Origin of the sequence: Photobacterium damselae (genome assembly GCF_003026815.1) — a bacterium.
GTDB lineage: Bacteria > Pseudomonadota > Gammaproteobacteria > Enterobacterales > Vibrionaceae > Photobacterium > Photobacterium damselae.
Genome location: NZ_PYOG01000022.1, coordinates 1 through 81,001, shown reverse-complemented (window position 1 = coordinate 81,001; position 81,001 = coordinate 1). Strand labels below are relative to the sequence as shown.

The following is an 81,001-nucleotide window of genomic DNA, read 5'->3' as shown; positions in this document are numbered from 1 at the left end:
TATTGATCCAACGGAAGAAAATCAGCGACTAATCAATCAAGTCGTCAAGGTGCTTGACCGACCAGATGGGACCATTGCTATCCAATACGGCCAGCGAAAACTCACGTTCAAAGTGTTCGATAAACTGACTGATATTGACCAAGGCCAGATAGTTGATAATAAACGCTTAGGTGCCGTTTTGAAATTTGCCCAGGAAAAACAGCAAGAATTTGAGCAACAACAAACACGCAATCGTAGTAAAAAAGCCCCGACACGAACCGCTCAACAACGAGCCATTCGGCAACTTGAAGCCATCAATCCTGTCTTAGTTCACTATGAACAATTTAAACCAAGTACTAGAAAAAAGCCGTGACTTCCCTACTCTATAACCCCAATTTCCCCCTAATTAACTACCTTAAAAGGAGACATTTTATCGGGGAATAATAAGGACATTTTAAAGTGAGTCCCATTTAGAAATGTCCTATGAACTTAGCGCAGATTTATATCTTAACTTATAGATGCTATTGGCTTCACTACTCGTTTCGTATCAATATCCAGAGTCTGGCTAGATTTGAATACAAGGTGCAAAACCATGACTACTATACAATCGAAAAACAAAGTTACTGCCATTAGTTTTTACAATATGGCTTTTCTTGGTAACCCCAAAGAAGCCGTTGAATTGTATGTCGGTGATGAATACATTCAACATAACCCACTTGTACCTGATGGTAAAAATGGATTTATTGATTACTTTGAGAGAATGTATTGCGATTATCCCAATAAAACTATTGAGTTTGTTCGCGCTATAGCGGAGGAAAACTTAGTAGCTTTACATACTCACCAAACATGGCCTGATGGCGATGAGTACGTCACTATGGATTTTTTCCGTTTTGATGATAATGGAAAGATCGTTGAACATTGGGACTCAATGCAAATTATTCCAAATACAAGTATGAACCCCAATACGATGTATTAATTAATAATGATAAAGATTAAATTATCAGGTAGCAGAAACTGGCTACCTTTTTTTCTCTATGGTGGCATCCTTTTGTTATCGTTTATGTTTTTAATTTTCCCTAATCAGGCTGTTTTTATATTAAGTAGGATATCAAATAAACTATCAGTAATATTAGCTAGACCAATTTTAATTACTACATCATTAGTTGTTATTCTTTGTTTCATTCTCGCTCTATTCCCAATTGGTAAAACACGTTTAGGTAATAGCCAGCCTGATTACTCCTATATTTCTTGGATAACAATGGTATTTACTACTGGTATGGGATCTGGACTAGTTTTTTGGGGTATCGCAGAGCCTGCTTATCATTATTTATTTTTCAATAAGTTAACAGTAACTGAAAGCCATAGTGTATCTAATGTATTGGCAATAACATATTTTCATTGGGGACTACATGCCTGGTCAATTTACACTATTGTAGCTTTGTCATATGCATGGTTCCGATATATTAGGAACAGAGATCTATCGTTAACCTCGCCTTTTATAGAACAATCAAATAATTCTATCTTTTTCGATATTATCAATATTATTACTGTTTTCACTATCATTTTCAGTGTCGCTGGAGCCTTTGCAAATTCAGTAAGCTTAATTCAAGATGGATTGAATTTAACAGCGAATACTATGAAAGGATTCAATAGTAGGATTATTATTGTCATCTTAATATCTTTGTTTTTCTGTATATCATCATTCACATCTATAAAAAAAGGAATTCGTATTTTAAGTCTTTTGAATGTTATGTTGATGTTGACACTTGCAGTCACAGTGTTTTTCACCAATGACGTAAAAAATATATTACATATTTTCATGAACTCAATTAAAGATTATATATTATTGCTGCCAAAATTATCTTTTCAACTAAATGAAAAGTCACAACAATGGAGTGTAGATTGGACAATCAATTACTTCATCTGGTGGTGTGCTTGGGCTCCTTTTGTTGGAATCTTTTTAGCAAAGATAAGCAAAGGAAGAACTGTTAGACAATTTATCTTATCTGTGATTTTTATTCCTACACTAACTTCAATGATATGGTTTTCGATCTATTCTGGTTCTGCTTTGATAAAATATTCAGAACCAGTACTGAGTGCAACTAAAAAAGATTTCACTTATGGTCTATTTGCCTTTTATGAACAATTACCGTTTTCAACCTTTCTCTCTACATCATCAATTATACTTTTATCTCTTTTCATTATTACTAGTATTGACTCCTCTGTTAATACTATTGATACCTTAATAAAAAATGATAAGCGACGTATCACTCTGCTCTATTGTCTATTAATCTCTTCACTCACTATAATACTTACTTATTATAATGATATTAATCTTAATAAGCAGATTGCGATTATTGGTGCAATCCCATTTATGATAATTATTGTTATTCAAATATATACATTTATTGTTGATGTCATTTTTTATATCTCCTTAAAAGATAGGATTAAAAATAATCCTATTAAATCTATTTGAATAATATCTCTAATTTGAATAACTGCCTAAATCTATTAGGCAGTTATAACTACAATTAACAGCCTGCTATTTCGAGTTTATAGACTGGAACTTTGTAATTAACAGGCTTTCCATCCACGATACCACTTCTATAAAAATAATAAGATAAGTAACATTTAGATTGTTCAACTGCACTTATTGACTGAGTTTGAAAGCCAGGAGCTGATTTAGGGATAATATATGCTGGCCCATAACGAGTTCCAGTACTTAGGACACTCCAGTCATTCTTATTCATACTCATAATGGTTCTAATATTCCATTCAGTAGGAAGTATATAGCCATAATGCAAACTTACTGTTTTACCATCAATAAGTAATGTAGAGTCATTTGAATTATTCCAATCATTTGCTTCTTGTTCCACAACCCCTTTTATTGCTGCTTTCCCATATACGATGCCATTAGCAGATTTTAAAGCTCCTTCTGCCCCTTTAAGATCTGCGATTCTTGCATCTCGTTGTAGATTTAAAAATTTTGGCATTGCTACTACAGCAAGCATCCCTAAAATCACAATAACGACGACCAATTCAATTAGGGTAAAACCTTTATACCTATTCATACACACCATAAAAAATAAATACCTCTACTCAATGAAATGTAGAACGTATTTTTTGTGCTGACAAGATATTATTTCAGGTATAATTCATTTAACTTCAACAAAAAATAGAATATGAACGTATGATTGACGACTCGATTATTATTGAAACACTAGAGCAACTAGAAAGCTTCCTTCTATCTATTGAAAATGGTGGCATGGGATTGACCAATGTTGCGGGTGTTGCCTTAGCGACTAACAATGCAAATGGTCGCCCTTTTGTTGCAGTACTTGATGATAAACACCAATTACTTTTAGGTCGTTGGGTATCACAAGAAGTTTATGATAATGGAAAAGATATGGTTCGATACGGACCAAAGAAAAAAGTCCATTAATAGATAAGACAAAGGCTTCTATATTGAAGCCTTTGTCTTTCATTGACTATAACATTTGAAATGTTACAGCGTCACTAAACGGGTGGTTTGCCGATTTATTAGTCATCTAATGTTCTTGTCTCCCTGTAACATATTAGATAACAGGTTATTTTAGGTTAACATACAACCGATTAAGGCAATTTTCGCTCTTCTTTCTCTGTTGGGAAAATTTGGCACCAATCGTTTTTCATATTAACAACATTCCATCCATGTGTTTTTGCCTGGTTCATTAACTCAGGGGTGAATTTTCCCTCAAAAGAACTTGGCCCATAGCTCCACTCCCGTTCTTGATCTGTATGATGGATTAACATCGCAAAGCTCTCACCTTTTTGAGATGTCGTCCAGTCAAGCATTGCAGCATCACCTGTTGAGTTACCGATTGCAACAATGGGTCTTTTCCCTATGATGGTCTCGATATTGATGGCTTTTTGAGGTCCATCATTAACATAAATAAGCTTATCATTTTTAAATAACTGAGCTTTACCATTCACTTGTTTATAGCTGTAGCCAAAAGTTGTACCAATCACATTTTGTGCTGGAATATGATAAATGGCTTCACTCCATGGACGAACAAAAGCAGCACCAGCTCCTGTGACAATATAAACATCAAATTGATTAGCCTTAAGATAATCAATTACTTGGATCATAGGTTGATAAACCAAAGATGTGTATGGACGATTAAATCGAGAGGATTTATGAGTCTTGAGCCAAGATAATACTTCAGAACTGTATTGTGACGGTGTCACGCCTGCCTGAGATTGCGCTAAGATAGGAAGAAGAGCAGACCAACTATGTTTAAAGACCTCTTGAATATCTCCATCTACTACCCATTTATATGGCGTTTTTTCTCCCCAATCTAAGTTTGTTTTCGCCTTTGCTTTTATTTGGTCGAACGCAAATTGAAATTGAGTATACATAGGCTTTTCTGGCCATAATGTACCATCATTATCAATTACAGCAATTCGTTCATTAGCCGGAACATAATCTGCACTATTAACATTTGTCACTTTATCAACAAATGTTAGCAATGAAGAACGAGGAGAACTGTTTTGCCATAAAGATAAGGTCTCTCCCTGATTGTCGCATGACATTGAGAATACTGAAAACGGTATTGATACAAATGGTAAAGCACATAGTGCAACGTGTGTAAACTTCATAACTGGCTCAATTCATTAAATTTTCATTAAGTATAATGGAATATTGGCATAGACTACCAAGTATTTTTATTAGGAATAAAAAGTTTAATGTGATTGTGTACTAAGTTTAATGTTATGACATGATATCTATATAGAAATAACAATTCTTATTCGCTAGAATGCTCCATTGGCAAAGTGTTTTACTTGAAATAATTATTATACTTATGAACCAGTCAGTGATCGATATCAGGCAGTTTGGACGCTTTGATGTTGACTTAACAAATAGAATTATTAAACGACGTGCGGATTCAGCAGAAGTAAAGGTTTCAAAATCCGAAATATTGATTTTTACTTATCTAGCTGAAAATAAAGATAAAACCATACATAGAGAGAATTTACTAAAAGAGTGCTGGCAAGGAAAAGTTGTAACGAATAATTCTTTAACCGTTGCAATAAAGAATCTAAGAACTGCACTTAATGAGATTGACGAAAATAATCTTATTATTACAGAGCCAAAGTTAGGTTATGCAATCAATGGAGCCAATCTAACTCATTCTGTACTAAGCGATCTTAATGATAGTGATAGAAATTTAGAAATCCAAACACTTGGTAAAAATCCACCAGCAAACAAACGAGAAATACCAAAAAAGAATATAGATATAATACTACCATCTAAAAATCATATGGTTACCCTATTATTTCTTCTCATAACGTATTTTATAGGTATGCAATATTTTAGTTTTATTGATGAGAAATCGATAAATGGAATACCCGTTATCTATGATGGGATTGATTTACCGAATCCTGTTGTAAACACAATCAAGCAAAGCCAAGCTGATGGTGCTGCAAAATGGATTGCATACCCGATAAGTGGCATTTGTTCACGATACCAACTGTATGGTGTTATCGGTGACGACTTTATTGATTACTCAGATAAAATAAAGCAAGGTTCTTGTGATGTTTCGTAACGCTATTTTAGGTATTGGTTTAGGAGTAGTATTGATTAGCGCTCAGGGTTTTTATTCAACCATGACTACCCTAGCCAAATATCATTTTTCAACCTCCTATCCTTCTTTATCACAAGAAAAGCTAAAGATGACGCTTCAACATGGAAGAATAAAAGAGCAATTAGTCGTTTATGATAAAGAACAAAAAGTGATTTTAACTAAGCAGTTAAACGGTTGGTTTTTTAGATTATTTGATCATTACTATGTGTTAGGCATGCAAGGTAATGGTGCAAATCAAGAGTATTATTTGAAGTTTAAAAGCTTTTATATAGAAACCCTTACATCAGGTAACAGTTTACTGATTCGTGATCATAGAGGTATTTATAGAGGTAAATCTGGCGAGATCGTACCTTTAAATAGCCTAATGCAAGGTCAACAAATTAGTTAAGATAGGCACTCTTCGGAGTGCTTTTAATTAATAGAAATAAAGTTATAGTGCATTAGCTTTGGTACTAATTTATTATGATGGCAAATTTAATTAATCGCTTGAATCACCTCTTGGATAAAAGCTATCATAATAAATTAAATAATATAAACAAAACTAAGAATGCTATCTAATGGCTATAACCATAAGAGATATCGAATCTCATTACTACATGATAGAAGAGCTCAAGTCATTAACGAATACCAATGTCACAACCAAAGCATTAATTAAAGGTGGATACCTAGCGGTTGATATTGGTAAACAACTGGCGGAAGAAACAGAACGTAGAAAAGCGGTAGAAGAGGAATTAGAACAGTTAACGCAACTATTGGATGCTCATATCAAAGCTCAGTCTGCTCTATTTAACTATATAAAAAAAGAGAAGCCATAAGTTAATATCGCCTCTCTTCATAAAAAATATTGACCTTATTAACGAGATGAAACAGCCAACTCGGTATAACCTGTTGATGTATCAAACGCACGACTGAAAGCTAAATTATCATAAGCAATTAGGCAAAGCTCGCATGTATATGAAACGACAGATCCAGGTTGGAGATGCCCGCCATATACATGCCCTTCCTTATCTGCAACAGAGATATGAATATGAACATGTTCAGGCGTTAATGTCCCTGCCAAGGTTAGAATTTCTAATGGACCAGACAGTTCTAGACATTGAGTTGCACTGGCCAATCGAATATTAACTGACTCTAGACAACCGACCCCTGTTACAAGGGAACCAGCTTGAATATCAGAAGAAACGACATAATCAAGAATAGCTTGACGAAGATCTTGCCCTTGGGTTAATCGTAAAGCGTGTGGAGTTACCATTAAGCTCTCTTACCTTGTTTCTTCGTGTTCATACTATGAGGAAAAACATTATTAATGCGTTGTTTAACTTTACTTGGGATCTGCTTAGAGAAAACAAGTTTTGTCTGAAAACGGGTTTTATAGACTTTCACTACCCCATCAAATGGCATCTTATGGCCAATATCTTTACAAGCTTGACGAAACCCATTCGGAATTTGGCCTTTCTCTTCAACCAGTTCGCCTTGTTTAAATTTAAGACGCATTATTGGACGATCTTTAAAAACAATGAAAATAACAACCACGGCGAGTAGGATTACATATTCCATCATAAGCTCCTTTCAATGTTATTGTGCGCTTTGCTCTATTATTCAAATCAATTGTAGATTACAAATAGTAAGCAAATTACTAGCCAAATTGATTAACCGATTGAAAGGCAGATAAAAAAGAGACGTTATAATCGGTTAATTCTTTAAAACTCTATTATGCGTCCATATCAAGTAGACGAGTTAAATCATCTTTTAGGTCCAAAACCGTTTTACTGGCCTTCTCTGTTCGACTACTTTCACTCAATAAGTATTCAATCGTATCAGATAAGGTAGAATCGAGTTCTTTTGATTTTTCCGCTAACTTTTCCCAAACCCGATAATCAAGATCGATAGATTTCTTTCGAGTATGAACCTGTTCAGCGTTAAAGTGACGTTTACGTTTTGCTCGAATAGCTTGTTTAAGTTTGATCTCTAGAGCTGGAGACATATGATTATCAATCCAAGTAAGCACTTTGGTTGGTTCATGCTCTAAAGATTGAAGTTGTTCGACAGCAGCTTCAACTTCACTCGTATCAATATAACGAGTAACCGCTTCACCCTCTTTCCATTTTTTAACCAGATAAGCCCATTTCCAACCGGCTTCAAGATTTTCAAGCTGCTGATATTTCATAAGATCTCTTTCTTCCTCACCAACACGATATCGTTACAGTGTAACCATAACGGAGCGAAATCACAATTGTTCCATCAATGCATACGCAGTTAAGTCAATGATTTTGCGAAATTACAGACATAAGTCCCTATTATGCTCGCTCTTATTGCATTATACTGCTGGCCTTTTCACAGTACTAAAAGAAAAAAGAATTTAGAGATATGCATGAAGAATCGTGGCGTACATTGATCCCTGATTACACGCCGTACCGTAATGTCTTAGAAAACTATAACGAATTAGCGCCAGCAGATACTGGGTTACTTCAACCACGCCTAGCAGATGCCGTACGCCGTTTTACCGCGATCACTATTCAGCCTCGTGTCCTTCGCGTGACAGCTCCTGATAATAAAATTTACCGTGATTATGTGATTGAGCTTCTGACTAAGTACGAACAAGAAAGAATTCAGAAGCAAACATCCCAGCAAAGCTTAGAGCAATCATCAATCACAGATCCAATTGTCGTGACCAGCGAATATGTTACCGAGCAATCGCTTTTTGGTACGGTATATCCACCATCAAGTGATGCAAAAGTTGTTACATATAATGTAAAACACGGTCTTATTCATCAAGCAAACAATGGTTACTTAGTTCTATCGGTAGGTGCATTAATTGCCAATCCTGGAGCTTGGAGTCGACTAAAAAGCGTATTGATGAATGGCGAGCTTGAATGGCAACCTTCTGAACCTAAAAAAGCTTACCCATTACCAACAGCTGAAAAACTCAATGTTAAGCTAGTATTAGTTGGTGACCGATTCTTGATGGCTGATCTTGATGAAGCAGAACCAGACTTATCTGCAGGTTTTGCCATGTATGGCGAGTTTGAACAAGACCTCTTACTCACCGAGCAAAGCCTTCCTGACTATTTACGTTATGTCAAAGCTATTGCTAAACGCAGTCAATTGCCTGATCTTGCCGACAGTGATGCTGTTGAAGCGTTACTATCAGCAGGTGCTCGCTACGCTGAAGATCAATCCCGAGTACCTCTTTGTTTGTTATGGCATACCAATGTATTGTCTGAAGCGAGTATTGAATCTGAAAACCAACAGATTACTCGTGAACACTTAAAAGCCTCGCTTAATGCTAAGTTGTATCGAGAGTCTTACCTTCCTGAGCGTGCAATTGCCGATATTCATCATGGCCAAGTAGTGATTGAATGCCAAGGACAGGAAGTAGGTCAGGTCAATGGCTTAACCGTTGTTGAAATGCCAGGGCATCCGATGTCTTATGGAGAACCGGCTCGTATCTCTTGTGTGGTTCACTTTGGTGATGGCGATATTTCGGATGTTGAACGTAAAGTTGAGCTTGGTGGTAATATCCACGCTAAAGGCATGATGATCATGCAAGCATTTTTATCTACTGCATTAAATTTAGATCAAGCCCTTCCATTCTCAGCATCGATTGTATTTGAGCAATCTTACTCTGAAGTTGACGGTGACAGTGCCTCTTTAGCAGAGCTTTGTGCTTTAGTCTCAGCACTTTCTGTTCAGCCGATTAACCAAGAGATTGCAGTTACCGGTGCAGTAGACCAATTTGGACGTGTACAAGCGGTAGGCGGTGTCAACGAGAAGATTGAAGGATTCTATAAGGTTTGTGTTCATCGCGGTCTTACAGGTAATCAAGGTGTTATTCTGCCGAAAACCAATCTATCAAGTCTTTGCTTAAATGATGAAGTTATCGAAGCGATCAAATCGGGGCAATTCCATATCTGGACGGTAGAAAATGTTGATGAAGCCATTCCTCGTTTGATGGGACAAACATTTAGAGGAAAAGAGGATGATACTGACACTATCTTGGCAAAAATAGCAGAACGTATCGAACTATTTCATCTAGGTGGTATGTATCCAGAAGAAAATATCTTCTCTCGCATTCGTAATACAATTCAGAACTGGTTTGTCCAGAACTGATCCGAGTTGTTTAGCGTACATGTGTAAGCTAAATTGCTCCCATACTTGTTAAGGAGCGATTTTTATCTCATGACACGCCAGAATTCATACTCTTACGAAGACTTAGTAGCATGTGGCAAACGTGAACTGCATGGACCAAACTTCCCTGCTCTGCCATCAGACAATATGTTAATGATGGACCGTATCGTTGAAATTACCGATCAAGGTGGTGAGCACGGTAAAGGTTTTATTCATGCTGAACTTGATATCAATCCTGACCTTTGGTTTTTTGATTGCCACTTTAAAGGTGACCCTGTAATGCCTGGTTGTCTTGGTCTTGATGCTATGTGGCAGCTTGTTGGTTTCTTCCTTGGTTGGAGTGGCGGCGAAGGTAAAGGCCGTGCTCTGGGTGTAGGTGAAGTGAAATTCACAGGCCAGATTCTACCAACAGCCAAAAAAGTCACTTACGACATTCAGCTAAAACGTGTTATCAACCGTAAACTGATTATGGGCGTAGCAGATGGTCGTGTTCTGGTTGATGGTAAAGAAATTTACGTAGCAAAAGATTTAAAAGTTGGTCTATTTAAAGATACAGACAGCTTCTAAGAGAGCGATTTGAAATAACAATAGATGAAGAAAGATATTGTTATAGTCTCTTCTACAATAAGGTCACTTCGGTGGCCTTTTTTATTTTGTATAAATAATATTTTTAGGGATGAGGTTCAAGGGTAAAGCTAAAATGCAGGCATTAAAAAGCCCCTCTCCTTAAGGGGCTAAATAAGGTTAACCATGAGGGGTTATTTAATGAGACCTTGTTGTAGATCTTCTCGGGCTTCACGCCAACCGCCAAGCCAGTTTGTACGGGCATCAACACCTTGATACGGACATGTTTCACTCGAACGACCATTTAACCCAGCCTGATAACCTCGAGCTTGAGCACGTTCCAAACGATCCCGCTTTTGTCTCTTCATAGTTCGATCCTCATCCTTAACAGATTTGTTTCAATTGGAGTGGTTTTTAACCAGTCCAGATATAAACATGATCGATTTTGGCCAAATGTTCAACCCCTAAAAACAATTCAGGCCCACAAATGTGAGCCCGAATTCAATTATGATAATTTCGTTAAAAATTATTTACGACGACGGAAACCAATAAAGCCGAGTACTGTCAAAGCAAGCACACCAAGTGAACCGCCAGAGCGTTTTACTGGTTCTTCTACATCTTTACGAGGTTCAATCGTACCACCAGCAACAGGCTCAAGCTTAACTGCAGTCAGTACCTCATAGCCGTCACACTGAGCCAATGGTGACGTATCAGAGTATTGTTTGGGTGTCACACCATCAGAAGTACACTTCAATGCTGTTGCAGAAATCTCACCCTTATCGTTAATACCCGTTGCTTGAGCAATACGGTATTGGTTGTTATGAGCAGACTCAGTTCCACCATTAGTTAGGTCATCGACTAACCATGCACCGTTTGCGGTTAGTGCACCATCAGCTTGGCCATCATTGTATAGGAATGCACGCTGACGACGCTCACGGCCATCAACTTGGTTTACTTTTTCAATATCAACCCAGCCAACAGCTTTATTTGCATCATTGATAGAAGATAAATAGCCGTTACTACCGTTAAAGAACAAACTGTTTACTGATGAAGTTAAGAACTTAGTCTGATTCGATGCATTATCATAAATAAACATACGCTCAGCATAAGAACGATCTTCGGAGTTAAAGTTCTTAGCAACACCTGCTACTTTACCATTATCATTAATCGCTGTAGCCATGGAGTACGATAGTTTACGGTCATCTCCATCAGTGATTTCAGTTCCAGGGATAAACTTAATACTCCAATCATCAGCTTTAGGATTATTAATGTCCATGTCAGATTTAGGAGTGAACACTGCTGCTCGATTTGCGTAATAATCATTACGTACATCATCGGTAGAGTAACCAACAGCGATAGGTTTACCATTAACTAGCGCAACAGATTTAGCATTCCCTTGGAAAGAACGATCTTTATCATCAGGATCCCATGCATTTAAACTTGTACTTGCTAACTCTTGTCCTTTAACCGATGTATCACCGGCTTTTACAACCCAAAATACAGCTTTATTTGCATAACTGGTGAACTGACATACCCAGTTACCATAGATGCTATTAGGTTCTGTTTCACATTTTCTAAATGTATCAACGTTATAGTTAGCTCGGCCTTTGCTTGCGTCTACATTACCGCCATCAATATCATCATAATCAGGCAGCTTATCACCATCATCATAATTAGATGGAGTATAAGAAGCACTACCAACAACCAGAAGATCACCGCTTGGTAACTTAACTGCATGGTTAGCAACAGATTGCCCCATTTTAGTTACTAGCGCGTTGTCGCCAATTGGATTCAATTCTGTAGATGAAGATGCAGACAGATCATTAACGAAACCACGCTTAGCAAAAGTACGAGCAAAACGTGAATCGTTATTGAAATAAGCAGAGCTAGTCACACCATATACAGTATTGCTGTCTAACGCACCAAGAACCATTGCGTTTGCAGTAACATGATCGCCACCGTCAACAATAGAACCAAGTTTATCTTGATCTGCATAACGAGAAGCATCACCAGCAAAGGTTGATAAATAGTTTGTTTGACCGTAAACAAAAGGTAATGCATTGGCAAAATAACCATTCCACCAAGCCGCTTGTTCAGTACGTAAACCACCAAAACCAGTGCCATCGTCGGCTTCATTACGGTTGTAGTTTTTACCGTAATAACGCATTTCAGCCCATACATCACAAGTATTAAAGCCTAGATTCTCACGACAGTAACGATATAACTCATTATAATCATTAATACGCTGATAATTATCCATATGAAATGCAACCACATCTGAATAATTAATACCATCATTACCAAAACGACTGTTACCAACAACAGTACCATCTTGTGCAATGCTTTGAGCGTAAAACTCTACCGCATTATTCTTAAACTGATCCGTTGAGCCAGAACGATCATGGTTTGGATAATAATCAGTTGCAAGTGCATTTGATTGGTTATCTGGCGTCGCGACTTCCACAACCTTATAAACGGCTGCTTGAGCCTGAGTAACACCAGCAATTAGTACAGCTAGCGTAGAAAGTTTTAACATCTTATGTTGCATTAGGATTCCTTCTGCATTGCTTCTAACTCTTCCCAACGTTCAAATGCTACTTCAAACGCTTGTTCTTTCTCTGCAAGTAGAGTCAGAACTGCTTGAGTATCATTTTTCACATCAGCAAAGAAACCAGGATCGTTAATCTTCTCCTGAAGTTCTGCAATGTCGTTTTCCAATTGTTCGATTTTCGCCGGTAACTCATCAAGTTCTAACTGCAGTTTGTAAGACAGTTTCTTTGAACTACGTTGACGGTTTGCCTGACGCTGTTTCTGTTGTTCTTCTTTTTTCTTCGCCAGTTCACGCTCTTCAGCTTCTTTTTTGGCAATATTAGCTAAAGAATTTTCTCGTTGCGACTGTGCGTCATGGTAACCACCTACATATTCATTCACAACACCGTTGCCTTCAAAAATCCAGCTTGTTGTCACAGTATTATCAACAAATTGACGGTCATGGCTTACCAATAATAACGTACCCTGATAATTGGCAAGAATTTCTTCTAAAAGTTCCAATGTTTCGATATCAAGATCGTTGGTTGGTTCATCGAGTACTAATAAATTGTTTGGCTTTAAAAACAGTTTTGCGAGCAATAGTCGGTTTTTCTCACCGCCTGATAGTGCTTTTACTGGTGTACGAGCACGACGAGGATGGAATAAGAAGTCTTGTAGGTAACCAAGCGCATGACGGCTCTTACCGTTCACAACCACTTCTTGTTTACCATCGGCCAAGTTATCCATCACAGTCTTTTCAGGATCCAGTATTTCGCGATACTGGTCAAAATAAGCCACTTCAAGTTTAGTACCACAATGGAACTTGCCACCGCTATTCTCTAGCTGACCAAGTAAAATCTTTAATAGCGTACTCTTACCACAACCATTAGGACCAATTAATGCGATACGATCACCACGCATTACATTAAAGCTGAAATCCTTAATGATGGCTTGATCACCAAACGAATGCGAAATATTTTCTGCTTCAAATACAATTTTACCCGAGCGTTTTGCTTCTTGAAGTTGCATGTCGGCTTTACCCTGCACTTCACGGCGTTCACTACGCTCATTACGAAGTTGTTTAAGCGCGCGAACACGACCTTCGTTACGGGTACGACGAGCTTTAATACCTTGACGAATCCAGACTTCTTCCTGAGCTAGCTTTTTATCAAACTCAGCATTTTGTTCTGCTTCAACACGCAGTTGCTCTTCTTTCTCATCAAGATACTTTTCATAGTCACCAGGGAAAGAGCTTAATTGACCACGATCGAGATCGACAATTCTCGTTGCCATCGAACGAATAAACGCACGGTCGTGAGAAATAAAGATAATTGAACCACGGAACTCTTTTAAGAAACCTTCAAGCCACTCAATAGTTGTTACATCCAAGTGGTTAGTCGGTTCATCAAGTAACAGGATATCAGGATCACACACTAGAGCACGAGCAAGCGCAGCTTTACGTTGCCAACCACCAGACAGGTCGGTTAGAAGTGTATTTGCCGTTAGATTCAAACTTTCTAATACTTGGGTGATACGCGTATCGATTTGCCAAGCATTTGCATGATCCAATTTCTCTTGAATGCGAGCAAGCTTATTAATGTTTGATTCACTAGGATCTGCTGTAATCAAATCCAATTGCTGATGGTATTCGCGCAGTAATGTACCTACATCCGCAAGACCTTCAGCAACGTAATCGAAGACTGTACCTTCTGCATCACGCGGTGGATCTTGTTCTAAGCGTGAAACTACCAATTCAGATTGACGCTGAATGCTACCGTCATCAAGTAATATCTCCCCTGCGATAACTTTCATCAGAGTGGATTTACCTGCACCATTACGACCAACCAAACAAACACGTTCATTGGGCTGCAGAACAAACTCTGCTTTATCTAATAGAGGATGATCGCCATAAGCCAGCTGTGCATTGCTGATATTAATTAATGCCATCTTGAGTAACCAGATTATTGTGAGAGAGCCAATCGCGTAATTGAGTGATATCAAAAGGCCAATTGAGCTCTACTGAAGGGATATGAGATAAAGAGAGAACAGGAATCGTGACACCGTAACGAGAAAACAGCGCATCATCTAACGCAATATCTATGGTTTGAACACGATCCTGAACTCCAGCCTGTACGAGCAATTGATAAGCTTGCTCGCACAGATGACATCCTTGTGTACTATATAGTGTGATTACCACTAATCTTCCTTGTGAGTAATGATCCAGCAGTTATGAATTTGTTTATTTTTAGCGAAATCCATAGGTAACGTCTTATCAGAGATATTCTTCGCCTGTAGACCTAATTCTGCTAGTGCCTCTAAATCCATCTTAAATTGGCGTTTATTGTTAGAGAAAACAATTTGGCCTTCAGGACGCAGCATACGCTTTAGATTTTCCATCAACATGATATGGTCACGTTGAACATCAAACGTCTGCTTCATACGCTTAGAGTTAGAGAATGTTGGCGGATCAATAAAGATAAGATCAAAGCTTTCATTCGACTCTTGTAGCCACTGTAAACAGTCAGCTTGAATATAGTTGTGCTGACGACCTACCTGACCATTTAACTTCATATTGTCTTTTGCCCACTCTAGGTAGGTATTTGACATATCAACAGTCGTTGTAGATTTAGCACCACCACATGCAGCATGAACAGTTGCAGAACCTGTGTATGAGAATAGGTTTAGGAAATCTTTTCCTTTTGCCATCGAGCCCAGTTTGCGACGAGTAATACGGTGATCAAGGAATACGCCAGTATCTAGGTAATCGTATAGATTCACTTTTAACTTCACGTCGTATTCGCTTACTGTCATAAAGCGCTCAACACTCGATAATTTCTGGTATTGATTTTTGCCTTTCTGACGCTCACGAACTTTTAAGATCACTTTGCTATTATCAACGCCAGTAACCGCAATCGTTGCTCGCATGATATCCATTAGACGGCGACGAGCCACCTCTTCTGGAATCGTCTTAGGTGCTGCATACTCTTGGATCACAATGTAATCTTTGTATTGGTCTATTGCCGCATTGTAGTTTGGCAGATCAGCATCATACAAACGGTAACATTCAATACCTTCGCGTTTAGCCCATTTAGACAGCTTAGTAATGTTTTTCTTCAAGCGGTTAGCAAAATCTGGTGCAATTTCAGTTTCTTCAACCACACCTTCACTTTGCCCTTCTTCTTTCTTAACACTACCACCGGTGATTAGGTACGTTTTTAGTACACAATCTAAAGCACCGTTACGAAGTTTAAACTGCTTGTCAGCACGCATACGCATACAGCTTAACAATTCGTTTGAAGCAGAATAAATCGCAGCACGAGAACCTGTAAACGCCAATTTCAGACGCTGACCAAATTCGGTATACAGAGCAATCAACTCTGGTGTAGTGCCTAGACGTTCACCGTATGGAGGGTTACACAAAATCACACCATCAGAGAAACCTTCTGGTGCCATTAGGTGCATTGCATCGCCACGTTCAAAGTCAATTAACTCAGAAACACCAGCACGACCGGCGTTATCACGAGCAATGGCTAAAACACGTTGATCGAGCTCACGACCATAAATTTTAACGATCTCTTTTGCTTTTGCAGGACCACGACGTGCTTTTACTTTTGCTTCTGCGTGAATTTCAAGCCAAGCTTCTTTGTCGAAGTCTTTCAGTGCTTCAAAGCCCCAACGCTTACGCTTGATACCTGGTGCAATTTCAGCAGCTATCATTGCCGCTTCAATCACTAACGTACCAGAACCACACATAGGATCTAGTAGAGGTTGTTCAAACGTCCAACCACTCTTCATCACTAATGCAGCAGCATGCGTTTCGCGTAATGGCGCTTTACCTGCTTCACTACGATAACCACGCTGGTGTAAACCACTGCCTGCCATATCTAAACCAAGAATGGCTTTCTCGCCAGATAGACGAACATGGATACGTAAATCAGGGCGTTCACGATCGATAGATGGGCGCATTAGATCCATTTTGGTAAAACGGTCAACAATGGCATCTTTAACTTTCATTGCACCGTATTGGCTATTACGGATTTCGCGGTTTGTACCGTTAAAATCCACCACAATACGGGTGTTACTACCAAAATAGTTATTCCAGTTAATCGCCGTTGCACCTAAATACAGGTCTAGGTCATTACGAACATTAAATTCGCTCAATACGTAAATGATACGCGATGAGATACGAGTCCAAAGACAGCAACGATAAGCCTCAGCTTGAGTTGCTTTAAAACGCACACCGGCATGCACAACCTTAATGTCATGCGCGCCTAATTCTTTCAATTCATCCGCTAGTAGATTTTCTAGTCCACGGGATGTAATAGCTAAATACTGATTCATGGAGTTCTTTTCACGCTGTTGATAGGCGAAAGTATACCTGATTTAACACCAAATACCTCGTATAAAGAATTAGAAAAATTACTAACTTAATAAATTTTCATCAATCACAACGCATTTCCAAGAACTGAATTTGATATTCCATGCACAAGGCACTTTATCCACCAGCGGAAACAATTACGCCAAAACTAGCAATAACACCTTTATCAAACTCTTTGCCATCAATTAAAATCCGTCGAAACCTCATTGTTTACAAGCAAAAACAAACAACATAACACAATGATAAATAACACTAATATTTGACCAATCATCAATCAGCTCGACAACCTTACCCATCTAATACCCTATAAGCATTAAGCTAGCAGGCGCTCAAACAAGCCACTTTCATCTTTGTTCTTTTATTACACAAGATAATTAATTGAGGAATTTTTGCTCACTATCAGCAGTAAAATCACTGATTATTCCAATAAAGAGGACGACAAAATATTTTTTAAAACATCAATAATTCGACCTAAATCACATAAAAAACAGCCGAATTATTTTGACATTAAGAAAATTTGATAACGATTTTTGAGTTTCAGCGCGCGAAAAATAGGATTAGATATTAAATGCTGTAATTAGGAAATGAGATAAGCATTAGCGCCACGTGATATCAATCTGGAGTGATAGCTACGGGATATAAAAGAAGTGCTGTTTTGCAGAGATAAAGGGATTAACAATTACGAGGAACTACTCAAAATAGGCGTATTTGGGAAAGATAAGCAGACAATAAAATGCCCTATTTACAGCAGATGATGAAAGGAAAATAAAAACACCTAACCCACTAACGCTAAGTAGTCTTCTTGTTCAGCAGAAAATGGAATTATGCGATCGTTCATGACTTTAATCACTTCGCAGAAAGTCATCTCTTTGCTTGAATTCAGTGTAAGTGGCTCTATAGTCGCTTGCATACATAACGATGCGCAATCCCCTATTTCGATAACAAGAAATTGAGCTTGCCCAAACTCAGTTTGTAGCGTAATCAGTTCTCCGAGCTCTGGTTGATAATCAACGCCAGATGAAGCAAAAAACCAACTCTTTGGCATAATCGGTTTATGGAAACGGGCAACCGCAACGGCATTAAGGCCAAGTTCAGCCTTGCGAGGAAGAGAGATATCTAGGTGTGTAATGGATTCTTTGAAGCATTGATACACGTCCGCATCATCAACGGTGAAAGTTTGCGTATTATAAGCTTCAGGAGTAAAGAACTTCTTTGGAGTTGCTACGCGAAAGACCATCTCATCACCGAGATCAAGCATTAATGCATCTTCTTGTTGGTCAAAATACCACATCCATGAGTCATTTGGTTTTAACACGGTTACGCTCCAACTTTGGTCTTATGCAACATCACTGATCACATAAATAAACACTGCTAGTTATTTTAATAAGGTTTAGGCGAAAAAAAAGGGGAAACAATATCCCCTTCTTACTCTTTATGCGCCGTAATTTTGACAAATTTCGCAGAAAATTACACTAATTTTTTAGCTTCATCACACAAATTTGTATTACTTCAAGCCCATAACGATATCTTTAACCAACTTAGGACCGTGATAGATAAAGCCGGTGTAAATCTGAACTAAACTTGCACCTGCCTGCATCTTTTCACGAGCAGAAATTGCAGAATCAATACCACCAACTCCAATAATTGGAATCTCACCTTTTAAGCATTCTGCCATTTTAGCAATAACAGCTGTACTTTTGTTCTGAAGAGGACGACCACTTAAGCCACCCATCTCATCACAGTGCTTCATGCCTTCAACTAAGGTACGGTCTAATGTGGTATTAGTACCAATCACACCATCAATTTTATTACGAAGTAATGAGTCACAAATTTGTTCAATCTCATGATCGTCAAGATCTGGTGCGATCTTAAGTGCTAGTGGGACATATTTCCCATGTAGCTCTGCCAGTTCAGCTTGTTTCGCTTTTAGCTGAGATAACAGATCATCTAACATCTCACCATACTGTAATGTTCTAAGTCCTGGTGTGTTTGGTGAAGAAATATTGATAGCAATATATCCTGCATATGGGTAAACCTTATCCATACAGATGAGGTAATCCTCTGCCCCATTCTCTACAGGAGTATCTTTGTTCTTACCAATGTTAATGCCGATGATACCGTCGTAGTTCGCTTTTTTAACATTCTCAACTAAATTATCTACCCCTAGGTTATTAAAACCAAAGCGGTTGATAATGCCTTCAGCAGGAATTAAACGAAATAGACGAGGCTTATCATTACCTGGTTGAGGTCGTGGTGTTACCGTACCAACTTCAACAAAGCCAAAACCCATAGCACCAAATGCATCAATACATTCGCCATTTTTATCAAGGCCAGCCGCAAGGCCAACAGGATTTTTGAACGTTAATCCCATTACTTCAACAGGATGATCTGGAATAGATTGACGATAGAATAAATCTAGAGGAGTGCCGGTAAAGCGAGAGAAGTTTTGCATTGCGAGATCATGCGCTTTTTCTGGATCAAGTTGAAAAATTGCAGATCGTGCGAGGCGGTAAAACATGATACCTCCTTTTATAAAAGCCCCGTATAAACGGGATGGCATTATTGCCTGAAAACCTCCATACGGCAATCATTAATTTTGATACAAATTACGTTAAAACAGATAGTTATGACAAACAACCAATAAAAACAATCAATTACAGTAGAGTAAGAAATCAATAAAATGCAAACGATTACGTAAACAGGGTTTGTTTTGTGGAAAAATTAACCATATTTAGTTTGTTAGCCGTTCAATTCGATCAAAGCGATTGTCTGTCGTTACAAAAACCTTAAATCGCCCTACTAAACCAGCCTGTGTAACAAAGCTTCGAAATCGAACAGCAGGAAACTGAACCTTAAGTCCACAATCGGTATAAACCATTAGTTGACTGGCACTCCCCGAATAATGTTGCAAAAAAACTTGATATGGAATGTTAAGAGAAAACGTAAAAAATCGCATACTTGTTCTATTTGTAAATAGTTAAAGTCCAATCGAAAAAAGCCTAAGAAGTCCAACTCCTTAGGCTTTGTGCTCACGAGTGATATATCGGCTTATAGCTCAAGAGCTTTATGAATTTTCTCGAAAAGATCTTTCGCTAAATTATCAAGGTTAGCTAGCTTCTCCAGTTCTGCACGCATCAATTGCTGACGTTCTGCATCGTATTGACGATATTTTAAGAACGGTTCAATTAAACGAGCAGCAACTTGAGGATTACTGGTGTTCAAATGCGTTAGAATTTCAGTCAAGAATAGATAGCCAGAGCCATCTTTTGCATGGAAATGAACTGGATTGTTTGCAGTAAAGCTCACCACTAAGCTACGGGTACGGTTAGGGTTTTTCAGTGAAAATGCAGGATGATTCATGGTTTCACGAACAACTTGCAAGGCATTATCTGCTGGATTTTTACCTTGTAGCATGAACCACTTGTCCATCACTAAGCCATCATGAGTCCATTTTTCACTAAAATCTGTCATTTGTGCTTCACGACACGCTAACTGAGCATTATTCGCCGCATTCATTGCAGCCATAGTGTCAGTCATATTATCCGCAGCTTGATATTGAGCATCAACTAATGCGTTACCCTGCTCAGTTAATGCAAGATAAGATAGGCATTGGTTACGGAGTGTGCGTTGAGCCATTGCTTGATGATCTAGGCTATATTGCTTTTGTGTTAACGAATGATAAATAGCACTAAATTCATCGCTCATTGCATTTGCCAGTATCTTCGTCAGTTCACCAACAACATGATGAATTGAATCCACATCCACACATTGGTACCAACCTGCTATTTCATTTTCACTTGGCAGTGTTAGCATCTCAGCAATAAAAGCGGGATCCAATTCAGTTGATAATAAAACGTCACGGAATGCATCAACCACAGCTTCAGAAAGCTCTACATTATTGCCTTGCTGAACACGAGTTACGTTGTGACGAATGTATTTAGCCAATAGCATTTGACCTGCATCCCAACGAGCGAACTCATTACGAGCATGGGTCATTAAGAAGATCAGCTCATCATCGCTATAATCATATTGTAGTACGACAGGAGCCGAGAACTCTCTTAGCATAGAGATAACGGGTTGTGTCGTAATCCCTTCAAAAACAAACGTTTGTTCTGCTTCTGTCACGTCCAATATATGATGAATCGACTCACCGTTACAGCGTAACTCATAAGGTTCACCATCCTGGTTATACAACTCGATATCAAACGGAATATGAAGTGGTAGTTTCTCTTCTTGATTTGGTGTCGCTGCAGTTTCTTGCTTAATCGTGACCGCGTAACGCGCCTTATCCTGATCATATTCAGTTGTAACAGTTACAACAGGAGTTCCTGATTGGCTATACCAACGACGGAAGCGAGATAAATCAATCTTCGAAGCATCTTCCATTGCTTGAACGAAATCATCACAGGTAGCAGCCGTGCCATCATGACGCTCAAAGTACAATTTCATACCCGCTTGGAACTTCTCTTCTCCCAGTAACGTGTGCATCATTCGGATCACTTCGCTGCCCTTCTCATACACAGTTAAAGTATAGAAGTTATTCATCTCAATCACTTTTTCCGGACGAATTGGATGAGACATCGGGCCGCGATCTTCTGCAAACTGAGGACCACGAATAATACGGACATTTGCAATACGGTTAACAGGACGAGAACCAAGATCTGAAGAGAATTCTTGATCTCGGAATACGGTTAATCCTTCTTTTAAGCTTAGTTGAAACCAATCGCGACAAGTCACACGGTTACCAGTCCAGTTATGGAAGTATTCATGACCAATAACGGATTCAATGCCTTGGTAGTCAGTATCTGTGGCGGTTTTTGGATTCGCTAATACAAACTTGGAGTTGAAAACATTAAGACCTTTGTTTTCCATTGCTCCCATGTTGAAGAAATCAACGGCAACAACCATATAGATATCAAGATCGTACTCTAAACCAAAACGCTCTTCATCCCACTTCATGGCATTTTGCAGTGACGTCATCGCATAAGTAGCGCGATCTAAGTTACCTTTATCAACAAAGATCTCAAGCTCAACCTTACGACCGCTCATAGTGATAAAGTGATCTTTCAATACATCAAAATCACCAGCAACTAAAGCAAATAAGTATGATGGTTTAGGGAATGGATCTTGCCATTGTACCCAGTGGCGGCCGTTATCTAGTTGCCCTTCAGCAATACGGTTACCATTACTTAATAAAAATGGGTATTCGTTATCGGCGATTACTTTTGTGGTAAAGCGAGCCAGTACATCGGGGCGATCTAAATAAAAAGTAATGCGACGGAAACCTTCAGCCTCGCACTGAGTACAATACGCACCACCCGATTTGTACAAACCTTCAAGTAATGTGTTCGCTTCTGGGTTAATTTCAGTTTCAATAGTAAGCTCGAAACTCTCAGGAAGATTGGAAAGAATGAGTTGACTCTCGGTTTCCTGATAAGCAGTCCATGGCTGACCATCAACACTCACACGGATAAGTTTAAGCCCATCACCATCTAGAGCCAAAACAGCAGAGCTAGCATCGGTTAAACGCTTCACCTGACTAACAGCCAGCACTTTTGTTTGAGTATCGTATAAATCAAACGTCAGATCGATATCACTGATGGTATAATCAGGAGCAGTATAGTCGGCGCGGTATTTGGCAGTCGGCTGGTTAGTGTTTGTTATATCAGACATGCGTATTTTTCCTTTTTTGCCTAAACATCGAGCAGTAATGATTTCCTAATCAAGGTATACGTTTTAGATATTTTACTGTATAACCATTGATGAATAAGAATTAATATCAACTAAACTGAGAATTGCAACAATTATTTTTTACTGTACGGTAAAAATAAACTCCCTTTACTGGCTTGTTGTTTTCTCCGTTTAAGCGTATCGTTACTGCCCTAAAATTTAATGAAAGTTTGCTGGTTTTTAGCCAAAACAAACTCAAAGTAATGTAGAATTACCGGATTGCGACAAACTACAACATTAGATATGAATCATACAGGTCACAATGGGGTCATCGAATCCCTGCTTGATACAGATGCGTATAAACTGCATATGCAGCAAGCAATTTTTCATCAATACCCGAACGTCGAAGCGGTTGCGGAGTTCCATTGCCGCAGCAAGGAAGACTTACGTCCGTATTGTCAACAAATCAAAGCTGAGATTGAGAAGATCTCTGAGCTTTCATTTACTGACGATGAACTGGCCTATTTATCAACATTATCATTTTTCCAAGCAGACTACCTTGCTTACTTGAAAGATTTCAAGCTTAACGCGGCAAATGTTTTCGTTGACGATTCAGGCGATCAATTATCCATCAAAATCACGGGTAAATGGCTCGACGTAATTCTTTGGGAAGTCCCACTTCTAGCAATCATTTGCGAAGTTCGTTGCTCTCACCGTTATCCTAATGCATCGGCTGCTGATGCAATCGCTCAACTAGAAACTAAAATTGAGCGCTTTTACCAAAATGCGCAGCAAAATAATATCGATTTAAGCCAGTTTGCGCTGGTGGATTTTGGTTCTCGACGCCGTTTCTCTAAAGCTGTTCACCATCAGGTTGTCGATTACTTAGCGAAAAATATGCCTGAGTTTAAGGGTACGTCCAACTACTACTTAGCTTTCACTCGCGGGTTAACTCCTGTTGGTACTCAGGCTCATGAGTGGTTCCAAGGACATCAGCAACTGTCTGGTGAACTTGCAGACTCACAACAACTTGCATTAAATCGCTGGTTACAAGAATACCCGGATTCATTAGGTATTGCCTTAACTGACTGCATCAATATGGACGCTTTTTTACGAGATTTTGATCTTCGTCTTTCAGAGCGTTTTGATGGTTTACGTCATGATAGTGGCGACCCTATCTCTTGGGGTGAAAAAGCGATCGCTCATTATCAAGATTTAGGCATTGACCCAAAAACAAAATCTCTTGTTTTCTCAGATAGCCTAACTCTGGATAAAGCACTCAATATCTATAAGCATTTTGCAGATCGTATAAATGTTAGCTTTGGTATTGGTACTCAATTAACCTGTGATCTACCAGGCGTAGAAACCTTGAATGTAGTGCTTAAACTTACAGAATGCCAAGGCCGACCTGTTGCAAAAATCTCTGATGAGCCAGGTAAAATTATGTGCCGAGATGAAGATTATCTCGACCAATTACGTACAGCATTTAAGATTGCAAACTAATATGCAAAAGGCTAGAGCGTTATTTTCCGCATCTAGCCTTTTTCTTATCGCTACATTCATTGCCATTTATTCGTTCTTTTATCTATCTACTCTCTAAGCATAACCGCTTCCATACCAAAATCAGTATTTGTGAGTGTCAATGTATCTGAAGCCAGTTGAAACTCACTACTATGCTGACCCGTCTCATACATAAGCACAATATTGTTATCTTCTAAATAGTACACACCTTGGTGCTGTTTCGTTTTACCTTCTTTATCTGACACTTCAGCAGAAAAGAGAAAATCAGGACGTAAAGACAAACTTAATTCTTCAATTTCTTGATGGATATCTTTACCAGAGAGCTGAGAAGATCGCCAATTACCAGGAAGATTCTCAGGTGCAAGTTTGGTAAACCGAGCACCATCTAATATGAATTGATTGTAACTGAGCATATAACTGTGTGATTGTTCTGGATGACCATTCGCAAATAAGGTTACTGAAGACTCATCAATATCATAGGTTCCGACCCATTCATCAACAGAACCATCAGCTTTTAACATTCTAAGCATGAATTGATAAGTAGATTTAAATTTAATGTTCATTGCACGATAGTGAACACCATCACTTTCAACTCCATCATCAGAAGGACTGAACCAATACCAATCCCCCAAAAGAAACGGATAATCAAATTCAGTAATATCATGTTTATTATTAGCCAACGACAAAGACGAAGTTATCATCATAACAATGATAATGAGTATTTTCTTCATATTATGCACCTTGTTGATATAGGTCTTATATCTCCCTGCATAAATTAGACCATGACAATTTATTGCTTGTTATGTTTATAAGCCTAGCTAAGATTTCAATGAACCATCCGTTTTTCAACTTCTATCAACAAAAAAGCCCCAACCTATCTCTAAGCTGGGGCGATAATTTTATTAATGCGTAACCTGAATTAGCTGCGTTTCACTTTTTCTTTTACAAGATCGGAAGTAATCGCAACCGCTTCATCGAGGTAAACATCTGGTGCTTCATAATCTTTAGGCACATCGTCCAAAGATTTAAACGCCGGTTTACCCAATACTTTTTGTCGTTTGTTCAAACGAGCTAAGCGGTCTGCATCGTCTTTATCTTGCTCTTTAATACGAGTCTTTTCGTTTAGCGAGATTGTATTAACGTCTTTCTCTGCTTTATATTGCTTAATATCTTCAGCAATAAAGCCAAATTCCATATCATTCTTGATACGAGCTTTATGCTCTGCTTCAAGTTTTGGAACTACTGGTGAGAAATTATAGATCTTCTTATAATCAGCCGGCTTAATACTATCCCAAGGTAGAGCATTATCTTCAACACTCTCACCGGTTTCAGCAGGATCAATTGCTGTTGGGAACGCAATATCAGGAACAACACCTAAGTTTTGAGTGCTGCCGCCATTAATTCGATAAAACTTCTGGATCGTGTATTGAACATGACCGAGTGGTTTATCAAACAGATCATAAATATGATTCAAAGAACGATGCTGCTGAACCGTACCTTTACCAAAGGACTGTTCACCTAGCACAACGGCACGACCATAATCTTGCATCGCTGCTGCAAAAATTTCTGATGCTGATGCGCTATAATGGTTAATAAGTACAGTAAGTGGGCCATTAAAATAAACCACATTATCTGAATCGCCGTTTACTTTAACTCGACCATAACTGTCACGAACTTGTACAACAGGTCCTTCTGATATGAATAGTCCTGTTAGTGCCGTTGCTTCAGTTAGTGCTCCACCGCCATTATTGCGTAAATCGATCACGACACCGTCAACTTTATCAGCATTCAGTTTTGCAATCTCTTTCTTGGTATCTTCTGTTAAACCAACGTAGAAACCTGGAATTTCAATAACACCAATTTTCTTACCGTTAACAGTTTTAACTTCTGACTTAGCGGCGCGATCTTCAAGACGAATCTTATCTCGAGTTATCGTGACAGTGTAACTCTTCGAATTCTTACCTTCTGGCAAGATTTCCAGTATCACATCACTGCCCTTTGGACCTTTAATCAACTGGACGACGTCATCTAAACGCCAACCAATCACATCAACGATTTTCTTCCCTTTTTGACCAACACCAATAATGCGATCGCCTTCGGACAGTTTTTTCGATAATGCAGCAGGACCACCAGCAACTAAAGAACGAATAACCGTATAATCATCCGTCATTTGTAATACAGCACCAATCCCTTCTAATGACAGATTCATTTCTGACTGGAACTGTTCTGCATTACGAGGAGATAAGTAACTTGTATGAGGATCGACTTCACGAGCAAACGCATTCATGTAAAGTTGGAATACGTCTTCATTGTGAGTTTGAGTTAAACGCTTAAGCGCATTGTTGTAACGTTTAGTCAGAGTTTTTTTAATCTCTGCCTCATCTTTACCTGCAAGCTTAAGATTTAGAGCATCGTATTTAACACGTTGACGCCAAATTTCATTAAGCTCATTACTGTCTTTTGCCCACGGTAATTCGGAGCGATCAATAACGAACTCTTCATTGGTGGTAAACGTAATCGGCTTATCAAGTAACGTTAACGCATATTGATAACGTTCGAGGCGGCGCTCAAGCGTTTTATTAAAGATATCATAAGCGGCTACACTATCACCCGCTTTGAGTTGATCATCAAACTGATCTTGCCATTTATCAAACTGTTTAATATCGCTAGCGGTAAGAAAACTGCGATTGTAATCTAGCATCTCTATGTATCGATCGTACATCTTTTCAGAAAACTGATCGTCAAGATTAAAATGCTTATAGTGAGAACGAGTAAGGCGAGATGCAACCCTTTTAGCGGCAGTAGCATGCTGCTCTTCAGGGGCAAGCGTCGGTAAGTCACTTGATGAGTATTTGGCCTCCACGGCCTGAGCTGATGCTGCCAACATCATACCGGCAGCGATCAGGGAAAAACGGAATCGACATTTCATACGTCGAGCATTCTCCTTACGAATGCAGGTGCTCCGCTTTAACAGCCATTACTAGACCGTTATTGAAACGTACACGTACATCGTCCTTGTTAATTTCTACAATCGTCGCTGGCATATTACCAGAACCCATGTTCACTTGAACTTGTTTGCCTTCGATGATCTCTTCAGCAGTTAGCTTACGAGTTTCAACTACAGGCTTTTTGTTAAGCTTAGCTGATTTTGGCTTAACATTCTTAGCTTTAGGTGAATTTTTCGCTTTAGGGTCACGATCTTTTTTCGCAGCAGCTTTATGAGCAGCTTGCTCTTTACGACGAGCACGTACTTTTGCCTTGCTTTCTTCTAAAGCTTTTTGCGCGTGTTCAACGTGTTCTTGCTCTAGAGCTTCACACTCGTTACCGTCTAGATCTACACGATGTGCGCCAGCTTTTACGCCATGAAGGTAACGCCATGAAGAAGTGTATTGACGTAATGCAGTACGCAGTTGCGTTTTACTTACTTTATCATCGCCTTCTAGACGCTCTGCAAGATCTTGGAAAATACCAATCTTAAGAGGCTTCGCTTCACCTTCTACAGTGAAACATTTAGGGAAACGCTCAGCAATATATGCAATCACTTCTTTACTGTTCGTTAACTTTTCAGAGTTTTCCATGAATTTACCTGACATAGAGCGAGAACATCTCGCTGTAGTACTTTGATCAAAAAGAAATAGTGGTGACTATTATAATTACCTACAGACGAAAAACCACATAAAGCATGAAATTAAAGATATTTTTGTAGCTCTTCTATGAAATAAATTAGTCCTAGCTCATCATTTTGGTCAAATCTTGACAAACTTGGGCTGTCGATGTCTAAAACTCCGATCACTTCCCCGCTTACAATAAGAGGAAGAACTATCTCCGAATTGCTCACTGCATCACAGGCAATGTGTCCAGGGAAGGCATGAACATCTGCAACTCGTTGTACTTTTTTCTCTGAAACTGCAGTACCACATACACCTCGTCCAACCGGAATTCGAACACAAGCGGGTTTGCCTTGAAATGGCCCTAATACTAATTGATCATCTTTTAGTAGATAAAACCCTACCCAGTTAATATCCTCTAACTCCATATTCAATAAGGCACTAATATTAGAGATATTAGCAATCAAATCTTTTTCCCCTTCGATAAGTGCAAGGGCTTGTTGAGTCAATCTTTTGTAAAAGGCTGCTTTATTTTCCATAGCTTACTCCATATATAGCCGTTAGAATGGATAACTTAATTTAAAATAGGAATCATTATCATTGTGTCACACAGAACAACAACTCAAATGATTAACTGGTCTTGGATAATTACACAAGCAAAAAAACATAAGAAACGACTTATCACAGCAAACATCATTGCGATTATTGCTACGTTAGTCAGTGTCCCTATTCCGCTTTTAATGCCTTTGATGGTTGATGAAGTTCTACTCAAAAAACCAGGTGAAGGGATTGTCTACTTAAATCATCTTTTACCTGACCATTGGCAAGGACCAACAGGATATATCCTTATGGTGCTGTTACTGGTTGTTTTAATGCGAGTTATCAGTCAGGCACTCAATATACTGCAAAGCCGTCAGTTTACCTTGGTAGCAAAAGACATAACTTATAACTTAAGGGAACATTTACTTAATAAACTTGGCCGTATCAGCATGCGTCAATATGAAGAGAGAGGAAGTGGCGGCGTCACATCTCATCTGATCACGGATGTTGAAACCATAGATAAATTTGTTGGCGATACGCTTAGCAGATTTCTCGTGGGTTTATTAACGGTCATCGGTACTGCTATTGTGCTGCTTTGGATCAACTGGAAACTGGGATTATTAATCTTACTGGTCAATCCTATCGTCGTGTATGCCTCACAATTAATGGGTAATCGCGTCAAAAACCTCAAGCGTCAAGAAAACAAGTCGTTCGAAAAATTTCAGCAACGATTAGTTGAGACATTAGATGGCCTTTATCAACTTCGTGCATCCAATAAAGAACGTGAGTTTTTAGCTCGTTTAAAACATGATGCTGATGATATTCGCCACAGCGCAGACAAATTTGCATGGCAATCAGAGGCCGCGGGAAGAGTATCCTTTCTGCTCTTTTTGATTGGCTTTGAAGTATTTAGAGCTGCGGCCATGCTTATGGTGGTGTTTAGTAACTTAACAGTTGGGGAAATGCTGGCGGTGTTTGGCTATCTCTGGTTTATGCTGACCCCGGTCCAAGAGTTACTCAATATTCAATTTGCATGGTATGGCGCATCAGCCGCAATGCAGCGACTCAATACTTTGTTGACTCTCGATGAAGAAAAGCGCCCTCAAGCCACTGTAGATCCATTTACCGCAAACCAAGCTATCGATATTCAATTGCAAGATGTTCATTTCTCCTATGATGACGAAAAGAAAATCTTAAATTCTCTGTCTTTATCTATTCCTGCGGGAAAACGCGTTGCTTTAGTCGGTGCATCTGGCGGCGGTAAGTCAACGCTCATCCAGCTTCTTTTAGGGATCTATCAGAAAAACCATGGCAATATTCTGGTTAATGGCCACCCTATCGAAGCAGTCAGTTACGAACAGTTACGAAAAAAAATGGCCGTTGTTTTACAGCACCCCGTTTTATTTAACGACACTTTAAGGCACAATTTGACATTGGGCGGACATTTCAGTGATGAACAGCTATGGCAAGCACTTGAAATTGCCCAACTCACTGATGTGACAGAACGCTTAACGGCAGGATTAGATACTGAGATCGGTCGTCAAGGTATTCGTTTATCCGGTGGTCAGCGTCAACGGTTAGCTATTGCTAGAATGGTGTTATCAAGCCCTGATTTTGTCATCTTAGATGAAGCAACATCGGCATTAGATACTGCGACAGAAGCGGCACTTCACCATGCATTAAATACTTTTTTAAATGGTAAAACGACTTTGATTGTTGCGCATCGTTTATCTGCGGTTAAGCAAGCTGATCTAATCTATGTATTAGAAGATGGACAAGTCACCCAAGCAGGAACACACGACGAACTGGTTGCAACCGATGGACTATACCAAACACTCTATGGCTCATCACAATCAACAAATATCGAGCCCGTTGTCGTTAACGCAAAATAATGGTTATTAAACCGTAATAATTTTTGCAATGTAACAACTTGAAGTAATAGACCAACTCGTTGTCATGGATAGATGCGGGTTGGTTTGCTTTTATAAGGACACAAAAATTATGTCTACAGCGAGGTTATGTCCTGGTTGTGATCTTCTTATTCAACCTAAAGATGCGAACTTAGGACAAAGCGCCTACTGTCCTCGCTGCCAAACACGATTATATCGAGGTGGAGTTCGACAATTTGGCGGCGACTTAGCACTCGCTGTAGCTTGTCTGATCTTATTTGTTCCTGCTCATATTTTTCCATTGATCACAATTCGCCTTTTTGGCCAAATGATCCCCGCGACTTTACCATCAGGAACCATAACACTGGCGGGTAATTTCCCAGGAGTCGCAGCTCTTATTTTATTTTGTAGCTCTATCGCCCCTTTTCTTGTTATGTCATCGGTCATTACGACCCAACTTGGCCTACATTTTCGCCGATTCAAACTTTTTAAACGCTCACTTTGGCTATTAGAGCACTTAAAACACTGGGCGATGTTTGATGTCTTTCTTGTGAGTCTCGCTATTGCCTGTTTTAAAGTTCAAGATCATGCAGATATCTATGTTGGTTCAGGGCTATTTTCACTTGTGATCTTACAATTTCTCATGCTGGCGCTATTAACTAAAATCAGTGTGCGCAGATATTGGGATGCATGGCAGCCAGAAAAAGAACATCTTAATACAGATCTAGAGGTGCATTGTCACACCTGTCATTTAACTCAGAAACAGCAAGCCTATTGCAGACGCTGCGGCTCAGAACTTCATCACCGCGATCCAAACTCAATACAAAAAACATGGGCTTATCTTATTTCAGCTAGCGTGTTTATTTTTCCTGCAAACCTTTATCCTATTTCTATTTTCTTTAATAATGGTAAGCAACTGGAAGATACAATTTTTTCTGGTGTCGCCACACTGGTTAAAACCAATATGTCAGGTATCGCAGCAATCATCTTTATTGCCAGTATTGTTGTGCCTGTCGCCAAAATCTTAGGTTTGGCTTATATATTGTTATGTATACAGTTTAAGCGCCAAGGCTCTTTTTTAACGCGAATGAAAATGTACCGCATCATCCAATGGATTGGTAAATGGTCGATGATGGATCTCTTTGTTATATCCATAATGGTGACACTCATCGATCGCGGTCAATTATTAGATTTTACTCCGGGTCCTGGAGCCATTGCATTTGCTGTCGTGGTAGTCCTAACCATGTTAGCAGCAGAGAGTTTAGATTCTCGTTTAATTTGGGATAACTATGAACAACCAAAATAATCCACAACCTCAACCTGTTGAAATAAAGCGTGATCGTGGCATATCGCCATTATGGTTACTGCCGTTACTCGCTTTGTGCTTGGCCGGCTGGCTGGTCTATAAAGCAGTAAATGAGGCGGGTGAACGCATTCAAATCCATTTTAATAACGCATCAGGCTTAATTGCAGGTCGCACAACGATCCGCTATCAAGGCTTAGAAGTCGGTATGGTTCGTGATGTTTCTTTATCTAAAGATTTAAAGAGCATTTATGTTACGGCAGATATTTACCCTGAAGCGGCAAAAACTCTTCGTTCAAATACCCAATTTTGGTTAGTCAAACCTAAAGCTTCTATTACTGGTATATCGGGCCTTGATACCTTAGTTTCTGGTAACTATATAGCCCTTCAACCTGGTGATGGTGAACCAACAACAAAATTTACCGCCTTAGAGTCTCAACCATCAGATACTCCAGTTGCTGATGGCTTAAAAGTACAATTACGCTCCCCTACACTGGGATCGGTCAGTATTGGTTCCCAAGTTTTTTATAAAAAGATCCCTGTTGGTGAAGTTTATAACTACACCCTAAGCGGTAACAAAAAACGAGTGATCATTGATCTCCTAATCTACCCAAAATACGAAAACTTGGTGACCAATAAGAGCCGTTTTTGGAATGTTAGTGGGATGAGTGCCAACATTGGATTTAATGGTGTGGATGTTCAGTTTGAAAGTCTTTCGGCATTAATCGCAGGTGCTATCGCTTTTGATTCACCCGATGAAGGCAAGCCAATTGAACAAGATCATTTGTTTAGACTCTACCCCGATATCAATACAGCGGGCCGAGGTATCGCGATTAAAATCGAGTTACCGGATAACAATAATATCAATGCATCTGGCTCACCAATTATGTATCGCGGTTTACAGATTGGTCAGATCTCCGATCTTCGCTTAGATAAAGAGACCAATAAAATTATTGCGGATGCAGCTATTGAACCAAGTATGAGCGATCTACTCACAACAGGTTCAAGTTTGTTATTAGAAGAAGCGGAAGTTTCTTTAAACGGCGTGAAAAATATCGGCAATCTTATTCGAGGTAATTTCTTGCGCATCATTCCAGGAAAAGGAGAACCTACTCGTAAGTTCAAAGCCATTACTCAAGATACGCTACAAGAACAACAGAAAGGTTCGGCTAATTTTACGCTAATTGCAGACACCAGTCACGGCATCAAACGTGGTACTAAACTGAACTATAAAGGTATCACTGTTGGTCGTGTTACTAATGTCACGCTTGATGAGAACAAAGTAAAATTTGATGTTCTCGTGTTACCTAAATTTACTCATCTAATTCGCTCTGGTAGTCGTTTTTATATCGAAGGTGGAATTCAAGCCAATGTCAGTAACAAAGGCTTGGATGTATCTATCGCACCAGCGGATCAGCTAATTACCAGCGCAATCAGTTTTACCTCTACAGGTAAGGCTAGCATTGCAAAATCCTACACTCTGTACGGAAATAAAAATCTAGCATCTTTAGCGGATAACCAACGTTCATCAGCAGCTAAATTGACTCTATTTGCCGACAAACTCCCTCCTGTTTCAGAAGGTAGCCCGATTCTATACCGCAATTTACAGGTTGGTCAGATACTGGGATATGCACTAAAAGGTGACGGTGTCACGATTAATATTGAAATCGAAAGCCAATACCGTCATCTTATTAATCAGCAAACCGTATTTTGGAATCGTTCAGGCGTTGAAGTTGAAGCAGGAATTGGTGGCCTTAAGTTAACAGCAAGTCCGCTAAGTACATTAATCAAAGGTGGCATCGCTTTTGATACAATGGACAACGTATCGAATAAAGAAGGTCGTGCCTTTAAACTTTATGACAGTTTAAGTGCGGCTCAAAACTTTGGTTTACAAGTGACACTCACAGCTAAAGATGCTCGTTCCATTGCTACCAACACTCCGATTCGCTATCAGGGTGTTAATGTTGGTAAAGTGGTCGAGATTGTCCCTGATTTTAAGAATGAAAGTGTCATTATTAAGGCTCGTCTATTCCCTAATTACGCACAAACATTGGCAAAATCAGGCAGCTATTTCTGGCTAGTGCAACCAAAGCTAAGCCTAACAGGTACAGAAAACCTTGATTCATTACTTAGCAGTTATATTGCCGTGGAACCGGGTAATGGTCGCTATGCACAAACCTTCAAATTAGGTTCATCACAGAAATTAGAATCAGGCAAAACTCTCTACCTTGAAGCAGAAGAGCGAGACTCAATTGCAGAAGGAACTCCTCTGCTCTATCGTGATATTCAAGTTGGTCAGGTTACTCATGTATCATTAGGTAAGCTATCTGATCGCGTTATTATCGAGGCGCAAGTAGACAAAGAATACAGTTACCTAGTACGTTCTAATACTGTCTTCTGGAATACTTCTGGGGTGAACGTAACACTTGGCCTAACAGGTGCCGAAGTAAAAGCAGGTACGGTTGACAGCATTTTACGTGGTGGTATTTCGTTTGCTACTCCGGAAAAACAGCCATTATCGCCAAAAGCTCATAATGGTAAGCATTTCTTACTGCATAAAGAGGTTAATCCTCAATGGCTAAGTTGGCGAACTGCCATTCCTAAGAGCTAAAAACTAAAATAGAAAGAGTGGTCAGTGTGCCACTCTTTTTTTTATTCTATCGTTTTCATTGTATTCTTTTTTCCTATTTTCTCTGTTTGGTATAAAATCCCTGCTAAAACCCGTAAATAGAGAATCATCAGTGCATTCTAATATCTATATCCCAGACGCATTTCTAAACCTTATTGAACAAACCATGCCGAAACATCTTAATCTTGATGAGTTTGTTGCATGTTGTAAAACCCCTCTGCGTCGTAGCATTCGAGTAAACACCTTAAAAATTAGTGTTGCTGATTTTTTAGAACGTGTTGCTGACAAAGGTTGGACTCTAACACCTGTACCTTGGTGTGATACGGGATTTTGGATTGAGCGCGATGATGAAACCTCTGTATCATTAGGTAATACCGCAGAACACATGGCTGGCTTGTTCTATATCCAAGAAGCCAGTTCTATGATGCCTGTAACGGCACTACTAAAAGACAATGATAACTTAGATGTTGTGCTTGATATGGCATCAGCACCTGGCTCTAAAACAACACAGATTGCTTGTGCAATGGAAAACCGTGGCGCACTGGTTGCAAATGAGCTCGCAGCAAGTCGAATTAAGGTCTTACACTCAAACCTACAACGTTGTGGTGTTTACAGTGTTGCTCTTACTCACTTTGATGGTTGCGTTTTTGGCGGTTGGGCTCCTGAGTCATTCGATTCTATCCTATTAGATGCCCCATGCTCTGGTGAAGGTGCGATTCGTAAAGATGAAGATGCGATGAAGAACTGGACGCTAAACTCCATTGAAGAGATTGCTGAAGTTCAACGCAACTTGATTGTTAGTGCCTTCCAAGCGCTTAAGCCCGGTGGTGTTATGGTTTACTCGACTTGTACGCTAAATACTCGTGAAAACCAAGATGTTTGCCATTACCTAAAAGAAACTTATGGTGATGCCGTTGAATTTGAACCGCTTGATGATCTCTTTGAGGGTGCAAAAGAAACGCTGACTGAAGATGGTTTCTTACATGTCTACCCACAAGTTTATGACAGTGAAGGCTTCTTTGTTGCTCGTATTCGTAAATTGGCTGCAGTTGAATCTCCTGTAGTTAAAAAACGTATGGGTAAGTTCCCATTCAGTAAAATGTCGAATAAAGACCAAGCTGAACTTGCTAAACAGTTTAAGCAAGATCTTGATATTACCTTACCTGAGCAAAATGATGTTTGGGTGAGAGATAAAGAAGTTTGGTTATTCCCTTCTGCGCTCAGTAATCTTATTGGTGAAATTCGTTTCCAACGTATTGGTATTCGTTTGGCTGAACAGCATAAGAAAGGTTATCGTTGGCAACATGAAGCTGTTATGACTCTTGCTACTGGTAAGGAACAAACAGCGATCGCCCTAACGGCAGAAGAAGCGAAAGAGTGGTTTATGGGACGTGATATTCGCCCAGATCAACCAGCGGGTAAAGGTGAAGTGATTGTAACATACCGCGATTACCCTATTGGCTTAGGCAAATGGGTCAGTAACCGAATCAAAAATGGTTTACCGCGTGAATTAGTACGAGATACTAACTTGTTTGATATCTAAGACAATCATGTCGAGATCTTAGCTGTAAGACAAGAATTTATCTGTAAAACTGGCAAAATTAGTATGGTGAACTAGTATTGATAGTGTAATTGATCTCCATTACTAACCAGTTAGCGCAAGGCTCTAACGAGCCATTCCCCTAGGCCCGAAACAGGAATAGTATCGGGCTATTTTTTTGCATAAAAAAACTCGAGACTAAGCTCGAGCTTTCTTCATTCTTAAACCAACAAATTATTTGTGGTTTTCTGGCTTATGAGCAATCTCTGCTTTTTTAAGCTCTTTAACGTGCTTGCTAACGTCACGACGTTCTTTTGATAGTTCAGCACTAATGATGATGTGATCATCTACACGATCTTCATAGTCAGACTTCATGTTTTCAACGATCTCAACAATTTGATCGTGGCTCATATCAGCCTTGATGTAGTCTAGTAGGTTCTCTAGAAGTTCTACACGCTTACGGTTATCGCGAATCTTACGGTCATTGTCTAAGATTTCACGCTTTAGTTTGTTCTTGCGGCGTGTTTCACGTACAAGTTCAAGGATGTTGTTCATAGCTAGTCCTTAATATGAAAATAAAACCTTGTAAAACTGATTAATATGCAAGGCTCAAGTCGTCTGTATAACTATTAACCTATTGAAGGCTCAGTTTTTTCTATAAGCTCGTTATAGCAGAAAGTAGTCATCTAACTCAAGTACCGAGAGCTAAGTTTTCACTGAATCGACTAAATACCCTCGGTGTCCTTATCAGTTAGGTATCTGTTATACCTTTTTTAGATGAATGTTTGGTGAACACACATACCTTTGAGAACAAAAATCAAACTATGTAACAACATCAGCCCATAATGGCTGATGTTGTTATCTATTTTCAAAGTGCAATTTTACATTATTGGGTAATTTTCTTTTATAAGATCACTATAATTCGCACAATTTTCATTCAACTTAAATCTTGAGCTATCATAAACTGGATAAGAATGTTTAGCAGATGCTATTCCTGAACCTTTGACAGTAAAAGTTATTGGTTGCCCAGCCTTAAGAGTAATAGTCTTTTTCACAATGGAAGAATTATCACTATCATCTTGTAGATGTTTAACAGTTAATTTAATGTCTTTATTTGAGCTCTTAGCGGTGATAGTTACTGCGTCACCTACATTACGTTCGTTGGCAATAAGATCGACAAACGTATCTCCCACTTTAAATTGTTCAATACCATGCCTATCTGTTCTACGTAAATTCCACGTAATTTGATTTTCAAGCGCATTAGCTTCTAAACCAATAACATGATCGATTAACGTATTAATTGGATAGATACCTGACCAACCAACAAATTGAGGCCGAACTGATCGAGAACCATTTTCTGCTCCATTATGGTAGTATATTTCTTCATTTGTGTCCCATATTCCACCATGGTTATCTAATGATTTAGTAGGCTTGTACATTTCCCATATGGTACAGATTCGCTTATCTTTCCACTCAGGATAAGTTAAAACATGATTACCCCAGTAATGTGTTCCTCCTCGGAAAATTTCATTAACTGCATTTAGGATCTTTTCCCCTAAAACTGAAGCTTCATGTATATAGCCTTGTTTTCTCAATCCAGCCATAGTTATCATTGCAGTCGGAGTCATAACTCCGCCCATATCATATTCACCAGGTGTGTACTGAGAATGGTTTTTAGACAACACAGGGAGTGGGAACGGTTCAAAAAAATAATCAGGACTAAATAATTTTTCGACCATTAATCCTGCTCGAATACTATTATCGGAAATAATTTCATCTCCAAATAATAATGGCCATGATCCTGCTAAAGTTAGAACAGGCTCTCCTGTTGCTTTATCTAAAAATGTCGATTTATCAGAATTTATATCCACATAGAAATTTGCATTATCATCCCATAATTGATTTATTTTTTCAGCTATAAATAAACCTTTCTCTCTAAATCTATTTGCATCATTTTCGTTACCAATCATTTCAGACATTTTAGCCAGACTGAAATATTCATTGGCAACTTGAACTGACATATCTACAGAACCAACATCTTTAGTTTCATATGGTCCATTAGCTCTAGGTAATGAATCAAGACCGTTACCTTGACCATTATTCCAATATAGGAAATGTTTATCTTTTTTATTTTTAGGTTCTGCATGAGCATTTTCAATATATTCTAATTGCTTAGCAATTGCAGGAATAACATATTCAAAACGAGTTTTATCCCCTGTAATCGTTGCCCAGTTTAACTCTGCCCATGCAAATATTGGAGGATTAGTTTGCTGTGCATCATTTTGTCCATGATCATCGCCAGTTATTTCATTTAACATGCGATGAATCATACCATTATAATTTTGAGCTCTATAGAAATTATCCTGCGTTGCAATCGCATTAAATGTTTCATTGCTATATTTCCAGAATTCAATCATCATCTGAATGTCCCACTGAAATAGATCGTTGCTAAATGCTTCATCTATATAGTTTGAAACAAATGTCGTATTAGTTGCCTTTACTGTTCTCAACTGTTCGAAAGCAAACTTCCAAGTATTCCAATATAAATTCACCCACTCAGGATTACCATCTAAAATAGGCTTCGGTAATTTGTCTTTAGAACTTTCAAATGTTGGCAGGTCCTCTGGAATATATTCTTTCTTCCAAGTAAAATATCTCCCTCTTGTTTCCGGTATTTTTAGTTGCTCAATATTTTCTGCATATTTTCCCGTTAATTTCATTTCAGCTAACATGCTTACATTGCGCTCATATATTTCACCATTAGGATTACTTCCATTTTGTACAGCCCTAAGAATAATTAGATATTTTCCCTCATTAGGTATAGTTACTGTACCTAGTTTATCCTCAACTAATCCCCAGTTGTCCTTGCTGTTATCTTTTTTAGTATAAACCTTCCATTGAGCATCAATACCAGATATCAGTTTATTTCGCATTAAATCTTCTGCATCAAAGACTTCAACACGCAACATCCCACCATTAGAGCCGTCTTCTTGAATAAATGTATTTTCAACCAGTGCTGTTAATTCTAATTCTGTCTTTTCTGGAATTTCAATAAACCATCCAATACCATCTTTATCAGAAGTCTGATTTTTATATCCAAATCCAACAATAGTATTTTTATTGTGCCAATGTGACTCATGTCCCTTTCCATAAAAAGAAGCATTGGCAAATATCATTGTTTTCGCCGTATCCAAACTTAATTGGTAATCTGTACTGTTAATAATTATATCATCTTCAGGATCTGGTACAGGAGGTTCTGGCTGGATACCATTCTCACCTTCAGGCTGTGGCGTAATAATAGGTGGATTTGTTTGAGTATTATTTTCATTGTCTGATGAATTACAACCAACCAATGTAAATGTAGCGCTAATTAATATAGCTAAAATTTTCTTTTGCATATGAAATTCAACCCCAAATAATAAAATTTAGTAAAATACAGAATATAACCTTATCCATACCGAATATATTAATATATTTTTATTTTGATATTTTCAGCTGCAAAATAATCATCCTTGACTAAACATCACGATGAAAAAATATTCATTACATGTAAATATTACGCACCATGCAAAAAAGGAATTATTCCAGTAAAGAATTGAATTTTCATTATCTACACTTATTACATCAATAAGACTATTTATTACTCAAATTACTAAATAATGAAATTTACATATAAAGAGAAACCACACCATATATATTCAATATTTCTTATGGGTATATTTATACATTACATACTTATTATGTATTTAGATCACAAATATAATAATTTCATTTCTTTACTACTTAAACTCACGCTTTAACCATTCAGTAAGAACAACCATACTTTTCTGCCCTGCTTTATTGTGATTACACGCTAGAAAAAAACTTAGATCATCGCAGCGTACGTTATGACCAATTTCTGTTAGCAAACCATAACGAATATCATCACGAACAAACAATCGATGAGTCACAAGTATGCCAAGACGACGAATGGTTGCTTGAACAGCCTGAATTGAAGCTGGAAATATTAAGCCTTTAGACATATCAGGAGGATTAACCCCATTTTGTTGGCACCATGTATCCCAATCATCCTTTCTCTTATCGTTAACGACAAAAATCGGTTTACTCTGTTGTAATAATGATGCAATAACGGAAGCATCTAATAACTCTGTATCCATACCTTTATGAGCAAGCAACTCAGAGCTACAGACCATTACTAACTCATCATCCAGAAGTGGTTCACAATAATACCCCAGCCATTCATTTCGATTTCCATGAACCAAGGCGGCATCTACACTGTGTTTATCTAAATTAAAGCATCCAATTAAATTAGACATTCGAATATCAATATCAGGCGCATATTGTTGAAAGCTTTCAACTCTTGGGATCCACCAATGCAATGCTAGTGAGTTCACCATATTTAATGTCAGATGCTCTTCTTTTTTACTAGCCAACAATTCTTCAGTGGCACTCACTATGTGCTCAAACGCTGGAGCAATTTTATCGTAATAGCGCTTCCCCTCGTCATTAAGCTGTACCCTACGACCAATGCGCTCAAACAAAGGTCTTTCCAGCATAATTTCTAATGACTTTATCGACTGACTGATCGCTGAATGGCTCACGTGTAATTCATTAGCAGCTTCACTCATGCTTCCAGTTTGTGCTACTGCAATAAATGAATTGATCGATTTTAAAGGTAACGCTCTTTTCATCTGTAAGTTTTCCTTACATGACTGGTTAAAATTACTCGCTATTAGTTTACCATTAATCGGCGTAACATCGCTTTCTATAAACGGAGGCAACCATGCTCAAAATTGATCGCGCAGTACAATATATGCTGTTATCTACCTTAAGTTTATCAGCAACTGGACTACTAGCTAAACTTCTCAGTAATCAGCTCCCCATTCCATGGTTTAGTTTCTTACGTTTTTCTATGCCAGCATTAATACTCCTTATAGTTTTAAGTTTTACTAACATAAAATTGCCATCAAAGCAGGAGTTTAAACCATTACTAACTCGCGCATTATGTATTGGTTTGTGTCAGTTATGTTTTCTAAAATCACTCCAAACACTCTCGTTGGTTGAAAGTGTTGTTCTTTTTGCTACTGGCCCTTTATTTATGCCAATCTTGGAGCGACTTTTCTTTAAAGTTCGCATCAATGTTTGGAATATTGCAGCATTAATTGTCACGTTTGTGGGAGTGATTTTACTTGCTGGTCATAGCGGTGAGATGAAATGGCGATTTGATATCTTACTTGGTATTGCTGGTGGTATTTTTAATGCCGGCTCTCAATTAGCGCTTTATCGTTCATCTAAAAGTACCCTATCACCTAAAGAGATCAATTTCTGGTGCTTTGCCAGTGCCGCTGTCTTTGTACTTCCGATTGCTCTGTTTAGTTCAAGCGAATTTCATTTTGTTTCTCTGATCAGTTCAAATCAAGGTCTGCATCAACTACTCTTTTTAGTCATGATGGCACTGCTGGTTATTAATACTCAAGTCAATCGAGCTAAGGCTTATAAATTGGCACACAGCGGATCACAATTAGCACCTTTAATCTTCACCAACTTAATATTCTCAACCATCTGGCAATTTGTCTTCTTTCAGCAAACTTTCACCCACCAGCAAATCTTTGGATTGAGTTTAATTGTGGTCGCAACTATGACAAACAGCCTGCTACCTAATTGGTTAAAGAAGCAAAAAGTGAAGAAACCACACAAGAAAGTGGCTTAGAAAGCTTTCTTTAATGATGAAGCTATTGAGTTTCTTGTAGGTATGTATCAGAGCCTTATGAGATTGATATCTACTTTTATTATGCACTTAATTGGTCTTGATTATATCAACAGCTAACTAAGTTATGATAATGTAACTTCATCAATTTTAGATAATTAAGCGATATGGTTTACATCGAAAGAATCATTAGAAAGATGAAACAAGGTCAGACTGGCCCATACCTCTGTGTTGGCGATAATGGAAACCAATATATTGTTAAAGGTCCAAATACTACGTATCGAGGCTTAATTAATGAATGGGTATGTGGTCAATTAGGCAAAGCACTAGGTATTCCAATTCCTGATTTTGAAATTGCCTATGTTGACGAGTCACTAATTGAGTTTGGAACTTATGAACTGACAGAAGGTGATTGGTTTGCTTCCAAATATGAAGAGAATATCCAAGATGTGCCATTCCACCTAATTTCTAAACTTGATACTGAGCAACTAAAACTACTCTTTTTATTTGATTATTGGATTAAAAACGGTGATCGGAATCTAACAGAGTATGGTGGGAACCCTAACTTATTTATCTGTTCTGATTTATGTTCATTTGTTGTTCTTGATCATAATCTAGCATTTGACAGAGAACATGACCAAATTTTTGAGTCCTTAAAACGGATTCATGTAGCCTCAACTGCTTGGTTTACTGAACAAAAGGATTTATTTGATAAAGAATATTATGAAAGTCGTCTTGAAGATGCAATGAAAGAGCTAGACTCTATACTAGAATCTGTTCCAGAAGAATGGCTAGATAATTGTGGAGATGATAGTATCCTAAAAGAAATTAGAACTACACTATCACGCTTTAGATTACCTGAGTTTTGGGAGGGTATAAAATGAAAAAACTAGTACGTTATTCAGTGATCCGTTTTATGCCATTCAGCGAAACTCAAGAGTTTGCCAATGTTGGTATCGTCATACATGCCCCACAAACGGGTGAAGTACAGTTTAAGCTAGCCAATACGCGATTTGGACGGGTATCTCAGTTTTTTGATGATCTTGATGGCCAGTTATATGCTAATGCAATCAAGATGTTTAACGTTGAGCTTCAAAGAATCCAAGAGTTTACACAAGGAATGACAGGTAAAGCCTTGGCTAGCTTTATGGATGAAGTTACAAGACCCAAAGAAGGTTTTCTAACCTATAGTGAAACAGCAGCATTACTTACTACTGACTCACTTACAATCGTATTAGAAACACTTTTCCAGCAATATGTAGGGCGAAGCTTTAATACTAAAGAACATCGTGAAATACTTCTAGTAAAAAGCTTGAAGAAACAGCTAGATCAAGTAAGTAAGTATAAGTTCACTAAGAGTAAACTGAGCACTGATTATATGGCATTTGAGTTGCCGCTAGTTGCAACGGATAATATAGAGACAAAAGCTATCAAACCACTCAGTTTCTTCCAAGAAACACCTCTCAAATTAATTGACCATGGAGAGTTTTGGATATCAAGGGTTAAGCACCTCTTAAACTCTGATACGATTGATGCTAATAATTTTCTTTTTGCAGTTGAGCGTCCAGATTTTAAAAATAAGAACTTGGATGCAGCATTTGGTTCTTTGACTGAAGAGATGAATACGTTAGGCGTAAAAGTCTACGATATAAAAGACATTAATAGCATTGAAAGATTTGCTCGTTTTAACTCAGAAAATGCAGCTAATTTTCAATTAGTAAATTAAAGCAAATTTTATATTACTACAGAGGGATTTAAAATACGTACGAGTCGTAATTTGAATCCCTTTTTATTTGGATGCATTTTCTCTTTTTTATAACGTTACGCATCACGCTCTGCCCTTCACCACCGAAAATAGTCTAAATCACCAGCCTCGGTGGTGTAGCTAAGAAAGCCGAAAATTTTTATTCCCCGAGGGCGTGACTCGTTTGAAGTTTCTGAGCGCCCAGAAGACCCTAAGTTATAAAGATATCTCTTTATGATAGAACCTATGATCAGTCCATAACCAGCATGAAAAAATGTATTTATCACCACTAACATATTGATTATTAGCATTAAAAATCTCAATTTGGCCCATAAAGTTAGCTATCATTCTATCTGCCGCCACTTCATTGGCCTGTTGAAAGATAAATAACTTCATAGGAGATCTAGCAATTAATAATTTTTGAAAATCAGAGTTCAATCCATTAATATCCCACTCAGACTCAACAACTAACTCAACATTTTTAATGTATTCACCATCATAATTTAGCCATGTAATATCATAAAGCCACTCCCCCTCATGAGACTCATCACAAGAAGATGCATAAACCCAAAATCCTTGCTCTTTACCTAATCGGCATAAATCATTTTTTATTTTTCTGGTCCAGTCACTAGTACTCCAATCAGAATTAATACCGATATCATTAACAGCATCTAAAGTGAATTTTATTACGTCTGAGCGCATCATTAATCCATTGCTAATATAATATTTAATTTTTATATTATGGTTAACAAAGAACATATTCAACATATCACGTATCGAAAAAATGATAAGTGAACACCATTCCTCCACATTTTCTTACCACAACGTCTCTTACTAAATCCCCCTTCTCCCAAACTGTCTTCAACAAAGTACTAGCCCACGAACTCGACAAGTTACAACGCTCGGCTATCTGCTCAGAAGTTACTTATTCCCCAGGATTTATTGACCGCAGAACTTTCAGCTGGGTTTTACTCAAATTTATTAGGCCAAATTGATAAGGAGCGAATCGTACCGCGCTTCCATCAATTATCATCCGCTAAGGTTTATAACGAAATCACCGGCTTTATTTTCGCTAAAAACTTGCCTCTGTTAGGTCAGTTACGGGATACTTAGCCTTATAACGTACTGCTTTAATAAAATATTAAGTTGTTATGCTACTTGTCAGTGATTGCGGTAACTTGATATTGAGCCAACGGCTTTTGGGAAAAATATGAAAAAAACTAACGAACCAAGCTTATACTGGATTGACTCTAATACGTATCTTGTAACTATTTGATATTACATAGTTAAACGACTTCTTTTGTTACTTAGGACACTTCAAGGACAAAGTTCGTTATTAATTCCATTAAATTAGCATAGCCTAAATCGACGTTAGCTGATTGAATCAGAGCACTCTGCATGAAATCGAAGTATTAGCAATAATTAAAAATCACTCCAATTATATTTATTTGGGCTAGTTACTTACTGACATGTCACCTTCGTTGAGAGCACTTGATTATCTTAGTTTTATAAATTCCACAATTATTGTGAATAATGTTGACCTACTTCGTCACAACTGAATGATTTAGATATGAAAAATAACAATTTTATACTACAGATACCCCTCCATTTACTACAAATCAAAGTCTTATGCACAATTGTCACGCTTGGAATTAAGACTCATCTAACCCAATAATATAAAATCTAACTCAGAAACTAGTCTGAGTTAGACTTTAACAACTTACATCCTAAATAATTTATTAAAATAACTTTTTATCTTTTCCTTTAACCCTCGATTGCCAACTCTGACTATTTTATCCCTCTCATCATTCTTTTTTGTAACTTTTTTATTTTGAAACTGTGGCTGTGGCTGTGGCTGTGGCTGTGGCTGTGGCTGTGGCTGTGGCTGTGGCTGTGGCTGTGGCTGTGGCTGTGGCTGTGGCTGTGGCTGTGGCTGTTCAATACATATTTTTTTATCCTTGTTGTCAACCTTCTTTTCCAAAAAATCATACGTACCAAACTTATTGTAAGACAAGTTAAATTTACTCCCTGCATACACATACAGAAACTCCGCGTATTCACAGAGAAATATGTTGCTATTTAATTTGTCTTGCTTTCCTAAAAAAAATAAATTAACGCACTCAGAACTATTGTTCTTATAATTATCTTTACTAGTCTTCAATGCCCTTTTTAACTCATCGTATACAGCTTTTTTATGTTGCTCAGGCCATTCTTGACATAATAAATGTAATTCGTATCGTTTATTAGTCAAAGAATCTTTAGGCAAAAGTGTTACAATAATTTCATTTTCATTCAGCTTAATTTCATTATAAGAATATATAGGGGAATAGAAAATATAATTATTTTTGTACTTAGTAAAAGAATTTGATATTTTTTGATATTGTGATCGGTAAGTCCCCATTCTTTTTAAGACAGTAAATTTTAAGGATGCATTATTAATTGGATCTTGCAAATAGAAATTTGTAGGAGCTGATAAATAGCTGGATACTTGAACCTTTCTTTTTGAAGTTCCATTTTTTACATTTTTTCTATTAGCTGAAGAACTACTTCTCTCCATACTATCCTTTAAGATAGTATTATTTGAGCTGGATTTATTTTGATTTGGCTTAGGCTCAATCAATTCTGTAATATATGATTGCCTATAACTATAATTACCATTCTTATCTTTTTCTTCAATAAATACTCCTGATGCTTTATCAAATGTACAATTAGTAACATGTCCATTTAGATATCGAAAATGAGCAGGCTGTATATATTCATCACCAAAAGCACATGGTGTTGCGTCATATCGACATAAAAAATTAGGACACTTATAATTTGCTTTTTCCAAATGTTTCTTTCGCAACGATTCTTCTTTTTCATTTATTTTAGCTGCGTATTCAATAGTATCCGTTGTCTCGTTATAAGCTCTATCCATCTCTAAACTCTTTATATGTTTAAATATACATATACATGGAGGTTGTATGTGATAATTTCAAGTTTAGGATAAAAAAAACAATGAATTAAACGTTACGCATCACGCTCAGCCCTTTACCACCAGAAATGGTATATATCACCAACCTCGGTGGTGGCGGCTAAGATGGCTGAAAAATTTTTATTTCCCGAGAGTGACCCTCGTTTGAGTTTTATTAACACTCAGAAGAACCTACAATATAGGTTCAATTATAAAAATCCCCTTCTCCGACCTAACCCTTGAGCATAAACATTTGAGCAAAGATTAACCACAAAGTCTCGAGGGACAAAAAAACCGCCACAATAATTATTAACATTAATTGACTAAACAAAAACCCCACCAAAAAAACTTAAGTAAACTTAACTTGACTTAACTTAACTTAACAACATAGAATAAAAAAAACGAGTTTGAATAGGTATTTTATGTGGTGGTTAGGAGCACCTTTGATTGCATCTGCTGTTAAATCAGTAACTGATAATCATAAAGAATCAACTGATATTTCAGAACGCTACCAGATGTTAGATAAGGATAGCAAAGGACAACTCATATTAGCTTTATATGAATCTGGTGTGTCGCAAAAGCGTATAGCGAACTCACTAGGCATTAGTCCTTCAGCTATTTCACAGCGGCTAAAAAACAATATGAGTCAACCTGTGAATAATACTTATTGTGTAGAAAAACTATATGAGTTACATCATATAGGTATTTCCAATCAAGCTATTGCAAAAATCTTAACTACGAGTGACTTGGTAATTAGTAGTGAAGATATTGAGTCATTTTTTAAAGTAATAAATGCATCCAAACTTAACTTAACTTAACTTAACTTAACTACTTCAGGAGCGCCCTTATGGACAACGTTGTTGAACTTTCTTTATTTAGGAAGAATAAAGCATCAAATTCACTTGAACATATTGGCGACGTTGAACAAACTTTTGCCGAAATGAAACAAAAGCTCTTTGGAGATACAAGATCTAGCAAAGAAATTAATTCATTATTTTCAGAGGCTAAAAAACAACTTAGAGCTCGCGGTATCAAGAAAATAAGAGTTCAACACAAAGACTTTCAGGATTTTCAAAAAAGTCGCACTATTATTCTTGAACAAGACAAATTAATCTTTTCTTGCTCAATTTCTAAAAACGAAATTTTAGAATCAGGTTGGAAGCTAATTTCGTTAAATACAAGTAAACTATTAAAGGCTATCGATCTAGTCGAAATAGTTTTAACAACATCTAAAGGTGAATAAAATGTCAAATAACACGCAACCAAAAGCTACTAATTTCATTGAACAAGGAATGAAAGAGGCAATAAAAAACTACCTTGATGGTGCTGAAGATACAAATAAATCATTTGCGAAAGTTGCTGGTTCTGAACTAAAAAAAGGTAATGGCGCAACAATGGCACAGTACAACAGCAATAAAAGAAATATCGATAAAGCAAAAAATGAACTGTAATGGCAATTTTCTTCTATAATATAAAACCGACATTATTCTGTCGGTTTTTATATAGAAGTCTACAATTCATTAACATCTAGTCATACAAATATATTTCAAGGTTCTGCTGATATATTGATTTAGTAGTATTACCTTTAAGCCAATACATTAACTTTTATTCAAACTCACACTGACGAATAACCAAACTCAAGTCCACCATTCATTCGCACATAACTACCTCTCACTAAATACCCTCTTTCCCAAACGGTCTTCAACAAAGTACTGGCCCACGAACTCGACAATCCACAACGCTCGGCTATCTGCTCAGAGGTTACCTCTTCCCCAGGATTTATTGACTGCAGAACTTTCAACTGGGTTTTACTCAATTTTATTAGGCCAACTTGATGAGGAGCAGCTCGTGCCGCTTCCATCAAATTAGTGTTGATTTGTTCGTTTTTCGTACAGATCTGCATTCTTATTATCATCCGCTAAGGTTTATAATGAAATGTGGCTTCAAGCCAGTCAGGATAAGGCTTAAACCGTGTTTTAATTTTGAATCGAGACAGGTGATAGACAGGCGCACCAACAATTTTTTAGCCAATTTTGGTACGTTTCGAGGGCTTCTTTCTTCTGTAACTCCATATGAGTATGAATATAGGCTTGATCCAATTTATCTCGGGAATGGTTTAGCAATGACTCACCAATGATGTAATCAATCCCCAATTCGGCCCATATAGAACGAGCCCTCTTTCTTAAATCATGAGCACTCCATTGTCGGTCAGATATTTCCCTAACCCATTCACTTGCTTTACTACTATGAATAGGATGCTTGCTCCATCTAGATAGAGGAAAGAGAAGATCACCTTTATAGCCTAGATGATGTTGCCACACTTGGTATGAACGTAATAACTCCACCATGTCAGTGGTTAATGGGTATACCATTGCAACCCCATTTTTACTGTCTTCTTTAGGAATAAACCACGACCGTTCTGATAAATTAATATTCTTCCAACGAGCCTTGCGGGTTTCACCTATTCGAGAACCATGAGCCAGCATCATGGTCAATAGTAGCCGTTTAGGTGGTAAAGCTTGGGCTATAAGTGGTAAACAACGTACCAACTGCTCGGTGCTGAGTCGGCATCCTTTTATTTGGGCTTCAGTAATAGAGAATGTTTCCGGGAAGAAATGCTTAAATTGAATATCAGCAAGAGGGTTAATTGATATGTGTTTTAATCGTTTGGCCGTTGAATAAGCCGTTTTAAGTAAAAAGAAATTCGCTCTCACATAACTGACAGAGTATCCTTCTGAAAACATAGGTTGGATCATTAATCTATCAAGTTCTTGGTGAGTCAAATCTGTCACACCTACCCCATGAAAAATACTCATAACATGAGTTTCTGCCATACTTTTGAGATTCACCAATCGTGCTTTGCTTGACTGATTTAACGTTCTTTGCCTTTCAACATGCCAAGCGACTAATTGATCAACAGTTTCAAAACGATGGCATTCGATGATTTCCTCTTTTGCAACCTTAACGGAGGCTGCGCTTACTACATCCATAATATCTTTTGCTTGGATAGCAGGATAAGCCCCTAATCGATGGCTATATTGTTTTCCCTTCTCATATCGATAAAACCACCATGTTCCCCCCGTTCTATTTTGATTAAATCTTAAATACAACGGGCATCGGATATCTTTTAATTGACGAACACGAAGATCATCAATATGGCGTTTAATTTGGGCATCTGAAATTTTAACGGGAAGTGTAGAAGAGAAAAAAGCTTGTTGATTAATGCGGATTTTAGTTCGACTTGAGAGCATTACTCACCCATTAATGTTGCTTGAATGTTCATACGACTGATTTGTAACCCTTGACCAGAAAAAGAAACTTGATCGATAGAGCACCGACCTTTGAATGCTCGGGGAAAAGAATCGTCTAACACGATGATCCCTTCTGCAAATGCTGTTGGAACCGGCGGCGCTTCAATAGAAATCTTTCGGCCTTGGCGCTGCATTTTTCTAAGTTCAGCCGCACAAGCTTGTTCCGCTTCTTGTTTGGAATTCTTATCCTTACCAAGAGTTTTAAATGGTTTTGACCCAACTCTTACTTCTAAGCGTTTCCCCGTATCAGTGGAACCATAAAAGGCTCTAACACCACTAAATTCTTGTCGGCCATCAAGTTCAGCCGATACATTGATAAAATCAGAATTACCTGAATGATTAATTGCAGGAAGTGACAGCGTAACTGATTCAATATCCTTACCTGATGCGCTTCGTTGTTCGCCAATAGGGACAAAAATAAACTTACCTTCGACAGGTTTTGCCACAGCATCATAAGATTTAGCCAATCGATTCATAAAAGCAGGCGTACTTTCATCACTACGATCCAAATGCTCGATTTCAATTTTTTGTAATCTCGGATGCACAAAAACATCAAACCCATGAGGAGTAACACAATCAAACACAACCTGCCCTAAGGTTGTTCTATCCCAACTTGAGGATTTACGCTCTCGATATCCGCTCTCATCCATTATTGAAAATGGAGCAACAGTCAAAACTAAGGTAATTTCTCTGGGAGAGAGATTAACTGAGCGTTTAGAGATCTGAAACTCATCTCGAACAACATGACCCAAGCGAACCGAATAGCGCTCCCCTTTAGGGGGAATACCGTCAATATCATCGGAGCTGATCACCAAGGTCACATTATCCCCTTCGGTACCATTACCATCATTAAGCCGCCACGACTTTAAACGCTCTAATATGAGCTCTGCATTTTTACCAATTAAATGAAACATAATTAATCCCAAGACTTTGTGACATGCTGAGTTTTAGGCGTTAACTCAACATCAGGTAAAATAACTTCAGTATCAATAAGAAAAACCTCACGCCGAACGTGAGGATTTAATCGATAGAAAGCATGTTCTATTTGGTCGTTATCTTGGCCAAGATACTGAAAAAGAAGATCTGTGATTAACGTTCCCGCTTTGGCCATCACTTTCATTCTCTGTATTCCTTCAACTGTAATGTAATGTCTGTCACCATGGCTTTACCATTATGGATAAGCGATGATTTCCCCTCTTTTAGTTGGCCAATCGTCCATTTCCCTAAATTCATTCCCTGACCATCACTGACTTGTTGCGGTGTCTCGATTAGAGTACGTAATTGTTCCACCGCTAAATGAGCTCCAAACTGGAGCCATTTTGCTGAAATATCAATAGTTTCTAATGGTCGACCCACATTTTCAGAGCGAGCATCATAGATAAGTCCAACTTCAGCAAAAGCTCCCGGGGATGTTCGTTCAAATTTAGTGATTGGCGTTTTACCTCCAACAGAAAACACAAACTCACCAATAACAAGATGATGCATGTTTACCTCTAACTATCCCTATCAATAGCAGCATAACTAAACTGAGTAGAAACGGTGTTCTCTCCCATAAGAGCAGCTAATTGATGATTAATTTGTTTTGATACTTCCTGCGCTATCACTTTAGGATCTTGCCCAGGGGCGGCATGAATTTGAAAGCTAGGTGAATACGTCACGGGAGGACTTTGCTTTGCTGAGGCTTCTTGAGACTGAACAGCTTCTACTTTTTTAGCCGTTTCTTCTGGTGAATCTAATTTACGACCAAACCAGCTTCCGAGCATTTCACCTCCCATCCCACCAGCAATGGAACCGAGTAACCCACCAATAGCTGTACCCACCCCCGGAAAAATCATGGTGCCAATAGTCGCGCCAAGAGCGCCACCTCCCATAGAGCCCCCAAGATCCCCTAATGCACCACCAGCTTTTTCCATATCACCATGGGCAACACCATCAATCACAGAAGTAGCACTCATGGCCATACCAAGAGGTTTTAATACTTTAGTAAGCCCAGTTTTACCTGCCTTTTCGGCAATATCCGTACCAATACCAATCACATCGGATGCCATATCGGCCATCGGATCTAATGCCAATCCAGAGCCTGCCACTGCTAACAAAGAACCCATTGGATTATGACGAACATGGCCAAGTAACGATTTAGAACCTGCACTTACTCCTTTACCAATACGACTTTCAGTCACGCCGTTAACGATATTACCCAGCCCAGAGGATGAACTTCTAACCATTGGGACAGCTGCGGGTAATGGAGCAACCATAGCTTGAATGGGATTTTTTCCTGATCCCAATAAAGATTGAACACCAGAACTGAGATTTTGAGCAATACGACTGTTGGCCACTGTATCAATGACACGACCAAGCCCCCGCTTCCTTGAAGAGCGTCTTATTCGAGAGCGCTTAGTTCTTCTTCGACTTTCTTGCCCAAGACCTCCGCCTGAGGATGTAGGCCCTCGACTTGCTGCGACAGCTTCATTTAAACTGCGCCAACGTCTAGCGGCTAAAGCAGCAATTCGGCCACCATCTTGAGTTTCTCGATTTAACCCTTTAGTAAATAATCGGGTTTTATCCATCGAATTACCAAACACAAGGGACAGCGCCTTACCTGCTAACAACGCACCTTTTAAGCCAATAAAAGCGGCAACACCAAGACCTACAGCTTGTGTTACACCCTCATTTTCTTGGGCAAAATCAGCCAGTAAATCAACACCTTTCCCTAATGGCTCTAATACCCAATTTAATGCCGGCAGCAGCGCAGTACCAAAGACCACACTTAAACGATTTAGCTTATTAACGAACATATCAATCCCACTTTCAGTGGTACTAATACGAGAATGGTATTCTTTATCGAGTGAATTGAGATGAACTGAGGAGTTTTCTTTGGAAAGTTTGAGTAATTTGCTGAAGTTCTCCATATTACCAGAGAGCGAAGCAACAGCACCTTTGGCTTCTTCCCCAAAAATTTGACTCAATAAAGCACTTTTATCTTCTTCTGGGGCTTGGTTTAATGCTTCAAGTACATGAATTAATGTTCCAGAAGCGTCCTTTTGCATATTTGCCGCAATATCACTGGCATCTAAACCAATAGCTGCCATAGCTTTTTTCTGGTTACCGCTTGAAGCATCGCCCAATGTTAAACGACCAGAAATATTCTTTAACGCGGTTGCCGCTCGTTCTTCTCCCATACCCAGAGACAATAAAGAGGCCGATAACGCTGTCGATTCATTGATACTAAAGCCACCAGTCTTAGCTGAAGCCCCTTCACGCGCCATCACACCTGCGATGTCTTTAGCTTTAGCGTTAGAGTTATTTGATAAATAGTTAGCAAGGCCAGCAACATTCATTGCCCCTTTCTGATCAATTCCTAAGGCCGCTTTGAAAACAGACAGAGTTTCTCCGGCTTGACCCGCTTCCATATCAAAAGCAACGCCCATTTTAGAGGAATCTAAAACAAACTCTTTTAGCTCATTGATATCAGCAATACCACTTTGTCCACCTGCAGCTAACATCGTATTGACATCATTTGCACTCATTGGTGTGGTGGTTGAGGTTTTTAACGCCCAAGACTGTAACTCTTTAGCCTGCTCATCGTTCATATCAACGACTTTCTTCACATCCGCAAAAGAGCTTTCATTCTTAACTGCCGTCCAAATTGATCCCGCTATCGGTGCTGCAGCAGCGGCCAGTCCCGTAGCTTGGCTACCCAGTTCGCCTAACTTTGCCTTTCGACTATCGATGCGACCTTGAATCGATTGCATCTCTTTTAAATGTGCATTCTGCTTTTCAAGAGATGCAGTAGCTTTATCGGTTTGGAGTTTTAATCGTCGCTGCTCTTCTCCTAAATGGTCTGTGCTGATCCCGGCATTATGCAGTGATTGCTTTAACTTATTTAATGTCGCACTCTGTTTAACCTGCCGACCCGTTAACGTTTCAACCTTGCCACTTGCCCGTTTATAAGCGACAGAAAGCGAATTAGTATGAGCTTTACTCTGATGAATATCGACATTTAACGATTCAAGTCGAAGCTCAGTAGCTTTCAACTGATTCTTTAATGATACTAATCTCTCATCAGAGGCTGTGGCTATTTGAGCATTTAAACCACGAATTTCATTTTGAGTAAGGCTGTATTCTCCCCTTAATTGGGTTGTACTCTTCTTACTCTGAATGATCTCATCATCCAACCGGCTCATGGTCTTCTTGGTTTCAACTAACTGAGCGGCTAGCTTTTCAGCCTTAAGCTCTGCAGATTCAAATCCCTTAATATTACGAAGCTGGCTATTTAGTGATTTAACCTCTCCACGTTGACTTTCTAGCGCTTGAGTTAATCGCTCGGTTGCTGAAGTTGTAGAGACAATATCTTGAAGCCCGTTAACGGTAGCATCTAAGACAAAACTAATTTTTTCACTCATCGTTTAACCCCGAGCTTAGATAAAATCAGTTCATAGCGTCGTAATGCCTGATCTTGAGACCACTCTCTCAATTCACTTTCAGTGGTATTACGATGCATAGGAATAAGATCAATTAAAGCTTCGACGTCTTGGGGCGAAAGTAATCCCCCGCAAGTTGAAAAAAAGCGCCGACCTGAGGTTTAATAGCCAAATAATCATTAATGGCCATCATATCCATATCTTGCTTTTCTAAGTCACACACCACACGAAACATAAACTCTTCACGTTCGTAATGATCATCAATATTAGCCAGAGCTTCTGAGTGTTTTACTTTCGGTACTTTGAACTTAATGTGACCAATATCTTCATTTAGCTCATTTTTAAATGGAAATAGAAGATCAAATTCAAATTGAGTTCCAGTCAAGGGCTGATCGTTTAGCTCATCTGATGGCGTTAGGATAAAAGCACGAATATCTTGGTGAAGCTGTGTAAAATCGGGGGCAGATAACTCTTCAAACTCAAGTTCAGTTAAATCAGTACATGCCAAAATCATGGCCTTAAACTGCTTAAATTGTTCTGGTGATGATAATTCATCCTTCATAACATAAGGCAGCTTGCGAAAGTCCCCCAAAGAAATGGTCTTAATGTTTAACTTATGATCACCACTGCGATGAAAGAATGGTAAAACAGAGCTTTTTTCCATGTGTTTTTTCCAATAAAAAAAGCGCCCGAAGACGCTGTTATATAGTTATCAAGATAACGATAAGAACCTAAAGACCAATGCCTGCTAAAGCCATAAGATCAACGCCACCAATTACTGTTTTGCCTGTATTAACATTAATATCATGTACTAAAATTCCGGTATCGTGTTGTGTATAGGCTTTACAAGTACCTTCAATAGTAATAGTTGGCTTTTCCCCCATTTTGACAGCCTCTTTTTTGATACCAGTAATAGGGCCATACATGGAATAGCTCTCAACATAAGGAATACCATCAGTACTTTTACCCTTTTCTACGACATTAATTTGAGCATTACCCATGGTGTATTGACCAAGGGAGCGAGATAAAACACCGTGCTCTCCTTTCACCTTAAGTGTCCAATTGAGCTTTTCTAAACCCACCGTGTCTTCTGAAGCAACAAATGCCCCTTCATTATTGGCCAGCTTGGATTTCACTTCTGGTGGAGTAAAATCAACAATTTCATTCATCAATGGCACAGATTCAACCTGTGCCGTAATACGCATACGAATACGATCAGCCATTTAATACTTCCTCTAACCAAGCAGCAATCAAACCATTATCAACACTCATTTCATAAATCATGTGCTCATTGGGTGAGTAACGACCATAGTTCACACAGAGGAACCAACGTCCCGCCGTGTAATTTTCCAAATTATTCTTACTTGGATGTAAAAATGCTTTAAAGACCGGAATGACTTTTTGTGCGACTAAATCCTGTCCCCAATTGGTTAAACGATCCACAACTTGCTGCATGAAGTCTTCTGTCAATTGCTTACCCAATAATGGTTGGCTTGTTTCTTCCAACTTACGAGCCATTAGATCTTCAAGACCAACATGAGAAATAAATCGACCTGTATTGGTACGATTACCAATGATGGAATAGCCCCCCATTCGAGTATGAGCGATCGTAGTCACCCCATGCTTATTTAAGAAGTTGGCCTGCGTCGTTTTATCGTTGATCTTATAAGAGACATTACGCGCAGTTTCATCACAGAGAACAGCTCGATTTTGTGGGCTTTCCCAACCCGCAACTGAAGCCATTGCCGCAACCAATGCAATAGATGCGGGCATTAAGACTTGTGCTCCGTCATAGGTTTTCATAAACCAAGGGTCAATAATGCACAACTTATCTTCACCTGTACCTTCAGCACCAAAACCTGAAGCAAATTCAGCGGCTGCCATATCATTGCTATTAGGTCCATCAAGTACTGGACGGCAGCGTACATCACGACCAATTAAAGCCAGCGCTTGACCTACCGCTTTCGAGTGGAAACCGGGAGCGGCAATCACTGTTGGGGTTTCTGGACACGCTTTAATGGTTTCAAGGCCACGAATTGCGCCTGTAGAAGAATCTACACCACCAATCACATTCGCCTCTGTAGCTGCACTATTGTCACCTACAGGAACCACGGTGACATATAAGATACATTTCACATATTCCAGTAAGTAACGCACCACATGAGGTAATGTTCCTTGACGATTACCTGTTGAATCTAACGCCATCATGGCGTCACTGTAATTCCATAATCGAGTAGGTTCATGATAAGCAACGGTACCGCGCTTATCTGGAGCCGTACCAACAAGATGTACAACCTGTTGAGCCAACGGGCCCATACTTGGTTGAGGCTCAATAGTATGAACTTCAACACCATTTAGTTCGAAATCTTGAATAGGAGTTAGTGAACTCATACCGCCTGTCCTTTTGTCTCTTTAGGTTGTGATTTAGGTAAATTAATCGCTTCACCAATCTTGCCATTCATTAAAAGGAAGGCTGTTTGGGATGGATGTAAGGCGATGGTTTTCTCTTCTGGTAAATACCAACGGCCATTTAAACGAAAGGGCTGCAAGATCGGATGATCTTGCAGCCCTGTTTTATTCAAGATTGCCATGTTGTTCCTTTATGATTCAGATTTTAGATACAAAAAAACCGCTAACTAAGAGCGGTTGTTATAACGTTGGCTTCGCTGGCCAGATGATATCATCGGGATTGTCGTAAGTTTGGGGGATGTCGCGTAGTGACTGACGATATTGACGAAACAATGCGCTATCCTCACCTTTATCATTTGCTATATTAACCATTTCATCAGCTTGTTTTAATAAAATGGCACGAGCATAACGAACATCCCCCCATTTAGATTGAACTATCATTTCCTCTGTTTGATAAACCGTCATTTTACACTCCTCTTATATAACTTAATGTTGGTATTTTTGTTTGATTACGCGCAGTTTTCACCTCGCATGCAACTGTTGCACTTGATGCTGTAACATGAAAACCTGATTTAAATATTCTAATATTTCCATGTTCAAAAATATTAGTTGTTACTAATTCCTCATGAGTAATAACACCTGTAAATGCTCTTAAACTCGATGAGATTAAATATTTATGATTACCGCGCAGCCAGAAAATAGCGCCAGCAACAAAACCGCCACCATTTAAATAATCAGCAATAAAACCATCCGTTTTAACCGCTATTGGCGTTTTTGTCGGATGATTGACGTGTCCCAATGCATCTAATACAAAAATATCAGGATATCCTCCCCATCCACTATTTTGTAAAATGAATTTAGCTGATAAACCGCCCGCCCATTCTCGATCAAAATGTACAGAGCGATTTATTTGTAAATCAGTCACACCAGGATGAGAAGCTGGGATATAAACAGGATAGAATTTATCATCATCACCAGAAACATGAACGTATATTCCAACACGAGTCATAAAACGATTATCAGCATCACCCAAAAATTGTTCAAATTTAGTTTTTGCCGCTACAACTTCCTTATCAATCTCCCCAATCTTATTATTAACTGCGCCAGTTAGATTCTCTGATGCTTGCACCAAAGAACTAATTTGTTGTTCTAAACCCATAAATTAATTTCCATTAATAGTGTTAGCGGCATCATTAAAAGAAGCCGCAAGTCGTGTAAAACCATCTGCAATTTCTTGCTCTAATGTTGAGATTTGCCCTGATGTGGCGTAATGATCGGGCGCGTTTCCACCAAATAAAGTGGCATCGGCTGCTTTTCCCCGTTTTGTTAAGAACTGAGCATCTGCAGCTGTAATGGTATAAACCTCGCTGGCATTGGCTTTCTTAGCCAGCTCTGCACTCATTGTGGCAGCAAAGTTAGGATCATTACCTAACGCTTTGGCCAGCTCTTCGAATGTATCGAGCACATCAGGCGCGACACCAATTAGCTGGTGGATACGCGCATCAATTTGTGCCGGTGTTAATGTCTCAACTTTATCGGCCTTATCATCTAAAGCAGGGATAGTCACTTGTAAGGTGACATTACCTGAGCCATCAAACGAAACTGAGCCTGCAGCATCTCGTCCTAAGGTAATGGTTCGAGCAACTTTAAGCTTATTGGCCGTAGATGCGTTCGCCCCTAAAGTCGACAAAGGATCATCAAGATAATTACGCAGATAAACTTCAGATTTATCGGCCTTTAACCGCAATTTACCATTAATGACACCCATGACATTATTTAGGGCTGCAATCATTTGGTCGATTTTATTCCCTAACACATGTCCTCCTAGGTTGATATGACACCAGCATGAAAGTTAAAACCGTTCGTCATATTCATGATCACCTCATCAAGTAGGCCCGACGTAATTTGAGTCTGTTTTAATGCCTTCTCTGATATGGCTTTAGCTTGAGCGGCGGCAGCTAATACCGACTCACTCACTGTTCCCACTGGCCCTTGTTGACCAATGGTGACCACTTCAATATTGGGCTTTACTTGCTCATGAATAATGGCGGTCGTTTGAGGCAATCGAACCGTAATAATTCGGTCGGTTTTAAGTGAAACTAAAACACGAGCCCCTGAACTAATCATCCACCGCCCCCTTAATCAATAAGGCAGGTCCTCGCAAAATACTGTAGGGATCACCACTTGGAAATGTTACCCGAACTTCATAATTGGCGTTTTCCCAAGCTTGAGGTTGTTGCCCTTGAGTCTGATCATGAGTGATTTGAATATCTAACTTATCGCTTTGCTGCTCACATTCAATAATGGATATATGGCCAGATTCTGTCGTACCACGAACCAAGACATCTCCAGCTATTGAGCGAATAACAAACACTGCTGTACATCCCGACAACTTTACATAAGGATTATCTTCATCTCCGGTCGTCCAATGAAGATCAAACCCAAATGTAGTACCTGCTACTATCTTAAGCAGTGGAGGTCCATCCATTGTGCATGCCATAAACGCTAACTCCGTTTTTCTAACTCATTAAACCGAAACAGCAATTCTAAATGACGCGCCATATTGCCTATTTGAGCAGTGGCCATGGTTGCCAACTCCTCACCGAGCAATAAATTTAAGTCGTTATTGCCTTCAATAAAGGTGATGCTGTCTGTCGGTAAAGGAGAAACATCAAGCGTAAACTTCTGTATCCAGCTGGCACTTGCCGATTTATAGGTCAACAGCTGATTAGGTCGAGAATAAACGGCTAATAAGGTGCCTGACTCTAAAAAGAATCCCACCTCTCGTACTTCATATTCCAAATTGCCCTTAAAAGCGGCTCCCATTCGTAATTGTGTTGGGCCAATCTCTTCCCAATCACTAATCAGCTCTCGTTGCCGTTCGCTGTATAGTGATTTTTGGTCTGGACTTGGTTGATAACTTCGATCACCAGCAGCTATCCATTTTAGTGCACCTTTGAGTCCTTGATTATTCGCACTAATGAGCTCAGCTAAGCCCGCTTTAGTAAACTGAACAACGCCTAACATGTTTTCATAGCTCCTAACGTTATATCGGTACACATCAGCATTTTCGTACCACCTCCAAAATAAATGCCCCCTTGGCAAAGCGCATCATTGGGCAATACTCCACAGACTGACATCTCGTTCTCGATGACATGCTCCACCGCCCCTGCCACTTGAGTGTCCAGAGCACAAACAGGAGAAGTCGGCATCAAACCCGTTACCGAGCTGTCTGTTTCCATAATCGCTCTCTCTTGCACTCCCGACACCGAAAAGCCGGAATCTAAACCAAAGGCGAAAATCAGATCCACACTGTCTCGCTCTGATTTAGTATTCTCAACTCGTTGCAACATTCGTTCGGTTGTTTTCTTATCAACTGGGCTGTTTCGCTTCCACGCCACAATCTCCAAATGATAAGGCCCGGGCGGAGATCTCATCTGATACCAAGGCGTTACTTCAATATCACAATCAAGTGCATCCATTGCCACAGCGAGACCATGTCGGGTCCCGGCTTTTCGATGTATTTCAAATGCTTTATCGGCAGTTTTCCGTTGTTGCTCTATCGTATCTTCTGGCCGCCAGTCTGTAACACCGCGCTCACCAGCTAATAGAGAAACAAAATCATTGGGGGTTAAAAGAGGTTGTTTAAGTTCAGGGAATGGATCTTTTTGTTTGGCAATTACTTGATGCCAAGCGTATTCCAAAGACTCTTCAATTAACGTTCTGTTTTCCGGCTGTACGGAGATAAAATGGTCAATCTCCTCGGACATGGATAATCACCTCCGTACAGTAAGGTGCTTCATCCCACTGACAAATGATATCTTGAGCCGGTTCATGTACTTTTGCTCGTTTGGCACCTAATTGATAAAAGATATGAGCCACCTCTTCTCTATCAATAATGCCTTTTAATTGATGCCGTTTATGTGCCAAATCCCACGCTACTTGTTCAGCTTTTGACTGCTCAACATGAGATCCAGGATCGGAGCCGGTATAGACTGTCACCTCAATTCGGTAGTCTTTGGCAATGGCACTTTTGGTTGTGATTTCATCCGACTCTTGGCCAATATCATCCCGTTGCAGATAATGGCGAACCCGAGTTAACAACGCTTCATCTGCTATACCCCGAGGATTTTCACGGCTTAGCACGGCCACACACACTTTGCCGCTATTGGGCTCTAACATCTGAGGCATAGCATCTTTAACAGGCATAGGCCGAGTTAAATCTTGAAACTCATAGCGCATCACCACCGCGTTATCTTCTGACTCAATTTTTATCAACGGCCTTTCATCTAGTGTTAAAGCGTGAAACTTATACCCCATTCGAGTGCCTGTGGTGTGGAACTGATAAGGGGCTAAATCAAAACGTTGCAATAGGCTTTGGTCAGATTCCATAACAGGTGGTTTAGGTGGAAATACCAAATCATTTCCCGCCTCTAATACCTGCCTTTTAAGGCCGTATTGTAAGGCTAGTAAATCCACCATATCCGATTCAGTTACAAACTTACGAAACATCTGCAGAGATTGATGATTCTGCTCTCGAATTTCAGCAATTCGTTTAATGATGAACGCCTGTACCATCTGAGCCAACAATTCAGAATCATTGGTCATGGCCTCATTAAGCACTTTAGCCTTATCAGCATCACCTTTAGCGCAATAGCTCACTGCAAATTGGATGTATTCATTGAGTAACGACTCAAATTCAGGAACCACAAAGGCTTTAGGTAAACTCATAACCCCACCTTCAATTCAATATCTTTACCTTGCCAACGCCCTTTTACCGATACTAAAAATCCAGTGCCATAAGGTGTGGCTAGACACTGTTTAGCTTTAAATTTCAGTAACCCATTAGCGGGGTTAGCTAACGCTTCTAACGATAAATTCTGAATGATCATCGCTTCAGTTGGATTTTGCATTTTACCCAGTCGATTAATGGCCCGATTTCCCATCTGACGACGTTTCACTCTTGCCGTGATTTGTGTGGTTAATGCCCGTTCAAAACGACAATTTAGCGCTTGAATTCCTGTAACGGTTTTACCTGTTCTTGGATCGATAGCAATCATTGTTTCTGTTCCGTATTTCCCGTATTAGGCTCTCCATGAGGATGAACGTGGCTGTTATAGATTTCACGGTCATCTCTCATACTGCGAACCCCATCAGAAACCTCGCCCGACACGCTCAAATTACCCTCTTGCACAATATCGGCTTTAAGCAGTACACCACCGGGATAGGCAACCTTTAAACTACCCTTATCAAGATCATAGAGCTCAGTCATACCGTTACCATAATCAGTCATCACTTGGTTCTCTTCTGTGGTAGGACATGGGTATTGTGTCGAAGGTAACCCCATTAGAGCGACCGAGTTATTAAGATTATCGCCACTACCAAGGTTAATCAGAATGCATTGTTCTCCGGCACTGGGTCGGCGGTAGTGCGTCACTCGACCTGCGCAATGAACAAAAAATGGAATACGTGTAGCCTTATTATCACCACTGACCACATCCACCGTTTTTTCTGAAGCACTATCAACAATGCCGAGCCGAATAATGTTGCAAGAAGAGCGGCGGTTCTCTTCCGTTTCTTCTCGTAAAGCCACCATCTCTTTTTCTAACGAACGTATCCGTTCAACGAGCTGTCGCAGCATAATCTTGTGTTCCTATAATTTCATGCCAATGATCCTCCAATGGCCCCATGTAGATTTGCTGTTTAATGGTGACTACACGCAAAAACACGCCTGTCTCAGGGTTAAATCGACGAGGCAAATTTGATATCAAACGGTTTTCTTCTAAGTTATGGGCACTATCAAAGAACTGGCTGAATAGCTCCCGTTCTACACGGCAGGATAAATCCAACGCTACCATATCGAAATTAGCCTGAATGGTTGGGACCTCAATAAGAAAGCGCAACTCAATATCGTGAATCTTACGGCCATCATTGCTTGTGTGGTTAACCGACTGACATTCACCGCATTGATAACGAATGGTTGGTGCAGTAATTTCAAGAGATTCGCGTTGATACGCCGTTTCAATTTCGCCAATGCCTAATTGCAGCTCTAACCGCTTAAGCACCATTAAAACCCACTCACTTGGAGCCCGAAAGAATGTAGTTGAATTCACGATGAAAGAACTCCTCAAATTTTCGGTTCAAATCAGGAAGGTATGAATCTATGATTTCTTCAGATTCTTGTGAAATATCTAAAGTGACCATTTGAATGGATTTGCGAGCCTTATTCTGACGTCGAAACACTAACAACTTATCACTGTCCATCGGAGCGATAAAAGCATGAGGAAAGAAGTGTCCCGCCACTTTTACCCCAGAGTCTGTTTGAACAGGTGAACCTAATCGATGAACACCAATTTTTCTAACACCAACCCACAGCTTTGATGTTGCCCCACTTTTGTAAACCCGAAAACGTGTGGCCATTGCCTTACTATCAATAGTTAACTCATAACCTAAGTCGGCCATCGATACTGCCCGTAACCATTGATTAGTTTTAACTAACGATCGTTTAGCTGCTTTCGATAATTCATCTGGTAAATGACTTAATCGTTCAAGAAAACGGGTATCTAGCACCATATTAGAATTCAGAGAAGTCATGCTTAATCCCTGCTTGGGTGAGATTGAGGATATACACATTTTGAATTTGGCTATCTCGTTGTCCTTTGCCCTGCTCCGGAGAGGACAACGATAAGCTATAGCGTTTTCCCTCTAGCATGATGGTTGATAACGTTGGTAAACAGCTAACGGTCAACAGTCGTTTTACCTGATGACCATCAACCGATTGCGTCTTAATGTAGCCACGAATAGCTTTTGGCTGGCCATCAGATGTCATAACAACTAAATCACGCCCAAAACAACGTTGAATCGATAGCTCAATCAACGCTTTTGCATCATCAAAAGAGGTTTTCATCATTGATCACCCCGAAACGGAGAAACCCATTAACAGCACGCCGTTATCAATAAAGACACCAACAGGAACTGTTACCGCACCATCACCTACAGGCAATGTTTTGGTAAACTCACCATCATGAAAATAAGCATCTTCTCCGGTAAATGTTGGTGAATCACCAGCCTTAATCGGACCATCAAACAAACCACGGTAAGTACAGCTAACCACTTGACCTTCTTTGGCTGAATAGTTGGGAACCACAATCAAAGAGCCATACTTTGCTGGAACATCCTTAATAAACCCACCTATTGGCGCAGTTAAATCAATTTTATTACCATCTGCAATGCGCATAAGTACCTTCTATTTAGATATAAAAAAAGGATGCCTGAGCACCCTTATCATTAATGATATGTATTACTTGTTAGCAAATAGCGCCTGAGCAATGCCTCGACGGTCAATAACTTTTGACGCAACATCGTAAGTAATTCGGAATTTTGCACCGTCGCTACTCCAACCATCCCCAGTCTCTAACCAAGGGTCTTGAGCGCTATCAAGGAAGGCCATCACAACAGAATCAAAATCTTTACCCGTTAAACCAATTGCACCGTTAACCTCACTCAGACGGGCAGTCTCTACCACCTTTTGGAACTTCTTATACGCTGGATTAAAGGAATCAGGCTTACTGGCTGTATTTAGTACAGCTTCAAGGAAAGAAGCATGATCAGGGTTTGCCAATAAAATCTCACCACGAAGATCTAGCGCATCCCCTTCAGAGGTTTGGGTCGTAGCAAAAGATTTATGCAGAGCCATCACTAAAGCCTGATAGTCAGCAGCAGGAATATCATTGACTAGATTGCCCCATTTGTTGGCAGTTCCAGCCTGAAAAACACCTTTACCATCGCCCATTTTTCCACTCAGAATAGCGTTAAACATTAACTTATCTGATAAACGGTAAGCGGCCTGCATGAATTTACGTGGAATTTTGGCAATTAGTGCAATCTCATCATTGATGATGGCTTGACGAGTGAACGCAATTTCACGGCCAAAGCTACCCAGTTGGATTTTCTCACCACTACCTTTAATGGTTGCCGATTTGTATTCACCATCTTCAGAGATGGCCATAAGATCAGGTGCATCGTTAATTAAGATAAGATCGGTTTCTTTGAAGTTGGGTAAATCTTCGGTATTGGCCAATTCTCGCCACAATGGAGAACGCACCTCTGCTTCATCTCGCATCACAGTTCGTACACTTTCGGTAATGATGTCGCTAAAATCCCCACTGTTAAAAGCACGGGCGACCAACTCATTTTTGGTACTGCAGTATTTCGCGTCTTTACCCACTGAAATCTCAGCCATATCAAGCAAGGTTTTAAGTCGATATGGATTATCTTTTTCTATTTTAGCGGTTCCACAACGGGCATTAAGTGCGTTTTGCAGTGTATCTTTGGTAATGTTTCCGTTACCAACATGAATATGACTATTCGTTAAGCCAGCGTCTGATGCCGTATTTGGATCATCTTGGCCCTTGAGTGAGAGATTACCGAGATACTGCAAAATCTTGATAGAAGCATCATCAGTACTGCAATTTAAATCATTGAGCATTTCATCTCGTAATGTATTTTTTACTTTATGAGCGGCACATAACGCACGAATAGCAGATTGACGCTCATTTTCTTTTTTTACTGCATTGATTAATGCATCATCGTTTGGTTTTGGCATAGGTTCACTTTCAATTGGATTGGTTGGTGTTGGTGAAGAAAGCTGAGCCAACAAATCAGCGGGCGTATGTTTGAACGCTTTATTCTGTAGCTCTTGGGATGAAACCGTTTTTAAACAGTTCGATAAATCAACCGCATCGATGACTTGATCGATTAAACCAAACTCTAAGGCTTGGCTTGCGGTAAACCATGTTTCTTTTGCCATGGCCTCTAAAACATCATCAAGCGATTGGCCACTTCGCTCGACATAAGCCTCTGCAATGGTCTGCTTAGCATTTTTAAGCTGAGTTAATGCGCTTTCTAATTCATCCTCGCCACCCCAAGCACCAATAGCGGGGTCATGAATCATTAATTTCGCATTTTCTGGCATATGGACTTCATCACACGCCATCAAGAAATAACTAGAAATAGAAGCAACTAACCCATCAACAATACCCACTGTTTTACCTTTGTGGGCTTTAATGGCGTTATACATGGCCAACCCTTCATAAACCGAGCCGCCATAGCTCTGAATACGAAAATGGACATCTTGAGAGCCTATCGATTGCAATGCCTTAATCAAATCGATGGCAGCAATCTCATAACTACCAATATCACCATGGATCCAAACCTTTACTGGCTGATCATCCCCTTGATTGGTTAAGGTAAACCAGGATTTATTCTTTTTGGCCATCAGAAGCCTCTTTGGTTGAATGTTGTATTTTGGATTGAAGATTATGTGCAGGATCTGCCGTACTGACGATGTCATCATCATTCATCGCTTGGCGCTCAGACTTAATCTCTCGGCGTACAGCAACCGGGTTGTAATTTCGCTCACGTTGGAAATGACTAAGCGACTGCAAACCAAGGCGAGTCCCCTTTTCAATGCCTGTCATCTCTTTTGCGGGATCAATCCATGGCATTACTGGCGCCTGATAGATGGCATTTAGAATGGAATTTGGATCCACACCCTTTGGAACAGTTAACACCTTAGATAAGATGGCCATCTGCAATGCCATTCGATATTGAGGTCGAGTCCAACTGGTTACGAACTTACGCTGCAAAATACGATAGCGAGCAAACGAGTCGATAAGTTCTTGCCGTTGGGCTGAGTAAGACCCGGTATAATGTCGGGTTACGCTCGAACAGTTCACCCCTGAACCTGATGCGGCCAATCTCATTTGAGCATCACGAAAAGGACTGCTCATAGACTCTTGTCGACGACTTTCGACAATGCCCGCATCCTCACCGGGAGCGAGTTCAAAACTATTACCCATCCCAAGAAAGATATCGCCACCACGATCAAAATCATCATCTCCATTGGAGGTCGAATCTCGTTTAATAAAGTAGGCAAAACGACTGGCTATTTGCGCACTTATCCGCTCGGATTGGTCGTAATCTTCAATATCGGAAATCAAATCCAATACTGAATGGAGCAAAGTTACCCCTCGGTTTTGATGAAAACGGCGAGTAAACTTCAAATGAGCAATAAAACTCGCTGACACTTCAGAAAAAGCAAAGCCATGTTGATCACGTTGGATGAGAATTGAAATCATCTGCCCTAGACGATTGCGCCGAATACCCTCAAAAACCCCACGCTCAGGCTCATTAATATGAAAGGGAATATAATCTGGCTCAAAGGGTTGAACTCCAAATGGTGTTTCAGATGGATATTCAAGCTCGATGTTCTCTCCCATGTAGTACCGAGCAAACACCTCACCATCACGAAGCCAAGTTCGGCAAGCTAACCACTCAGTTTCAGCACGGGATAACTCACCATCGATGTTCTGAGTTAAAGAAAACACTTCAAACCACTCACTGATTTTCCGTGCAAATTCAGTATGAACGTTACCATTCATATCCAGTGGTTGTGGTTCAATCATAATGCCATTTGGCCCCACCACGTTGGCACACAGCTCATCTAAGATAGCGGTAACATAAGGCGTGTTTTCATCCATATGCCGAGCACGTTCTCTTAATGATTTAGCATCTCGATTGACTTGATTGGCTAGACCCGTTGAGCGGGGATTACGTTTTTTGGAATGAGGATTAGCAGGAAGTGCCGCTTGATATTTATTGACCAATGTCCGATTGTACAACCGCTTTGCACCCGCTTTAGGGCTCAAATAACAAATAATGCGGTCGGCAAAATTCAATCTACTCAAGGCGATTTCTCCGTATCATGCTACGGCGTCCACCCAACTGCCCACGGCTTATTAATGCTTGCAGCCGTTCAATCTCTCTGCGAACGGTGGCTAAACTGGCGAATGTCAGCTTTTCACCTTCTGCCGTTTCAACGGCTTGTTGCATTAAAATCTTACGTTCGGCATCAAGATACCACTGCAAACGTTCACGATGGTTTATCATCCAAATATTCCTCTAGAGTGGTTATATCGACGACGAACTTGACGTTCAAACTTTGGCGACTGGTCGGCATCTACCACATTGCTATTGAGTTGCCATTCCTCAGCCCATATTGGCGGGTTATTCCAATTAATATCGTCACCGCCTTTGTAATACATCCCAGCTTCGGCATAAGCGCACAAGTCAAACGATTCATTACGAGCGCCATCTGGTTTTTGCCAATGACCATACTCATCAATAAACTCGACTGTCAGCTCATCAAACCAAACCCGTTCGGCCCAACCGGGTAGATGGAAGAAACGAGCACCAAATTCCAAACGAGAAAAGCTGGCCGCCACTCGATTTTTTAATCGGTTGGTGTGCAACTGCAACAACGGGATTTCACCGTTAGCTAACTTACTTCGTTTATCGGGATAGGTTTCTTTTACCAAATCTTCAATGTCTCGACTTGCGCCTTTAACCAAACGGAATAAATGCGACAAGCCCAAACTTTTTAATCGGTTATAAAACTGATAGGCATGATCGGTAACTGACGAGGTTTTCTGTCGGCCTTTTTTCTTTTCACCCGAACCACCGGAATCACAAAGCGTTAATACTGGCTTCATCATTCGTCCAGAACCATCGGCTAAGGGATAGGTTTTCTTAATAACTTCATCGATAAGAAGGTCCCAATCTTCGGCGTAAATCATCGGATTTATGCGATCATTGTTACGATTGGGGTTAGTCAGTATCTCAAAGCGATCAATAACCCAACGTTGCAATCCTTCACCAAAGACTTGAGCTTGCACCACAAAACGAGGGTTTTGCTTTCCACCTTGAACATCAATGGTCATTATCAAGAAACGACCTCCGAATGGGATAATTGACCGTTCATAATCTGCCGCTCGTGCCATCAATTGATGAGCCCCTATCTCTTGACCACGAGACTGCATGATATAAGGTCGTCCCATACGAACATTCATAAAGGCTTTTAGAGACTCTTCATCCCCACTATCTTGATAAATAACTTGAGCATTGAGATAGCGATACACTAAGTTTTCCCAACTGGCGTATGCAGCTATGACCCCTTCAAACCAGAACGTTGCCCATTTACTGGTTCTTATCGCTGCGGTTTCTGTGACAACGTAACCATAACAATCTATTTCGCCTTCACGAAACCAACGCCCCTCCATATTCATTTGTTGTTTCTGTGATTCAAAATGACGATGGCCACAACGGGGACATTCCATCCATGTTTGTTTTGAAGCTACTAATGGATCGGCATTCTCTTCCCACTTAAGCGTTTCGAAAGAGGGTTGGAAATAAGCACAACAATCCATACATAGCCAATAAAAGCGGCGACGATCACCTTGGTTATACAACTCCATAATGCCACCACAAGGCTGAGCTTCATGAGGTGCTAACTCTTCTTCACGCTTGGGATTCCGTACTACACGACCGGGAGAAGATTCTGCCATGACCATACCCGATGATTTGGCGTTTTGAACACGCATAAGCATCAGTTCAAATTTCGAACCCTCTTGACCCACGGCATCATCTGCACGGTCATAGTCGGTAGCCCCTGCATAACGATAAGTTGAGGCTGATAAACTGGTCTCGGTTGCTGAGTCCAGTTTGAGGTTCATGCCATTTTTAAATTTCTTTGAGGTGATATTGTCATCAGACTTTCGCCCCGTTCGAAGCTTGGCAATGGCAGAAGTAGCATTAAACGAGCGTTCTAAATCGACTTTGGACATATCAGAGGCTTTCGTTTTGGTGCTATAGATAAGCAGCATATCCCCCGGAGCTTGAGTGACGGCATAATTAATCCAGCCTTCAACTAAAGCTTTGGTTTTTCCAGAACGAGCCGGACCACACACAATCACAGCCTCATAAATACGTCGAGACAAACAATTTAATGGCTCTCTCATATAAGGAACTTGAGAAGATAAGAACTTAGTAACGTCCGTACCATCAGAGATCCACAATCCCTCATCGGCGGCCTCTACTGGTGTTTTATCTGTTGGTGCACAGAGATAAGCCAACTTACGGCGAATTTCTTTCGCATCAGCAAACTCAAGTCCTAAACGACTATCAAATTGTTTCAAGCTCATCAGATATCGCCTTTAAGTCAAAATTTAACAAGGTTTCAAGATCTTCAAGCTGCTGAGGTGTGGCTGAAGGAATTGCCGACTCAATACGAGTAATAACCTTATCTTTAAAGCCTTTTACGCTGGCAATGCAGATAGCAATCTCGTTTTCATAATCTTCTTTTAAAACACTGCCGCCTGCATCGCGCATTAAACTGAGTTTCTCGCGCTCACTTTGTACATAAGCTCGAAGCTCAGCGGCCGTTGGAAACCCCATTAAGTCGGGTGCATCCGATTCTTTCCGAGGCTGTTTACAAAGGTAAGGTGCCACTTGAACAACATCATACAGTGGCGTATTTCCCTTAAACGCAACAGGAGCAACCCCTGCCGCTTTCAAATTTTTTCTAATTGTCGAACGGTGCTTACCAAACTGTTCTAGCTCGGTCGTATTCCAAAACCGTTTCTCATTATTCATGGCATCCTCTTTATTGGCTTAAGTTCCCTCCTATCTGACTCGATTGAGTACATTGATTTGGTTCGTTATAACAACGACGTAAGTTTTCTATTTGCTCGGAGCAAAGAGAAAAATAGTGGAGCCATACAGGATCACGTTTAGCCGCTTCTCCCCATGTTTGGGGTGGCTTATGAAAAGGTTGCCGGCACGACACTAAATACGCTGCCGGTGGTTTGATATATTCAGTTTTGTACTGAGTGATCACCTGTGGCGGTGTCGTAGTACATCCAATGAGCAGCGTTAGGGATAGGTAAATCGGCACATTCTTCATGGGAAATGTCCTTTTCAATCTGTTGTTTCGCTTGCTCTGCTCGTTGTTGCCAAACTTGGCGAGCTTGTTCAGCCTGCTTAGCTGCCTGTTGCTCTTGCAAAGCCTGCTGTTCTAGCTGCGTAATAGTTTGCTGTAGCGATTGATTAGCGGAGATCAACTTAGTTTGCTGAATGCGATTAGACAAAAGCTCAGCACTCACCTTTTCCAATTGGTGCGTCACTCGATTTTGCTTTATCACTAACAACGAAGTTATGGCCACCACTCCCACAAGACCTATTAACTTAATGCTGTGAGTACCCATATAAGCAGACCTCTTTTTCAGCTAGTCGTCGAGTCACAATGCCAGAGCAATGATTACCGTCTATACGACAATCTTTACCATTAACATAAACCCAACGGGGGAACTCATAACACGCTGCATCCAACTGACCAGCCTTTAATTTCTTAAGATACGTTGAGCTGCGAAAATTACCTGCACCCAGATTAAACACAAATGACACAGCCATATCGTATTTAGGGCCTGCGGGTAAGGTCACCTCGCGGTTTACGACCTTTTCTGCAGCAGCAATATCTTCAATAAACCAATCAGCAATTTGTTCTGTATTTGCGCTATCACCTTCCTTTACATTTTTTGTGTGGCCTAGCCCGGCAGTCCAACGATCGGCACTGCACTGATAGGCCACAGAAGAACACCCTTCCAGATTGCTAATGAATGCCAATCCGTCTGGGCTTGTTTTCAAATGATGATCCGTACCTGCGACAACAGCCAGAACACTAGCAACGACACAGGTAATGGCACCACTAGTTGTCTTCCATTTGCTCATAAATCTTTTTAACCTCTGGATGGTTTTGGAGGGCTTTGAGTGTGCGGCGGCGGTAAAGCCAGTTGATAAAAGCAGTAAATATCGTGGCTGAAATAGAGATCAACACCCCTATTTCATTGATGGACAGTCCAGAAGCTAAGCCGGTTACACCCGCCCAGAGGTAGGCAAACCAACTAATCATTTTCTCTCTCATAGGCGAATTTCAGATACAAAAAAACCGCCGGTAATGGCGGTTATGGAGATTCATAGAGTGCTAAAACGACAAAACCCCACCGAGTAGGTGAGGTTCTGCAATATGAGAATTAGACGGTATTTTAAAAAAAAAGTCAATACAGATCATAATTTCGCTTTAAATCTAAAATATCAGAATGAAAACAAGATGCATATATTATATATTATGTAAACCTTGTTTTTTCTTTTGAAACAAGTAGATAGATTAACGAGAAACAACGATGCATATAGTTACTGATATCAATTTAAAACCTAATTTTGCACAAGCAGACAAACAAGATGAAGATGCCGGTGCTTTAACATTTGCTAAATATTGGTACCAATACAATTGGGCTTTGTTACATCTATTCAATCAAATGCCTAATTTTAATAATTGTTCTATTACAATGGAAACTCATGAAGATGTAATGTTTATTTCAAATATCGATTATAACGAGACTAAAATAGATTTATTTCAAGTCAAGGAGCGTTCAAAATCAGGAAATATAACATCTAATGTTATTTGTAGAGGATCAAAAGATAAACCTGCGATAATATCAAAAATAATTAAGAACATCACAAAGGAAAGATTAGTAAAACGGTTGAATTCTATAGCTCTTGTATCATCTACTGATTATTCATTTAAATTAAAAAATGAAGATGATAAAATATCATCATATCATTCAGTAAATTTCAATCATTTATCTGATGAGGTTAAAAATGAAATAAAAAAGGCTGTACTTCGTGATTTAGATATTTCAGAAATACCAAACTTCCTTTATTTTATAAGAGGAATGCAAACAACATCTAAAGATGAAAGTACATTATTAATCATAGGGATAATTGCTAAATATATCGATAGTATAGATCCTAATTCATCATCAAAACCAAAGTTAATCTATGATGCAATAACAACTGAATTACTGAAAATTGGATGCAGTACATTAAAATATAATAATTGGGATGACTTTGTTAAAAATAAAACCATTACAAAAAAGCAAATAGAAAAAATTATACAAAGAAGAACAACAAGAGAAGGATTTACTGATTTTGAATCAGTTTGGATAAAAATCACAAATGAAATGAGTAATGATGCTAACTATGCAAAACTCCCAATAAAATCCAAATCAAAAATGAAGAAAAAAGTAAGAGAATATTATGGATTAAAAATGACTCAAACGAATTTGATGTTTGACTCTTTTAGCGAAAAAGTCAATGAACTATTCGAATTAAGCTCTAAAGAAGATTTATATGAAATTATTATCGATATAAAATCCAATCTATTAAAAGATGAAAAATATAGTGATATCTTTAATGAGGAATTACTAGAACCCGCAATATTGTTAGAAATAAGTGAAAACATATGAATAAACAATATAAATTACTTATTAGAAACCTTAGAGAACGAAAGCATGAAAAAAATAGTATTTCAACAATTATCGCTAATATCAGATTTAGAAAAGTCAGCAAACATATTTCAGTTCTCTCAGAAAAAGAATTTGATTCTAGGTTCAAAGAATAATGTTGGAAAAACATGTTTAAGCACATCTATATTTTGGGCTTTAGGTATAGATCTTAAACAACCTAAGTCATGGAAAGATTTAGGTGTTAGAACCGTAATTAAATTTACTGTTGGGTGTGATACCTATCATATATCAAGAAAAGAAAAATCATTTGTAATACACTACCCTAATTACAATAAATCTTATTTTGATTCACTAAAAAGCTTTAGTATTGCATTTGCAAATATTATAAACTTTAAAGCATGTATAAAAGAAAAATCTGCTTCATCACCAACGGTACCCTATACCGCGATTCAACTTATTTGCTCTTATATTCATCAAGATACAGGATGGTCTGAATTATTTAAATCATTCAACCTTTATTATTATCATAAAAATGAAATATCAAAAGCTATTGATTATTTTGTTGGGCTAAAACCAGATGAGTACTTTAAACCTCAACTAGAAGAGCTACCTATAACAAGAGAAATAACCAAATTAACACAAAAAATAGACAATATATCCTTCACTAAAGAAGCTATATCTGTTTTTAACAAAGATAATACAGAACTATTTAATCCATTTGAAAACTATAAACATATAAAAGAAAACAAACAACTTAATGCTCTATTATATAATGAAACTGAAATAAAAGAATTATTACTAATACAAAAAAAAGAACGCTTTGCTCTTAAAGAAGAAATTAAAATAATTGAATCTGCCTGTACTGAACTTTTTAAAGACTACCAATTTGCCACAAATAATATTGAAGACCAGATCATTCAATGTCCAACTTGTGGAACAGAGCATGAAAATAATGTTGTAGCTCGTTTCAATATTATTGATGACAGAGATAAATTGATCACTTGTAAAACAAACGCATTAAATCAACTTTATATATTAAATGAGGAGATCGATAACAATAAACGTCGATTAAATTTAATTAAAAATGAAATATTAATGTTTGAACGTTTTCATAACTTACCTTCATTAATTGAAGATAAACTATTAAATGATAATATAAACATTTTTGACAATGCAATTAAGCTCACATTTGACAAGATAATAGCATCATCAAAGTTAGAAATAGACACATTAAAAACAAAAAAAGAATCAATCAAAAAATTTTCAAATAATAAAGAACAAAAAGAAAGGTATAAAAATATTGTTAATGAGTTTAATGATAAATTATTAACAAATTTCAAAAAACTAAATATAGAAGACGCCCAAGTCCTATATGACAAAAAAATAATATACTCCTTTGATGTAAGTGGTAGTGATATATCTCGCTCTATACTTTCTTATTATAAAACCCTAAATGATATGATGAAAGAACATTGTAGTGTTTATTCACTTCCTTTTGTTATTGATACACCATACCAACAAGAACAAGATAATATAAATATTGATTATATAAATAATTTTCTCAATGACTGGGACGAACAACAACTACTAATATTTGGTGTTAACAATAAAAACTACCAATCACTTATTGACAATAAAGACAGTAATGTAATTATGTTGACTAACAAAAAATCTTTATTATCTGTAGACATGTATAATAAAATAACGCAAGAGTTCAACATCTATTTTTAATGTATATAGAGTGTATCAAACATATTGATACACTCTATTTCTACATTGATTTTTCTATAGCTATTTTATTTTTCATTGAAAAAACAGCTATTATTCTACTATCTATTAACCACTCAACTAAAACATTCAAAACAACCAAATAACGTTTAAACCGGTTGTACGTCACAGGTAATGTTCTAGCAAAATAAGCAAAACGAGTTTCCTGCGTCCACTCTATTCGTCCATCTTTACAACACTGGCATTTACGCTTGTGATTACACTTAGAAAGCACAACAGCACTACCATTACACTCAGGACAAATCTGCCCTTGCTGCTGAGTCGCTTCAGCAATGGCTGTTGCACACAGAGCTTTGATGGCCTTTTCTGGATATACTCCCCGCCAATCTTCCATTAAACGAAGTGCTTCCCCCATGGTTGCGATTTGAAGCTGCTTAAGAGCATTAACATCTCGAAGCCCCTCAACAAACAGTAATAACCAACCTACAGGTGATTCATGCCAACATAGGCCCACAACAGCCAATTGTTCTTCAGCAGAAAGTAATGGGTTCCCTCCCCCAGTACTCGGACCATAGTTGATCCCTTTAATATCAAATTTGCTTAACAGTGTTTCGATCTTCATGCTTGGTGCATTCCCTTATTAGTTCGGTAGCTAGTCCAATTAAATGTCACCCATTTGCCATCTTCCATAATTCGGTCAACAGCTGCTCGGCCTAATGTGTTGGTTAACTCAGCACTCTGAAGATTCGTAATCACCCCTGTTGGTTTTTCTAAGGTATAACGTTCATCAATGATGCGATTAATCATCACACGCTCGTTGTTGCTATTGTGCTGAACGCCCAATTCATCAATCACTAGCAAATCAACTTGGCTTAAGAAACGGATGATATCTGTTTCACTTACATCAGATTCTTTACGGTAAGAATCGCGGATTTTTAACATCAACTCAGCTACGGTGATCACCACAACGGATCGTCGTAGCTGAAGCATTTCATTCGCAATAGCACATGCCAGATGGTTTTTTCCTGTTCCTGATGTCCCGGCGAAAATAAAACCACCACAAGTTCTGCGATTAACAAAGTTATCGAGTAACCGCTTTGCTTCTGCGAAAGCACTGCGTTGACCTTCGCAATGGGTATAATAATTATCGAATCGGCAGTTTTGGTGACGCTTTTTAATTCCAGAACGACCAATGGCCATAGAGACTCGTGCTTGACGATTTTCTTGAGAAATACTCTGACAGTAACTCTCAGCCTCACGCTGTCGAATCGCTTGCATCTGCTCAAACGTGTATGGTTTGACATTGGCAGGCATTGCTTGTGCTAAACGTTGCATGAAGTTCATCGATAATCCTCCGGTGGGCCATAATCGCCGTTACTGGCACCCATTTTGTTCACTGCTGATGATTGTTTTACCATTCGCTCTGTTGCCCACTGGTTGGCGTTGCGCATTCCGCTTCGCCATGCAGCGGTCCAATCTTGGTAACACTGCCCTCTGGCTAACATGGCATCCATCCACTGGTTTGTTGCTGCCTGGATATTTAAACTAAAACCTTGAACTGAGTACCAAGCTTGCATCGCTTCGGTCAGGCAGAAATCTTCTGGCAAGGTTGTTTTTGGTTTTCGCTTAGCTCGTGTTTTTTTCGTTGGTGGTTCAACAGGCTCTAGATTCTGATCGTTCAAAATATCAAGCTGATGTTCCTCGCAAGGGACTATAGGGTTATTGATCTGTTTTATCGGATCTGTATTGAGTCTGTATATGGATTCGGGAAGGTTACCGAATCCTAGGTTTCGGTGAGATCCCCGAATGGATTCGGTAATTTCACCGTTTCCATTCGGTAAATTTACCGAATCGGAATTGTCTTCAGGAAAAATAAGATCCATCAGCTTTTCTTCATCAAATCGATAAAAAATAGTCGGTACACCCTCTGCTTTTTTGCGGGTAGTACCAAGGCTCTCACCTAGGCGTGTTTTCAATTTTTTCAATGTATAACGGATTTGGTCTACGCTAAGGCATAGCTCTTCAGCAAGCTGCTCATGGCGCTTATAAAACCATCCATCGTTCTTAGATGAAGCACAACCAGACCAAAACACTAATTGCGATAAGACAGCGGCTTGGTTTAAGTCGCCACTACAAAAGCGAATGTAAACACGCGGAATACTGATGTTCGCTTCATTACCAGAAAGCTCTCTGATAGCCTGAAATAACCTAGCCATGAAGACTCTTCCTTACTGCATGTAATTTACGATTAAATACCTGAATGGCTTGCTGACGAGAAATTTCGATATATCGAGTGGATGTGGTCAGCATCCAACGAGACTCCCCGTTTATACTTTGATATTTAAGACTCATTGCACGAGATCCTTACACTGTTTTTCGAGTGATTAAGGTTTCCAAATAGCTCAGTAACGGTTTATGACTCCCCTCACTTTCTTGTACTTCTTTGTAGGCTGAACGTAACTGTTCTAAAGTTGCGTTCTCGGGCAATAACAACAAAGACGACAAAGCCTCTGATGATTCTTTATTGAACATAGCTAACAGATGATCCCTGTTAGATGTCTGTTCTCCATTGCCAATAGTTGCAACAGAAAATCCAAGTGGGTTAAGAAAAGTATTGAGAGCATCACAAGCACGTTGTTTCGGCATTGCCGCAATTACTGCAGGCAAAAGATCCATCATGGTTGCTTTGGCCTCGATGCTTGTACGTTCTAAATAGCGAAAAAAGTTTTGCTGATTATTTTTGTCATCAGCACCCACAGGTTTTAAAAGTAATTTACGTTGAGCATCAACTTCATACTGAAGGCTCATTTTGTGGTAATGACGAGAGACATGCTGAGTAATAAAATCTTTACTCACTTCGGTGCGCCATCCTTCAACAGCGTTACGCATAACGCTTTTTAAGCTCTGAATTGACATTAGAGTTTTCCTTTACTGTACAAATAACCAGAAAGCGAACATTCACCTATAATTAAGATGGTTCGTTATTATTGTTTGGATTTGGAAATACCTGTTCTAAGGTACAATTTGCACCTAATTCATTGAGTGCATTAACAATCATCCAACAGGTTTGGATATCAGGACGTCGCCTTGATGCTTCAAAATTAGCGATTCTGGATGGAACGCTATTAATCTTTCCAGCCAATGCAGACTGCGAAATACTTAATGATTTTCGTAGAGATGCGATTCTATTCATTTAAGCTCCTTGGTTGGAACTTAAGATACACAATTCGTGAATTAACATCAACCAAATATACACGATTAGTGTGTATAAAAGTTCACAATTCGTGATAAATTATATAAATGGATAAGAAAACAGAAGTAGGGCTGCGTCTAAAGCAGTTCCGGGCCAAACGAGGCATTAGTCAAAAAGATTTAGCTGACCTTTGTGGTTGGGGAGCGTCGCGTGTCAGTAACTATGAATCTGGAATCAGAAGTATAAGTTTAGATGATGCAGATACACTAGCTAAGCATTTAGGTATTAAAGCCTATCAGATACTGTTTGATGATAGTGAGTTACCTGAACTAATGAATATATCTACTATTGACATACAACCTAGCTATCAAAATTCATTTCCTGTTTTAAGCTCAGTGCAGGCTGGTATATGGACGGAAGCTTGTGAGCCATACCCAGTAGAAACTATTACTGAATGGTACCAAACCACTGAACGAACAAGTAAAAATAGTTTTTGGTTAAGAGTTCATGGCGATTCTATGACATCACCAACGGGAATAAGTTTCCCAGAGGGAACTCTCGTATTAGTTGATACAGAGAGAGCAGCCGAAAATGGCTCACTTGTTGCCGCTAAACTAACTGATGTAAATGAAGCTACGTTTAAAAAACTTATGATTGATGCAGGTCAACGTTATCTAAAGCCTCTTAATCCTCAATATCCAACGTTACCAATTAACGGTAACTGTAGGATTATTGGAGTGATTGTGGACGCTAAATTAAGACTATTCTAACTAGCACTTCTCAAATTCTAAAAACCGCCAACTATCATGGCGGTTTTTTTATACCCCACCCTCAAAATTCACAAATTGTGTTGACACAACAAACACGAAACGTGTAGCATCTAATTACACAAAACGTGAATCTAAGGTATTTGATGAACACTATTTATCAAACAAGGTACGGGTTAGTTGATGTATCAAAATCAAATGACCCCCTACTATCAGATTACAAAGTTATGACCTTGATCCCTAACCCTAAAAATGGTTGGGGTATTTCAAAATATTGCCCTCTCGATATGGAAATTACTCAAAAAATTGCTGAAGAATTTGCTGCTGAAGTCATCACTTTTATTTCTTAAGGATGAACGTAATGAGATTAATCAATGACGCTGTATTACTCGTAAAAATAAAAGAAACGTTAATTCAACCCACTGCATGGGTAGTAAAACGTAAAAGTGATATGGAGGAAGTTCTACTCAATCCAAGAGATCCTCGATTTGGACATTATGAAGAGCGAGATATCTCACAGTTAAGTGAGCTAATCAAAGATGGATATATGGTGACATTCGATGATTTTGTAATAACGGACATCAAACTTTTGTGAAATGAGCCAGGGCTGACCACCCGGATTTTTAGGAAGGATTATTAATGTGTAATGAATTAACCGCTTTCTTCGTCACAATCATGAATGACTTGGATGATCGAGAAAAGATGTATGAAAAACACCTACTGAGAAAGCCTGAACATGAGGAAAAGACACGCATTCAACTTGCACTTGTAGAAAACATAAAAGAACTGACATTGAACCGCGCTAGGCAATATGGGATTACCGTTTCAGACGATCGTAAATATTTTGAACAATACCAGCAATAACATACGAAAAAAGAAAACCCATCAGGTGACCAAACCCAATGGGGTATCTCGTGCAATGAGCCCTAGCTTTTAAACACTAAGGATCCTCTTTAGGATAACGTAGGACTGACCATCCCGCAACTAATTGATTCAAAACATAACTTCAGTAAAGGTATTTTGTGCAATGAGTAATAAGGAAAAAATACGGCAACAAGCGGCTAAACGCGCTCAACGTTTGAGAGACCGCCGAGCTGCTCAGGGGATTACGCTCTATCCTCTTCCGTTGAGTACCACTGAAGCAAGCCAATTAAATGAAATTTGCGCTTTTTTCTCTTATCCAAATAAGCCTTGTAAAAATACTGAGGCATTACAGTTAATGATTCATCGCGTACATACCGAAATGGCGCAGATTAAAGAATCACTAGGAACTTGCCAATATTGTGGTGAGCAACTTCCCGAAGGATGCGCCAAATTAAAATCTGGGGGCTTATTTAAAGGTGACGCTCGATGTTGGCATACCATAAATCGAGTTCGTCTTTCTAATTTTGTTAATAAAACATATGAATAAGGAATCTAACATGTTCGATTACAACAGCTACCCTACTGTAAACATGTCTTATACCACAGAAAACAGCTTAAATGTGACACCGTCACACTATAAAAATAAACAAGAAAGCCAACAACCTGATTCACCGCCACCAGCAAAAACTTATGCTGAACTTAATGAGCAATCAACACATCTTTTAATTAGTCACGTTGAAGTCTTAGAGATGTTTCAGATTACCAGTCGAGCAACTATTTATAAGTGGCGACAAAAACGAGGCTTCCCTGAACCAATTACACTCATGCCCTTGCGTTGGTTACGTTCTGCTGTTGAAGAATGGAAAGATAATACCAGTCGGTTTGGGAAACGTTTTTAGATGCAAAGCGATCTTGATGAGAGATCGCTTTGTTTTTTTAGTAATCACGGTCAGGGATAAATTATGGCGAGTATTAACTACGAACATTCACTCGATGAAAAAATCTTAGTTGTTTATGAACACGATTCCTTCGATGATATTCAAAAGTCTTTATTAACGTGGGGGTGCAATAAATATATAAATTGCACATTCAAAGTCTATTTTAATAACTACAGTCATGAGCTAACTCATATTGGATTTGTGCAACTCATTTATAACGACACTGATGCTAAATATATCATTCAGCACTTCACTGCTGATCATAAAGAACTATCCACTCAATCGGACGCGGTTAATTCTTATCAAGACCGATGCAGATTAAAATTTTCAAACGCTCCAAGCATGCGTATATCATGAACCAATCACTTATACCCTTGTCGGTTACGGTTCTAATTTGAATAATAAAAATATAATGCCAATTGGTTTAGTCGCAAGGCAATCTTGGGAAGAGATCGCTTTGTTGGAGCCACCATATAACCTAATAATTAGACAAACTAAGTTAGATTTTATGCTCTTTCGGGAGTTTCAGATAAGGGAAAGCATAACAAGCTCCTAATGTTCTACTTTTACTAACATTGCCACTACACACTGATGCTCTAACATGCAAAAAAGATTAAGCGTTGCTATATAGCCTTTATATTTAACGGAAAGTAACTTAAATAAATATCGCTCACAAATCGTAAGAGAGATTGGTTTATTTAGTTGAACCCGACGACTGAATTAAATGTACTTTTATGTAGTGGTACATTAAATTTGGCCACCTACTCAGAGGTGATATCATCACCTCTTAACATGAATAGGTGACATCATGACAAAACGAACAAGACGATTATTTAGTGCTGAATTTAAATTAGAAGCGGCA

89 protein-coding genes and 1 pseudogene are annotated in these 81,001 nt (G+C 39.0%); 28 read left to right on the top strand and 62 right to left on the bottom strand.

The features are described from left to right. The 3 genes and pseudogenes from CTN07_RS16700 to CTN07_RS16690 all read left to right on the top strand — a co-directional run. A pseudogene (locus tag CTN07_RS16700) lies at positions 1-352 on the top strand (ISNCY family transposase); the annotation flags it as partial. Positions 353-571: 219 nt separating this feature from the next. Beyond that, on the top strand, positions 572-955 hold the full coding sequence (locus CTN07_RS16695; protein ID WP_036763887.1) for a nuclear transport factor 2 family protein: 384 nt from the start codon (positions 572-574) through the stop codon (positions 953-955). A gap of 6 nt (positions 956-961) precedes the next feature. Then, positions 962-2,455: a BCCT family transporter gene (locus CTN07_RS16690; RefSeq protein ID WP_005299409.1), complete on the top strand. Its 1,494-nt coding sequence runs from the start codon at positions 962-964 to the stop codon at positions 2,453-2,455. Between the two features lie 55 nt (positions 2,456-2,510). On the opposite strand, the gene CTN07_RS23270 is transcribed toward CTN07_RS16690, so the two are convergent. Continuing rightward, the gene (locus CTN07_RS23270) at positions 2,511-3,050 is read right to left on the bottom strand and encodes a type II secretion system protein (RefSeq protein WP_050787759.1); all 540 of its coding nucleotides are present in this window, start codon (positions 3,048-3,050) and stop codon (positions 2,511-2,513) included. A gap of 119 nt (positions 3,051-3,169) precedes the next feature. Between CTN07_RS23270 and CTN07_RS16680 the strand changes: the two genes are divergently transcribed. Further along, positions 3,170-3,421 (top strand): hypothetical protein, encoded by a 252-nt coding sequence (locus CTN07_RS16680; protein WP_036763882.1) that lies wholly within the window; start codon positions 3,170-3,172, stop codon positions 3,419-3,421. 170 nt (positions 3,422-3,591) lie between these two features. Here CTN07_RS16680 and CTN07_RS16675 read toward each other — a convergent pair whose 3' ends face one another. After that, positions 3,592-4,617 (bottom strand): HAD family hydrolase, encoded by a 1,026-nt coding sequence (locus tag CTN07_RS16675; RefSeq protein ID WP_005299406.1) that lies wholly within the window; start codon positions 4,615-4,617, stop codon positions 3,592-3,594. Between the two features lie 215 nt (positions 4,618-4,832). Here CTN07_RS16675 and CTN07_RS16670 point away from each other — a divergent pair, with 215 nt between their 5' ends. The 3 genes from CTN07_RS16670 to CTN07_RS16660 all read left to right on the top strand — a co-directional run bounded on the left by CTN07_RS16670 (position 4,833) and on the right by CTN07_RS16660 (position 6,418). Continuing rightward, on the top strand, positions 4,833-5,564 hold the full coding sequence (locus CTN07_RS16670; protein WP_157132362.1) for a winged helix-turn-helix domain-containing protein: 732 nt from the start codon (positions 4,833-4,835) through the stop codon (positions 5,562-5,564). After that, positions 5,554-5,991: a hypothetical protein gene (locus CTN07_RS16665; protein ID WP_036763880.1), complete on the top strand. Its 438-nt coding sequence runs from the start codon at positions 5,554-5,556 to the stop codon at positions 5,989-5,991. Before CTN07_RS16670 ends, CTN07_RS16665 begins: the two co-directional genes overlap by 11 nt. A 169-nt stretch (positions 5,992-6,160) precedes the next feature. Beyond that, a complete protein-coding gene (locus CTN07_RS16660) occupies positions 6,161-6,418 on the top strand; it encodes a hypothetical protein (RefSeq protein ID WP_036763875.1) in 258 nt (85 codons plus the stop codon). A gap of 38 nt (positions 6,419-6,456) precedes the next feature. Here the strand turns inward: CTN07_RS16660 and CTN07_RS16655 are convergent, their stop codons facing one another. From CTN07_RS16655 to matP, 3 genes are all read right to left on the bottom strand, one after another. Beyond that, positions 6,457-6,855 carry a PPC domain-containing DNA-binding protein gene (locus CTN07_RS16655; protein WP_036763872.1) on the bottom strand — a complete coding sequence of 133 codons (399 nt, stop codon included), beginning with the start codon at positions 6,853-6,855 and terminating at the stop codon, positions 6,457-6,459. Then, positions 6,855-7,160: a DUF3634 family protein gene (locus CTN07_RS16650; RefSeq protein ID WP_036763871.1), complete on the bottom strand. Its 306-nt coding sequence runs from the start codon at positions 7,158-7,160 to the stop codon at positions 6,855-6,857. The genes CTN07_RS16655 and CTN07_RS16650 overlap by 1 nt, the downstream gene beginning before the upstream one ends. Before the next feature lie 154 nt (positions 7,161-7,314). Then, positions 7,315-7,770 (bottom strand): macrodomain Ter protein MatP, encoded by a 456-nt coding sequence (matP, locus tag CTN07_RS16645; RefSeq protein ID WP_036763870.1) that lies wholly within the window; start codon positions 7,768-7,770, stop codon positions 7,315-7,317. Positions 7,771-7,970: 200 nt separating this feature from the next. Between matP and CTN07_RS16640 the strand changes: the two genes are divergently transcribed. Continuing rightward, complete coding sequence (locus CTN07_RS16640; protein WP_005299396.1) at positions 7,971-9,713, top strand: AAA family ATPase; 1,743 nt, start codon at positions 7,971-7,973, stop codon at positions 9,711-9,713. Between the two features lie 69 nt (positions 9,714-9,782). Next, on the top strand, positions 9,783-10,298 hold the full coding sequence (gene fabA, locus CTN07_RS16635; RefSeq protein ID WP_005299393.1) for a bifunctional 3-hydroxydecanoyl-ACP dehydratase/trans-2-decenoyl-ACP isomerase: 516 nt from the start codon (positions 9,783-9,785) through the stop codon (positions 10,296-10,298). 191 nt (positions 10,299-10,489) lie between these two features. On the opposite strand, the gene rmf is transcribed toward fabA, so the two are convergent. The 9 genes from rmf to pepN all read right to left on the bottom strand — a co-directional run bounded on the left by rmf (position 10,490) and on the right by pepN (position 22,875). Then, positions 10,490-10,663, bottom strand: a complete 174-nt coding sequence (rmf, locus tag CTN07_RS16630; protein ID WP_036763867.1) for a ribosome modulation factor — start codon at positions 10,661-10,663, stop codon at positions 10,490-10,492. 158 nt (positions 10,664-10,821) lie between these two features. Further along, positions 10,822-12,843: a DUF3466 family protein gene (locus CTN07_RS16625; protein WP_005299389.1), complete on the bottom strand. Its 2,022-nt coding sequence runs from the start codon at positions 12,841-12,843 to the stop codon at positions 10,822-10,824. Then, entirely contained in the window at positions 12,843-14,771 is a 1,929-nt protein-coding gene (uup, locus tag CTN07_RS16620; RefSeq protein WP_005299386.1) for an ATP-binding cassette ATPase Uup, read from the bottom strand. The genes CTN07_RS16625 and uup overlap by 1 nt, the downstream gene beginning before the upstream one ends. Then, positions 14,758-15,021 (bottom strand): glutaredoxin family protein, encoded by a 264-nt coding sequence (locus tag CTN07_RS16615; RefSeq protein WP_036763865.1) that lies wholly within the window; start codon positions 15,019-15,021, stop codon positions 14,758-14,760. Before CTN07_RS16615 ends, uup begins: the two co-directional genes overlap by 14 nt. Then, a complete protein-coding gene (gene rlmKL / locus CTN07_RS16610) occupies positions 15,021-17,165 on the bottom strand; it encodes a bifunctional 23S rRNA (guanine(2069)-N(7))-methyltransferase RlmK/23S rRNA (guanine(2445)-N(2))-methyltransferase RlmL (protein ID WP_036763863.1) in 2,145 nt (714 codons plus the stop codon). The genes CTN07_RS16615 and rlmKL overlap by 1 nt, the downstream gene beginning before the upstream one ends. Positions 17,166-17,977: 812 nt before the next feature. Next, entirely contained in the window at positions 17,978-18,517 is a 540-nt protein-coding gene (locus CTN07_RS16605; RefSeq protein WP_036763860.1) for a cell division protein ZapC, read from the bottom strand. A 189-nt stretch (positions 18,518-18,706) separates the two neighbouring features. Then, positions 18,707-19,720, bottom strand: a complete 1,014-nt coding sequence (gene pyrD, locus CTN07_RS16600) for a quinone-dependent dihydroorotate dehydrogenase (protein WP_036763857.1) — start codon at positions 19,718-19,720, stop codon at positions 18,707-18,709. Between the two features lie 213 nt (positions 19,721-19,933). Next, entirely contained in the window at positions 19,934-20,158 is a 225-nt protein-coding gene (locus tag CTN07_RS16595) for a DUF2835 family protein (protein ID WP_036763855.1), read from the bottom strand. Between the two features lie 92 nt (positions 20,159-20,250). Beyond that, a complete protein-coding gene (gene pepN / locus CTN07_RS16590) occupies positions 20,251-22,875 on the bottom strand; it encodes an aminopeptidase N (protein WP_005299377.1) in 2,625 nt (874 codons plus the stop codon). Positions 22,876-23,175: 300 nt separating this feature from the next. Here pepN and pncB point away from each other — a divergent pair, with 300 nt between their 5' ends. Beyond that, positions 23,176-24,375, top strand: a complete 1,200-nt coding sequence (gene pncB / locus CTN07_RS16585; RefSeq protein ID WP_005299374.1) for a nicotinate phosphoribosyltransferase — start codon at positions 23,176-23,178, stop codon at positions 24,373-24,375. Between the two features lie 86 nt (positions 24,376-24,461). On the opposite strand, the gene CTN07_RS16580 is transcribed toward pncB, so the two are convergent. The 4 genes from CTN07_RS16580 to msrC all read right to left on the bottom strand — a co-directional run bounded on the left by CTN07_RS16580 (position 24,462) and on the right by msrC (position 28,540). Continuing rightward, a complete protein-coding gene (locus CTN07_RS16580; RefSeq protein WP_005299371.1) occupies positions 24,462-25,124 on the bottom strand; it encodes a lipocalin-like domain-containing protein in 663 nt (220 codons plus the stop codon). 188 nt (positions 25,125-25,312) lie between these two features. After that, positions 25,313-27,322 (bottom strand): carboxy terminal-processing peptidase, encoded by a 2,010-nt coding sequence (gene prc / locus CTN07_RS16575; RefSeq protein WP_005299369.1) that lies wholly within the window; start codon positions 27,320-27,322, stop codon positions 25,313-25,315. A gap of 16 nt (positions 27,323-27,338) precedes the next feature. Next, on the bottom strand, positions 27,339-27,971 hold the full coding sequence (gene proQ, locus CTN07_RS16570; RefSeq protein ID WP_005299366.1) for an RNA chaperone ProQ: 633 nt from the start codon (positions 27,969-27,971) through the stop codon (positions 27,339-27,341). A gap of 110 nt (positions 27,972-28,081) precedes the next feature. Next, a complete protein-coding gene (gene msrC, locus CTN07_RS16565) occupies positions 28,082-28,540 on the bottom strand; it encodes a free L-methionine (R)-S-oxide reductase MsrC (protein ID WP_036763852.1) in 459 nt (152 codons plus the stop codon). A gap of 87 nt (positions 28,541-28,627) precedes the next feature. Here msrC and CTN07_RS16560 point away from each other — a divergent pair, with 87 nt between their 5' ends. The 4 genes from CTN07_RS16560 to rsmF all read left to right on the top strand — a co-directional run bounded on the left by CTN07_RS16560 (position 28,628) and on the right by rsmF (position 35,905). Then, complete coding sequence (locus CTN07_RS16560) at positions 28,628-30,433, top strand: ABC transporter ATP-binding protein (RefSeq protein WP_036764998.1); 1,806 nt, start codon at positions 28,628-28,630, stop codon at positions 30,431-30,433. Positions 30,434-30,542: 109 nt separating this feature from the next. Further along, positions 30,543-31,736 carry a paraquat-inducible protein A gene (locus CTN07_RS16555; protein ID WP_005299360.1) on the top strand — a complete coding sequence of 398 codons (1,194 nt, stop codon included), beginning with the start codon at positions 30,543-30,545 and terminating at the stop codon, positions 31,734-31,736. Continuing rightward, positions 31,720-34,344 carry a PqiB family protein gene (locus CTN07_RS16550; RefSeq protein WP_005299357.1) on the top strand — a complete coding sequence of 875 codons (2,625 nt, stop codon included), beginning with the start codon at positions 31,720-31,722 and terminating at the stop codon, positions 34,342-34,344. The genes CTN07_RS16555 and CTN07_RS16550 overlap by 17 nt, the downstream gene beginning before the upstream one ends. A 130-nt stretch (positions 34,345-34,474) precedes the next feature. Further along, positions 34,475-35,905, top strand: a complete 1,431-nt coding sequence (gene rsmF, locus CTN07_RS16545; RefSeq protein ID WP_036763849.1) for a 16S rRNA (cytosine(1407)-C(5))-methyltransferase RsmF — start codon at positions 34,475-34,477, stop codon at positions 35,903-35,905. 231 nt (positions 35,906-36,136) lie between these two features. Here rsmF and CTN07_RS16540 read toward each other — a convergent pair whose 3' ends face one another. The 3 genes from CTN07_RS16540 to CTN07_RS16530 form a co-directional block, all read right to left on the bottom strand. Beyond that, entirely contained in the window at positions 36,137-36,457 is a 321-nt protein-coding gene (locus CTN07_RS16540; protein WP_005299351.1) for a DUF496 family protein, read from the bottom strand. Positions 36,458-36,783: 326 nt separating this feature from the next. Next, complete coding sequence (locus CTN07_RS16535; RefSeq protein WP_005299348.1) at positions 36,784-39,300, bottom strand: MGH1-like glycoside hydrolase domain-containing protein; 2,517 nt, start codon at positions 39,298-39,300, stop codon at positions 36,784-36,786. 381 nt (positions 39,301-39,681) lie between these two features. After that, positions 39,682-40,593 carry a LysR family transcriptional regulator gene (locus CTN07_RS16530; RefSeq protein WP_005299344.1) on the bottom strand — a complete coding sequence of 304 codons (912 nt, stop codon included), beginning with the start codon at positions 40,591-40,593 and terminating at the stop codon, positions 39,682-39,684. Between the two features lie 92 nt (positions 40,594-40,685). Here CTN07_RS16530 and CTN07_RS16525 point away from each other — a divergent pair, with 92 nt between their 5' ends. The 3 genes from CTN07_RS16525 to CTN07_RS16515 all read left to right on the top strand — a co-directional run bounded on the left by CTN07_RS16525 (position 40,686) and on the right by CTN07_RS16515 (position 43,335). After that, complete coding sequence (locus CTN07_RS16525; RefSeq protein WP_005299341.1) at positions 40,686-41,612, top strand: DMT family transporter; 927 nt, start codon at positions 40,686-40,688, stop codon at positions 41,610-41,612. 164 nt (positions 41,613-41,776) lie between these two features. After that, positions 41,777-42,493, top strand: a complete 717-nt coding sequence (locus CTN07_RS16520) for a HipA family kinase (RefSeq protein ID WP_036763846.1) — start codon at positions 41,777-41,779, stop codon at positions 42,491-42,493. Further along, positions 42,490-43,335 carry a DUF3037 domain-containing protein gene (locus CTN07_RS16515; protein ID WP_005299335.1) on the top strand — a complete coding sequence of 282 codons (846 nt, stop codon included), beginning with the start codon at positions 42,490-42,492 and terminating at the stop codon, positions 43,333-43,335. Before CTN07_RS16520 ends, CTN07_RS16515 begins: the two co-directional genes overlap by 4 nt. Positions 43,336-43,569: 234 nt before the next feature. Here CTN07_RS16515 and CTN07_RS16510 read toward each other — a convergent pair whose 3' ends face one another. Together CTN07_RS16510 and CTN07_RS22830 are read right to left on the bottom strand one after the other, a co-directional pair. Then, positions 43,570-44,055 (bottom strand): hypothetical protein, encoded by a 486-nt coding sequence (locus CTN07_RS16510; RefSeq protein ID WP_036763845.1) that lies wholly within the window; start codon positions 44,053-44,055, stop codon positions 43,570-43,572. A gap of 1,018 nt (positions 44,056-45,073) precedes the next feature. Beyond that, a complete protein-coding gene (locus CTN07_RS22830) occupies positions 45,074-46,270 on the bottom strand; it encodes a hypothetical protein (protein WP_170107345.1) in 1,197 nt (398 codons plus the stop codon). 458 nt (positions 46,271-46,728) lie between these two features. Between CTN07_RS22830 and CTN07_RS16495 the strand changes: the two genes are divergently transcribed. The 3 genes from CTN07_RS16495 to CTN07_RS16485 are packed head-to-tail and all read left to right on the top strand — an operon-like array spanning position 46,729 to position 47,757. Further along, positions 46,729-47,124, top strand: coding sequence for a helix-turn-helix domain-containing protein (locus CTN07_RS16495; RefSeq protein WP_036763843.1), 396 nt, complete (start codon positions 46,729-46,731; stop codon positions 47,122-47,124). A 29-nt stretch (positions 47,125-47,153) separates the two neighbouring features. Further along, positions 47,154-47,549 carry a hypothetical protein gene (locus CTN07_RS16490; RefSeq protein WP_036763842.1) on the top strand — a complete coding sequence of 132 codons (396 nt, stop codon included), beginning with the start codon at positions 47,154-47,156 and terminating at the stop codon, positions 47,547-47,549. Position 47,550: 1 nt separating this feature from the next. Further along, positions 47,551-47,757 carry a hypothetical protein gene (locus CTN07_RS16485; protein WP_005299326.1) on the top strand — a complete coding sequence of 69 codons (207 nt, stop codon included), beginning with the start codon at positions 47,551-47,553 and terminating at the stop codon, positions 47,755-47,757. A 164-nt stretch (positions 47,758-47,921) separates the two neighbouring features. Here the strand turns inward: CTN07_RS16485 and CTN07_RS16480 are convergent, their stop codons facing one another. The 33 genes from CTN07_RS16480 to CTN07_RS16320 all read right to left on the bottom strand — a co-directional run bounded on the left by CTN07_RS16480 (position 47,922) and on the right by CTN07_RS16320 (position 71,253). Next, positions 47,922-48,209: a helix-turn-helix domain-containing protein gene (locus CTN07_RS16480; protein ID WP_036763840.1), complete on the bottom strand. Its 288-nt coding sequence runs from the start codon at positions 48,207-48,209 to the stop codon at positions 47,922-47,924. 73 nt (positions 48,210-48,282) lie between these two features. Beyond that, positions 48,283-49,557 (bottom strand): tyrosine-type recombinase/integrase, encoded by a 1,275-nt coding sequence (locus CTN07_RS16475; RefSeq protein ID WP_005299322.1) that lies wholly within the window; start codon positions 49,555-49,557, stop codon positions 48,283-48,285. Further along, positions 49,557-50,531, bottom strand: a complete 975-nt coding sequence (locus CTN07_RS16470; protein WP_005299319.1) for a hypothetical protein — start codon at positions 50,529-50,531, stop codon at positions 49,557-49,559. The genes CTN07_RS16475 and CTN07_RS16470 overlap by 1 nt, the downstream gene beginning before the upstream one ends. Before the next feature lie 2 nt (positions 50,532-50,533). Continuing rightward, the gene (locus CTN07_RS16465) at positions 50,534-50,737 is read right to left on the bottom strand and encodes a tail protein X (RefSeq protein WP_036763837.1); all 204 of its coding nucleotides are present in this window, start codon (positions 50,735-50,737) and stop codon (positions 50,534-50,536) included. Beyond that, positions 50,734-51,102 (bottom strand): phage tail protein, encoded by a 369-nt coding sequence (locus CTN07_RS16460; RefSeq protein ID WP_036763834.1) that lies wholly within the window; start codon positions 51,100-51,102, stop codon positions 50,734-50,736. Before CTN07_RS16460 ends, CTN07_RS16465 begins: the two co-directional genes overlap by 4 nt. Positions 51,103-51,110: 8 nt before the next feature. Continuing rightward, positions 51,111-54,020 (bottom strand): phage tail tape measure protein, encoded by a 2,910-nt coding sequence (locus tag CTN07_RS16455; protein WP_005299316.1) that lies wholly within the window; start codon positions 54,018-54,020, stop codon positions 51,111-51,113. A gap of 112 nt (positions 54,021-54,132) precedes the next feature. Further along, a complete protein-coding gene (locus CTN07_RS16450) occupies positions 54,133-54,702 on the bottom strand; it encodes a hypothetical protein (RefSeq protein ID WP_005299314.1) in 570 nt (189 codons plus the stop codon). Positions 54,703-54,769: 67 nt separating this feature from the next. After that, complete coding sequence (locus CTN07_RS16445) at positions 54,770-55,261, bottom strand: phage major tail tube protein (protein ID WP_005299311.1); 492 nt, start codon at positions 55,259-55,261, stop codon at positions 54,770-54,772. Continuing rightward, positions 55,254-56,429, bottom strand: a complete 1,176-nt coding sequence (locus tag CTN07_RS16440) for a phage tail sheath protein (RefSeq protein ID WP_005299309.1) — start codon at positions 56,427-56,429, stop codon at positions 55,254-55,256. The genes CTN07_RS16445 and CTN07_RS16440 overlap by 8 nt, the downstream gene beginning before the upstream one ends. Next, the gene (locus CTN07_RS16435; protein WP_036763831.1) at positions 56,426-56,629 is read right to left on the bottom strand and encodes a hypothetical protein; all 204 of its coding nucleotides are present in this window, start codon (positions 56,627-56,629) and stop codon (positions 56,426-56,428) included. Before CTN07_RS16435 ends, CTN07_RS16440 begins: the two co-directional genes overlap by 4 nt. 58 nt (positions 56,630-56,687) lie before the next feature. Continuing rightward, complete coding sequence (locus CTN07_RS16430) at positions 56,688-56,912, bottom strand: phage tail assembly chaperone (protein WP_036763829.1); 225 nt, start codon at positions 56,910-56,912, stop codon at positions 56,688-56,690. Position 56,913: 1 nt separating this feature from the next. Continuing rightward, complete coding sequence (locus CTN07_RS16425; protein ID WP_005299306.1) at positions 56,914-57,606, bottom strand: hypothetical protein; 693 nt, start codon at positions 57,604-57,606, stop codon at positions 56,914-56,916. Between the two features lie 3 nt (positions 57,607-57,609). Continuing rightward, a complete protein-coding gene (locus tag CTN07_RS16420; RefSeq protein WP_005299304.1) occupies positions 57,610-58,263 on the bottom strand; it encodes a hypothetical protein in 654 nt (217 codons plus the stop codon). 8 nt (positions 58,264-58,271) lie between these two features. Then, positions 58,272-58,574: a hypothetical protein gene (locus CTN07_RS16415; protein ID WP_050787758.1), complete on the bottom strand. Its 303-nt coding sequence runs from the start codon at positions 58,572-58,574 to the stop codon at positions 58,272-58,274. Then, positions 58,567-58,947, bottom strand: a complete 381-nt coding sequence (locus CTN07_RS16410; protein ID WP_146154891.1) for a hypothetical protein — start codon at positions 58,945-58,947, stop codon at positions 58,567-58,569. The genes CTN07_RS16415 and CTN07_RS16410 overlap by 8 nt, the downstream gene beginning before the upstream one ends. 5 nt (positions 58,948-58,952) lie before the next feature. Beyond that, positions 58,953-59,474: a hypothetical protein gene (locus tag CTN07_RS16405; protein WP_036763824.1), complete on the bottom strand. Its 522-nt coding sequence runs from the start codon at positions 59,472-59,474 to the stop codon at positions 58,953-58,955. Further along, positions 59,468-60,217, bottom strand: coding sequence for a phage tail protein I (locus tag CTN07_RS16400; protein ID WP_005299297.1), 750 nt, complete (start codon positions 60,215-60,217; stop codon positions 59,468-59,470). The genes CTN07_RS16405 and CTN07_RS16400 overlap by 7 nt, the downstream gene beginning before the upstream one ends. Beyond that, on the bottom strand, positions 60,201-61,178 hold the full coding sequence (locus tag CTN07_RS16395; RefSeq protein WP_005299293.1) for a baseplate J/gp47 family protein: 978 nt from the start codon (positions 61,176-61,178) through the stop codon (positions 60,201-60,203). The genes CTN07_RS16400 and CTN07_RS16395 overlap by 17 nt, the downstream gene beginning before the upstream one ends. Then, positions 61,175-61,507: a hypothetical protein gene (locus CTN07_RS16390; protein WP_036763821.1), complete on the bottom strand. Its 333-nt coding sequence runs from the start codon at positions 61,505-61,507 to the stop codon at positions 61,175-61,177. The genes CTN07_RS16395 and CTN07_RS16390 overlap by 4 nt, the downstream gene beginning before the upstream one ends. Beyond that, on the bottom strand, positions 61,504-62,088 hold the full coding sequence (locus CTN07_RS16385; RefSeq protein ID WP_005299290.1) for a phage baseplate assembly protein V: 585 nt from the start codon (positions 62,086-62,088) through the stop codon (positions 61,504-61,506). Before CTN07_RS16385 ends, CTN07_RS16390 begins: the two co-directional genes overlap by 4 nt. Further along, the gene (locus tag CTN07_RS16380; protein ID WP_050787757.1) at positions 62,069-62,560 is read right to left on the bottom strand and encodes a hypothetical protein; all 492 of its coding nucleotides are present in this window, start codon (positions 62,558-62,560) and stop codon (positions 62,069-62,071) included. The genes CTN07_RS16385 and CTN07_RS16380 overlap by 20 nt, the downstream gene beginning before the upstream one ends. Then, entirely contained in the window at positions 62,526-63,041 is a 516-nt protein-coding gene (locus tag CTN07_RS16375) for a hypothetical protein (RefSeq protein WP_005299286.1), read from the bottom strand. The genes CTN07_RS16380 and CTN07_RS16375 overlap by 35 nt, the downstream gene beginning before the upstream one ends. Beyond that, a complete protein-coding gene (locus CTN07_RS16370) occupies positions 63,022-63,357 on the bottom strand; it encodes a hypothetical protein (protein WP_146154890.1) in 336 nt (111 codons plus the stop codon). Before CTN07_RS16370 ends, CTN07_RS16375 begins: the two co-directional genes overlap by 20 nt. Before the next feature lie 3 nt (positions 63,358-63,360). Then, a complete protein-coding gene (locus tag CTN07_RS16365; protein ID WP_036763814.1) occupies positions 63,361-63,684 on the bottom strand; it encodes a hypothetical protein in 324 nt (107 codons plus the stop codon). A gap of 63 nt (positions 63,685-63,747) precedes the next feature. Further along, positions 63,748-65,724, bottom strand: coding sequence for a ClpP-like prohead protease/major capsid protein fusion protein (locus tag CTN07_RS16360; protein WP_005299283.1), 1,977 nt, complete (start codon positions 65,722-65,724; stop codon positions 63,748-63,750). Then, positions 65,708-67,195 carry a phage portal protein gene (locus tag CTN07_RS16355; protein ID WP_005299279.1) on the bottom strand — a complete coding sequence of 496 codons (1,488 nt, stop codon included), beginning with the start codon at positions 67,193-67,195 and terminating at the stop codon, positions 65,708-65,710. Before CTN07_RS16355 ends, CTN07_RS16360 begins: the two co-directional genes overlap by 17 nt. Continuing rightward, positions 67,188-67,397 (bottom strand): hypothetical protein, encoded by a 210-nt coding sequence (locus CTN07_RS16350; RefSeq protein WP_036763812.1) that lies wholly within the window; start codon positions 67,395-67,397, stop codon positions 67,188-67,190. Before CTN07_RS16350 ends, CTN07_RS16355 begins: the two co-directional genes overlap by 8 nt. Beyond that, positions 67,394-69,487: a terminase gpA endonuclease subunit gene (locus CTN07_RS16345; RefSeq protein WP_005299277.1), complete on the bottom strand. Its 2,094-nt coding sequence runs from the start codon at positions 69,485-69,487 to the stop codon at positions 67,394-67,396. Before CTN07_RS16345 ends, CTN07_RS16350 begins: the two co-directional genes overlap by 4 nt. Continuing rightward, positions 69,468-69,938, bottom strand: a complete 471-nt coding sequence (locus tag CTN07_RS16340) for a DUF1441 family protein (RefSeq protein ID WP_036763809.1) — start codon at positions 69,936-69,938, stop codon at positions 69,468-69,470. Before CTN07_RS16340 ends, CTN07_RS16345 begins: the two co-directional genes overlap by 20 nt. Before the next feature lie 10 nt (positions 69,939-69,948). Continuing rightward, entirely contained in the window at positions 69,949-70,248 is a 300-nt protein-coding gene (gene lysC, locus CTN07_RS23390; protein WP_146752076.1) for an Rz1-like lysis system protein LysC, read from the bottom strand. Further along, the gene (locus tag CTN07_RS16330) at positions 70,160-70,549 is read right to left on the bottom strand and encodes a hypothetical protein (RefSeq protein WP_036763807.1); all 390 of its coding nucleotides are present in this window, start codon (positions 70,547-70,549) and stop codon (positions 70,160-70,162) included. Before CTN07_RS16330 ends, lysC begins: the two co-directional genes overlap by 89 nt. Continuing rightward, the gene (locus CTN07_RS16325) at positions 70,530-71,072 is read right to left on the bottom strand and encodes a lysozyme (RefSeq protein ID WP_005299266.1); all 543 of its coding nucleotides are present in this window, start codon (positions 71,070-71,072) and stop codon (positions 70,530-70,532) included. The genes CTN07_RS16330 and CTN07_RS16325 overlap by 20 nt, the downstream gene beginning before the upstream one ends. Then, complete coding sequence (locus CTN07_RS16320; RefSeq protein ID WP_036763805.1) at positions 71,050-71,253, bottom strand: HP1 family phage holin; 204 nt, start codon at positions 71,251-71,253, stop codon at positions 71,050-71,052. The genes CTN07_RS16325 and CTN07_RS16320 overlap by 23 nt, the downstream gene beginning before the upstream one ends. Before the next feature lie 271 nt (positions 71,254-71,524). On the opposite strand from CTN07_RS16320, the gene CTN07_RS16315 reads away from it, so the two are divergent. Together CTN07_RS16315 and CTN07_RS16310 are read left to right on the top strand one after the other, a co-directional pair. Continuing rightward, a complete protein-coding gene (locus tag CTN07_RS16315) occupies positions 71,525-72,649 on the top strand; it encodes a dsDNA nuclease domain-containing protein (protein WP_005299263.1) in 1,125 nt (374 codons plus the stop codon). 45 nt (positions 72,650-72,694) lie between these two features. Then, complete coding sequence (locus CTN07_RS16310) at positions 72,695-74,380, top strand: hypothetical protein (RefSeq protein ID WP_005299260.1); 1,686 nt, start codon at positions 72,695-72,697, stop codon at positions 74,378-74,380. Between the two features lie 40 nt (positions 74,381-74,420). On the opposite strand, the gene CTN07_RS16305 is transcribed toward CTN07_RS16310, so the two are convergent. The 6 genes from CTN07_RS16305 to CTN07_RS16285 are packed head-to-tail and all read right to left on the bottom strand — an operon-like array spanning position 74,421 to position 77,570. After that, entirely contained in the window at positions 74,421-74,999 is a 579-nt protein-coding gene (locus CTN07_RS16305; protein ID WP_005299257.1) for a hypothetical protein, read from the bottom strand. Next, entirely contained in the window at positions 74,996-75,721 is a 726-nt protein-coding gene (locus CTN07_RS16300; protein ID WP_005299255.1) for an ATP-binding protein, read from the bottom strand. Before CTN07_RS16300 ends, CTN07_RS16305 begins: the two co-directional genes overlap by 4 nt. Then, positions 75,718-76,593: a hypothetical protein gene (locus tag CTN07_RS16295; RefSeq protein ID WP_005299253.1), complete on the bottom strand. Its 876-nt coding sequence runs from the start codon at positions 76,591-76,593 to the stop codon at positions 75,718-75,720. Before CTN07_RS16295 ends, CTN07_RS16300 begins: the two co-directional genes overlap by 4 nt. After that, positions 76,586-76,729 (bottom strand): hypothetical protein, encoded by a 144-nt coding sequence (locus tag CTN07_RS22825; protein ID WP_157132361.1) that lies wholly within the window; start codon positions 76,727-76,729, stop codon positions 76,586-76,588. Before CTN07_RS22825 ends, CTN07_RS16295 begins: the two co-directional genes overlap by 8 nt. Before the next feature lie 12 nt (positions 76,730-76,741). After that, positions 76,742-77,293, bottom strand: coding sequence for a toxin YdaT family protein (locus tag CTN07_RS16290; protein WP_036763801.1), 552 nt, complete (start codon positions 77,291-77,293; stop codon positions 76,742-76,744). 52 nt (positions 77,294-77,345) lie between these two features. Beyond that, a complete protein-coding gene (locus tag CTN07_RS16285) occupies positions 77,346-77,570 on the bottom strand; it encodes a helix-turn-helix domain-containing protein (protein WP_036763798.1) in 225 nt (74 codons plus the stop codon). 107 nt (positions 77,571-77,677) lie between these two features. On the opposite strand from CTN07_RS16285, the gene CTN07_RS16280 reads away from it, so the two are divergent. From CTN07_RS16280 to CTN07_RS16255, 6 genes are all read left to right on the top strand, one after another. Further along, a complete protein-coding gene (locus CTN07_RS16280; protein ID WP_005299248.1) occupies positions 77,678-78,340 on the top strand; it encodes a LexA family protein in 663 nt (220 codons plus the stop codon). Between the two features lie 143 nt (positions 78,341-78,483). Beyond that, a complete protein-coding gene (locus CTN07_RS16275) occupies positions 78,484-78,687 on the top strand; it encodes a hypothetical protein (protein WP_036763796.1) in 204 nt (67 codons plus the stop codon). Positions 78,688-78,698: 11 nt separating this feature from the next. Next, positions 78,699-78,932, top strand: coding sequence for a hypothetical protein (locus CTN07_RS16270; RefSeq protein ID WP_036763792.1), 234 nt, complete (start codon positions 78,699-78,701; stop codon positions 78,930-78,932). A gap of 44 nt (positions 78,933-78,976) precedes the next feature. Further along, positions 78,977-79,201, top strand: a complete 225-nt coding sequence (locus CTN07_RS16265; RefSeq protein ID WP_036763791.1) for a hypothetical protein — start codon at positions 78,977-78,979, stop codon at positions 79,199-79,201. Positions 79,202-79,364: 163 nt separating this feature from the next. Further along, positions 79,365-79,748 (top strand): hypothetical protein, encoded by a 384-nt coding sequence (locus tag CTN07_RS16260; protein WP_036763789.1) that lies wholly within the window; start codon positions 79,365-79,367, stop codon positions 79,746-79,748. A 10-nt stretch (positions 79,749-79,758) separates the two neighbouring features. Beyond that, positions 79,759-80,100, top strand: coding sequence for a helix-turn-helix transcriptional regulator (locus CTN07_RS16255; protein WP_050787756.1), 342 nt, complete (start codon positions 79,759-79,761; stop codon positions 80,098-80,100). Positions 80,101-81,001 lie beyond the last annotated feature (901 nt).

Bases quoted from the DNA above. Each gene is read 5' to 3' on its own strand.
- CTN07_RS16695 (WP_036763887.1), top strand. From the start codon at position 572: ATGACTACTATACAATCGAAAAACAAAGTTACTGCCATTAGTTTTTAC.
- CTN07_RS16690 (WP_005299409.1), top strand. From the start codon at position 962: ATGATAAAGATTAAATTATCAGGTAGCAGAAACTGGCTACCTTTTTTT.
- CTN07_RS23270 (WP_050787759.1), bottom strand. From the start codon at position 3,050: ATGAATAGGTATAAAGGTTTTACCCTAATTGAATTGGTCGTCGTTATT.
- CTN07_RS16680 (WP_036763882.1), top strand. From the start codon at position 3,170: ATGATTGACGACTCGATTATTATTGAAACACTAGAGCAACTAGAAAGC.
- CTN07_RS16675 (WP_005299406.1), bottom strand. From the start codon at position 4,617: ATGAAGTTTACACACGTTGCACTATGTGCTTTACCATTTGTATCAATA.
- CTN07_RS16665 (WP_036763880.1), top strand. From the start codon at position 5,554: ATGTTTCGTAACGCTATTTTAGGTATTGGTTTAGGAGTAGTATTGATT.
- CTN07_RS16660 (WP_036763875.1), top strand. From the start codon at position 6,161: ATGGCTATAACCATAAGAGATATCGAATCTCATTACTACATGATAGAA.
- CTN07_RS16655 (WP_036763872.1), bottom strand. From the start codon at position 6,855: ATGGTAACTCCACACGCTTTACGATTAACCCAAGGGCAAGATCTTCGT.
- CTN07_RS16650 (WP_036763871.1), bottom strand. From the start codon at position 7,160: ATGGAATATGTAATCCTACTCGCCGTGGTTGTTATTTTCATTGTTTTT.
- matP (WP_036763870.1), bottom strand. From the start codon at position 7,770: ATGAAATATCAGCAGCTTGAAAATCTTGAAGCCGGTTGGAAATGGGCT.
- CTN07_RS16640 (WP_005299396.1), top strand. From the start codon at position 7,971: ATGCATGAAGAATCGTGGCGTACATTGATCCCTGATTACACGCCGTAC.
- fabA (WP_005299393.1), top strand. From the start codon at position 9,783: ATGACACGCCAGAATTCATACTCTTACGAAGACTTAGTAGCATGTGGC.
- rmf (WP_036763867.1), bottom strand. From the start codon at position 10,663: ATGAAGAGACAAAAGCGGGATCGTTTGGAACGTGCTCAAGCTCGAGGT.
- CTN07_RS16625 (WP_005299389.1), bottom strand. From the start codon at position 12,843: ATGCAACATAAGATGTTAAAACTTTCTACGCTAGCTGTACTAATTGCT.
- uup (WP_005299386.1), bottom strand. From the start codon at position 14,771: ATGGCATTAATTAATATCAGCAATGCACAGCTGGCTTATGGCGATCAT.
- rlmKL (WP_036763863.1), bottom strand. From the start codon at position 17,165: ATGAATCAGTATTTAGCTATTACATCCCGTGGACTAGAAAATCTACTA.
- pyrD (WP_036763857.1), bottom strand. From the start codon at position 19,720: ATGTTTTACCGCCTCGCACGATCTGCAATTTTTCAACTTGATCCAGAA.
- CTN07_RS16595 (WP_036763855.1), bottom strand. From the start codon at position 20,158: ATGCGATTTTTTACGTTTTCTCTTAACATTCCATATCAAGTTTTTTTG.
- pepN (WP_005299377.1), bottom strand. From the start codon at position 22,875: ATGTCTGATATAACAAACACTAACCAGCCGACTGCCAAATACCGCGCC.
- pncB (WP_005299374.1), top strand. From the start codon at position 23,176: ATGAATCATACAGGTCACAATGGGGTCATCGAATCCCTGCTTGATACA.
- CTN07_RS16580 (WP_005299371.1), bottom strand. From the start codon at position 25,124: ATGAAGAAAATACTCATTATCATTGTTATGATGATAACTTCGTCTTTG.
- prc (WP_005299369.1), bottom strand. From the start codon at position 27,322: ATGAAATGTCGATTCCGTTTTTCCCTGATCGCTGCCGGTATGATGTTG.
- proQ (WP_005299366.1), bottom strand. From the start codon at position 27,971: ATGGAAAACTCTGAAAAGTTAACGAACAGTAAAGAAGTGATTGCATAT.
- msrC (WP_036763852.1), bottom strand. From the start codon at position 28,540: ATGGAAAATAAAGCAGCCTTTTACAAAAGATTGACTCAACAAGCCCTT.
- CTN07_RS16560 (WP_036764998.1), top strand. From the start codon at position 28,628: ATGATTAACTGGTCTTGGATAATTACACAAGCAAAAAAACATAAGAAA.
- CTN07_RS16555 (WP_005299360.1), top strand. From the start codon at position 30,543: ATGTCTACAGCGAGGTTATGTCCTGGTTGTGATCTTCTTATTCAACCT.
- CTN07_RS16550 (WP_005299357.1), top strand. From the start codon at position 31,720: ATGAACAACCAAAATAATCCACAACCTCAACCTGTTGAAATAAAGCGT.
- CTN07_RS16540 (WP_005299351.1), bottom strand. From the start codon at position 36,457: ATGAACAACATCCTTGAACTTGTACGTGAAACACGCCGCAAGAACAAA.
- CTN07_RS16535 (WP_005299348.1), bottom strand. From the start codon at position 39,300: ATGCAAAAGAAAATTTTAGCTATATTAATTAGCGCTACATTTACATTG.
- CTN07_RS16530 (WP_005299344.1), bottom strand. From the start codon at position 40,593: ATGAAAAGAGCGTTACCTTTAAAATCGATCAATTCATTTATTGCAGTA.
- CTN07_RS16525 (WP_005299341.1), top strand. From the start codon at position 40,686: ATGCTCAAAATTGATCGCGCAGTACAATATATGCTGTTATCTACCTTA.
- CTN07_RS16520 (WP_036763846.1), top strand. From the start codon at position 41,777: ATGGTTTACATCGAAAGAATCATTAGAAAGATGAAACAAGGTCAGACT.
- CTN07_RS16515 (WP_005299335.1), top strand. From the start codon at position 42,490: ATGAAAAAACTAGTACGTTATTCAGTGATCCGTTTTATGCCATTCAGC.
- CTN07_RS16510 (WP_036763845.1), bottom strand. From the start codon at position 44,055: ATGCGCTCAGACGTAATAAAATTCACTTTAGATGCTGTTAATGATATC.
- CTN07_RS22830 (WP_170107345.1), bottom strand. From the start codon at position 46,270: ATGGATAGAGCTTATAACGAGACAACGGATACTATTGAATACGCAGCT.
- CTN07_RS16495 (WP_036763843.1), top strand. From the start codon at position 46,729: ATGTGGTGGTTAGGAGCACCTTTGATTGCATCTGCTGTTAAATCAGTA.
- CTN07_RS16490 (WP_036763842.1), top strand. From the start codon at position 47,154: ATGGACAACGTTGTTGAACTTTCTTTATTTAGGAAGAATAAAGCATCA.
- CTN07_RS16485 (WP_005299326.1), top strand. From the start codon at position 47,551: ATGTCAAATAACACGCAACCAAAAGCTACTAATTTCATTGAACAAGGA.
- CTN07_RS16480 (WP_036763840.1), bottom strand. From the start codon at position 48,209: ATGCAGATCTGTACGAAAAACGAACAAATCAACACTAATTTGATGGAA.
- CTN07_RS16475 (WP_005299322.1), bottom strand. From the start codon at position 49,557: ATGCTCTCAAGTCGAACTAAAATCCGCATTAATCAACAAGCTTTTTTC.
- CTN07_RS16470 (WP_005299319.1), bottom strand. From the start codon at position 50,531: ATGTTTCATTTAATTGGTAAAAATGCAGAGCTCATATTAGAGCGTTTA.
- CTN07_RS16465 (WP_036763837.1), bottom strand. From the start codon at position 50,737: ATGAAAGTGATGGCCAAAGCGGGAACGTTAATCACAGATCTTCTTTTT.
- CTN07_RS16460 (WP_036763834.1), bottom strand. From the start codon at position 51,102: ATGCATCATCTTGTTATTGGTGAGTTTGTGTTTTCTGTTGGAGGTAAA.
- CTN07_RS16455 (WP_005299316.1), bottom strand. From the start codon at position 54,020: ATGAGTGAAAAAATTAGTTTTGTCTTAGATGCTACCGTTAACGGGCTT.
- CTN07_RS16450 (WP_005299314.1), bottom strand. From the start codon at position 54,702: ATGGAAAAAAGCTCTGTTTTACCATTCTTTCATCGCAGTGGTGATCAT.
- CTN07_RS16445 (WP_005299311.1), bottom strand. From the start codon at position 55,261: ATGGCTGATCGTATTCGTATGCGTATTACGGCACAGGTTGAATCTGTG.
- CTN07_RS16440 (WP_005299309.1), bottom strand. From the start codon at position 56,429: ATGAGTTCACTAACTCCTATTCAAGATTTCGAACTAAATGGTGTTGAA.
- CTN07_RS16435 (WP_036763831.1), bottom strand. From the start codon at position 56,629: ATGGCAATCTTGAATAAAACAGGGCTGCAAGATCATCCGATCTTGCAG.
- CTN07_RS16430 (WP_036763829.1), bottom strand. From the start codon at position 56,912: ATGACGGTTTATCAAACAGAGGAAATGATAGTTCAATCTAAATGGGGG.
- CTN07_RS16425 (WP_005299306.1), bottom strand. From the start codon at position 57,606: ATGGGTTTAGAACAACAAATTAGTTCTTTGGTGCAAGCATCAGAGAAT.
- CTN07_RS16415 (WP_050787758.1), bottom strand. From the start codon at position 58,574: ATGATTAGTTCAGGGGCTCGTGTTTTAGTTTCACTTAAAACCGACCGA.
- CTN07_RS16410 (WP_146154891.1), bottom strand. From the start codon at position 58,947: ATGGCATGCACAATGGATGGACCTCCACTGCTTAAGATAGTAGCAGGT.
- CTN07_RS16405 (WP_036763824.1), bottom strand. From the start codon at position 59,474: ATGTTAGGCGTTGTTCAGTTTACTAAAGCGGGCTTAGCTGAGCTCATT.
- CTN07_RS16400 (WP_005299297.1), bottom strand. From the start codon at position 60,217: ATGTCCGAGGAGATTGACCATTTTATCTCCGTACAGCCGGAAAACAGA.
- CTN07_RS16395 (WP_005299293.1), bottom strand. From the start codon at position 61,178: ATGAGTTTACCTAAAGCCTTTGTGGTTCCTGAATTTGAGTCGTTACTC.
- CTN07_RS16390 (WP_036763821.1), bottom strand. From the start codon at position 61,507: ATGATTGCTATCGATCCAAGAACAGGTAAAACCGTTACAGGAATTCAA.
- CTN07_RS16385 (WP_005299290.1), bottom strand. From the start codon at position 62,088: ATGCTGCGACAGCTCGTTGAACGGATACGTTCGTTAGAAAAAGAGATG.
- CTN07_RS16375 (WP_005299286.1), bottom strand. From the start codon at position 63,041: ATGACTTCTCTGAATTCTAATATGGTGCTAGATACCCGTTTTCTTGAA.
- CTN07_RS16370 (WP_146154890.1), bottom strand. From the start codon at position 63,357: ATGATGAAAACCTCTTTTGATGATGCAAAAGCGTTGATTGAGCTATCG.
- CTN07_RS16365 (WP_036763814.1), bottom strand. From the start codon at position 63,684: ATGCGCATTGCAGATGGTAATAAAATTGATTTAACTGCGCCAATAGGT.
- CTN07_RS16360 (WP_005299283.1), bottom strand. From the start codon at position 65,724: ATGGCCAAAAAGAATAAATCCTGGTTTACCTTAACCAATCAAGGGGAT.
- CTN07_RS16350 (WP_036763812.1), bottom strand. From the start codon at position 67,397: ATGATAAACCATCGTGAACGTTTGCAGTGGTATCTTGATGCCGAACGT.
- CTN07_RS16345 (WP_005299277.1), bottom strand. From the start codon at position 69,487: ATGAGCTTGAAACAATTTGATAGTCGTTTAGGACTTGAGTTTGCTGAT.
- CTN07_RS16340 (WP_036763809.1), bottom strand. From the start codon at position 69,938: ATGAATAATGAGAAACGGTTTTGGAATACGACCGAGCTAGAACAGTTT.
- lysC (WP_146752076.1), bottom strand. From the start codon at position 70,248: ATGAAGAATGTGCCGATTTACCTATCCCTAACGCTGCTCATTGGATGT.
- CTN07_RS16330 (WP_036763807.1), bottom strand. From the start codon at position 70,549: ATGGGTACTCACAGCATTAAGTTAATAGGTCTTGTGGGAGTGGTGGCC.
- CTN07_RS16325 (WP_005299266.1), bottom strand. From the start codon at position 71,072: ATGAGCAAATGGAAGACAACTAGTGGTGCCATTACCTGTGTCGTTGCT.
- CTN07_RS16320 (WP_036763805.1), bottom strand. From the start codon at position 71,253: ATGATTAGTTGGTTTGCCTACCTCTGGGCGGGTGTAACCGGCTTAGCT.
- CTN07_RS16315 (WP_005299263.1), top strand. From the start codon at position 71,525: ATGCATATAGTTACTGATATCAATTTAAAACCTAATTTTGCACAAGCA.
- CTN07_RS16310 (WP_005299260.1), top strand. From the start codon at position 72,695: ATGAAAAAAATAGTATTTCAACAATTATCGCTAATATCAGATTTAGAA.
- CTN07_RS16305 (WP_005299257.1), bottom strand. From the start codon at position 74,999: ATGAAGATCGAAACACTGTTAAGCAAATTTGATATTAAAGGGATCAAC.
- CTN07_RS16300 (WP_005299255.1), bottom strand. From the start codon at position 75,721: ATGAACTTCATGCAACGTTTAGCACAAGCAATGCCTGCCAATGTCAAA.
- CTN07_RS16295 (WP_005299253.1), bottom strand. From the start codon at position 76,593: ATGGCTAGGTTATTTCAGGCTATCAGAGAGCTTTCTGGTAATGAAGCG.
- CTN07_RS22825 (WP_157132361.1), bottom strand. From the start codon at position 76,729: ATGAGTCTTAAATATCAAAGTATAAACGGGGAGTCTCGTTGGATGCTG.
- CTN07_RS16290 (WP_036763801.1), bottom strand. From the start codon at position 77,293: ATGTCAATTCAGAGCTTAAAAAGCGTTATGCGTAACGCTGTTGAAGGA.
- CTN07_RS16285 (WP_036763798.1), bottom strand. From the start codon at position 77,570: ATGAATAGAATCGCATCTCTACGAAAATCATTAAGTATTTCGCAGTCT.
- CTN07_RS16280 (WP_005299248.1), top strand. From the start codon at position 77,678: ATGGATAAGAAAACAGAAGTAGGGCTGCGTCTAAAGCAGTTCCGGGCC.
- CTN07_RS16275 (WP_036763796.1), top strand. From the start codon at position 78,484: ATGAACACTATTTATCAAACAAGGTACGGGTTAGTTGATGTATCAAAA.
- CTN07_RS16270 (WP_036763792.1), top strand. From the start codon at position 78,699: ATGAGATTAATCAATGACGCTGTATTACTCGTAAAAATAAAAGAAACG.
- CTN07_RS16265 (WP_036763791.1), top strand. From the start codon at position 78,977: ATGTGTAATGAATTAACCGCTTTCTTCGTCACAATCATGAATGACTTG.
- CTN07_RS16260 (WP_036763789.1), top strand. From the start codon at position 79,365: ATGAGTAATAAGGAAAAAATACGGCAACAAGCGGCTAAACGCGCTCAA.
- CTN07_RS16255 (WP_050787756.1), top strand. From the start codon at position 79,759: ATGTTCGATTACAACAGCTACCCTACTGTAAACATGTCTTATACCACA.